Genomic DNA, 112,575 nt, shown 5'->3' on the forward strand with positions numbered 1-112,575 from the left:
GCACCTCAACCGGCTCGTCGACGGCGACATCATCTGGGCGCCCGCGATCGACGGCGCATTCGTGTTGTCAACCCGCGGTGGGGATTTCGATCTGCAGCTCGGCACCGACGTGTCGATCGGATACCTGTCGCACGACGCCGACACCGTGCAGTTGTACCTGCAGGAGACGCTGACGTTCCTGTGCTACACCGCCGAGGCGTCGGTCGCCCTGACGGCCTGAGCCGTTCGCGCGGGGCTCAGGCCTTGGCGAGCACCGCGTCGAGCGCGGAGTAGAACAGGCCGAGGCCGTCGTCGGACGGACCGGTCAGCGCCTCGGTGGCGTGCTCCGGGTGCGGCATCAGGCCGACGACGCGGCCGTCGGCCGAGCTGACGCCCGCGATGTCGCGCATCGACCCGTTGGGGTTGTCGCGGTAGCGGAACACCACCCGGCCCTCGCCCTCGAGTTCGTCGAGCGTCTTCTCGTCGGCGACGTAGCGGCCCTCCCCCGACTTGAGCGGGACGAGGACGTCGGCGCCCGCTTCGAAACGCGTGGACCACGCCGAGGACGTCGAGGCGACCTCCAGCCAGATGTCGCGGCACACGAAGTGCAGTCCGGCGTTGCGGGTGAGCGCACCGGGCAGCAGACCCGCCTCGCACAGCACCTGGAAGCCGTTGCAGATGCCGAGCACCGGCAGCCCCTCGCGGGCCTCGCGGACCACCTCACCCATCACCGGCGCGAACTTCGCGATCGCGCCCGCGCGCAGGTAGTCGCCGTAGGAGAAGCCGCCGGGCACCACGACCGCGTCGACCCCCTTGAGGTCGGCGTCGGCATGCCACAGGCTGACCGCCTCGGCACCGGACAGCCGCACCGCGCGGGCGGCGTCGATGTCGTCGAGGGTGCCGGGGAATGTGATGACCCCCACACGCGCCGTCATGCCTGCTCCCTGCTGACCGACCAATCCTCGATCACCGTGTTCGCCAGCAGCGATTCGGCGATCTCGGCGATGGTCTCGTCGGTCACGCTGTCGTCGACCTCGAGCTCGAATCGCTTGCCCTGCCTGACATCTGACACTCCGGCGATGCCGAGGCGACCGAGCGCACCGACGATCGCCTGCCCCTGCGGATCGAGGATCTCCGCCTTGGGCATCACATGCACCACCACCCTTGCCACGGGACAACTGTACCGGCGTGGGCCGTGCGTCCGCCCTACCGGCACGAGTCGATGTAGGCGACGCACAGCGGGGCGGCCATCGCGTCGAGCACATCGGTGTCCGCCACGGCCGGCCACGGGCGGGCCTGGCGGTCGGTGGACCACAGCGCCAGCTCGCTGATCGTGCCGCTGCGCGGGTCCACCAGCAGGTACTCGCGCAGTGTCGATCCCCCCGCGTCGCTGATCACCGCGGCTTTGCGCGCCGGTTCGGCGGTGGTGAGCGACGGTGAGGTCTGCGGAGCGGTCAGCTGGCACCGGCGCAGCGCGGCGACACCGGCGTCGTAGACCTCCTCGGCCGTCTCTCCGGCCCGCCACGCCTCCCCGCGCCAGTGCATCACCTGTGCCTGCAGGTGCCACAGGCCGTCGGGCGAGGTCACGACGGCGCGGGACGCCACGGCGTAGGCGCGCGCGTCGTCGACCGGCGGCGAGGCGCATGCCTCCTCGAACCGGAACCGTGGCGCGGTCACGGGCGTGGCGACGGCCCCCAGCTCGGGCCATCGGTAGGCGTCGTGCAGCGGGATGGAGGTCGGGGCGATCCATGCCGACTGCGGAATCCGGTCGCAGAAGGGCGGACAGTCGAGCGGGGCGGCGTCCACCTGACCTGGCGCGAACGCCAACCCGCAACCCGCCAGCACCGCCGCCAGCAGAATTCGCATCGAGAACCCCCGCGCTCATGCCCCGCCCGAGCGCCACAATATAGGCATGCAACTGACGCATTTCGGCCATTCCTGCCTTCTCGCCAGCTTTTCCGCCGGATCCGGGGACTCCGGGGCCGAGACGACGGTGCTGTTCGATCCCGGCACGTTCTCCCACGGCTTCGAGGGCATCACCGGTCTGTCGGCGATCCTGATCACCCACCAGCATCCCGATCACGCCGACACCGAGCGCCTGCCGGCACTGCTGGAGGCCAACCCGCAGGCCGCCCTGTACGCCGATCCGCAGACCGCCGCGCAGCTCGGTGACCCGTGGCGGGCCGTGCACGTCGGCGATGAATTCGGCATCGGCCACCTGCAGGTGCGTGGTGTCGGCGGCACGCATGCGGTCATCCATCCGGAGATCCCGGTGATCGACAACATCTCCTACCTACTCGGCGACGGCGATCACCCGGCGCGGCTCATGCATCCGGGCGATGCGCTGTTCGTGCCCGGTGAGCCGGTCGATGTACTGGCCACTCCGGCAGCGGCGCCGTGGATGAAGATCTCCGAGGCGGTCGACTACCTGAGGGCCGTCGCGCCGGCACAGGCGGTGCCGATCCACCAGGCGATCATCGACCCGAGTGCGCGCGGCATCTACTACGGCAGGCTCTCGGAGATGACCGACACCGATTTCCGCGTGCTCGAACCGGAGAACGGCACCGCGTTCTGACTTCTGGCGAGCAGTCAGGCGATGTCGCGGGCGGCGCCGCGGCCCGCCGCTCGGCCGGAGAAGATGCAGCCGCCCAGGAAGGTGCCCTCCAGCGAGCGGTACCCGTGCACGCCGCCGCCGCCGAAGCCGGCCGCTTCACCGGCCGCGTACAGCCCTGGGTAGGCCGATCCGTCGGCGGTCAGCACGCGGGAGTCGAGATCGGTCTCCAACCCGCCCAACGACTTCCGGGTCAGGATGTGCAGCTTCACCGCGATCAGCGGCCCGGCCTTGGGGTCGGTGAGGCGGTGCGGGGCGACCACCCGGCTGAACCGGTCGCCGAGATAGGCCCGGGCTCCCCGGATCGCGGTGATCTGGCTGTCCTTGGTGAACCGGTTCTCCACCTCGCGGTCGCGCGCCGTCACCTCCGCGGCCACGGTGTCGTAGTCGAGCGGCACCACGGCGGGCACGTCGTTCATCCCGGCGACCAACTCCTGCAACGAGTTCGCGCTGACGAAGTCGACGCCCCGGTCGACGAACGCCTGCACGGGGGCCGGGGCGCCCGGTCGCACCCTGGCCAGCACCTGCCGCACACTCCGACCGGTGAGGTCGGGGTTCTGCTCCTGACCCGACAGCGCGAACTCCTTCTCGATGATCCGCGCGTTGAGGATGAACCAGGTGTAGTCCTGCCCGGTGGTGCAGATGTGTTCAAGCGTGCCCAGGGTGTCGAAACCCGGGTACAACGGCACGGGCAGCCGTTTCCCGTTGGCGTCCAACCACAGTGATGACGGGCCGGGCAGGATCCGGATGCCGTGCAGCGGCCAGATCGGATCGTAGTTGGTGATGCCCTCGGTGTAGTGCCACATGCGGTCGGCGTTGATCACCCGCGCGCCCGCGGTCTCGGTGATGCCGATCATCCGTCCGTCGACGTGGGCGGGCACACCGCTGATCAACTGTTCGGGCACCCGGCCCATCCGGGGTGGCCAGTTCTTCCGAACCAGGTCGTGGTTGCCGCCGATGCCGCCGCTGGAGACGATCACCGCCGATGCGCGGAACTCGAACTCGCCCACAGTGGTTCGCGACGACGGCGCACCCCGGACCGCGGTCGACGGTTCGAGTACGGCGCCACGCACGCCGGTGACCGCGCCGTCCTCGACGATCAACCCGTCAACGCGGTGCCGGTGTGCGAACCGCACCGTGCCCGGGGCGGCGCGCAGCCGCCGCTCGAACACCTCGACGATCGCGGGGCCGGTGCCCCAGGTGACGTGGAAGCGCGGCACGGAGTTGCCGTGGCCCGTAGCGCCGTAGCCGCCCCGCTCGGCCCAGCCGACGAGCGGGAAGGTCTGCAGCCCGCGGGTCCGCAACCAGCTGCGCTTCTCTCCCGCGGCGAAATCGACGTAGGCGTGCGCCCACTGCCGCGGCCAGTGGTCCTCGGGCCGGTCGAAGCCGGCCGAGCCGAGCCAGTCCTGCAGGGCGAGTTCGTAGCTGTCACGGATGCCCAGCCGGCGTTGTTCGGGGCTGTCGACGAAGAACAGGCCACCGAACGACCAGTACGCCTGGCCACCCACGTTGGCAGCGTTCTCCTGGTCGACGATCAGGACGCGCCTGCCCCGCTCGACGAGCTCACAGGCGGCGACCAGACCGGCCAGCCCGGCCCCTACGACAATGACGTCAGCGTCCACAGGACGCTACGTTAGCCCCGGCCGCTGTGAGCGCGGCTCAGGCGGCGTCGGTCAGCGCCACAGGCGGCGCCCAGCTGTAGACCGCGGGTGCACAATGATGCATCAGCGCGAGGTCGACGGCGTCCAGCACGGCCTGCCGCGGGCCCGGCCGGCGCAGTTGTTTGGCCGACACCGCGAGCCGCACCATGCCACCGCGCCGGGCGGTGCGGTCTGCTGTCAGCACCAGCGTGCGGCACCACCACGGCTCGGTGAGGAAGCCGGCGCCGATGCCGACGACCCGGGCGCGCACCGTCGTCTGACGCACCAGGTCGGTGATGCCGGTGAGGCCGGCGACCAGACGGAAGCCGTTGCGGGGCAGCACCGTCGCGGTGCCCTGCGAGACGGTCCAGCCCGGGGCGGCGAACAGCCGGGTACGCAGACCGAGGTGTTCGAGCACCCGGTCGGCACCCATCAGCCGCAGGTTGGCCTCGTGCGCGGGCAGGGTCGCGAACTCGCTGCGGCGCTGCTTGGTCGCGGCCTCGTCGAAGCCGTGCAGCACGATGGCCGCGCCGTCGGCACGGCGCTGCGTCAGCCAGCTCACCGTCGGCTCGTCGCGGTCCAGCCGGTAGCCGCCCTTGAGCCGGGGTGCCACCAGGAACGACGACGGCACGCCGCGCGCATCCAGGTCGGCGCAGAACGAGGCGACGTCGGGCAGCGTGCGGTCGCTGATATAGGCGATCGAGACGATCAGTTGTCCAGCCACGTGTGCAGTGTGGCAACGCCAGGTGTCGTGACGGTTGACGACACGTGGGCGGGAGTTGTCTATCGGGGCAAGACCGCTTCGATGGCGGTGATGACCTCGGGTGCGTCCGGCTCGGTGCGCGGACGGAACCGGTTGACCACCGAGCCGTCGGGTGCGATCAGGAACTTCTCGAAGTTCCACTGGATGTCACCGGCGTCGCCGCCGGCGTCGGGGGTCTTCGTCAGCTCGGCGTAGAGCGGATGCCGGTCCGGCCCGTTGACGTCGGTCTTGGCCAGCAGCGGGAACGTCACGCCGTAGGTCGTCGAGCAGAAGGTCTGGATCTCCTCGGCGGTGCCGGGCTCCTGACCCATGAACTGGTTGCACGGCACGCCGATCACGGTCAGGCCGCGCCTGCCGTACTCCTGGGCCAGCCGCTCCAGCGCGCTGTACTGCGGCGTCAGACCACATTTGGAGGCGACGTTCACCACGAGCACCGCGCCGTCGGTGATCTCGGCGAGGTTGGTGGCAGTGCCGTCGAGCGTGGTCAGCGGGATGTCGGACAGCGACGTGTCGGCCATGACCGAACGCTACCGCAGCGCCTCCATCACCGGCCGAACAGCATCGTGGCGGTACGACGGGCGGTCGCCAGCGGATCGGTGTCGGTGTCGACGGCCTGGTTGAGCCAGAGCAGCGAGAAGCCGTGCACCAGCGACCACGCGGCGAGGGCGGCAGCGTCCGGGTCGGCCTCGGCACGGTCGTCGGTGAGGGTGCCGACGCCGCGTGCCAGCTCGGCGCCCGCTGCGGCCTGAGCGGCGGCGAGGTCGGGGTCGGCGGCGTCGAACAGCGATCGGTCGAACATCACCGCGTAGTGGCCCGGGTGGCTCAGCGCGAATCCGACGTAGGCCAGCGCGGCGTTGACGAAGTCGGGTCTGGCCTGCTCGAGCGCGGCGGTGAGCAGCCGGAACCCCTCCGTCGCGAGCGCGGTGAACAGTCCGCGCCGGTCGGTGAAGTGGTGAGCGGGAGCCGCGTGCGACACCCCGGCGGCGCGGGCCAGTTCGCGCAGCGACACCGCGTCGGCGCCGCGCTCGGCGACCAGGTCCGCGGCGTGCCCGAGGATCGCGGCCTTGAGGTCGCCGTGGTGGTAGGTGGCCTTGCTCATCTGCTCAGTCTAGCCCCACATCTTGACAGTGGCTAGTTACGTCGTATCCTCATCTTGACGCTGACAAGTTCAAGGGAGATGGCGATGGCGGTCCTGATGGCGCTGGTACTGGGCAGCCTCGCGGCCAGGACGGTGGGCCGGCTCGGCGTCGACTATGTCGACAGCTGGCCGCGCGCCGTCGCCGTCGGGCTGGCGCTGATGTTCACGATGACCGGGGTGGCGCACTTCGTCCCGGGCATGCGCCGCGACATGATCGCCATCGTGCCGCCGCGGCTGCCGGCGCCCGGCCTGCTGGTGACGATCACCGGCGTGCTCGAACTGCTCGGCGCGGCCGGGCTGCTGTTCCCGCCGACCCGGGTTGCGGCGGCAGTGTGCCTGTTCCTGTTGATGCTGGCCATGTTCCCCGCCAACGTTCACGCGGCGAGGACGCCGGACCCGCCACGGTCGATGACGTCGCGGCTAGACGTTCGGACCGCCGAAGAAGTTCTCTACCTCGCCGCTGCCGTAGTGGTCGCGGTCGGCGGTGGCTAGCACCCACGCGTACTGGAACGCCGCCTCCTTCCACCGCTCGTAGCGTCCGCTGATCCCGCCGTGGCCGGCGCTCATCTCGGTCTTCAACAGCACCGGATTGGCATCGGTCTTGGCATACCGAAGCGCGGCAACCCATTTCGCAGGCTCCACGTAGAGCACCCTGGTGTCGTTCAACGACGTCATCGCCAGTATCGGCGGGTAGTCCCTGGCGACGACGTTCTCGTAGGGCGAGTACGACTTCATGTAGAAGTAGATGTTCTCGTCCTCGATCGGGTTGCCCCACTCGTCCCACTCGGTCACCGTGAGCGGCAGCGCCGGATCCAGGATCGTGGTCAACGCGTCGACGAACGGCACCTGGGCCAGGAAGCCGGCGAACAACTCCGGCGCGAGGTTGGCCACCGCGCCGATCAGCAGACCGCCTGCGCTGCCGCCGAGGCCGACGAGGTTCTCCGGCCGTGTGACGTCGGTGGCGATGAGATGCCTTGCCACCGCGATGAAGTCGGTGAACGTGTTGCCCTTCTCCAGCATCTTGCCGTGCTCGTACCACGACCGGCCGAGCTCTCCACCGCCGCGGACGTGCGCCACCGCGAACACCATGCCGCGGTCGAGCAGCGACAGCCGGGCGATGGAGAAGCGAGGGTCCTCACAGGACTCGTAGGCGCCGTAGCCGTACAGCAGTGTCGGGGCAGGGAATTGCAACCCGGCCCGGTGCACGATGGAGATCGGCACCCTGGCGCCGTCGGGTGCGGTCGCCCAGTCGCGCCGCTCGACGTAGTCCTCCGGTCGGTAGTCGCCCAGCACCGGTTGCTCGCGAAGCAGCACGCGGTCACCGGTTTCGAGATCGATGTCGTACACCCGCACCGGCGTCACGAACGACGTCGCTCCCACCCGCAGTTTCGGCGCGTCCCAGTTCGGATTCGCGGACAGGCCCGCCGACGTGAGTTCGGTGTCGAAGGTGATCTCCTCGGCGCGGCCGTACCCGCCGTCGGCGGTCAGCGGCCACAGCTCGATCCTGGGCAGCGCCTCACTGCGGTAACTCACCACGAGGTGACGCGCGAAGGCGTCGACCCCGTCGAGGCGGACGTCCTCGCGGTGCTCGATGAGCGTGCGCACGGCGGTCGGATCGCTGACGGGTGCCTCGACCAGCTCGAAGTTCTCGGCTCCGTCGTTGTGCAGGATCAGGAATCGGTCGTCGCCACCCACCACGGCGTGTTCGACGGAGTACTCCACCGACTCGCGGCGCGGCCACACGACGGCGAACTCGGCCTCCGGATCTGCCGCGTCGGCGAACCGCACCTCGGAGGTGACCGCGCTGCCCGCGGCGATCATCAGGTACCGGTCGCTGCGGGTGCGCCCGACGCCGAGCCAGTACTTCTCGTCGGCCTCGTGATAGACCCGCTGCGCGGGCAGCCCGGCGCCGAGTCGATGGCGCCACACCGTGTCCGGGCGCCACGCGTCGTCCACCGTCGTGTAGTACACGGTGCGGTTGTCGGCCGCCCAGGTGGCGCCGGCCCCGATGCCGACGACGGTGTCGTCGTACTGCTCGCCGGTGCGTAAGTCCCTGAAGCGCAACGTGTACCGCTCGTCGCCGACGGTGTCCACGGAGTAGGCCAGGATGTTGCCGTCCAGGCTGATCGTCGCGGCGCCGAGGGCGAAGTAGTCGTGGCCGTCGGCCTCGGCGTTCTCGTCGAGGAGCACCTGCTCGCCCGGGATCTCGGTGTGCTCGTCGAGCACCGGAGGTGTCCAGTCGCCGGGATCGCCCACCGGACAACGGCAGTGCACCCCGTACTGCTTGCCTTCGAAGCTGCGGCCGTAGTACCACCAGTCGCCGCGGCGGGTGGGCACCGACAGATCGGTCTCCTTGGTGCGAGCCTTGATCTCGTCGAAGATCTTCTGCCGCAACGGCGCGAGGTCGGCCGTCATGTGTTCGGTGTAGGCGTTCTCCGCCTCGAGGTACTCGATCACCTCGGCGTCGTCCTTGTCCCGCAGCCACTCGTAGTGGTCGAGGAACACGTCACCGTGGAACTCGCGGCGGTGCTCGACGCGCTTGGCCTCCGGCGGGTTCACGCGCCAGGACCGATCCACGCGTCGAACTGCAGACCCGAGATGCGTTCGTAGGCTTCGATGTAACGGGCGCGGGTAGCCGCGACCACGTCGGGCGGCAGCGGTGGCGGGGGTCCGTCGCCGGCGCGGTCCCAGCCGGACTCCGGCCCGGTCAGCCAGTTGCGGACGAACTGCTTGTCGAAGCTGGACTGCACCTCGCCCTCGCGGTGGTCGTCGGCGCGCCAGTACCGCGACGAGTCCGGGGTGAACACCTCGTCGGCGAGCACCAGGGTGCCGTGCTTGTCGACGCCGAACTCGAACTTGGTGTCAGCGATGATGATGCCCTTCGTCAATGCGTGCTCGGCGCCCCGGACGTACGTCTGCAGGGTGTGGTCGCGCAGCTGTTCAGCGCGTTCGGCGCCGACGAGTCCGACGGTGTCCTCGAAGGTGATGTTCTCGTCGTGGTCGCCCAGTTCGGCCTTGCTGGCCGGGGTGTACAGCGGCTCGGCGAATCTGCTCGCCTCGGTCAGCCCCTCCGGCAGGGCGATGCCGCAGACCTGGCCGGTCTTGCGGTAGTCGACCAGGCCCGACCCGGTGAGGTAGCCGCGGGCCACGCACTCCACGGGGAGCATCTGCAGCTCGCGTACCACCAGTGCGCGGCCGAGCACCTCATCGGGTATCCGCTCGTCGTCGGGCGGACCCGCGAGGTGGTTGGGCGCGTCGAGTAGGTCGAAGAAGAACACGCTCATCGCCGTCAGGATGCGGCCCTTGTCGGGGATGTCGCCGTCCAGCACGTGGTCGTAGGCGGAGATGCGGTCGGTGGCCACGAACAGCAGGTGGTCGTCGTCGATGCGGTAGAGCTCCCGGACCTTGCCGCTGGCCAGATGGCGGTAGTCGGTCAGAGCAGGGCGCATCGGGCCAGACTATCTGCTGGGATCGGGGCATGAGCTCTCGCTACCTGCCGTACGCCACCACGCCCGTCCGCCTGTTGTGGCAGTTGATCAGCGACATCGTCATCGCGGCGTGGACCGTGGTGTGGGTGCTGGTGGGCATGGCGGTGCACGCGGCGGTGGCCACCATCGCCGAAGTCGGCCGCCAGGTGAACACCGGCGCCAACGGCGTCGCCGACAACCTCAACTCCGCGGGCGACAACGCCGACGACTTCCCGCTCGTCGGTGATGCGCTGGCCAAGCCGCTGCGGGCGGCCAGCGAGGCGGCGCTCGACATCGCGGGCGCAGGCCAGAGCCTGGACGACACCGCATCGTGGCTGGCGTGGGTGCTGGCGCTGGCGGTCGCGTCGCCGCCGATCCTGGCCGTCGCGATGCCGTGGCTGTTCCTGCGGCTGCGCTTCTTCCGTCGCAAGTGGACGGCGGTCACCCTGGCCAGGACGCCGGCCGGTGAGCAGCTGCTGGCGTTGCGGGCCCTGGCCAACCGGCCGCTGGCGAAGCTCGTCAGCGTCGACGACGACCCCGTCGGCGCATGGCGCAGCCAGGACGCCGTGGCGATCCGCGGGCTGGCGGCACTGGAGCTGCGCGCCGCAGGCATCCGCGCCCACCTCTAGCCACCCAGTGATTTGTGGAACCTCAGCCGCGGTCAGCGCGGTTGCGGCTCCACAAATCACTGGCGAGGGAACGGAGGAGACGGCTCATCACGTCTTAGAATGGTGCTCGACGACATTCTGCGGCGCCAGGACGGCGTGCTCACCCTTCGACAGGCTCTGCGCGCGGGGCTCAGCCAGGATGCCGTCGACCGCCGGGTGCGCTCGGGCCACTGGCGACGTTGCGCTCGAGGTGTGTACTTCGTCGACGACCGACCGTTCACCGACTCGGCGCGGGTGCGCGCAGCAGTCTGGGGCTACGGGGGCGGCGCCGCGGCGAGCGGACTGGCCGCCGCGTGGTGGCACAACCTGACGAAGTTCGCGCCCGAGGTCGTCGAAGTGACCATCCCTCGTGAGCAGCGCCGGTCGCATCTCCCCTCGACCCGGCTGCGGCGACGTGACCTGCGACCTGCCGACGTCGTCGAGCGGCGTGGGCTGCAGGTCACCGCGATTCCCCTCACCGTCGTCGAAGCGGCCGTACGACGTGGCGGCGGCCCGAAGATCCTCGACTCGTCATTGCAACGCCACGTCGAACTACGCGTCCTGTGGACCGCACATCTGCGCAACAAGGGCCGGCACGGATCGCCCGCCGCCCGTCGCCTGCTTCAGGTCGCCGACGACGGCGCACGTTCGGAAGCCGAGCGACTGCTCATCCGACTGCTCAAGGCGGCACGCATCACCGGCTGGAAGGCCAATCATCCGGTCGCCGGGTACCGCGTCGACGTGGCATTCCCGAGCGCCCGAGTGGCCGTGGAAGTCGACGGCCTCGCCTTTCACTCCGACACCGACGACTTCCACGCCGATCGGGTACGTCAGAACGCGATCGCACTCGCCGGCTGGCAGGTGCTCCGCTTCACGTGGCTGGACCTGACGGAACATCCACAACGGGTGATCGCCGAAATTCGTCGCGCCATCGCAAGACCGTGAGCAGCCAGACGACCAGGGCGATCCAGAACGCGACTTCGGACACCACGTCGAGCCATCGCCACCCCGTCTCCCGGTACATCGCGAATGTGGCCGAGGCGTACATGCCCAGCGGGAACACCGCCGGCCACGCCCGCACCCGCCGCCACCCGACGCAGAGCAGCGGGACGATCCACAACGTGGCGAGCACCCACGTCCCGATCGTCACGTGCTCCACGGCGTCGGCGAACGGTCCGGGCGGCAGCGCGTGGTGCAGGTGGTCGCCGGCCAGCGTCGAGACCGCGAGCCCACCCATCAGGATCCAGTGATCGGGAGGGACGTCGCGGCGCATGGCCGGGTCGGCGCCGGTCCGCCAGATGATCAGCGACGTCATCACGAGATACCAGCACAGCGCCAGCAGCCAGAAGGCGATGGCCCAGAAGACGATTCCGGATGCCACGGACACGATGGCCAGTCCCGACGTGGCGACACTGACCAGTTCCCACGCGCCGTGCGCACGGTCTCGCAGGCCGGTCCACCGCAGTCGCCACATCCGGCCGACGACGATCGGCATCAGCGACACCCAGCCCTGCGCAGCCATCGTGCCGAGCACCCACACGACCGTTTCGTGATCGGAGAAGCGGGCGGCCAGCACCGCACACGCCGCCACGTAGGTGAACAGCCCGACGGCCGTGTCGATCTCGCGCAGCTCCCAGCCGTCGCGCCGCCAGCTCAGCGCTGCGAGGTACACCAGCACCGGCAGCGCGACCACCGCGAGCACCGCCAGCGCGGCGCTGACGGGACCGTAGCCGTGATCGGCCGCCGCGATCGAGACGATCCCGGTTGCCATCACCGCCGCGAACGCATCCGGCCTCACGGGATCAGCTCGACCACCAGGTGCCGGATACCGGTGTGCCGGTTGCTGCGAGTCCACTCGACGGGCTCGGCCACTCGCACACCGGCGAAGCAGCGGAGCAGCTCCTCGAACAGCACCCGCAGCTCGAGCCGCGCCAGGTTGGCCCCGAGGCAGTAGTGCACCCCGTACCCGAAGCCGAGGTGCGGGTTGGGTTTACGGGTGATGTCGAAGCTGTCGGGATCGGTGAACGCCGCGCCGTCGCGGTTCGCCGAACCCTCCCACACCTGAACCTTCTGCCCGGCCTTGATCGCGCATCCACCCAGATCGACGTCACGGGTGGCGGTCCGGCGCTTCGACGGGGACGGCGACGTCCAGCGCACCATCTCCTCGATCGCCGACGGCAGCAGCGACGGGTCGGCCCGCAGCGCCGCCCATTGCGCGGGGTGCTCGGCGAGTGCGAGCAGTCCACCGGCCACCGCGTTGCGCGTCGTCTCCGCGCCCGCACTGAACAGCAGGCTGAAGAACAGGTACAGCTCGAGGTCGGAGAGCCCCTCGTCGAGCGCCGCATTGGCGACGACGGAGAGCATGTCGTCGGTCGGCTCGGCACGCTTGGCGGCGATGAGTTCCATTCCGTAGGTGTACATCCGGGTTCCGGCGTCCTCGGCGGTCAGCTGACCGACCTCGGCCGTGCGGGCCCGGCCGAAGTCGAACTGCGGCTCGATCGCCTCGAACAACCAATGCCGTTCGCTCTCGGGCACTCCCAGCAGGATGCAGATCATCTGCATCGGCAATTCCGCCGCGACGTCGACGACGAAATCGAAAGGCCGGCCGGACGCCACGGCGTCGAGCAACCGGCGGGCCCGTGCCCGAAGGTCGTCCTCGACCAGGCGGATCATCCGCGGCGTCAGCCCGGAGCTGACCAGCCGGCGGATCTGCGCGTGCCGTGGGTCGTCCATCATGTTGAGCACCTGGCCTGCGACGGCCAGGTCCTGCAGCAGGGTGCCGCCGTAGGGCCGGTCGCCGCCGGTCACCGACGAGTAGCACACCGGGTCGCGAAGCACCGCAAGCGTTTCGGCGTGTGTGGCGACCGACCAGAAGCCCTCGCCGTCGGGAGTGTGCTCTGTGGGTTCGTGCCAGCAGACCGGCGCCTCGCGGCGATGCGCGGCGAACAGGTGATGCGGGAAGCCGTCGGCGAAATTGTCCAGATCGGTGAGATCGATGTCCGCGAGCCGCATCCCTACAGGATGGCGTGCCTACCGGAGTGGCGGGTGATATTGCGGCCCCGGGGCGAAGTGGTGCGGCTGCGAGGCCCAGAACTCCCGCACCATTCTGGCCTCACGCTTGAGCACCGCGAGCGCGAGCAGATTTCGCACGATCGCCAGAGGGTTGAAGAAGACCATCGACAGGATGCCCCACCAGCCGAGGAACAGACAGTGCAGAAGACTCGCCCTGATCTTGGCCTGACACTGGGCGTAGGTGCCGGTGAAGGTGGAATCCTGGGCGAACCAGAGCACCACGACGCCGGTGTGCCTCACCGTCTCCACCTTGTACTGCTGCTCCCCCGGCACGACGTGCGTGCGACCGTTGTGCGTGTACACCGCCTGCCCGTACCCCGGATGGGGCGGCTGCGGGTATCCGTGCGGCTGCGTCATGCATCCATCTTCCGCTACCCCTCGGACCCCCCGATGCACCAATTCGGCAGCTACAGAATGGCGCCCGAGGTGTACTTGGCCGCCTCCGGGTAGCGGCCGACGAGCTCGTCGACCGCCTCGGCGACGCGGTCGACCTGATCGCCCGCGGCACCGGTGAACGCCTGCTTGTCGGCCAGCGCGGCGTCGAGCGCGAGACGGTCGAGCGGCAGCCGCGGGTCGGCGGCGAGCCGGTCCAGCAGATCCGGCTCCTGGCCCTTCTCCCGCATCGCCAGAGCCACCGTCACCGCATGCTCCTTGATCACCTCATGCGCCGTCTCGCGTCCCACCCCCGCACGCACCGCCGCGATGAGGATGCGGGTGGTGGCCAGGAACGGCAGGTAGCGGTCGAGCTCACGCTGGATCACCGCCGGGTACGCGCCGAATTCGTCGAGCACCGTCAGGAAGGTCTCGGTCTGCCCGTCGATGGCGAAGAACGCGTCCGGAAGTGCGACGCGGCGCACCACCGAGCAGAACACGTCACCCTCGTTCCACTGCGCGCCGGCCAGTTCGGCGGCCATCGACGCATATCCGCGCAGCACCACCTGAAGCCCGTTCACCCGCTCGCAGGACCGGGTGTTCATCTTGTGCGGCATCGCCGACGACCCGACCTGGCCCGGCGCGAAGCCCTCGGTGACGAGTTCGTGGCCCGCCATCAGCCGGATGGTGTGCGCCAGCGACGACGGCCCGGCGCCCACCTGCACCAGCGCGGAGACCACATCGTGGTCGAGCGAGCGCGGGTAGACCTGGCCGACGCTGGTGAAGATCTCGGTGAAACCGAGGAACTCGGCGACCCGCCGCTCGAGGTCGGCGAGCCGGGCGGTGTCGCCGTCGAACAGGTCGAGCATGTCCTGCGCGGTGCCCATCGGGCCCTTGACGCCCCGCAGCGGATACCGGTCGATCAACTCACGGAGGCGCGTCAGCGCGACGAGCATCTCCTCGGCGGCCGAGGCGAACCGCTTGCCCAGCGTGGTGGCCTGCGCGGCGACATTGTGGCTGCGGCCGGCCATCACCAGGTCGCGGTAGCTGATCGCACGCTCGGCCAGTCGCGCCACCACCGCGACGCCGTGGGCGTGCACGAGTTCCAGCGAGCGCCGGATCTGCAGCTGCTCGACGTTCTCGGTGAGATCGCGGCTGGTCATGCCCTTGTGCACGTGCTCGTGGCCGGCGAGTGCGTTGAACTCCTCGATGCGGGCCTTGACGTCGTGGCGCGTCACCCGCTCGCGGTCCGCGATCGACTGCAGGTCGACGGTCTCGAGCACGCGCTCGTAGTCGGCCACCACGCCGTCGGGCACGTCGACGCCCAACTCCGCCTGTGCGCGCAGCACGGCGAGCCAGAGCCGTCGCTCGGCGACGATCTTGGCCTCCGGCGACCAGATCGCCACCATCTCGTCGCTGGCGTACCGATTGGCCAGCACGTTAGGGATTTTTGGGGAGACCGTCACGAAGCAACAGCTTACGACCCGGGTAGGGCAGGCTGGGCCCATGCACTTCGTCGGACTCGACCTCGCCTGGGGCGAGCGGAACCGGACCGGCGTCGCGGTCGTCGACGCCGAGGGCCGGCTGATGCACGTCGGCGCCGCGCACGACGACAAGAGCATCCTCGCGGCGATCGGCCCCTACGCCGACGGCGACTGCGTCGTCGCGATCGACGCGCCGCTGGTCGTGACGAACCCGACGGGCAACCGGCCCTGCGAAGCGGCGCTCAACCGCGACTTCCGGGCTTTCCAGGCGGGCGCCCACCCGTCCAACACCGGCAAGCCGGAGTTCGCGAACGGAACCCGCGGCGCACGCCTTGCCGCCGCGTTGGACCTGGACCTCGACCCGTTCTCCACCGGGCGGCGCCGGGCCGTGGAGGTCTATCCGCATGCCGCCTCGGTGGCGCTGTTCGGCCTCGGCAGAACCCTGAAATACAAGGACAAGCGGGGGCGCAGGTTCGAGAAGATGCAGTCCGAACTGCTCAGGCTGATCACCCTCATCGAGGGACTCGAAGGCGCCGACCCCGCGCTGCGGGTCGCCGAGCACGACGACTGGCAACGCCTTCGTGAATCGGTCGAGTCCGCCACTCGCAAGAGCGAACTGCGGCGCGCCGAGGATCCGGTCGACGCAGTGCTGTGCGCCTACGTCGGGCTGTACTCGGTGCGCCGACCCGGTGACGTCACCGTCTACGGCGACGAGGTCACCGGCCAGATCCTCACCCCGACGCTGCCCGTGGGGCTGACACCGCAGACGGCGCAACCGATTCCGGACGTGGTACGCACGGCCATCGCACAGTACGAGGCCCGCAGGCCCGGCCTCGTCACCGCCACCGATCACTACCTGCGGCTGGTCACCTCGCTCCTCGACGACGCAGGCATCAACTATCTGAGCGTGACCGCACGCACCAAGAGCGTCGAGTCCTTCGCGGCCAAGGCCGAACGTGAAGTCGACGGGCAGCGACTGTTCAGCGATCCGCTGGCCGAGATCACCGACCAGATCGGGCTGCGGGTCATCACGTACCTGCGGGAGGACGTCGACGCCGTCGCCACACTGCTCACCGACGAGATGCGCCTGCTCGACGACCGTGACATGGGCCTGCAGACGGCGCGGGAGGGCCGGTGGGGTTATGCCAGCAGGCACCTGCTGGTCGGCGTGGAAGGCCAGCAGCAGCCGGCGTCGATCCAGGTCCGCACCGTGCTGCAACACGCGTGGGCCGAGTTCGAGCACGACATCCGCTACAAGGGATCGATTCCCGCCGAACATGTTCCGGACCTCGATCGGCGATTCACACTGGCGGCGGGCCTGCTCGAACTCGCCGACCGGGAGTTCACCGCGATCCGAGAGCGACTCCGCGTCTCGCTGACCGACGAGGAGATGGCGGCCGAGGAGTACGACCAGTCCGCCGATCCCCGCATCGCCACCGCGGTGCTGGCGACCTATCTCGGCAACCGGTACGCCGAGGCGGGCTGGTCGCGCACCGACCACTACGGCTGGATCTCCGGGTTGCTGCTCGAACTCGGCATCACCTCACTCGACGAGCTGACCGCGCTCCTCGACGGAGTGGACGCCGACACGATCGACAAGGCGATGGGCTATCGCTATCCGGCCGGTGCGGTACGCCGCCTCGACGACGCGCTGCTGGCGATCTTCCGAGACCGGTACCTGCGCCTGCACGGCAACGCCCACCGGGTGGAGCTGCTGCAGAACAGGCTCAAGCGGCTGCCGGGCGGTGCGGACTCCTAGTCCGGGGTCTTCGCCAGGTGGGGGTCGGTGATGCCGGCGTCGCGGATGCCGAGCTGACGGTTGATCAGCATGGTGATGAGGAAGAGCACGACGCCGATGGCGACGAGGATCAGCGCCAGCACGTACTGCTGGGTCGGCCGGCCCGAGAACGGCAGCACCAGATACAGCGACGCCAGGAAGCCGATGACCGGCAGCGCCGTCGGCGTCTTGAAATGGCCGCCCGCCGCTTGGACATCGCGCCTCAACACCAGCACCGCGACGTTGACCATCGCGAACACCGCGAGCAGGAGTAGCGACGTGGTGCCGCCGAGTACCGAGATCGCGCTGCTGTTGGCGAACGCCGTGACGTAGAAGATCAACCCGAAGGCGATCAGCGTGGTGAACAGGATCGCCACCCACGGGGTGAGGCGCCGCGGGTGCACCGTGCCCAGCACCGGCGGAAGCACGTGCTGGCGGGACATGCCGTAGATCAGCCTGCTCGCCATCAGCATGTTGATCAGCGCGGTGTTCGAGACGGCGAACATCGAGATGTACGGCAGGATCGTCTCGATCGGCAGGCCCGGCGCTCCGGCTTTGACGACCTCCACCAGCGGGGTGTCGCTCGCCTCCAGCACGCCGACCGGTACCAGGGCGACTGCGACGATGGCCACGATGACGTAGACGGCACCGGCGATACCCAGACCGGTCAGCAACACCTTGGGAAAGATCTTCACCGGATCCTTGGTCTCCTCGGCCATGTTGACCGAGTCCTCGAAGCCCACCATCGCGAAGAACGCCAGCGAGGTGGCGGTGGTGACGGCCAGGAAGACGTTCTTGTCCTGTGCGGTCTCGAAGGCCACCACCCGGGCGAAGTCGACGTCTCCGCCGCCGCCGGTGAAGGCCCAGAGTCCGACGAAGATGACCAGCAACAGGCCGGTGATCTCGATGATGGTCAGGACGACGTTGAGCTTGACGCTCTCACCGACACCGCGCAGGTTGACCATGGCGATCAGAGCCATGAAAAGCAGTGCGACGACGACGATCCCGACCTTGCCCAGGCTCCATTGGAATGCGTCGTCGAGCACGGTGTCGAGGTTCGCCGCGAAGAACCGGGACGCGGTAGAGGCCGACGTGATGCCCGAACACATCACCACGAAGGCCACCAGGAACGTGACGAACTGGATGCCGAAAGCCTTGTGGGCGTAGAGCGCTGCGCCTGCCGCCTGCGGGTACTTGGTCACCAGCTCGAGATAGCTGAACGCGGTCACGGTGGCGATGAGGAAGGCGACGAGGAACGGGACCCACGCGGCGCCACCCACTTCGGCGGCCACGTCACCGGTGAGCGCGTACACGCCGGTGCCGAGGATGTCGCCGACGATAAACAGCAACAGCAGGCCGGGACCCATGACGCGCCGTAACTGCGGTTGCTCCTCGGCGGTTTCCGACTGACTCATGGGCTCCTCCGTGACGGTTGGTGCCCACCATCATGAGTCAGCGGCGACCGCCACGCAGTGTCATCCGGATTATTCGGTCAGTCGATCGGGGCCAGCACGTCGATCACGTCGACCAGGGTGGCCCGTGCGGTCGCGCGGGGCCCGTCGCCGTCGCCCACCAGCGCCGCGACCACCGCTCCGTCCACGGCGCACACCAGTGCGGTCAGGAATTCCGACCGCACCGTCCGGCCGGAGCGCTCGACCACCTCGACGACGGCGTCGGTGCGCTGCTGCAGGATTCGGCGTTGCACGTCGCGCAGTGCGGGTTGGCGGGCACAGGCGATGTAGCGCTCGTAACGCGAGATCAGTTCGTCGGAGCCGAAGGTGCTCGCCGACTCGCCGACGAGCAGATCCACCAGCACCTCGGCGGTCGACTCCGCGCCCCGGCGCCGCCGCGACAGGACCGCGACCCGCTGCTGCAGTTCGTCGGCTTCCCGGGTGCCCACGTGTTCGACGGCCTTGGTGATGAGGTCGTCGAGGGAGGAGAAATAGTACGTCGTCGACGCCAGCGGCAAGCCCGCCCGGCGCGCCACCGCCCGGTGCCGCACCGCGTCGAAGCCGCCTTCGCACAGCAGGTCCGCGGCGGCGCTGACCAGCGCATACCGTCGTCTCTCTCCCTTGGGAGTGACCGCTGCCGTCACGCCTTGCATGCTGCCAGTCACAGCGAAGCGACATCGCGGTTTCGGCCAATCATCAGGCTTTGTTCAGGGAATCGGCCGCCGGTCGGCGGGTCCGGCAGCGATGGCATGATGGCCCGCATGCCTGACGTCAGCCGCCGCGCGCTCCTGCGCCTCGGGTTGGGCGCGGCCGCAGGAGCGGCGGGCGCCTACGCGCTCGGCACGACGCTCGACACCACGCCGGCCGGTGGACCGTCAGTGGCGATGACGAGCGCGGGCGCTCCGCTGGCCCCACCCCCGCTGCAGCCGCCGCCCGCCGCCGCCCCGACCTACGTCACCGGTTCGTTCGTCTCGGCCGCCCGCGGCGGAGTCGCGACCAACTGGGCGATCGCGCGTCCGCCGGGACAGTCCGGGCCGCTTCGACCGGTGATCGCGCTGCACGGCAAGGGGGCCGACGCCGCGCAGGTGATGGCGGGCGGCGTGGAACAGGGGCTGGCGCAGGCCGTCGACGCCGGGCTGCCGCCGTTCGCCGTGGTGGCCGTCGACGGTGGCGGGAGTTATTGGCACAAAAGGGCTTCCGGTGAGGACTCGGGCGCCATGGTGCTCGACGAGCTGATCCCGATGCTGGGAACGATGGGTCTCGACACCTCGCGCGTCGGCTTCCTCGGGTGGTCGATGGGCGGTTACGGCGCGCTGCTACTGGGCGCCCGCCTCGGCCCGGCGCGCACGGCGGCGATCTGCGCGGTGAGCCCCGCGCTGTGGACGTCGGCCGGGGCGGCGGCGCCCGGCGCATTCGACGGCGCCGACGACTACGCCGCCAACAGCGTCTGGGGCCTGCCTGCGCTCGCCGACATCCCGATCCGCATCGACTGCGGCGACAGCGACCCGTTCTACGCGGCGACCGAGCAGTTCATCGCACAGCTGCCCACCCCGCCCGCGGGCGGCTTCTCGCCGGGCGGACACGACGGCGCCTTCTGGAGCTCTCAGCTGCCTGCCGAGATCGCCTGGATGGCACCGCTGCTCGTCGCCTAGAGCGCGATGCGGCCCTCGGCGGCCGCCAAGCCGATGTCGGTGCGGAAGTGACTGCCCGGCAGACGAACCGACCCGATCAGGTCGTACGCCGCGGCGCGGGCAGCCGACAGGTCCGCGCCGATGCCCACCACCGACAGCACACGACCGCCCGACGAGACGACGGCCCCGTCGTCGCGGCGCGCCGTACCGGCATGCAGCACGCCATCGGCTTCCGACCCGGTGATCGCGTCGCCGACGCGCGGCCGGCCGGGGTAGTTCTCCGCCGCCAGCACCACCGTCACCGCCGCGCCGTCCCGCCAGCGCAGTTCGCCGAAGCCGGCGAGCCGGCCGGTGGCGGCGGCCCGTAGGAGCTGACCGAGCGGGCTGTCCAGCAGCGCCAGCACCGACTGCGTCTCGGGGTCGCCGAAGCGGCAGTTGAACTCGACCACCGCCGGCCCGCGTGAGGTGATGGCCAACCCGGCGTAGAGCAGTCCGGAGAACGAGCTGCCCCGCCGGACAAGCTCTGCGGCAACGGGTTTGACGATGTCGTCGACGATCTGCCTGCCGACCTCGTCGGGCAGCCATGGGAGCGGGGCGTAGGCGCCCATGCCGCCGGTGTTGGGCCCGGTGTCGTTGTCCCCGACGCGTTTGAAGTCCTGTGCGGGCAGCAGGGGTACGACGCTCTCACCGTCGACGACGCAGAACAGCGACACCTCGGGGCCGTCGAGGAAGGACTCGAGCAGCACCGGGTGCCCGGCGTCGAGCAGGGCGGCGGCGTGCGCACGCGCCGCGTCGCGGTCGGCCGTCACCACCACACCCTTGCCCGCGGCCAGTCCGTCGTCCTTGACCACCCACGCCGGGTCGCCCGCGGCGGGGCCGAACCGGTCGAGCGCCTCGTCGAGGCGAGCGGGGGTGTCGACGATCTCGCTGGTGGCGGTGCGCACGCCGGCGGCGGTCATCACGTCCTTGGCGAACGATTTCGAGCCCTCGATGCGGGCGGCGTCCTTGGTCGGCCCGAAGCAGTCGATGCCTGCCGCGCGCACCGCGTCGGCCACACCGAGCACCAGTGGCACCTCAGGACCCACCACCACCAGGTCGGCGCCGATGCGCTGAGCCAGTTTCGTCACCGCCTCGCCCGACGTCACGTCGACGTCGTACTGCTCGGCGATGACCGCGGTGCCGGCGTTGCCGGGGGCGACGGCCAGCGTCTCGACCTCCGGGTCGCGGCGCAGCGCGAGCAGCAGGGCGTGTTCACGGGCGCCGGATCCGATCACCAGGACGTGCACAGTCGACAACCCTAACGCGCCGGTCCGGGCATACACTTGACAGCAGAGTGTATGGTCGTGGTGAACGTGGCCCGCGTCACACAAGGAGGTATTCGCCGTGACCACCATGGAGAGCCGCTGTCCGTTCGGACCCGGGTACGACTTCACCGACCCCGACGTCCTGCTCAAGGGCATCCCGGTCACCGAGTTCGCCGAACTGCGCCGCACGGCGCCGGTGTGGTGGAACGAGCAGGCCGAGTCGATCTTCGACGACGGCGGCTACTGGGTGATCAGCCGGCACGAGGACATCAAGTCGATCTCGCGCAACGGCGATCTCTGGTCGACGAACCGCAAGGGCGCGGTGATGCGGCTGCCCGAGGGTGTCACCAGCGAACAACTCGACCTGACCAAGGCGCTGCTGATCAACCACGACGCCCCGGAGCACACCCGGTTGCGCAAGATCGTCTCGCGGCTGTTCACGCCGCGGTCGGTCGCCGCACTCGAGGAGCGGCTTGCTGTCGCCGCCCGCGAGATCGTCAGCGCCGCAGCGCAGAAGGACAGCGGCAATTTCGTCGACGACATCGCGATGATCCTGCCGCTGCAGGCCATCGCCGACCTGATCGGCGTCCCGGAGGCCGACCGTGAGCGGTTGTTCCACTGGACGAACTCGATCATGAACACCGACGACCCGGACTTCGACTCGGATCCGACCACCGCCAACGCCGAATTGATGGGCTACGCCTACACGATGGCCGAGGAGCGCAGGCGCTGCCCGGCCGACGACATCGTCACGCGGCTGATCGAGGCCGACATCGACGGCGAGTCGCTCGGCGACGTCGAGTTCGCGTTCTTCGTGATCCTGCTGGCCGTGGCGGGCAACGAGACCACCCGGAATGCCATGACGCACGGCATGAATGCCTTCTTCGAGCATCCCGACCAGTGGGAGCTGTTCAAGCGCGAACGACCGAACACCGCGGTCGACGAGATCGTCCGCTGGGCCACCCCGGTGCACTGCTTTCAGCGCACCGCGCTCACCGACGTCGAGCTCGGTGGGGTGACGATCCGCGAGGGGCAGCGCGCCGGCCTCTTCTACAGCTCGGCCAACTACGACGAGGCCGTCTTCGAGGACCCGTTCCGCTTCGACATCCTGCGCGACCCGAACCCGCACCTCGGTTTCGGCGGCAACGGCGCGCACTTCTGCATCGGCGCGAACCTCGCGCGCATGGAGATCAAGCTGATCTTCAACGAGATCGCCGACCAGATACCGGACATCGCGAAGCTGGCCGAGCCACAGCGGCTGCGGTCGGGCTGGATCAACGGGGTGAAAGACCTACAGGTCAGCTATCGCGGCTGAGCGCACGGGCTGACGTACCATCGGCCCATGCGCACCCACGGCTGGTCGGGCGCGGCGCCCGCGTCCGACGAGGAGGCCGTCGCGCGCATCCTCGCCGCGGCGGGTCGGGCTATCGACGAGCGCGGCGCCGACATCAGCATCGCCGACGTGGCCCGCACCCTCGGCGTCACGCGGCAGACCGTGTACCGGTACTTCCCCAGCACCGAAGCACTTCTCGTCGAGGCGGCGGTGCACGCGGCGGCCGACTTCCTCGAGCGACTCGCCACGCACCTACAGGGCATCACCGATCCGGTCGAAGCCGTCGCCGAGGCCATCGCCACCGCGCTGGAGTGGCTACCCAAGGACAAGCACATCGGCCTGCTCGTCACCCCGGGCCGGGCCGACGCCCACAGCGAGTCGGTGACCTCCGACGTCGCCCAGCAGTTCGCGAACGCGATGCTGCGCCGGTTCGACGTCGACTGGACCGGTCTCGGCTTCACCGACCACGAACTCGACGAACTCGCCGAACACCTGCTGCGGATCATCCAGTCGTTCGTCGTCGACCCGGGCAGGCCGCCGCGCACCGGCGAGGATCTGCGGGCCTACCTGCGCCGCTGGGTGGGCGGCGCGGTGGTGCCGCGCTAGCGGGATCCTCAGCCGGTGCCGCGGGCGTCACCGACACGCCTGAAATCACCTGCATCGCAGGTGTTTCAGCTCTTCGAGACCTCACACCAAACACGTCACTGTTCCCTTATTATTCGAACATATATTCGAGTAATGAAGCCCGGCCCGGTCTGTGAAACGCTCACCGCGCTCCGTGCCGCGTACGACGCCCTAGCCGACTGCAACGTCGAAACCCTCACCCGCACAGAATTACTCGAGGTCCTCGACGAGGTGCAGACGCTAGGCTGCCAGCTCCCGAGCCAGAACCACCGTCTGCTGGCCCGCCTGCAGGCCGAGTCGACACCGCGGGAACTCGGTGCCAAGTCATGGCGTGACGTCATCGCGATCCGGTGGCGCATCTCCACCGAGGAGGCCAACCGCCGGCTCGCCGAGACGGCACTGCTGGCGCCCCGGCGAGCCCTCACCGGAGCGCCGCTGCCACCGCTGCTCGTCGCGACCGCCACCGCACAGCGACTCGGGCTCATCACCCCGGAGCACGTCACGGTGATCCGTCTCGCGATGAAGCGCATGCCCGGCTGGGTCGACACCGCCACCCGTGAACGCATCGAAGTCGCCTGGGTGCGGCACGCCGTCGGATCGGGCCCAAAGGAACTCCAGGACCAGACCGCGCGGACGCTGTTCCTGCTCGACCAGGATGGGCCGGCCCCGGACGACGAGGAGCGCGCCCGCCGCCGGGGGCTGTCAAAGGGCAGGCAGCAACACGACGCCATGACCGAGATGAAGGCGAACCTCACCCCCGAAGCCTGGGCGGTGTGGGAGGTCTTGTTCGCGCGATACGCAGCACCCGGCATGTGCAACCCGGCGAACCTCGCCCCGTGCACGTCAGGCACACCGACGCAGGCGCAGATCGACGGCGACACCCGCAGCATCGAGCAACGCCGCCACGACGCCTTCGAGTTCATCGGTCGCGCTGCCCTCGACAAGGGCGAACTCGGCCGGCTCAACGGCCTCCCCACCGCGATCATCGTGCGGACCACGCTGCAGGAGCTGCGCACCCTGGCCGGCATCGGCATCACCGGTGGCGGCACTGCACTCCCGATCGCCGACGTCCTACGGATGGCAGCGCACGCCAACGCCACCAACTACCTCGCCGTGTTCGACGACGCCACCGGATCCACACTCGAACTGTTCAGAACCCGGCGGACTGCCTCGGTGGCCCAGCGCCTTGCGCTGATCGCCCGCGACGGTGGCTGCACCAAACCCGGCTGCGCGGTGCCCGCCTACGGCGCCCAGGTCCACCACGCCGCGAAGGATTGGACCGCCGGCGGCGACACCAATGTCGACGACCTCGGCCTGGCGTGCGGGCCGGACAATCGCGCCGTCGGCCCCGGCGGCTGGACCACCCTGCTCAACCACCGGCACGAAGTCGAATGGATACCTCCGGCCGGACTCGATACCGGGCAGAAGCGCACCAACGGCTAGCACCACCCCGAGAAACTGCTCCTACCACTCGAGGGGGATGACGCGCGGCCGGCCGCCGAGGACGAACCCGGAAGACCGGAACCACCCGGCACCACAGCGGCCTAGCTACACCACGGTGAGCGGCAGCGACTTGCGGTCCTCGAACACCCAGCTCGCGCCCCCGCTGAACTTGGTGACCGCGACCTCCCCCAGCTCCTTCGACGGAGTGTCGGTCTCGACGAAGCGCACCGTCCAGTCCGACTGCGTGCCGGTCACTTCCGCCCGCAGATGAGGGTCGACCGCCGCGGCGATCGCCTGCAGCGGCTTGTCCGCGACCGGTGACACCAGCGAGATCCAAGACCCGTCCTCGTGGGCGGGCGAGGGTCGCACATGCACGAACCCCGGGTCGACATCGGCCCACACGTAGGCGGCGGGGTTGAGCAGCGGATGCAACTCGAGCACCCGCAGCACTCCCTTGACGTCACTGGACAACTTGAGCGCCTTGTGAATTCGCTCTGCTGCGACTCCGGCTATGCCGATCAGCTGTTTGGTGCGGATCGACTCTGCCAGCGCCGCATCATCCTTCGCCCGCGCCTCGACCGCCAGCTTGAACGAAAAGACGAGCAGGTGCATCTGCAGGCACACCTCGTCGGCGATCCGCACGAGCGCCGAGTGCGAGAACGCACCGAAGTCGACGTCGGCCAGCAACGGACCCGAATAGTCCGCCATGCCCTCGTCCTCGCGGTCGATCGAGTCCAGCTCGGTGTGGTGTGCATGGGTGGCGGCGACGACGTCCATCGCGGGAATGAACGGCACCTCCGGGTAGGACTCGTCGATGATCACCGTCCACCGGCAGTGCGGGTGCTGATCGGCCGACGCCCTCGGCGGCCGGTGGATCGGCCGCACCTGAGCCTTGCGGTTGGTGGCCAGCGCGGTGGCGTCGAACGTCGGGTCCTCGATGTCGTGACACATCCCGTGCACGTAGTCCTCGCCCATCGGCTCGACGTCGAGCAGCGCCCCGCAGTGGTTCAGGTAGAACTCGCCGTGCCACCGGTCGTGCACCACGTACCGGAAGTCCATGAACTGCGGCGGCGCGCCGATGTCGAGTTGTAGACCCTTGAAGAGGGTGAAGATGTCCACACCCTCGTAGTTGAGCGCCTTCTGCATCCGCCTGGTGTACAGCGGACTCGACGCCGCCCACTCCTCGATGGCGACCTGCAACATCTCCTCGCGTCCCCACGCGCTGATGCAGTGCGCCATGCCCGACCGGTCGATCAGCTGGCCGATCAACAGCAGCTCGGGCACCAGCACCGCGAGTTCCTCGCGCGAGAGCGCCGCGTACCTACTCATCATCGAGCTTGCTTCCCGAGTGCATGTTCAGCGCGGCGTTGACGTTGGCCTTCTTGTCCTCACCTTTTTCCGCGGTCTTCCTGCGCTGCTTGGCCACCTTCGTCACCACACCGTCGAGCTTGGAACCCAGCGGGAAACCGAGGTAGTGGGTCAAGAAGATCGCCATCTCCTTGAGCTCCTCCTCGGTGAGCTCCTCGTTGGCGAGCGCGGCATTGGCCTGTATCTCGGCGAGATCCGAGATACCAAGCGCCGTAACGACGGTCAGCGTCATGATCCGCTTGTCGCGCATCGACAGTCCGGGACGCGTCCAGATCGTCCCGAACAGGTGGTCGGCGGTCAGCGCGAAGTAGTCGCCGGGCATGTCCGGCATCTCCCAGCCGTAGACCTCGTTCATCTTGTCGAGACCCTTGCGGCGCAGCTCGTCCATGCTCATTCCTCCGTGCTGGATTCGACGTGCGGGACACCCAATCCGTCGGCGAGGTGGTCCAGCGCCACCCGCGCCAGCGGAAGGTCGACCGACACCGACTCCCCCAGCGCGAGCGCGAGGCTGAGATCCTTCTCTCCCAGACCGCGGGCGTGCAGGAACGGCTCGTACAGGAAGTGGTCGTGATCGAGCGGGCGCATGTCGTCGCGCACCATGATCGCGCCGGCGCCACTGGTCAGCGCATCGGTGTGACGCACCACCCGGCCCAGCTGCTGCAGGTCGATGCCCGCCTGCTCGGCCAGCCGCATCGCCTCACACGCCGCCGCATACGAGGTGAACGTCAACATGTTGCGCGCCAGCTTCATCCGCGTCCCGGCACCTGGCCCTCCCGCGTGGATCACCATCGAGGCGAACTGCTTGAAGGCAGGCTTGATGCGTTCGTACACCTCGCGGTCGGCGCCCACCATCACCGCGAGTTCACCCTTGCCTGCGGCCGCCCCGCCACCGCTGACCGGGGCGTCGACGATGTGGATGTCCTGCGGCCGGAGCTGCTCGGAGAGTTCGACGGCGGTCTCCGGGCTGATCGTCGAGTGGATCGCGATGACGGTCCCCGGCTTCGCGTGCTCGGCCAGCTCGGCCACCACCTGGCGCACCTGCGCGTCGTTGAGCACGGTGACGCTGATGATGTCGGCGCTCGCCACGTCGGCCACGCTGTCGGCCACCGACGCGCCCGCTTCGACCAGCGGGGTCATCGCGTCGGTGCGCACGTCGAACACGGTCAGCCCGCCGGGCCACTCGACCAGCCGGCCGGCCATCGGCGCGCCCATGTTGCCCAGCCCGATATAGCCGTACCGGGGCTGCTCGTCGGTCATCGTTGTTTCCTCTTCGCGCAAGCGCTCATCAGTACCCTCTGTTCTTCGCGCAAGCGCTCATCAGCGGATGATCTGTCCGCCGTCGACATTGAAGATCTGACCGGTGACCCACTTGGCCTGATCCGACAGCAGGAACAGGCACATGCCGGTCAGGTCGTCCACTTCGCCCATGCGGGACAACGGGATTCCCTTGACGATGTCGGCGACCATCTCCTGCGGCGTGGTGGTGCGATTGGCCTCGGTGTCGATGGGCCCCGGTGCGATCGCGTTGACGCGGATGTTCTGCCCGCCGAGTTCGGTGGCCAGCTGCTGGGTGAGGCCGTTGATGCCGACCTTGGCCAGGCCGTAGAAGTTCGAGTAGAGCCACGCCGCGGTCGACGACTGGTTGACGATCGCGCCGCCGCCGCGCTTGGCCATCTTGCGGTACACCGCCCGCGTGCACACCAGCGCGCCGTCCATGTTCACGCTCATGAACTTCTTGTAGTAGTCCCAGTCGACGGTGATCAGGAAGTCCAGCTTCATCCCACCGAAGATGGCCGCGTTGTTCACCAGGTAGTCGATCCCGCCGAACTCCGAGAGCGTCTGAGCCGCCATCTCTTTCGCGGAGTCCGGGTCGGAGACGTCGACACGCACCGCGAGCGCGTTGCCGCCTTCGCCCTTGATGCCGTCGGCCACCTTCGCCGCGCCCTCGGTGTTGATGTCGGCGACGACGACCGCCGCGCCCTCACGTGCCAGCGCCTCGGCGTACGCCTGGCCGATGCCGCCGCCGGCACCGGTGACGATCGCCACCTTGTCCTTGAACTGATCTCCGTAGAGTCCCATCCCGGTCTCCGCTTTCTACTTCGCTGCCTTGGCGATCGCCTTGATCTCGAGGTACTCCTCGAAGCCGGCGAGTCCCATCTCCCGGCCGATGCCGGACTGCTTGTAACCACCGAACGGCATGTCCGCCGAATACCAGACCCCACCGTTGATGTTGACCGTGCCGACACGCAGCCGGGCGGCGATGCCTGCGGCACGATCCTCGTCCGCCGAGAACACGGTGCCGGACAGGCCGAAGGGCGAGTCGTTGGCGATGCGGACGGCGTCGTCGTCGCCGTCGTGGGCGATCACCGTCAGCACCGGCCCGAAGATCTCCTCGCGCGCCACCTTCGCACTGTTGTCGAGGCCCGCGATCACCGTCGGCTCGATGAAGAAGCCGGTGTCACGGTCGGCGGGACTGCCACCACCGCAGGCGAATCGGCCGCCCTCGGCGACAGCGGAGTCCAGGTAGGCCTGGATCCGGTCGCGCTGGCGCGCGGAGATCACCGGCCCGCAGATGGTGCCCGGCTTGTTCGGATCGCCGGGCTTCAACCCGCCCATGGTGGCGGCGGCCGCCTCGACGGCCTCGTCGTACCGGGAGCGGGGCACCACCAGGCGCGTGGTGATCGCGCAGCCCTGACCGGCGTGCATCGACGCGGTGAACGCCGCCATCGAGCATGCGCCCGCCAGGTCGGCGTCGTCGAGCACAAGGAACGCCGACTTGCCGCCCAGTTCCAGGAAGACCTTCTTCAGCGTGGCCGCGCCGTCGGACATCACGGCCCGCCCGGTGTTCGTCGACCCGGTGAACGACACCATGTCGACGCGCGGGTCCTTCGACAGCAGCGCGCCCACCGCATGATCGCTCGACGTGACGATGTTGAGCACGCCCGGCGGGAAGTCGGTGTGCTCGGTGATCAACTCGCCGAGCACGGCTGCCGCCCACGGTGTGTCGGGCGCGGGCTTGAGCACCAGCGTGTTTCCCGCCGCGAGGGCCGGCCCCACCTTGGCGAGGTTGATCTGATGCGGGAAGTTCCACGGTGTGATGGCGCCGACGACGCCGACCGCCTCCCTGGCGATCGTGCGGTGGGTCTTGATGCCCATCGGTGACGCGACACCCAGATCGGATGTCCACTCGTAGGACTGCGCGGTGTCCGCGCAGAAGCTGAGGTCCTCCACCGGACCCTCGAGCTGAGCGGCCGCCGTCAGCATCCGCGGCGCGCCCACCTCGGCGATGGTCAGCTCCCGAAGTTCTTCCACGTGGTCGCGCATCGCCTGCTGCAGCTGCCGGATGCACCGGACGCGCAGCTCGACGTCGGTCGACCAGCCGGTGTCGTCGAAGGCCCGGCGGGCGGCCTCGATGGCTGCGCCCATGTCCTCGGCCGTCGCGTCCGCCGCGACACCGAGCGTCTCCTCGGTGGCGGGGTTGACCGTGGCGAACGTGCCGCCGCTCCCGGTCACCAACTTGCCGTCGACCAGCAGCCGACTCTCTCGATCGCCCAGCAGCGTCATCCGCACTCCCGTCTCGTCACTGGACAACTGTCCGGCGCTGTTCCGTCGAACCATAGCCGTCGGCCCGGCCACGCCGCAAGAGCCGGCCACCCGCGGCGCAGTGACGGTACCCGAAAACCGCATGCACACGGCCAATTTGCGGTTGCCGCTTGCCTCTCGGCACGGGGGTCGGATAACTTGGACATGTGTCCAGTGATGCAGTGGTCGCGATCACAGACGGCAGCTCGCCGGCCGAGGTGGTCAAGGCGCCGCGCAATCGCCGCCAGGAGGAGACCTTCCGCAAGGTGCTCACCGCCGGGGTCGAGATGCTGCGCGAGTCGTCGTATGCGGATCTGACCGTCCGCGCGGTGGCGGCGCGGGCCAAGGTGGCGCCGGCCACCGCCTACACGTACTTCTCGTCGAAGAACCACCTGATCGCCGAGGTCTACCTCGACCTGATCAAGAAGGTGCCGTTCTTCACCGACGTGAACGAGCCCATGCAGGCGCGCGTCGCGCAGGCGCTGCGTGCGATGGCCCTGACGGTGGCCGACGAGCCCGAGGTGGCCGCGGCGTGCACCACCGCACTGCTCACCGGTACCGACCCGACCGTCCGCCAGGTGCGCGACCGCATCGGCGCCGAGATCCACCGCCGCATCCGCTCCGCGGTCGGCCCGGACGCCGACCCGCGCGCGGTCGCCGCCCTGGAGATGACCTTCTTCGGCGCGCTGGTCAACGCGGGCAGCGGCGCCTTCACCTACCACCAGATCGCCGATCGGCTCTCCTATGTCGTCGGCCTCATCCTCGGAGAAGACACGTGACCGTTTCAGACGTCGTACTGGACCCGTACGACTACGACTTCCACGAGGATCCGTACCCGTACTACCAGCGTCTGCGCGACGAGGCCCCGCTGTACCGCAACGAGGCACTCGGATTCTGGGCGCTGTCGCGCCACACCGACGTGCTGCAGGGCTTCCGCAACAGCACCACGCTGTCGAACAAGTTCGGCGTCTCCCTGGATCCGGCGTCCCGTGGGCCGCACGCCGCCAAGACGATGTCCTTCCTGGCGATGGACGACCCCGCGCACCTCCGGCTGCGCACCCTGGTGTCCAAGGGCTTCACGCCGCGTCGCATCCGTGAACTGGAACCGCGGGTCACCGAGATCGCGGTACAGCACCTCGACGCGATGATGGAGAAGGCCGACGGCGACGCGACCGTCGACTACGTGAACGAGTTCGCGGGCAAGCTGCCGATGGATGTCATCTCCGAGTTGATGGGGGTGCCGCAACCCGACCGCGACCAGGTCAGGGCGTGGGCCGACGGGGTGATGCACCGCGACGACGGCGTGACCGATGTGCCGCCCGAGGCGATCGAGGCGTCCCTCAACCTGATCGTCTACTACCAGGAGATGGTCGCCCAGCGCCGGAAGAATCCCACCGACGACCTGACGACAGCACTGCTCGAGGCGGAGATCGACGGTGACCGGCTCACCGACGACGAGATTCTCGGCTTCATGTTCCTGATGGTGATCGCCGGCAACGAGACGACCACCAAACTGCTTGCCAACGCGGCCTTCTGGGGGCACAAGAACCCCGACCAGCTCCAGCCGGTCTACCAGGAGGAGTCACGGATCCCGCTGTGGGTCGAGGAGACGCTGCGCTACGACACCTCCAGCCAGATCCTGGCCCGCACCGTGGCCGGTGATTTGACGCTGTACGACACCACCATCCCCGACGGCGACGTGCTGCTGCTGTTGCCCGGATCCGCGCACCGCGACGAGCGGGTCTTCGATAGGCCCGACGACTTCGTCATCGGCCGCGAGATCGGTTCGAAGCTGATGAGTTTCGGCTCCGGCGCGCACTTCTGCCTCGGTGCCCACCTGGCTCGCATGGAAGCGCGCGTCGCGCTGGCCGAGCTCTTCAAACGAATCCGCGGATACGAGGTCGACGAGGCCAACGCCGTCCGCGTCCACTCGAGCAATGTCCGCGGATTCGCCCACCTGCCCATGACCCTTCAGCCCCGCTGACACGTCCGCCCGAGAGGCTCCCGTTCCATGCCACGTTTCGCCCCACTTCCCGAACGCCGACCCGCCATCGTGGCCGGCGCCTCCTCAGGCATCGGTGAGGCCACCGCCATCGAGTTGGCCGCCCACGGCTTCCCGGTCGCGCTCGGCGCCCGCCGGGTGGAGAAGCTCGAGGACCTGGTCGGAAAGATCAACGCCGAGGGCGGCGAAGCCGTCGGCTTCCACCTCGACGTCACCGACCCCAACTCGGTGAAGTCGTTTGTGACGCAGTCGATCGACGCGCTCGGTGACATCGAGGTGCTGGTGGCCGGCGCCGGTGACACCTATTTCGGCAAGCTGGCCGAGATCGGCACCGACGAGTTCGAGTCGCAACTGCAGATCCACCTCGTCGGCGCGAACCGGCTGGCCGCCGCGGTGCTGCCCGGCATGCTCGAGCGTCAGCGCGGTGATCTCATCTTCGTGGGATCCGATGTGGCGCTTCGGCAGCGACCGCACATGGGCGCCTACGGCGCCGCGAAGGCCGCGCTGGTGGCCATGGTGAACAACTTCCAGATGGAGCTCGAGGGCACCGGCGTTCGCGCCTCGATCGTCCACCCCGGGCCCACCAAGACCTCGATGGGCTGGAGCCTGCCCGCCGACAAGATCGGGCCCGCGCTCGAGGACTGGGCCAAGTGGGGACAGGCCCGCCACGACTACTTCCTTCGCGCGTCGGATCTCGCGCGCGCCATCACCTTCGTCGCCGAGACACCGCGCGGCGGATACATCGCCAACATGGAACTCCAGCCCGAAGCACCGCTGGCCGACGCGCCCGCCGACCGTCAACAGCTGAAGCTGAACGAGGAGAACTTGAAGCCATGACCACTGCCATCGTTCCCCGCGTCTCGGGCGGGGAAGAGGAGCACGGCCACCTCGAAGAGTTCCGCACCGACCCGATCGGCCTGATGAAGCGGATCCGGGAGGAGTGCGGTGACGTCGGCTGGTTCCAGCTCGCCGACAAGCAGGTCGTCATGCTGTCCGGATCCGAGGCCAACGAGTTCTTCTTCCGCTCCAGCGACAGCGAGCTCAACCAGGCCGAGGCCTACCCGTTCATGACACCGATCTTCGGCGAGGGCGTGGTGTTCGACGCCGACCCCGAACGTCGCGCGGAGATGCTGCACAACACCGCACTTCGCGGTGAGCAGATGAAGGGCCACGCCGCCACCATCGAGAACGAAGTCAAGAAGATGGTCGCCGGATGGGGGGACGAAGGCGAGATCGAGCTGCTCGACTTCTTCTCCGAGCTCACCATCTACACCTCGACGGCCTGCCTGATCGGGTTGAAGTTCCGCGAGCAGCTCGACAGCCGGTTCGCCCACTACTACCACCAGCTCGAACGCGGCACCGACCCGCTGTGCTACGTCGACCCCTACCTCGACATCGACAGCTTCCGCATCCGCGACGAGTCGCGGGTGAAACTCGTTGCGCTGGTGCAGGAAATCATGGACGCACGCATCGCGAACCCGCCTGCGGACAAGGCCGACCGCGACCTGCTCGACGTGCTGGTGTCGATCAAGGACGACGACGGCAACCCGCGCTTCACCGCCAACGAGGTGACGGGGATGTTCATCTCGCTGATGTTCGCGGGCCACCACACCAGCTCGGGCACATCGGCGTGGACGCTGATCGAACTGATCCGCCACGCCGATACCTACGCCGAGGTGCGGGCAGAGCTCGACGACCTCTATGCCGACGGCCAGGAGGTGAGTTTCCACGCGCTGCGCCAGATCCCGAAGCTGGACAACGTGGTCAAGGAGACACTGCGCCTGCATCCGCCGCTGATCATCCTGATGCGGGTCGCGCAGGACGAGTTCGAGGTGAAGGGCTTCCCGATCCACAAGGGTGACTTCGTCGCGGCGTCACCGGCGATCTCCAACCGGATCGCCGAGGACTTCCCCGACCCCGACGCGTTCAACCCCGATCGCTACAACAAGCCCGAGCAGGCCGACGTCGCCAACCGATGGACCTGGATCCCCTTCGGCGCCGGCAAGCACCGCTGCGTCGGCGCGGCGTTCGCCCAGATGCAGATCAAGGCGATCTTCTCGGTGTTGTTGCGCGAGTACGAGTTCGAAATGGCCCAGCCCGCGGAGAGCTACCACAACGACCACTCGAAGATGGTCGTGCAGCTGGCCCAGCCGGCGAAGGTGCGCTACCGCAAGCGCGCTGCCGGTGGGCAGGAGCGCAGTGACCGGGGAATCGGAGAGGTCTGATCCGCATGGGTTGCTATCGAGTCGTGCTCGACGATGACCTGTGCCAGGGCCACGCGATGTGCGAACTGGAGGCTCCCGACGTGTTCACGGTGCCCAAACGCGGCGTCGTCCAGATCCTGGACCCCGAACCACCCGACGAGCTCCGCGATGCCGTGGAGCTGGCTGTCGACATGTGCCCTACCCGAGCAATATCCATCGAAGAGAAGGACTGACAATGGCGTCACGTGAACAGCTCGAAAACTGGGTCGAACGCTGGCTGCAGGCCAACAAGGACGCCGAGAAGGCCGGTGACTGGAAGCCGTTGGCCGACTTCTACACCGACGACGCGACCTACGGCTGGAACATCGGACCCAAAGAGGATGTGATGTGCGTCGGGAAGGACGAGATCCGCGACACCGCACTCGGTCTGGAGATGGAGGGCCTGGAGAACTGGTACTACGAATACCAGAAGGTGCTGATCGACGACAAGCAGAACGAGATCGTCGGCTTCTGGAAGCAGATCGTCAACAAGAGTGACGGCACCCAGGACGAGATCTACGGCATCGGCGGCAGCTGGTTCCGGCTTAATGACGATCTGCTGATCGAGTGGCAGCGCGACTTCTTCGACTTCGGTCACGTGCAGAAGATGTTCATGAAGCTCATCGAGTCCGGCGACCTCAGCCCGACGATGCAGAAGCGCATCGAGCGCAGCGTGGCGGGCGAGAAACTGCCCGGCTACTACCCCCTCGGCCACGCCCCCGTCCCGATCTGGTGACTCCCGGCCAAGCAGTTGCTTGGGGGTGGGTGTGACGCACCTAACTAATGCCTCTAGTCTGTGCTCACCGGCTCTATTGGAAGGCAGCTTTTGATGAAGACAAAAGGCGCTCTCATCTGGGAGTTCAACCAGCCGTGGTCGATCGAGGAGATCGAGATCGGAGACCCCGTCAAGGACGAGGTCAAGATCCAGATGGAAGCGTCGGGCATGTGCCACTCCGACCACCATCTGGTCACCGGAGACATCCCGATGGCCGGCTTCCCGGTGCTCGGCGGCCACGAAGGCGCAGGCATCGTCACCGAGGTCGGTCCCGGAGTCGAGGACATCGCGCCCGGCGATCACGTGGTGCTCTCGTTCATCCCGTCGTGTGGCCGGTGTCCGTCGTGTCAGGCCGGACTGCGCAACCTCTGCGACCTCGGCGCGGGACTGCTCGGCGGCCTCGCGGTGTCCGACAACACCCATCGCATCCACGCCAAGGGTCAGCCCGTCATCCCGATGACACTGCTGGGCACGTTCAGCCCGTACATGGTGGTGCACAAGAGCTCCGTGGTGAAGATCGATCCGTCCATCCCGTTCGAGGTGGCCTGCCTGGTCGGCTGCGGTGTCACCACCGGCTACGGCTCGGCGACCCGCACCGCGGACATCCGCCCGGGTGACGACGTCGCCGTGATCGGTGTCGGCGGCGTGGGCATGTCGGCGCTGCAGGGTGCCGTCAACGCAGGCGCGCGCAACATCTTCGTCATCGAGCCCGTGGAGTGGAAGCGCGACGCCGCGCTGAAGTTCGGTGCCACGCATACCTATCCGGACCTCGAGTCGGCCTTCGCCGGCATCGCCGAGGTCACCTGGGGCCTGATGGCCAAGAAGGTGATCGTCACCGTCGGCGAGTTGAAGGGTGCCGACGTCGACAGCTACGTCAACCTCACCTCCAAGGGTGGCACCTGCGTGCTGACCGCGATCGGCAGCCTGCTCGACACCAACGTGACGCTGAACCTGGCGATGCTTACACTGATGCAGAAGAACCTGCAGGGCACCATCTTCGGTGGCGGCAACCCGCACTACGACATTCCGCAGCTGCTGTCGATGTACAAGGCGGGCAAGCTCAACCTCGACGACATGATCACCCGGCAGTACAAGCTCGAACAGATCAACGACGGGTACAAGGACATGCTCGAGGGCCGCAACATCCGCGGCATCATCCGCTACACCGACGCGGACCGCTGACATGAGCACCGACACCGCCCAGCAGACGCCGGTGGTGACCGCGTCGGAGTCGTCATGGCGCTGCGTGCAGGCCGGCGACAAGGACGGCTGGCTGGCCCTGATGGCCGACGACGTGGTGCTCGAGGATCCGATCGGTCAGGCGGTCACCAACCCGGACGGCAACGGGGTGCGGGGCAAGCAGGCGGTGTCGGAGTTCTTCGACGCCAACATCGGCCCCAACCAGCTGACCGTCACCCGGGAGGCGACGTTCGCGTCCAGTTCCCCGACGGAGATCGCCTACATCCTGGTGCTGCGCACCCGCTTCCCCAACGGCTTCGTCGCCACGGTGCGGGGCGTCTTCACCTACCGGGTGAACGACGACGGCCTGATCACGAATTTGCGCGGCTACTGGAACATGGAGGACTCGATGGAGTTCAGCCAGGAGGGCGAGGGCGATTAGCGCCGGCCCGCTCGACGGGCGTGGCGCAGTCGTCGTCGGCGGCTCGCGGGGTGTCGGCCTCGCGGTGGCCTCGCTGCTCGCCGCGCACGGCGCGGGGGTGGTGCTCAATGGCCGGGACCGTGATGCGGTCGCGGCTGCGGCGCAAGGGATTCCGGGTGCACACGGTGTCGCCGGCTCACCCGCGGACCCCGCCGTGGCCGACGCACTCGTCGACGCGTGTGTGCAGGAGTTCGGGCGTATCGACATCCTGGTGAACTGTGCGGGCACGGCCGAGCCGCCCGGGTCGTCCATCCTCACGGTCAGCAGCGGCGAGTTCCGCGACCTGCTCGACGCGCATCTCGGCACGGTGTTCGAGACGTGCCGGGCGGCCGCGCCGAGGATGGTCGCCCAGGGCGGGGGCGCGATCGTCAACACCAGTTCGTTCGCGTTCCTCGGCGACTACGGCGGCACCGGCTACCCGGCCGGCAAGGGCGCGGTCAACGGGCTCACCCTGGCGATCGCGGCGGAACTCGAGGGGAAGGGCGTTCGGGCGAATGTCGTCTGCCCGGGCGCGAAGACCAGGCTGTCGACGGGTCCGGAGTACGAGGCGCACATCGCCGACCTGAACCGGCGCGGCCTGCTCGACGACGTCAGCATGCAGGGCGCCCTCGACGCCGCGCCGCCGGAATACGTCGCCCCGACCTACGCCTACCTGGTCAGCGACCGGGCCCGCGACATCACCGGCCGCATCTTCATCGCCGCAGGCGGCTTCGTCGGCGAATTCGCCCGGCCCTCCCCCGGTTTCATCGGCTACCGCGATCACCACGACTCGCCGCCGTGGACGCTCGACGAATTGGACGCGCTGGTCGGCTCACGCTGACCGCCGACACTACGGTTGTTGGCGGATCTACCCGCGTTTCGCGTCAACAACCGTAGCCTCGGCGGCGTGAGCGATCTGGCATGCTCGTTGCCATGGCGACCGTCTTCACCAAGATCATCAACGGAGAACTGCCTGGCCGATTCGTCTACGAGGACGACGACACCGTCGCCTTCCTCACGATTCAGCCGATGACGCCGGGCCACACCCTGGTGGTGCCACGCGCCGAGATCGACCAGTGGCAGGGCATCGAACCCGCGGTCTTCGGTCGCGTGATGGAGGTCGCGCAGCTGATCGGCAAGGCCGTCATCAAGGCGTTCCCCGCCGAGCGGGCCGGGCTGATCATCGCCGGCCTCGAAGTGCCACACCTGCACGTGCACGTCTTCCCCGCGCGGGATCTCGCGGACTTCGGCTTCGCGAACGTCGACAACAACCCCTCACCGGAGTCGCTCGACGACGCCCAGCGCAGGATCAAGGCAGCGCTCGCCGAACTCACCTGAGGCGTCAGACCCGCGAGGAGTCGTCCGCCGAACTCGCCGCCACCGGCGTCTCCGCGATCCGCGGGAGCTGCACCCGGAACCGGCAGCCTTCACCGGGCGCGGTGGTGACGGTGACCGTCCCGCCGTGCGCGAACACCAGCGAGTCGACGATCGAGAGCCCCAGGCCCGTGCCGCCGCTGGCCCGGGCCCGCGACGAATCGGTCCGGTAGAACCGTTCGAACACCCGTTGCGCATCCTCCGGGCTCATGCCGGGGCCTTCGTCGCAGACCTCGAGCACCGCATCGTCGCCGTCGGTGCCGATCCGCAGCGCGATGCCTGCGGTCTCCGGGGTGTGCTGCAGCGCGTTCGCGACGAGGTTGCCGAGCACCTGACGCAGCCGGGCCTCGTCGCCGAGGACTTCGGGCGTGCCCGGACCGTCGAACACGTCCAGGGTGATCGAGCGTTTCGGCGCGATCGACCGCGCGTCGTGCACCGCGTCGGTGGCCATCGCCAGCAGGTCCACCCGGCGCCGCTCGAGCGGACGTTGCGCGTCGAGGCGCGCGAGCAGCAGCAGATCCTCGACGAGCAGACCCATCCGCCGCGACTCGCTCTCGATGCGACTCATCAGCATCTCCACGTCGCGCGCCGCGCCCTGCCGGTACAGCTCGGCGAACCCGCGGATCGTGGTCAACGGGGTGCGCAGTTCGTGGCTGGCATCGGTGATGAAGCGGCGCATCCGCTCCTCCGAGGTGCGCGCGGCCTCGGCCGACGACTCCGACGACGCCACGGCGCGCTGGATCTGGGCGAGCATGCCGTTGAGCGCCAGCGAGAGTCGGCCCACCTCGGTGCGCGGGTCGCGCTGTGGGACACGGCGATCGAGCTGGCCCGCGGCGATGGCGGCCGCCGTCTCCTCCACCTCGGTCAGTGGCCGCAGGCTGCGGTGCACCACCGCATAACCCAGCACACCGAGCACCAGGAGCACCGCCGCGCCAATCCCGGCCTGCGACCAGACCAGCGCGCGGACGGTCGACTGCACTTCGGACAGGTCGACGGCCACCGTGGTGACCGTCCCCTCGGGCCCGCGCACGGTCATCGCGCGCCAGGTCACGTTCGAGTGGTCGACCGAGTGGACGGTCACGGGTTCGGGTCCGACGTCGTTGTCGTCGGGCAGCACCGGTTCGGCGTCGCGGTCGTTGACCGCCATCCACATCCGGCCGTCGGGGTCGATGCCGCGGACGTAGAAGTTCGACGGCGGCCGGGCTGGGTTCGGCCCCTCCATCGGCATCGACGACGACCGGGCGGGCGCCTGCGCCCAGCCGCGTGACGCTTCCAGCAGCGTCTGGTCGACCCGGTTCTCCAGGCTGTGCCGCATGATCGTGGTGACGGCGATGCCCGAGGCCAGCAGGCCGCAGGCCACCAACACCAGGGTGGCGGCCACCAGCCCCACCCGCAGCGGCACGCCCTGGCGCACTATCGCGGTTCGCGCAGGACGTACCCCACGCCGCGCAGCGTGTGCAGCAACCGCTTGTCGCCGGTGTCGATCTTGCGTCGCAGGTAGGACACGTAGGACTCGACGACATTGACGTCGCCGCCGAAGTCGTAGCGCCAGACGTGGTCGAGGATCTTCGGCTTCGACAGCACGGTGCCCGCGTTGATGATGAAGTACCGCAGCAGGGTGAACTCGGTCGGCGACAGCGACACCGGTTCGCCGGCCTTCCACACCTCGTGGGTGTCCTCGTCAAGTTCGATGTCGGCGAAGGTCAGCCGTGCGCTGCGCGGCTCCTCGACGCCGTGGCCGATGCGCCGCAGGATCACCCGCAGGCGGGCCACCACCTCTTCGAGGCTGAACGGCTTGGTGACGTAGTCGTCGCCGCCGAGCGTCAACCCCGCGATCTTGTCTTGCAGCGAGTCGCGCGCGGTCAGGAACAGCGCGGGCGCGTCGATGCCGTCGGCCCGCAGCCTGCGCAGCAGGCCGAAGCCGTCCATGCCCGGCATCATCACGTCGAGGATCACCGCGTCGGGATGGACCTCGCGGGCCTTGTCCAGCGCCGCCGCGCCGTTGGACGCGGTGTGCACCTCGAAGCCCTGGAACTTCAGACTCACCGAGAGCAGTTCCACGATGTTGGCCTCGTCGTCGACGACGAGGACCCGCGCTTCCGGAACGGACTCGGTCATTGCAGGCATCGCCATGGTTGTCACAGTCCTCCCTCCGCCTATCGTCATCCTGCGGGTCAGCTGTGGACTTCCTGTGAATCGACGCTTGCGCTGTTCATACACTGGGCAGATGAACCTGGGCAAGAACCTGGTCGACCTCGCGACCGCGCCGGCACGGGCGGGACTCGCCGTCGCCGAGGCATCGTTGGGGGCCGCCGCAGGCGCGGTGGGGCTGGCGCAGCGCACCCTGGGCGAAGCCGGCGCGCAGACCAGGTCCGCGCCCAACTCGATGGCGCACCTGCTGGGCATCGACGAGGCCGTGCAACGTGCCAACCGGCTGGCAAAGCTGATGGACGACGACCAGCCGCTCGGGCGGGCGCTGACACCGGGCGGGCCGATCGACCGCCTGCTGCAACCCGGCGGCGTCGTGGACAAGCTGACGATGCCCGGCGGGGTGCTGGACCGGCTGACCAAGGAGGACGGCGGCCTGATGCGGGCCATCGAGCCCGGCGGGCTGGTCGATCAGCTGCTCGACGAGAACGGCATCGTCGATCGGCTGCTGGCGGAGGATGGCCTGGCCGACCGGCTGCTGGCCGAGGGCGGCCTGGTCGAGAGGCTGACCGCCCGCAACGGCCCGCTCGAGCAGTTGGCGGCCGTCGCGGACACCCTGAACCGGTTGGCGCCAGGGCTGGAGGCGCTGGAACCCACGATCGAGGCGCTGCGCGACGCGGTGATCACGCTCAGTCAGGTGGTCAACCCGCTGAGCAACATCGCCGACCGCATCCCGTTCCCGGGCAGGCGGCCGCGGAACCGGCCCTCGTCCACACCCACGGTGGTGCGCTCGCAGCGCATCGTCGAGGCCGACGAGTAGGCCTCAGCCCTCGGCTTCGAGATCCTTCACCGCGGCGCTGATCGCGTCGGCGTCCGGCGGCTGACCGTCCCATTTCTGCAGCAGCAACACGGTCGCGCCGCGCAGCATGCGGACGTAGTCGTCGACGTCGTCGGAGCTCTTGTACGACTTGATGCGACCGGCCACTTCAGGCGCGAGGGGCTCGAGCGAGGTGGCGATGGACGTCGCGAGGCTGCCCTCGGTCCCCGCACTCTGGTCGAGCAGGGTCAGCAGCCGCTCGACCTTGTCCCGCGGCAGCGCGGGATACACGTGCGGGAAGTCGGCCAGTAGATCGTCCTTGACAGTCACGGGCAGCGGGTTCCCCGCGGGCGCAACCCGGTAAACTCTGCCCGTCGCCTCCTTAGCTCAGTGGTAGAGCGTTCGCCTTGTAAGCGGAATGTCATCGGTTCAATCCCGATAGGAGGCTCCACGATCCGGATGTTGTCGGAGCTAGGTCGTAACGTCCGATGTGTGAGACAGTGTCGCGGCTGTGGTTCACCGCTCTCGAAGCGCAGTCAGAAGATCTACTGCAGCAACGCGTGCCAAGCGACGGTTCGGCGCGACACCGGTACGCGACGCTGGCTCGAATCCGGCGAGGCGTGGCCAGGGAGCAGCCGCGGCCACTACATCCGGACCTACATCGCCGCCGCCCAGTCGGGTTGCTGTGCGATCTGTGGCGGCGCCGCTGTGTGGCTCGATCTGCCCCTGGCCTTCGTGTTGGACCACATCGACGGCGACCCGACCAACAACCGGCGGGAGAACCTCCGGCTGATCTGCCCGAACTGCGACTCGCAGCTACCCACCTTCAAGAACCGCAACCGCGGCAAGGGGCGCCACTACCGCAGACAGCGGTACGCCGACGGCCAGTCCTACTGAGGCGTGTCCCCGTCGATCGGCTGCAGCATCGGCAGCAACGCGAGACGGACGAAGGCCCGCACCGAGCTCGCGTCGTCGAGATCGATCACGCCGACGGGTGTGAGCACCAGTGACATCGCCAGCCGCGCGATGACCTCCGCCTTGGCTTCCACGTCGCCGCCCCGGGCGCGGCCGGCGCGAACCTCGGCGTCGAGACGGTGGGCGATCAGGAGCCGGTAGAGCGCGAGCGCGGGCCCTCCGTCGACGGTGACCAACGGCAGAACGTAATCCGGTTCGCTGTGCAGCAGCCGCCCGAACAGTGGATGTCCGCTGGTGAACTCCATGACGAACGAGAACCCGTGCACCAACCGGTCCTCCAGCGTTCCGCCGCCGTCCCAGGCACGGTCCAATTCCTCCATGCCACGGCGGATCTCGCGAGCAACCACGAACTCGACCAGTCGCTCCTTGTTGGTGAACCGGCGGAACACCGTGACCCGCGAGACACCGGCGCGCTTCGCCACGTCGTCGATCGTGGACCGACGGATGCCGTATTGCGCGAACTGATCGAGCGCGGCGGCGGCGATGCGGTCGACCGTCGCGTCCGCGCCCGGCTCCGGCACTACTTGCAGAATGTCCGCCATTGACAGCATGGCTACTATGATACGCAATTCATAACTTAGTATCAATGGAGGGATGCGACCCCATGAGTCGGACCACGCTCGATGTACCCCGATTACGCCGGCCCGCGGTGCTCAATGCCGCGGAATACTGGCTGGCCCCCGCGCGATTCGCCGATCGCTGCGAAACCCTCGGCGACCGGTTCCAGGTTCCGATGCCGGGCACCGGACCCTGGCTCTGCCTCACCCATCCCGACGATGTCAAGCGTGTGTTCACCGCCGACACCGACGTCCTGCGCTTCGGCGAGGCCCTGGCGAAGTCGTCGCCCCATCCCCTGGTGCTCGGGCCGAGCGGATTGACGAACGTCGACGGCGCGGAGCACCGACGCCTGCGCCGGGTGCAGAACCCGCCGTTTCACGGGCAGTCTCTGACGATTCACGAGGCGACGGTGCGCGCCAAGACCGAGCAGGCACTGGCCCGCTGGCCCTACGGCGCTGCGACCCCGGCGCTACCGGCCATGCAGTCGATCACCCTCGAGGTGATCATGGCGGCAGTCTTCGGAATCACCGACCCCGCACGCCTGCAGCGCCTGCGCACAGCGATCGAAGCGCTGCTGCGGGAGGGCAATTCGCGGCGATTCCTCGTGCAGACCATGATCGCCTCGTCCCGCCCGAATGGTTGGGACGGCCCGTTCCCCCGGATGCGCCGGGCGATCGCCGCGGTCGACGTGGTCGTGCGGGAGGAGATCGACGCCCGTCGCGGATCCGGTGACCTCGACCGTGACGACGTCCTGGGCGTGCTGCTGCGGACCCCCGACGAGCACGGGTCGCTCCTGACCGACGCCGAACTCTGCGACACGATGCGCACACTGCTGCTCGGCGGTCACGACACCACGGCGACGACGCTCGCCTGGGCCCTCGAACGGATGGCCCGGCATCCGGAGGTGCTCGCACGCGCCGACGCGGCCGCGCGTGATGAGGACGACGAGTACCTCGATGCGGTGGTGAAGGAGACGATGCGGCTGCGCCCGGTGTTCCCGATCACCGGACGCCTTGCCGCCGAGGACTTCGAACTGCCCGGCCTGACGGTTCCGAAGGGCACAATGGTGATTCCGTACATCACGCTCGTCAACCGCCGGCCCGACCTGTACGACGACCCGCATGCCTTCCGCCCCGAGCGGTTCCTCGACGCGGCGGTACCCACCTACTCGTGGATCTCGTTCGGTGGCGGACGCAGGCGGTGCCTCGGAGCAGCATTCGCCGCCATGGAGTCGCGCATCGTGCTGGCCACGGTGCTGCGCACCGCACGCATCGAACCCACCGCCGAACGGTCAGAACGCATCGGCAGGAGCACCGTCACGATCGTCCCCGCCCGCGGCGCCCGGATCGTCCTGGACCGCAGACGGGCGTCGGCCGGCGGTACGAGTACCGCACGCAGGCGAAACGCCCCATTCCACACGGGCTGTCCGGCGTCGGACCGATAGCCGTCGGCTCACCCCATGGTCGCGAGGTTGTGCCAGAGGTTCCGCAGACTGTCGGTTCCGCCGAACAACGTCGTGAAATGCGTGGAGTCGATCAGGACGATGTCGCCCGCGCGCCCACCGTCCGGCGGCATCCAGATCAACGCGTTGAACTCGGTGTGCCCGGCGGCGGTGAACGGGTGCGGCCGGTTCGGGTCGACGCGCTGACGTCCCAGCACCCGGAGCAGGTCGCTTTCCGGCGCCGTCAGCTCGTAGTGCGGGAGGTGCGGGTGGAAGTTGAACGTCGTGACGTTGTCGAGCAGCCGAGGCGTGTCCAGGTCGCGGAGACCGGTGAGCGGCGCGATGTCCTTCGTTCCTTCGACGACCGCGGGCCGTAACCCCCAGACGTTGTGCACCGGCACGTCGAGCGCGGCCATCAGCGAGCGGGTGTACTGGCTGAAGCGTTGCTGGCGCGGGACGAGCCGGTCGCCGTGATGTTGGTACTCGACCTGCCGCTGGTCGTAGTCGTCGGTGAATCCCACGTCGTGGTGCGGCGCCAGCAGCAGGCAGGTGCCCTCGCGCTGTAACCATTCGGTGATCGCGGCGATCTCCTCCGGTGCGGCCTCCTGCTGGCCGAGCAGGTGGTCGAGCCCGAACACCATCAGCGTGTCCGTGTCGGCCAGGATCCGCTCGTCGATCGGCTGCCGATAACCGGCCTGGTCGATGCGCTGGAACACCGCGACCGGGTGACCCGTTGCTTCTTCCGCGATCTTCTGGAACGCCAGCGACGAGCGGTGGAAGAGCTCCAGGGTGCCCGCGATTCCCTGCAGGAAGTTCGCGGCGTCGTACTCCGGCGTCTCGTAGGCCGGCCACAACACGTTGCGCACCTCGGTGATGGTGGAGAAGCGATTCTCGATCAGGGCGGGGTCGCGTTGCGCCTCCCACGGATAGCTCCACGTCCAGTAGATGCTGATGCGACGTCCGCCGGAATGCGGCCGGGCCACGTGGTTCTGGTTGTAGGTGCGGGCGGACGGTGACGAGGTCATGCGGGTTCCGCTCCGCCCGAGGTCGCGAGGTGACGCATCGCGTTGATGCCCGGCAGGAAGAAGTAGGCGCCGCCGGTGAGTGTGGTGAACGCGGGCAGACCCTTGTGCACCTTACGGATCGGCCGCCTGGGCACCGTGAAATCCAGTGTGCCGTCCTGTGTTCCGCAGATCGGGTCGTGTTCGTTGCCGAGTTCGTGGAACGCGCGGTCGTTGATCCATACGTTCTGCGCGAACTCGAACTGCCGGACCAGATCGGCACAGATGATGAACGCGGCGATACCGCGGTCCACCCCGTCGTCGGGAGCACCGTCGGGGAGTGCCGGACCGTAGGTGGCGCCGCGGCGGATCATCCTGCGGCGGTTCATGTTGTGCGCGGTGTCACGCGGATTGAGGCGGCGGGCATGTGATCCGAGCGGACAGGCGTACCCGTGCGGATCCATCGTCTTGTAGTCGTAGTCGTTGTTGCGCATCGGGTCGGCGCCCAGTTCCGGGTCGTCACGGTCTGGGGCCAGCACCAACGGTGCTCCGCTGCGCCAGCGGCCCATGAACTTGGCGGCCAGCAATTCCTGCTCCTCCGCCGTCTCGGCGTTGTCGCTCAGATAGGAGCGGAACAGGCCGACATGTTCCTGCAGTCTGCGGTATGCCGCATACGTTCCGTTGCGGGACAACACGTCCGGCTGCGGGAGATTGGCGGTCGGTCCCCATTCATCGGGATACCCGAGCAGGAATTCACCGGCCTTGAGCGCAGCGCCCGAGCCGGGCGTCGGCTCCTCCCCGGAGCCCTCGATCACCGGCTGCGACAACCGGTCCCGAAACCCGAAGTGGTCGTGCGCGTAGTTGAACGGCGGTGTGGCATTCAGGTCGAGACGGGACAGCACGCGCACCCCGTCGCATCGGGCCACCAACTCGTCGTGTGCGCCGGTGGCCCGCGCGTGCTCGGCGTCGTCGCGCGCGAACAGGATGGCGATGGCGTGCAGGTCGTCACCGGCCAGGCCGCCCTCCCACTTGTCCGGATGGTTCTCGCCGGTGTCCCCGAGGATGTCGGCTCGCGCGGCCATACCCTGCCGGAACGCCTCCGGAAAGCTGTCGAGCGACTCCTGCGAAACCCCGAGTGCGCGTAGTCCATTCCAGGTAAAGCCGAGCGTGACCCACCGCTTCGTCTCGTCCATCGTCTCCCGCACCGACGCCGCGGACTCGACGACGTCGGTCAGCTCGGTGAGCCATGCGCGCGCGCCCGCCGGGTTGTCGAATGTCAGGAACTCGTAGCGCCCGGTCATCGACGGGGTTCGGGTCAGCAGTATGTGCTGGATGTCGTCGAGCTCAAGCATGGGTGCTCACCTCGACGGCTCTCACTGCATCTGGTCGAGCATGGTCGAGAAGGCCGCTTTCAGTCGAAGTGCCTTCTTGATCTCGTCGGCCGTCACGTACGGATATTCGCCGTACTCCAAAAAGCTGGGGTAATGGTGCTCACGCACGAACTGCATGAAGGCGGCGGGGTTCTCCTTCCAATCCTCTGGGAAGCCTTCGAGATTCGTGAACACCGTGGTGATGCCCGTCGCGCTGAACAGCGCGACGGCGTCCTCGGTGTACTTGTCGAAGTCGGTGTCGAAGATGCCCTGATACTGGAAGTGCAGACCCGACCCGATGTCGAACAGCACCCACCGCAGATAGTGCAGCCGCAGCGGCGCCAGCACCTCCGGGCTGCCCGCGATGGCCTCTTCGATCTGCTTGCCGTATGCCCGTACCGCTTCCTCTCGCCCCTCCTTCACCTTCGCGATGATGGAGAAGCCGTAGCAGGCCGGCGTGCGGGGGAAGACCGGTCCGTAGCGGCCGCGCTCCAATTCGAAATAGCCCTCTTCGGGAATGGCCATCGCCGCCGGAGTGGTCCAGTCACGGTCAGTCGTCGGCATGGCAGCCCCCTTCGTCGCTGTTTCTTGAAACCTACTCGCGCGCCGTTTCTGGCCGCACCATTTCCGCCAAACGCCGCAACGATGCATCCACTTCACGAAATCCACATCGCGCACGCGGCTTCCTGGAGCCGGGTTGACATGTCACGATGGAAGTGGCGCTCGCACTCTATTGCTAGTACTACGAAGATGTTTGCTCACGCGTCAATAACAGGTTGATTCCTCGGTGACCGCTACTGCGCCTGCGCCCATTTGCAGCCAGTGAATTGCCGAATTTCGGGCTCGACAATGGCTCGGCGTTCTATGCTCCGCCTGTGCGGGCGCCTGCGCCCGCCTAACTGAAGAAGGGGAGCTGTCATGCGATCACAGCGGCGCTACCTGACGTGGGGGGTGGCCGTTGCGGCCGTACCCATGGCCGTCATCGTGTCGGCGCCGCCGGCGGAGGCGGACTGCACCTACTCGGGTGGGACGACGATCTGTGCCCAGGGAGACGTCCGCGGCGCCAACGGCGTGCCCAGAGCAGCCACCCCGGTGGTGCCCTACCCGTGCGAGAACGACTGGTACTGCAACACCGACTGGGATCTCGATGTCGCATGGGATCCCGGCATCGACCGTCCGGACGGCCCGAACCGTCCGAATCGCCCGAACCGCCCTGGCGGTGGGGGCGGCGGCGGAAGAGGACGTTGAGCAAATTCATGACCGGCCGACCCATCGATCGAGGAGAAACGATGTTGCCTGCAGCACGCCGAGGACGCCGAACAGCAATGAAAGTGGCCGGTTTCGGCGCCCTGGCATGCGCCATGGCGATCGCCACCGGATCCGCAGGCGCACAACCGCCGCCGCCCGCTCCGATCCCACCGCCGTGCACCGCCGCGGAACTGGCCCGGGTCATGTCCGGGGTCACGTTCGAGACGTCGAACTACCTCACCCTCAACCCGCCCGTCAACGACTTCTTCACCAGCCTCAAAGGCCAGCCGAAGAACGAGATCGGCGATAAAGTCCAGGTCTATCTCGACGCCAATCCGAACGTGCGGCAGGAACTTCAACGCATCCGGCAACCATCGGTCGACTTCCGCCAGCGCTGCGGGGTACCTGCCACGCCATAGCGGCCGGTGGTCAGAAGCGGGCTCGTTGCGCCATTGGCAAGATGGTTTGTGCGGGAATCAATCGAAAGATGATGTCGAATACCGACGAGCGGTCGCTACCGGGAACAACCGTGCTTTCTTGCGCATCCGATTCTGTAAGAGCAACATTTGAGCCCATCAGCAGTACGCATTCGGCGCATCAAAATTTGCGATTTGTTTCTTTGAATTCGACTCGGCGTCTTATGCTCCGGCTACGCGAGCGCTTCGCCCGCATTGCCGACAAGGGGGGAGCTGTCATGCGATCACAGCGGCGCTACCTGGCTTGGGGGCTGGTCGCCGCGGCCGTCCCCATGTCCGTCATCGTCACGGCGCCACCGGCAGTGGCGCAATGTACCTCCACATGGGGGACGTCGGTCTGCGCCCAGGGCGGCGACAGTGGGCCGAGGGTGCTCACTCCGGTGGTCCCGTACCCGTGTGACTACGACTGGTACTGCGACACCGACTCCGATGTCGACATCGCCTGGAACCCGGACCCTCCGGACCGTCCGGATCGCCCCATTGATCCTGGCCGCCCGGGCCGCCCGAACCGCCCCGGCGGTGGTGGATGACGATGAGCCCCGACGTGACCGGCCAACCCACAGATCAAGGAGACACGATGTTGCCTGCAACCCGCCCAGGACGCCGCACAGCGATGGGACTCGCCGGTTTCGGCGCGCTGGCTTGCGCCATGGCGATCGCCACCGGATCCGCCGGCGCACAACCGCCGCCGCCCGCTCCGATCCCACCGCCGTGCACCGCCGCGGAACTGGCCCGGGTCATGTCGGGGGTCACGTTCGAGACGTCGAACTACCTCAGCCTCAACCCGCCCGTCAACGACTTCTTCACCAGCCTCAAAGGCCAGCCGAAGAACGAGATCGGCGAGAAGGTCCAGGTCTATCTCGACGCCAATCCGAACGTGCGGCAGGAACTTCAGCGCATCCGGCAACCATCGGTCGACTTCCGCCAGCGCTGCGGGGCGCCAGTCACCCCCTGACCGTCGAGGGTCAGCGTCGCGCAAAAGCGCAGGCTGCGGACACGGCAGCCGCTAGTATCTGGGTGACCTGAACGAGGTTGCCATGACTGATCCGACTGCCGACTACCCGGGCGAGCTGACCCGCACTCGAGCCACGCCGTTCACCGGCGAAGCGACACAAGCCGGAACGGCGACCTTCGGATCGACGTCCGCCCTCGGCCCGTGCACCCACTTCACCGAGATCGAGGTCGGCCAGCGGCTGGACGACTTCGATCTGCTCATCGAACTCGGCAGCGGCGCCTTCGCGCGCGTCTTCCTGGCCCGGCAGATGTCTCTGCAACGACTGGTGGCGGTCAAGATCTCCGAGAACCTCGGCCACGAACCACAGACCCTCGCCCAGCTCGATCACGACTACATCGTCCGGGTCTTCGACCAGAGAATTCTCCGCGACCGGGACTGGCGGCTGCTGTACATGCAGTACCTGCCCGGCGGGACGCTGCTCGATCTCGTCGAAGCGGTGCACCGCACGGACCGGCCCCCTGACTCCGGTCAAGCGCTGATCGACGCGGTGGACAGCGCACTGGAGTCGCGCGGCGAGATCCGGCCCGCCGAATCGGTCACCCGCGCCGAGCTCGCGGACCTCACCTGGCCCGAGACCGTCGCGTGGCTGGGTAAACGCCTGGCCGAAGCGGTGCACTATGCGACGTCGCGAGGCGTCCTGCACCGCGACATCAAGCTGGCGAACGTGCTGCTCGCTCCCGACTGCACCCCGAAACTCGCGGATTTCAACATCAGCTTCGCCCGCAATGTCTCCGGCGCAAGCCCGTTCGACTATTTCGGCGGCTCACTGTCCTACATGTCACCCGAGCAGCTCATGGCCTGCCGGCCCGGTCACACGCACGGTGCGGCGGACCTCGACACCCGCAGCGACACGTACTCGCTCGCCGTCGTGCTGTGGGAACTGCTGACCGGCCGGAAACCGTTCGACGACTCTGCGGCGCAAGCCGCTCGGGCGGACTCGGGCGGCTCAGTCAGCGACACCACCGCGCTCGAGCTGATGCTGACCGCCCGGGCGCACGGGGTTTCGTCCGCGGCGATCGCCGCGCTGCCCGCGGATTGCCCTGCCGCGCTGTGTCGAGTTCTGCTGAAGGCACTCAGCAGCGATCGCGATGAGCGCTGGGCCTCGGGTGCCGAATTCGCCGAGCAACTGCAGCTGTGCCTCGATCCGCATGCCCGCGATCTGGTCGATCCGCCCGCGCGGAGTTGGCGGCTGCGGTTGCGGCCGTTCTTCCTGCCGATCGCCACGCTGGCCATCCTGATCCCCAACGTGCTGGCCAGCGCGTACAACATCGGACACAACCAGCTGCTCATCGTCAGCCAGCTCTCCGAGCATGCCCAGGCGCGATTCATGCTGGTCACCACACTGGTCAACCTGGTGTTCTTCCCGCTCGGCGGCGCGGTGCTGATCTATTGGTTCCGTTACGTCATCCTGGTTCCGCGGCGCCTGCGAAGCGGTCCGGCACCGCCCGCCGAAGACGTGGCCCGGGCCCGCCATGACTGCCTCGTCGCAGGTGACCGGGTGGTGTTCGTGGTGTTCGGTTTGTGGTTGCTGTCCGCGCTCACCTTTCCGTTCACCATGCAGTTCGCCGCGGGCGGAATTCCCGGCAGGTCGGCGATCCACTTCTTCGGGTCGATCACGGTGTGCGGCGCCATCGCGATCGCGTATCCGTTCTTCCTGGTCACCTTCTACGTGGTGCGCAGCGTCTATCCCGAACTGGTGGCACACGGACAGACCGACCAGCGGGAGGCCGAACAGCTACGCGCGCTGAGTCGTCGACTTCCCCGCTACCTGGCAGTCGCCGCGTCGGTGCCCCTGCTCGGGGTCGTGGCCGTGAGCTTTCTGACCGCCACCGAGATCGCCGCGGTCATCCTGCCGATCAGGGTGCTGTGCATCGGGGGCATCGCCGGCTTCGTCCTCGTCTACTGGCTGTCGCGGCAGATCGAAGCCGACATCCAAGCGCTCGAGCGGGTGATCTCTCACCGCGCGCCCCACTGACTCCCCGTGAATCAGTTCTCGTCGGCGATCTGGTGGCGGCTCTCATGCCCGCCGGGAGCGTCCGGATCCTCACCCTGATGATCGAACAGCTCCTGCTGTTCACGCTGCTCGTCGGTGACCTCGGTGGCGTCCTTCGGCCGGGCCGACGGGTCGTCGGGCTGGGTCATCCTCAGAGCCGGCCGACGGCGAATGTCGCGGCCTGCGCAGTCATTCCGTTCACGCCGTAGAGCGCGTGGGCGAACGACGGCTGGCCACCGGGCGTGCCGTCGCAGATGGTGTCGCCCTGGGCGCACAACTGGGTGGTCTTCGGTGCGTACAGGGGACCGATCGCGATGGGCGGTGCGCCATAGGTGCGCAGGAACGGCTCCGACGGCGTGCCGAACAGCGTCACCGCCGCGACGTGCTCGGCGATCTCCGGCGCCAGCGGCTGCGGGATGTAGGACGCGTACGCCGGCGGGACGTCAGCGGGAATCGAGGCCGACGTGGTGTAGCCGGCGACCGCCGCGCCCTGAGAGAAGCCGCCGAGCACGATGCGGGTGTCCGGGCAGTTGGCTGCGGTCGCCTGGATGTGGCTGCCCGCGTCCCTGATGCCGTCGACGACCGTGCGCGCGAATTCCACTCCGCCGGAGAAGTTGTTGCTGGCGGGGTAGTTGACGGCGTAGACGTTGACAGTCCTCGGCGCCGCCTGGTTGCGCAGCGCATCGACGAACGACTGGCCGACACCTCCCACGCCCGGTGCCTCACCGGTGCCCCGGGCGAACACCACCTCCACGTCGGCACACGGCTGCGCCGTTGCCGCCGGGGCCGGCGCCCCCACCAGCATCGCGGCCACGAAGGCCACCGCGGCCACCATTGCCGCGGCACGGCCCGCCATGTCTCTGCGCTTCATCGCACACTCCTCTTTCCACCGATCAGGAAGTCACGTCATACCCCGAACTTTGCTGACGCAATCCGTGAACCCACGGCCGTCACAACTGCTGACAGCGACCTCCCAGAAACGGGTATGCCCCGGCCATGACGGTCATCGGCTTCCACTGCTCCCACGAGCAGATCGACCCAGCCCAACTCCTGCGCGACGTCCAGCACGCCGAACAGGCCGGCTTCACCGCGGGCATGTCCTCGGACCACTTGAGCCCATGGAGCGAGCGGCAGGGCGAGTCCGGGTTCGCTTGGGCCTTCCTCGGCGCCGCGCTCGCCACGACGAATCTGCCGTTCGGCGTGGTCAACGCGCCGGGGCAGCGGTACCACCCGGCGATCATCGCCCAGGGCATCGCCACGCTGGCGCAGATGTTCCCGGGCCGGTTCTGGGCGGCGCTCGGCTCCGGCGAGGCGTCCAACGAACGAGTCACCGGTGACGTGTGGCCCCGGAAAGAGGTGCGCGATCAGCGCCTCGTCGAATGCGTCGACGTCATCCGGCGGCTGCTGCGCGGCGAGGAGGTCAGCCACGACGGCCTGGTGCACGTCAACCGCGCCCGGCTGTGGACGCTGCCCGACGCCGTCCCCGATCTCGTCGGCCCGGCCGTCACACCCGAGACCGCCGCCCGCCACGCCGCCTGGGCCGACGCCCTGATCACCGTCAATCAGGATCGCGACACCCTGCGGCGGGTGCTCGACGCGTATCGCGGCGCAGGCGGCCGGGGCCCCGCCCGGCTGCAGATCCACCTCAGCTGGGCGCCCGACGAGGACACCGCAGAGGCGATCGCCCACGACCAGTGGCGCAGCAACGTGTTCCCACCACCGGTCTGCTGGGACACCGAGTCCGTCGAGGCGTTCGACGCGATCGGCCAGGACGTCACCGTCGACCAGGTGAGGAAGTCGGTGAACATCTCGAGCGACCTCGGCCGGCACGCCGAGTGGCTGCACGGATACCTCGAGCAGGGCTGGGACGAGCTGTACCTGCACTTCGTCGGCCAGCAGCAGACACCGTTCATCGACGCGTTCGGCGAGCACGTGCTGACGCAGCTCTCCCCGACCGCACCCGCACCGGCCGCCGAAGCGGCCAACGCATGAGGCGGGCCGACACCGGCGACCTCTGGTACAAGAACGCCGTCTTCTACTGCGCCGACATCGAGACCTTCTACGACTGGAACGGCGACGGCTGCGGCGACATCCGCGGGATGACCGAACGCGTCGAGTACCTCGCCGACCTCGGCGTCACCTGCCTGTGGTTGATGCCCTTCTATCCCACCGCCCGTAAGGACGACGGGTACGACATCATCGACTTTCTGAGCGTCGACCCCCGTCTCGGCAACCTCGGTGACTTCGTCGAACTCGTCCGCACCGCCAAGGCGCACGGCATCCGGGTCATCATCGACTTCGTCATGAACCACACCTCCGACGCGCACCCCTGGTTCAAGTCGGCCCGCCGCAGTAAGGACGACTCGTATCGCGACTACTTCGTCTGGAGCGCTACCGAACCCCCCTCGAGCGCGGCCGACGTCGTCTTCCCCGACCAGGAGGACAGCCTCTGGGAGCTCGACCCCAAGACCGGCGAGTGGTACCTGCACCACTTCTACAAGCACCAACCCGACCTGAACATCGAGAATCCCAAGGTGCAGGAGGAGATCTCACGCACGCTGGGGTTCTGGCTGCAATTGGGCGTCTCGGGATTCCGCGTCGACGCCGTGCCGTTCCTGTTCGCCAAGGACGGCGTACCCGGCCGGCCGGACACCTTCGATCCGATGGAATACCTCTGCGATGTACGCAATTTCGTCAATCGCCGCGTCGGTGACGCGGTGCTGCTGGGCGAGGTCAACGTGCCGTACAAAGATCAGAAGACGTTCTTCGGCGGTTCCGACGGCGACGGCCTCAACATGCAGTTCGACTTCATCGGGATGCAGCACATCTTCCTGTCGCTGGCCCGCGGTGACGCCCGCCCGATCGCCAAAGCCCTGCGGCAACGGCCGAAGCTCGACATCACCAGTCAGTGGGCGAATTTCGTGCGCAACCACGACGAACTCACCCTCGACAAGCTCAGCGACGAGGAACGCCAGGAGGTCTTCGACGCGTTCGGACCCGACGAGGACATGCAGCTCTACGGCCGGGGCCTGCGCCGCCGACTGCCCGCCATGCTCGGTGGCGACCAGCGGCGAATGAGGATGGCATACTCCCTTGCGTTCTCGCTGCCTGGCACACCGGTGCTGTTCTACGGCGAGGAAATCGGCATGGCCGAGAACCTCGAGGTACCAGGACGGTTCGCGGTCCGCACCCCGATGCAGTGGACCGGCGGCCCCAACGGCGGGTTCTCCCGCGCCGGCAAACGCCGCCTACCGCGTGCGCTTCCCGACGGGATGTACGGTCCCGATCGCATCAACGCCGCCGATCAACGCCATGACCACGAGTCGTTCTGGTGGTTCATGCGCAACCTGATCTACACCTATCGGCAGCAGCCGGAGATCGGCTGGTCCACCCCGGAGGTGCTCAAGCAGCCCCACCCGGGGGTGCTGGCACACATCTGCCGGGAGGCCGAGTCGGACTGGTTGATGCTGGCGCTGCACAACTTCGGCGCAGACAGCTGCATGGTGCCGGTGCAACTCGAGGACGAGGGAGGCTGCCTCCTGGTGGATCTGCTGCACGGCCTGACCGAGCATCGGCTCGACAGCAAGGGCCGCATCGAGATCGGCTTGGAGCCCTACGGTTACCGGTGGTTGCGGCTGCGCCGACCCGACGACGACCCGATCATCTAGGCGGGCGGCCCGGCAACCGCCGGCCGCGCTCCCACCACCAGCGCCGCGATCACCAGAGCGATACCGGCGATCTCCGCTGCGGTCGGAACCTGCAGCAGCACAACGGCTCCGACCACCGCCGCCGTAGTGGGCAGCAGCGCCAGCAGAAGGGCGAACCGCGCGCGGCCCACCCGGGCCAGCACCAGTTGATCCAGCGCGTACGGGATGGCCGTGGACAGCACCCCGATGCCGGCGCCGAGCAGCCAGGTCCGCGCGTCGAGGAAGACCGTCGCGTCAACCCGGGCTTGGCCGGCGACGATCACCGGCGCGATCGCCACCGCGGCGATCGCCATGCCGACCGCGAGGGAGTCGAGGCCCTGCCCGGCGTCGGCGACGATCTTGCCCGTGACGATGTAACCGGCCCACATCGCGGCCGACGCCAGTGCGAAGGCGACACCGAGCCAGGAGGCCTCGAACTGCACGCCGGCGAGCAGGATCACCCCGGCACACACCAGAACGACCGCGAGGACGTCGCGCCGATGACGAAACCCGAGTGCCGCCACCACGACCGGGCCGAGGAACTCGATCGCCACCGCGGTGCCGAGCGGGATCCGCGCGATCGCCTCGTAGATGGCGATGTTCATGCCCGCGGTGACCAGGCCGAAGCACCCGGCCGCGACCACGGCGCGCCGGGTCCACGGCAGCCGCCACGGACGGCGCCACGCGCAGAGCAGCGCCGCAGCGGTCGCCAACCGCAGCCACGCCACCGTCGACGGTTCGGCGGTGTCGAACAGGAACACGCCGATCGCCGCGCCCACGTACTGCGACGCCGCACCGAGAACGAACAGCAGTGGCACCAGGCGGTTGGGCATGGCCGTCGACGCTCACCCGGCGAAGGACATCGACGTCTCGGAGCAGTTCGTGACGGCCCGGCCGGGTGGGAACGTGGTGGGATCGGCGCCGGCGACGACGCCGTCGCGGTAGTAGGCGCGAGTCCGGTCCGACGAGCACTCGAAGTCGGCGTTCAGCACGCGGAACGACGCCGGGTCGGCACCCGCGATCGGCTTGCCCATCCAGTAGACCCGGGAGGCGTCCGCGGCGTAGGGGCCCTGCAGCGGACGGAAGCTCTCGGCGTCCGCGCCGGCGATCGGACCGGTGAAGTAGAAGACCTGTGCCGCGTCCCGTGCATACGCCCCCTGCAACACACGGAATGTCGCGGGATCGGCGCCGGTGATGACGCCGCCGTTGACGTGCACCGCGGCCCTGTCCCTGGTGAACAGGTAGGAGTCGACGTTCGAGATGATCACGAAGCTCGCGGGGTCATCGGACAGCACGCGACCGTCGCTCCAGTACACCGCGCGGCCGTCGCGGGTCAGGTCGCCATCGAGCAGCGCGAAGTGTGCGGGATCGTCGCTGACGATGCGGTCCCGCCGGAACACGTGCGACCGGTCGCGGGCGAAGTCCCGACGGTCCAGTAGTTCGAAGCTCTCCGGCTCCGCCTCCACGAGGCGCCGGCCGTCGACGTAGACGCTGCGCCGGTCACGCGCGAAGGTCCGGTCGAGCGCCTGGAACGACGGGGTGTCGGCGCCGGCGATCTCGACCGCCGCGCCGGGGAACGCCTCGAGGTAGAACACCTTGCCGTCACGGACGTGGTACCCCGCGGCGTCGAACCACGAGGTCGGCGCCTTGTCACGGCCGCAGCCGACCACGAACAGGCACATCGCGACCACGCATGCCGCGGCGACCGGTCTGCGCATCCGACGATCGAAGCACCTCGCCGGCCGACGCGTCGATCGATCCGTCGGAACGCACGGCGAGCGGCTCGGGCACCGCTTTCGTTGGCAAAGATCAATTGCCAATGCGAACACGTGCGACGACTTCGTAATCTCCGGGTGTATCTACTTCGCCAAAAAATAACACCGGCGTAACAAACGCGGTTCTCGCCGGACGCCCGGAATGCCACCGCCGGCGACCAATCCCTCCCGATACCGGGATGGCCGGCGGCATCATAAAGCCGACCATCCGAACACATCGGAAGTTCGCCGAAGTCGCAGAATGTGATTCGCAGTGTCATTCTCCGCCCCTGCGGCCCGCAGCAGACACCGAACACCGACTGCGCCACGGCGGCCCACCGAGCTCCTCGACGTCACGGTGAAGGGGCGTTTGAACAGCAGGTATCCCTCAGAACAACGAGTGGGTGCGCCGACGGTGCCGCCGGCGCGGCACGATGCCCCGCGGCGTGCACCTACGCAAGTGAGCAGATTGGGACCATCGCCGATTGGTTGCCAACGATGCATTTCGATGCCCTCGGGCAGGCGGGCGGCCGGTATCACCGCTCACCGCGCGTCACAATCGGAGCCGCCGTCGGTAGGGATGATCTTGTTTTCAACGAAGATTTGCCAAGATCACCTCTCGCCTTGCCTTTTATCACGCGAAGAACGCCGGAACACGCTAAAGTCTCGCGCGGGGGCAAACTTTTGACCGGAGGTGTCACTGCATCGGCGTCGCCGGTGCCGTGGCAGACGAGGAGGGGACCATGCGCCGACGTGCGGTATTGACCGGAGGGGCAGGATTCGTCGGCTCCCACCTGGCGGAAAGCTTGTTGGAGCACGACATCGACGTCGTCTGTCTGGACAACTTCGTGACCGGGGCACCGGAGAACGTCGCCCATCTACTGGGGCGCGACGGGTTCCGCCTGCTCAAGGTCGACGTCTCGGACTACATCTCCATCCCGGGACCCGTCGACTACGTGCTCCACTTCGCGTCACCGGCGTCGCCCGTCGACTACTCCGAACTGCCGATCCAGACCATGAAGGCTGGGTCCCTCGGCACGCTGCACACGCTGGGCCTGGCCAAGGACAAGGGCGCGCGCTACCTGCTGGCGTCGACCTCGGAGACGTACGGGGACCCCCTGGTCCACCCGCAGCCCGAAACATACTGGGGCAACGTCAATCCGGTCGGCCCACGCGCCTGCTACGACGAGGCGAAGCGCTTCGCCGAGGCGCTGACCACGTCCTACCGGGTCAAGCACGGCGTCAACGCCGCCATCATGCGGATCTTCAACACCTACGGTCCCCGGATGCGGCCGCGCGACGGGCGGGCCATTCCCAACTTCGTCGGTCAGGCACTGTCGAACACGCCGATCACCGTGCACGGTGACGGCAGCCAGACCCGCTCGGTCTGCTACGTCGACGACCTGGTCGACGGTGCGTTGCGGCTGCTGTTCTCGGACCTGTCGGGCCCGGTGAACGTCGGCAATCCGCACGAGATGACCGTGCTCGAGCTGGCGAACCTGGTCCGCGAACTCACCGGGTCGCAATCCCCGGTGGAGTTCACCGACCGCGGCCAGGACGATCCCTCTCAGCGCAGGCCCGACATCGAACTGGCTCGCAGGGAGCTGGGGTGGGAGCCCAAGGTCGACGTCCGCGAGGGTCTGCTGGAGACCATCGGCTGGTTCCGCGACCAGTCCGACGAGCGGTCACCGGCGGGCGTCCCCACCCCGCGGCGCGCCCCGCGCGAGGCCGAGCAGGACCGACCGCGACACAAGGTGGCGGTGATCGGCACCGGATACGTCGGCGCAGTCACCTCCATCTGCCTGGCATCGCTGGGTCACGTGGTGTGTGGTCTCGATGCGGACCCGGCAAGGGCCGGCCAACTCAACGACGGTCAGGCGCCGTTCCACGAACCGGGCCTGCCCGAGATGCTGACCGCCACCCTGGGCACCGGCCGGCTGAAGTTCACCGACCAGCCGGCCGAGGCGCTGACCGACGCGGACTTCGTGTTCCTCTGTGTCGGCACTCCGCTCGGCAACGACGGGTCCCCGGACCTCACTCAGCTCGAGAGCGCGATCCGGTCCCTCGCGCCGCATCTGCGTCCCGGAGTGGTGATCGTCAACAAGTCGACCGTGCCGGTCGGCTCCGGCAACTGGACCCGCACCATCCTCGAAGAGGCCCTGCCCGGCGGGCGGCAGACCTTCTTCCACGTCGTCTCCAATCCCGAGTTCCTGCGTGAAGGCAGCGCGATCGAGGACTTCCTCTACCCGGACCGGATCGTGCTCGGCGGCGATCCGTCCGACGTGAACCGGGTCGCGCAGCTCTACCAGCCGGTGGTCGACCAGTCCTTCGAGGCCGGCCGCCGCAATCACCGGCCGGCGCTGATCACCACCGAGCTGGCATCGGCCGAGATGATCAAGTACGCGGCCAACGCCTTTCTCGCGACGAAGATCAGCTTCGCCAACGAGATGTCGCAGCTGTGTGAGTTGGTCGGAGCAGACGTACGCGAGGTTCTTCCCGCAATCGGCGCCGATCGCCGCGTGGGCAACGCGTTCCTGAATCCCGGCGTGGGCTGGGGTGGCTCGTGCTTCGGCAAGGATGTCGCCGGTTTGATCTCGACCGGCCAGGAGTACGGCTACACCCCCTCCATGCTGTGCGCGACGGTCGAGATCAACCAGGCGCAACGCGCGACGGCAGTGCGCAAGCTGCAGCGGGAGCTGCACGTACTCAAGGGCCGCCGTATCGCCCTGCTCGGGCTGACGTTCAAGCCGGGGACCGACGACCTGCGTGATGCTCCCGCACTGGACGTGGCCAAGCGGCTGCTGGCCGCGGGGGCGGTGATCTCGGCGTTCGACCCGGTGGTCAAGTCGCTGCCCGACGAGTACGCGGCGATCCGCCTTGCCAGCGACGCGTACGACGCGGCAGACCGGGTGGACGCGCTGATCCTGATGACCGACTGGCCCGAGTTCCGCTTCATCGACGCTGCAGCTTTGCGCCGCGTCATGCGCGGAGATCTGGTCGTCGACGGTCGAAACTTCCTGCCGCAGGCCGCCTTCGCGGGATCCGGTCTGCGTCTCATCGGCTTCGGCTGGTGACCCAATTCCACCATCACACTCCGAAAGCACCCAGGAGTCACCATGACCAGTGAGACGATCCTCGCCCGTCGCACAGCACCGCCCGCCATGCCGGTGGCAGCCGACATCGCACCGCCGTCAGCCGTGTTGCCACTCAACAACACCCGACCGGTGCCTGCGGCCCCCGAACTCGGTCAGCGGCAGCGGTATCTGCTCCGGATCTCCGATGTGCTGGCGCTGACCGCGTCCGCCGCGCTGGGGGGCACGGCGCTGAATCTCATCAGCCCGGTCAGGGCCGGTGACCTCGGCGTGCGCGACATCATCGTCACCGTGCTGGCGATGGTGGTGGCGCTGCATCTGCACGGCCTGTACCGCAGGCCCGCATCGCGGTTGCGGCCGAGTGGCTGGTGGCGGCCGACGGTCATCGCGCGCTGCCTGCCGACGGCGGCACTGCTCGCGCTCGGCGCCGACGCCCTGCTGTTCCACGGCGGCCGGATGACACTGACCTCGGCAGTGGCGATGACACTGCCCGCCGTCGCTCTGGTCCCGTCCGCACGCGGGCTCGTGGTCCGGATGTTCGACACCCCGACCGTCACCCGCATCGTGGTGGTCGGCACCGGACCCATATCCGACCGGCTGACCGCGCGACTGAGCAGGTGCGCCGACACACTCGTCGTCGGCCACGTCGATGACAACCCGGCACCGGGTTCGTCGGTGCTCGGCGGCCTGGCAGATCTTCCCGACGTCTGCGCGGAGCACCGCGCGGACCGGGTCATCGTCGCGTTCCCGAATGCGACCGATCAGCACACTCTCGACGCGCTTCGACTGCTGCTGGGGCAGGTGCCGGTGTCGGTGATCCCCCGGTTCTTCGAACTGCACAACTGGCGCAGTGAGGTCGAGGAGCTGCACGGGCTCGCGCTCATGCACGTGCCCGCCGCGTCACTGGGTGTCAGCGCGCGAACTCTCAAACGCGCCATGGACATCACACTCGCCTCGTGCGCGCTGGCGGTGGTGGCGCCACTCTGGCTGGTGATCGCCGTGGCGATCCGGCTGGACAGTCCCGGTCCCGTGTTCTTCCGCCAGGAGCGAATTGGACGCGCCGGAAAGCCGTTCCAGATCTTCAAGTTCCGCACGATGACCGACGGCGCCGCCGCGCAACTCGACACCGTCGCGCAGCACAACAAGGTGGACGGCCCGCTGTTCAAGGCGGAGAACGATCCCCGGGTCACCCGCGTCGGAGGGCTCCTGCGCCGCACCAGCCTCGACGAACTGCCGCAGTTCCTCAACGTGGTACTCGGTGACATGTCGCTCGTGGGTCCGCGGCCGCTGCCCACCGACATGGCAGATGGTCTCGACGGCGCCGCTCTGACCCGACTCGACGTGTGCCCCGGCATCACCGGGCTCTGGCAGGTCTGCGGTCGCAGCGACCTCAATTACGCCGATCTGCAACACCTCGACTCGGTGTATGTCCGATCCTGGTCACTGCTGTGGGATCTGCGGATCATGCTCCAGACGCCGCGGGTCGTCTTCGAGCGCAAGGGTGCGTACTAGATGACCCAGGTCGCCAGGGTCGAGCCGACCGCGGACCAGCCGCCGGTCCTTGCCGGCTACCGGCCCGACATCGAGGGACTGCGCGCGGTAGCGATCATCCTGGTGCTGCTGGCCCACGCCGGTGTGAGCCGTCTCGAGGGTGGCTACGTCGGAGTCGACGTCTTCTTCGTCATCTCCGGCTTCCTGATCACGCAGATGCTCGTCCGCGAGGTCCGCTCCACCGGACGGCTTCGCGTGCGCCGCTTCTACGCCCGCCGGGCCCGGCGCCTGCTGCCCGCATCGGCGGTGACGCTGGTGGCGTCGGCCCTTCTCGCGTGGGCTTTCCTTCCGCAGAGCCGATGGGTCGACACGGCGTACGACATCATGTCCAGCGCGGTGTACCTGGTCAACTGGCGGCTGGCCGAGGAGGCTGTCGATTACTTCAGCGCGAACAGTTCGCCGAGCATGGTGCAGCACTTCTGGTCACTGGCGGTCGAGGAACAGTTCTACATCTTCTGGCCGTGCCTGATCATCGGCGCCGCATTCCTCGCGCGGATCACCAGGCGGCGCAGGATCACCGGCACGCTCATGCTCGCCCTGGCGCTCGTCGGGCTGCCGTCACTGGCATGGTCGATCTACTACACCGCGAGCAGCCCGTCGCACGCCTACTTCGTCACCACCACCCGGGTGTGGGAGCTGGCTCTCGGCGCCGCACTGGCGATACTCGCGGTCAACGGGCGCTGTCTGCCGCGACGTGTCGCCGTTGTCGTGGGATGGGCCGGCCTCGCCGCGATCATCGCCGCGGCAGTCCTTTTCACGAGGGCGACGCCGTTTCCGGGTACCGCGGCACTCCTGCCCACGCTGGGGTCGGCGGCGGTGATCGCGGCGGGGCTGTCCGCCGATGCGCGGCGGCGAGGATCCGCGAGCCAGTTGCTCTCCACCGGGCCCATGGAGACGGTCGGCCGCCTGTCGTACTCGCTGTACCTGTGTCACTGGCCCATCGTCGTGGTGGCCACCGCCGTACTGGGGACACTGAGCCCGGTCACCGGACTGCTCGCGGTGTCCGCCGCCTTCATCCCCGCCTATCTCCTGCATCACCACGTCGAGAACCCGATTCGGTTCTCCCAGGCCGGGCTGCAGTATTCGGGCCCGATGCTCAAGCTCGCCGCCGTCACCACAGTCGTCTCGCTGACCGCCGGAATGGCCCTCTACATTGCGAACTGGCCTCCCGCACCCCCGTTCGTGCCGCCCACGATCGCGGTGATGAACGGTGCCGATACGACGAACACCGCCAGCCAGACCGGCGGCGCGCAGAGCGATCAACCGGTTGACCGGACGAATCCCAACGCGATCCTCGGCGCCGGCCTGCTCCGCGAGGATCCGCTCAACGATCCGAACGGAGCACCGAAAGACAAGTCGGCTCACATCGTTCCCGATCCCCTGGTGGCCAACGAGGATTACACCCAGTGCACCCAGGTGATCGAGAGCGCCGAGGTGCGCTCGTGCGCCTACGGAAAACAGGACTCCGACGTCGTGGTCGCGGTGGTCGGCGACTCGCATGCCAACCAGTGGGTTCCGGGGCTGGCCAAGGTCGCCGAGAAGAAGGGCTGGGCGTTGGTGGAGTACACCAAGGCGGCGTGCTCGTTCAGCGACGTCCCGGTGGCCACCAAGGACCAGAAGCCATATCCCTCCTGCAACGAGTGGAGCGCCGCGGTGCTCGACCAGTTGATCGCGGAGAAACCCACGATGGTGATCACCGCCCAGTCCTCCAAGGGTGTCTTCGTCAACGGTGAGCTCCGATACGACCCGGTGGGGCGCAGCGCGCTCGCGGCGGGCCTGCGCCGGTACTACGAGGCGCTGACGAAGGCGGGGATACCGGTCCTGGTGATCCAGGACAGTCCCGCACCCACTCAGGACATCCCGGACTGTGTCGAGGCCAATACCGAAGAACTCACGGCCTGCGCCGCCGACCGCGCGGTGATGGTCCCCGACGACCACGGGTCCGATCAACTGGAGGCAATCCAGGGGCTGAACAACGTCCGTGTCGTCGACTTCAACGATGCGATATGCCCGACCGACAAGTGCGCCGCGGTCATCGGCAATGTGCTCCTCTATCGCGACAACAGCCACCTGACCGGGACGTACGTGCGCACTCTCGTGCCGTTCCTCGACAAGCGGATATCGCTGCCGCAATGAACGTCCTGACCCTGCAGCCCAGCAGCCGACCCGACAGCTCCTGTCTGTTCTTCGGGGCGGGCAACTGGGGCCGCAATGTCATCACGGCGTTCACCGCGTGCGGCGCCACCGCGAGCGGGTTCGCGGTGCACGGGAACGCGCCGACCCTGACGTGGCTGTCCACCACCCATCCCGGGGTGCCGGTGTCGACCGACGCCCGGCAGCTGCTCGCCGAGAACGACGCCGCGACCGTGGTCATCACGACGCCGAAGGAATCCCACGTCGCCCTCACCGAACTCGCGCTCTCGCACGGCCGCCACGTCTTCGTCGAGAAGCCGATGGCGCTCGATCCCGCCGACGGCCGTCGGTTGACCGCGATGGCGGACAACCGTGGGCTGGCGCTCTTCACCGGATTCACCTATCTCCACCACCCGGCCGTCGAGCGACTGCACGCCGCCGTTGTAGCGGAAGACGTTGCGACACTTCGGTTCACGTGGAACCGTCCGGCACTCGCAGGCCCGGTCGAGTGGGAGTTGCTCCCCCACGACGTGGCCTTGGCCATCACGTTGACCGGTGAGGTCCCGCAGGCGATTCGGTTGTCCGGCGGCGGCGACACCGCCCGATGCTGGTGGACCACCTCGCGCGGCGCCACTGTGTCGATCGAGCTGAACGGTTCCGGCCCCGGCCCGAAGCGCAAGCAGCTCTCACTGACGACGACGTCGGGTGAGTCATGGGACTGGTCCGACCACCGGCTACGGCAGTCGGCGGCCAGTGCAGATTCAGTCGACGCACAGTTCGCGCCGAACCAACCCCTCCTGCGCGAAGTGCAGTGGTTCCTCGACCATCGGACGGACCGCCGCGCGATGCATTCCGACATGTCACTGTCCGTCGCCGTCACCGATCTCATCAGCCGCGCGTTATCCACCCGACAGGAGCGTCCCGCATGATCTCCAAACCCATCACATTCGGCCGTGTGGCGGTCGTCGGTGCCGGCGTGTTCGGCGTGTCCGCCGCCGTGCGGTTGGCCGAAGACGGCTGGGAGGTGGACATATTCGAAGCACAGCGCTCCATCATGAACGGGGCGACCGGCAACAACGTCTTTCGGCTGCACCGCGGGTACCACTATCCCCGCAGTCTCGACACCGCCCTAGAGACCAAGGAGAGCGTGACGTCGTTCCTCGCCGAATACGGGGCGGCGGTGATCGACTCCGAGCAGCACCTCTACGCGGTGAGCCGCATCGGCAGCAGGGTCACCGGCGAGCAGTTCCTCGAACACTGCACCAAGGCCGGCCTGGAGGTCGAAGTGGTGAAGTCGCCCTTGCTGCGTGAGGACAACACGGAACTCGTCATCAGGGCCACCGAATCGCGGATGGATCCGGTGCAGCTGAAGAACATCGGGCTGCGCCGGCTGGCGGAGTCGGGCGTACGTCTGTACGGCGGCGTCGAGGCCGGACCCGATGTGGTGGACCATTACGACTACGTGGTGCTGTGTGGCAACGCCCGGTCGAACGCGCTCATGCGGGCATGGGGCATCACGCCGCCCCGCCGTCAGTTCGAGGTGTGCGAGGTCGCGATCATGAAGGGCGCGGCGTTGGGCGACACCGACATCGTCGTGATGGACGGGCCGTTCAATTCACTGTCGCCGTACGGCCGGCGGGAAGATCTGCACATCCTCTACGACGTCGAACACAGCGTGCACCACCGGTCGGTCTCGGAGTCCTTCGAGCCGCCCGAGACCTACCGCGAGCTGCTGACGAATCCGTGCGGGGCGCCCTCGGCGCTGACCGCTTTCGAAGCGATGCGCGAGACCGCCAGCAGGTTCGTCAACGGCCTCGACGACGCCGAGTACTGCGGCTCACTGTGGAGCGTGCGTACCGTGCTGGCGGACGTCGACGCCACCGACGCGCGCCCCACCATCGTCAACTGGGTGGCGCCGACAGTCATGACACTGTTCTCGGGCAAGCTGGTCACCGCCGTCACCGCGGCAGAGACCGTGGTCGACGAGATGCGGTGCAAGCTGATGGAAGCGCCGCATTCGCTGGCCGCCGTCTGAGACCGGCTAAGGAGCGGTCACGCGCAGTCCGTCGTGCCAGACGACCTGCGTCCCGCTGCTGGCCGCATCGCGGTACACCCCCTGTTTCAGGTACGCCGGCCGATCGCTCAGCGTCGGGCGGCTGTGCCGCGGCACGGCCAACACCCCGTCCTGCCAGACCTCCACGAAACCGATGGCGGGATCGGCGGAGAACTTGACGTGCAGAACGTAATCCGACCACACGCCCGGCCGCACCGGCCCGATCGGGCGCCGGTGGGGAATGGACGGACCGTCGCCTCCCAGTTCGAGCGTGTTCGCCTTGGACACCTGCAGGGTGAGCGGCGGCGACGAGTCGTCGCTGGGCAGCCACTGCATGAGCACGAACCAGCTGTCGCTGCCTTGCCGGGGATTCTGGAAGGCCTCGTCGAACATGATCGACAGCTCGTAGAACCGGACATCGCCCTCGGCGACGCCGGCACCGCTTGTCGATCCGTCGTCGGTGCGCACCTCCGCGCGTTCGCCACCGCCGAACGGCGGGACGTCGCCGTCGCGCACCTCGAAGCGAGCCGCAGTCGGGTGTCCCGGTCCCCCGTCGCGCACACATGCGCTGTACTCGCAGTACGCACCGGGGGGCTTGTTCCAGTCCCTGGTGTGGAGAGTGGCCCACTGGTCGAGATCACCTGTGTCGTAATCGCCGGTGAACACCACACGCGATCCCGCCCGGACCATGCACGCTTCGGCCGCGTCGCGTGGACTCGCGCACAGCGGCGACGCAGGAGCGGGCGGTGCCGCGCAGCCTGCGGCGAGCCAGGCCAGACAGATGACAGCCACGACGGTGGCCGTGCGGCGCATGTCAGGGCGCCGTGACACGGAGGCCGTCGTGCCACACCACCTGCGTGTCACCAGCATTCGCATCACGGTAGATACCCTGCTTCAAATAGATGGACTCGGTGGTCATCGTCGGGCGGTTGTACCGCGGGAGAACCAGCAGACCGTCAGCCCATGCCTCGACGAATCCGACCGATGGATTCTTCGAGAATTTCACGTGCAGGATGTAGTCGACCCACTCGCCGGGCCGCACCTCCCCGATGGACCGGTGATACCTGCGGGGCACCCCGTCGCCGCCGAAGTCCAGGGTGTTGCTCTCCGAAACCTGAAGGGCCAGCGCGGGAGCTCCGTAGCCGAACCACTGCATCACGATGAACCAACCGGCGCTGGACACCCGCGGGTTGCGAAAACCCTCGTCGAACTTCACCGACATCTCATACCAGCGCTCATCACCCTCGAAGGCGTAGCCGCCGTTGGAGGGACCGTCCCCGGTACGCACTTCCGCACGCTCTCCGCCGCCGAACGGCGGGATGTCCCCGTCCCGTACCTCGAACCGCGCCGCAGTCGAGTGGCCTTCGCCGCCGTCCTGAACGCATGCCCGGTAGGTGCAGTAGTCACCGGCGAACTGGCTCCAGTCCTGGGTCTGCAGCGTCGCCCACTGGGTGAGATCGCCGGTGTCGTAGTCGCCGACGAACACCACCCGCGACCCCACCGGAATCCGAGGCGGCTCTGTGGCACAACCCGCCGACGTCGCCAGGACGGCGGCCGCCAGCGCCGCGGAGCGAAATCGCATGTCACCTCGTCCGGATCACACGGGCCGGCCGGCCGGCGACCACTGCGTTGGACGGTACGTCATGCAGCACGAGGCTGCCCGCTCCCCGAATGTCTTTCCTGCCGCTCGCCTCTGTGCGCGCACCGGTACAGAGCGGCTCCAGGCAGGGCGAGATGCGCCGCTCGGCAGGAGTCGTCAACCGCGCCTCGCCAGCGCGAGGAACGGTTCGACCATTCGGTCGGCCGAATATTTCGACCGCGCAAGCCGAGCCATCTCCTCGCAGTCGAACGACCAGGGCTCGCGGTAGAGCGATGTGATCGCCTCGCAGCAGCCCGCGACGTCGTCGGTCTCGAAGACGATGCTGTTGCTCGCATCGAGGGCCTCGATCTCGGGGGCATGCGGATCGTCGCGTGGATAGAGAACCGGTACCCCGAAATACAGCGCCTGCGTGGCATTGAGACCGATGTATCCGGGTGCGAGGAGTCCACGGCAGCGCTGGAAGATCGGCGCCAGCAGGTCGAGGTCGCTGACCCAGCCGTAGCAGCGGACCTGGGCGTCGAGTCCCGACTGCGCCACCCGATCGGCGATCGCACGCTCCATCGGTCCCGACCCGACGATGTGCAGGACGGTGTCCGCGGGCAACGTGGCACGGGCCCGTTCGAACGCCTCGAGGCCCAGCAGCGGCTTCTTGTCGGGAACCAGGCGGCCGATCATCACCAGATCCGGACGGTCGGCCACCTCACCGACGTCGAATCGCGACATCTGCTCGATCGAGTAGAGCGAATTGCGAGCCGGCATGACGTTCTTGCGCGGGAAGAGATCCTGGAGTTCCGCGGCCTCCGTCTCGGTGTACGTGATCAGCTCCGAACACAGACTCTCCATCACCCGGCGAATGCGATTGTGCTCCGGTCGAGGTCCGCGCCGTGAGTGCGCGTGCCCCCACGCGGCAGTGCCGCGCAGGGTGAGCAGCCGGCCGATCAGCAGCAGCCAGGACGTCAGATTGCGCGGGTTGATCTCGATCACCAGGTTCTTGGCGAGGAATCCCCGCACCAGGCATCCGTGCTGCCACACCGCCCGGCGCCCGGCGAGGTAGCGGTTACGGCCGGTACGCAGCACGATGGGCGACGCCACATCGGTCACGACGCCGTCGCCGAATTGCGCGTCCCCCACCAAGAGCAGAATGTCCTCGCCGGACAGTTCGAGCGCGCGCACGAACTCCTGGCGATACGACGGCATCGCCAGCTGCGTCACAACCAGATCGCGTCGGCGGCGCACCGGAGAGTGCGCGCGGACCCGGTCGCCGGTCACCGAACGAATCGTGTCACTGGTCATCGGTCGTCGTCCCCCATCAGTGCGCGAGAACCGTTGTCGGTGCCGGCTGCCGCCGCAGCCGGTATGCAGCGGCCATCAGGATGAATTGCATGACATAACCCACGGCGACGGCCCACGCTGCACCGATCCCGCCGTGCGTCGAGCCCAGCACAGCGACCAGCGCCAGCGTGGTCAGCGCGCTGGTCCACACCGTGGCCGCCACCCGGGACGCGCAGTCGACAGCGTGCAGTCCGCTGGCGAAGGCCGACGACATCGCCGCGAAGACCAGGCTGCCGATCACGATCTGCACCACAGGCACACTCGCGCTGTACTCGTCACCGAGAAGCAGCGGGACCCAGTGATTCGCCGTCACCGCCAGCGGTGCGAACACCGCGCCGGTGACGAGTCCCAGCACCGCGACCGCCCGGAGCGTCAGGGTCTCTTTGGTGGTCGCGAGGCGCGCCAGCAGCAGCTGTGTGTAGGTGCCCGGGACCAGGAGCAGGGCAGGCACCAATCGGATTGCCGGCGCGAAGATCCCGGCGACCCCGGTGCCGGCGGCGAAGGTCAGCACGGCGACGTCGATCTGGCGGACCCCCTGTCCGGCGATGGCGGCCCAGAACGGCCGGAGCATGCGCCAGGTGGCCCCGTCGGGACGCGCGTCCCTGTCGCCGGCCGCCGTCTCAGCGGCGACCCGCCTGCCGAGATACACGTTCGCTACGACGGCGGTGATCAGCATGGTGACCGAGAAGGCCCACACGAGGTTGGTGGTCGAGGCGAAGAGCAGGACCGCCACCAGCGTGGGCAGCCTGCGCAGCAGGAAGCCGGCACCGACCGGAACCTGCTGGTTCCTCGACATCAGATACGCGCTGCTGACTTCCAGTTGACGCTCCAGCGGCACCCAGAGGCACAGCGGTAGGCACGCGACGAGCACCGCCGACCCAGTTGCGACGGCGAACGCCACGAGCACCGGGATCGAGACGAGCATGGTCGCCGCGGAGAGCGTGCGCCCGGCGCGCAGGATCTTGACGATCGTCGTCGGGTCGTCGTGGTGACGGCCCACGGCGTACGTGGCGCCCCCGTCGGAGACCAGGTTGAGCGCCATGAGCGCGCCCAGCACAGCGGCGAATTCGGCGAAGTCCGAAGGCCCGAGACTCCTGGCGAGCACCAGCAGACTCAGCGCCTGCGCGGCCGTCGACGTGATTCGGGCACCGCCGACGAGGCCGAGGGCCTTCAACATCGCAGTGCGCCGGCCGGCGTTGCCGTGGGACGCCACTGCCAGACCAGGAAGATCATGAACGCCACCGGAATCCAGTAGTAGCGGTTGTAGATGCCCGGCGCGGTCTGCGCGAACGCCAGTGCAGCGACGAACGCGGTGGCCACCACACCGTGGAGGGCATTCCTCGGGTCGCGACGCAGACAGTAGCGAGCGGCCAGTGCCGTCGCGATCACGACGCCCAGAAACGCGAGCACGCCACCGGCGGTCCACGTGCCCAGGAAGTTGTTGTGCACGGTGAACCGCTTCATCAGGACGTTGTCTTCGATCAGCATCCCGTTACCGATGACCGGTGACTCGCGGATCTGGTCCATCGCACGACGGGCCAACTCCATTCGCGTTCCCGCGGTGTCGTATTCGGCCTTGGTGGTGGTGAACCCGGTGGTCCGCATCAGCCGTTCGATCGGGTTGAGGGCGCCGAGGCCCTCCAACTGGCTGAGCACGAACACGATGATCACCGAGCCGGCGGCGGTGACGAGCGTCGCGCGGCCGAGGTGGATCGCTCTCGACAGCAGCAGGAACAGAATGGCGGCGAGCATGCCGAGGACCCCGCTCACACTGCCGCTGAGAATCAACCCCGTCGTGCAGATGGCCAGGATCCCGAACGCGAAGATGCGGAAGCGTTTCGTCACTCCGTTGCCGAACGCGGCGAGCGCCGCCGCGGCCGCCATCACACTGATGCCTGCGAGGTCGTTCTGGTGGGTGGTGATACCGGTGAACCGTCCGTCGACGGTGACCTGACCACCCGGGATCACGTCACCGAAGAGCAGTTGGACGACGGCACCCAACCCGCACAGCGCCGCTCCGATCAGCCACCAGGAGACCGCCCGCGTCACATGCCGCTGTTCGACGAGCAGGTTCAACAGGATCCACGGCACGATGACGACCATGTACACCAGCCGGGCCAGGATGCTCAGGCTGCCAACGGGATCGCTGCTGCCTGCGGAGGCCACTGCACCGCCCACCACCAGGAGAGCGGCTGCCAGCCACAGCATCGCGGGGAGCTGCCGTGGCGGCCGGCGCATGGACAGCAGCGCACAGAACCCCGCCCCCGCCATCAGGATGTCGCCGATCGGCAACGCCATCGGACCCCTCAGCAGCAACAGCGACGTCAGCGCGAGCCCCGGGTAGAGCATTGCCCTGCCGAGGGTGAGCAGGCCGTCGCGCTGCGGATGGTCGGGTGTCGGCGGTGGATCCGCCGACACCCTCTCGATGGACTCGCCGCGTTGGAGCGTCACTGCGTCGCAGCACCGATCTCGGCGTCGAGCCTCGGCGACAGTGTCCGGACGTAGGTACCCGTGAGGTGGCTGGCGTCGCGGTAGACCAACACGTTGCCGATGACCGCGGCACACTGCTCCGTCGGACAGATGGCGCCGTTGAGGTCGATGATGTGGACGTCGTCGAGTCCGGCCTTCGCCTCGAACTGCTCCGCGCCGAGATCGCCCGGCACCATCTCCGACCGGTCGCCCGCACACTTGGTGAGCTTGTCCGGATTCTGTTGCACGCATTCAGGTATGTCGAACGTCGGCGTCGGCGTGTCCTGGATGACGACCACCGGGATGCCGGCCTTGTTCAGCGCCTCGTAGTTGCGCTTGAGGCCCGCCGCCAGCGCGCTGACATTGGCTGCGTCGAAGTTGGCCTGCCCGTCGAGGATCACCCGCTTCTTGATGCTGCTGGTGATCAGCATGGTCGGCTTCTCGGTGGTGAGCAGCTTGTCGAGCAGCGACCTGCCCCACTCCTGGCAGGACGGATACGGGTCGCCGTCCTTGGTGGTGATCAGAACGTCGGCGAAGGAACAGGCGGCCTTGGTGTATTCGACGAGTTTCCAGCCCCTCGCCGTCGCGACCTCGGCGAGGCCGGGCACCCACTGATTGGCGTGGGAGTCACCGACGACCGCCACCACCGTCGTCGAGTCCTTCTTGCCGTAGACACACGACATCACATCGCTGTTCTCTTGCGTCTGAGTGCAATTCGTGTAGTCCCTGGCCGCGACATCCGCCGCCGGGACGATCGAGGGCGACTGATCCTTCGGCGCGCCGTTCTGATCGCCCAGCGGTTTCGGACCGAGCGCACCGGCGCCCACCACCGCAGTCGGGTCGAGATTGGCCTTCGGGCCCGCCGCGGCGTTCTGGTCGCCCGAGGAGTCTCCCACCGCGATCTGGGCGATCGTCGGCGGCACGAACGGCGGTGGCGGCGGCCAGTTCGCCATGTACAGACCCATCCCGACGATCAGCGACACGACCGTGGCGACGGCCGCGGCCTGCAGCATGCGCGCCGAGGTCGGGAACAGCGTGCGGGAGTAGCGGATCGGGTTCTCGACGAATCGGTACAGCAGATATGCCGGTATCGCCGACGCCGTGACGGTGATCAACCCCTCGACGGGGGTGAGCGCCCGCCCGAGCGCCGCGGCGGTGAACATCAGGACCGGCCAGTGACACAGGTACAGCGAGTACGACATTCGCCCGACCACCTGCATCGGCGCGGTGCCCAGTATCGCCACCGGTCCGGCGCGGCCCGCGGTGAAGCCGGCGAAGATGATCGCCGCGGTTCCCAGGCACGGGATCAGGGCCCAGTACCCGGGATAGGGGAATTCCGTCGTGATGTAGAAGGCCCCGGCGAAGATGGTGACCAGACCGGCCCACCCCACCACGATCGCCGCCGGTTTCGGCAGCTTCCAGGTGGTGAACGTGAGCATGGCCAGAGCGCCGCCGAGCGCGAATTCCCATGCCCGCGTTGTGGTGACGAAGTAGGCCTTGGCCGGATTCTCCACCGAGTAGTACACCGACCACAGGAACGACGGCACACCGACGAGGGCGAACGCTGCGAGCAGCGCGGGTCCCATGGTGCGCCTGCCGCGCTGGAATGTGCGGGCGGCGGTATAGGCCAGCAGGCACGGCCACAACAGGTAGAACTGTTCCTCGACGGACAGCGACCAGAAGTGTTCGAGAATGCTCTCCGTGGAGTTCTGGGAGAAGTAGTCCGTGCTCTCTGCCGCCAGCCGCCAGTTCATGCTGTACGTCGCGGTGGCGATGATGTCCTGAGCGGTGGGTATCCACCGGCTGCGCGGCAACAGCACGATGGTGAGAATGGCGACGACCGCGAAGACCGCTGTGGGTGCGGGCAACAGCCGTTTGGCTCGCCGACCGTAGAAGCGCCGCAACTTCAACCGCCCCGTCGTCCGCAACTCCTGGACGAGCAGCTGCGTGATGAGGAAACCGGAGATGACGAAGAACACGTCCAGCGACACGAAGCCGCCCGGGAAGAACGGCACGCCGGCGTGCCACACCATGATCATCAAGATGGACAGGGCGCGCAGCCCCTCGATGTCCTTGCGGTGACCACCCACCTTCGAGCTGACGACCGCGGTCTTCTCGCGGACCGGGCCGGTGGGCGGCCTCTCCTGCGCGGCGTCAGGGCCGCGCTCCACGATGTGTGTCACCGTCGACCCTCCTGTGCGGAACCAGAATCACGCATCGCGAACCCCCGGGGCACACGCGACGGTCTGCTCACCGGCGACATTGGCCCTGAACCACTCATAGGCCTCACGGATCCCCTCGTCGAGTTCGACCCGTGGACGCCACCCGGTCGCGGTGATGCGGGAGACGTCGAGGAGCTTGCGGAACGTCCCGTCGGGGCGGGAGGTGTCCCAGGTGATCCGCCCTGTGAAACCGACCGCCGCAGCGACGTGTTCGGCGAGCTCGCGAATGGTGAGATCGTTCCCGCAACCGACGTTCACGATGTCGGGATGGTCGTAGGTGTCGAGCAGGTGCACGATGGCCCGGCCCAGGTCGTCGGCGTGCAGGAACTCCCGGCGTGGCTCGCCGGACCCCCACAGCACCACGTCGTCACGGTTCTGCTCGAGCGCCGTGTGGAACCGGTAGATCATGCCGGGCAGGACGTGTGAGTTCTCCGGGTCGAAGTTGTCGCCCGGGCCGTAGAGATTGGTCGGCATCGCCGCGATCCACGGCAGTCCGTACTGGCGGCGCACGGCGCGCAGGTGGGTGATGCCGGCGATCTTGGCCACCGCGTAGGCCTCGTTGGTCGGCTCGAGCGGTCCGGTCAGCAGCGACGACTCCGGAATCGGTTGCGGCGCGTGTTTGGGGTAGATGCAGGACGAACCCAGGAACACGAGCCGGGGAACCGCGAGCTCGCGAGCCGCATCCATCAGGTTCACCTGAATGCGGACGTTGTCGGAGAGGAACTCGGCGGGCGACGCGTCGTTGGCGGCGATACCGCCCACCCGTGCGGCCGCGATGACCACCACGTCCGGCCGGAGGCCGCGCAGGTAGTCGAACGTCGCGCCGCGGTCCCTCAGGTCGAGCTCGGAGGAACCGACCCCTTCGAGGTCGTCGAACCCGGCCGCCGCGAAGGCGCGCTGGATCGCCGAGCCGGCCAGGCCGCGGTGGCCGGCGATGTACACCTTGGCATTGCGGTCGAGGGGCAGCTCAGCCACGGCTGCGCACCTCCGCCAGCGCCAGTTCGCTGTCTGCGTCGACCATCAGCCGTGCCAGGTCGGGTGCCAGCACCTTGGCCTTCCAGCCCAGCACTTCTCGGGCCTTCGACGGGTCGCCGATCAGCGAGTCGACCTCTGAGGGCCGCAGGTAGCGGTCGTCGAACTTGACGTAGCGCTCCCAATCCAGGCCGGCGTGATCGAACGCGAACTGAACGAAGTCCCGCACCGAGTACGCGGTGCCGGTGGCGACCACGTAATCCTCGGGCCGTTCGGCCTGCAACATCAACCACATCGCCTCGACGTACTCCTTGGCATAGCCCCAGTCGCGGACGGCGTCGAGGTTGCCGAGATACAGGTCGCCGTCCAAGCCGGCCGTGATCCGCGCCACCGCGCGGGAGATCTTCCTGGTCACGAACGTCTCACCGCGGCGCGGTGATTCGTGGTTGAAGAGGATGCCGTTGACCGCGAACATGCCGTACGCCTCGCGGTAGTTGCGGGTGATCCAGTAGGAGTACACCTTGGCCGCTCCGTACGGACTTCGCGGCCAGAAGGGCGTGTGTTCGTCCTGCGGCGGCGGGCTCGCGCCGAACATCTCAGAGCTCGACGCCTGATAGAACCGGCAGTTCAGGTTGATCATCCGGATCGCCTCGAGCAACCGGGTGGTCCCCAGCCCCGTGGTGTCACCGGTGAACTCCGGCTCGTCGAAGCTCACCCGGACGTGGGACTGGGCGGCGAGGTGGTACACCTCGTCGGGCTTGATCCGCTGCAGCAGCGTCACCAGACGCGACCCGTCGGTGAGATCACCGTAGTGCAGGAAGAAGCGGGCGCCTTCGACGTGCGGATCCGTGTAGATGTGCTCCAGCCGGCCCGTGTTGAACGTCGATGCACGGCGGATCAACCCGTGCACCTCGTAACCCTTCTCGAGCAGGAGTTCCGCCAGGTAGGACCCGTCCTGCCCGGTGACACCCGTGATGAACGCTCGTTTCATCTGTTGCACTCCCGCCCCATTCGTCACTTCGATGCCGTGCTGGCAAACGATCCCCTGATTGCAGTGCTTACACGGTGATCATCGTTTCCGCGATCGGAACAGCAATCTTTAACGGCGAATTTTCGTGACCGCATTATTAGCTTCACTGTCAAAAATTGACTTGGCACATAAAAGCGGGCAACTTCGCCGCATACTCGACCAACATGCGTTACGTGCCCTATCGTTGCGCACGGGGCGGGACGTGGCTGGGCCGCAGCATGGCGGTCGCGCAGGACACAACGTGAATACGAATCAACGGCTGAGACGGTCGTCCGGCATCGATGGGGGAAACCGTGGATCTTCGCTCCTACCTCGCCATACTGGCCAAACGGGCATGGCTGATCGTCAGTGTGGTGGTGGTGTGCCTGGCGGCGGCGGCGGGCTCCATCCTGCTGATGACGCCCACCTACCGGGGGGACGCGCAATTGTTCGTCTCCACCCAGATCAGCTCCGGCAATCTCAACCAGGAGCTCTTTCAGGGCAGCAACTTTTCGGCAGAGCGTGTCAAGTCCTACTCGCAGCTCGTCACGAGCCCCACTGTGCTCGACCCCGTGATCGCGGAACTGAGCCTGCCGGTCGACGCCCGCCAATTAGCCGATCATGTTTCGGCGAAGGTTCCGCTGGAGACGGTCATGATCGACATCTCGGCGACATCGGACTCGCCCGAGATGGCCGCCGCGATCGCCAACTCGGTCGGTAACAGCCTGGCCAAGGTGATCCAGGAACTGGAATCCTCCGAGACCAGGGGCTCCTCGCCGGTCAAGGCCACGGTGGTGACCCCGGCCATGGTGCCGGCCTCGCCGGCCTCGCCGAGCATCCCCATCAACCTCGGCCTGGGACTGCTGATCGGGCTCATCGCCGGAGTGGGACTGGCAGTGCTGCTCGAGAAGCTCAACACGAGCGTCAAGGACACCGCTGATCTCGCGGAGGTGACCGACATCCCGGTACTGGCCCACGTGGTGCGCGACTCCCGCCGCGGTGCGACCGCCATCGTGCGCGACGACCATCTCGGCAGCCGCAGCGAGGCCTACCGACAGCTGCGGACCAATCTGCAGTTCGCCGCGGTGGACCGGATGCCCAAGGTCATCGTCGTCACCAGCGCGCTCGCCGGCGAGGGGAAGAGTTCGGTCGCGGGAAACCTGGCGGTGGCGATGTCGCATGTCGGCGTGCGGGTGTGCCTCGTCGACGGCGACCTCAGGCGGCCGTCCGTGGCCAGTTACTTCAAACTAACCGGCACCCTCGGACTGAGCAATGCACTCGTGGGACGCGCCAACCTCGACCAGATACTGCAGTCGGTGGACACCGGGTTCGCCGTCATCACCAGCGGCCCGGTGCCACCCAATCCGGCAGAACTGTTGAGTTCCAAGCGATTCCCGGGGCTGCTGCGCGACCTCACGGAGAGGTTCGAAGTGGTCCTGATCGACGCGCCGCCCACGCTGCCCGCGGCCGACGCGGTGGTGCTCGCGGCCCTCGCCGACGCCGTGCTGTTCGTCGTGCAGGCCGGCAAGACCACCGTTCCGCAGATGCAGCGGGCGCTCAAGAGCCTCGAGCAGGTCAACGCCCGGGTACTCGGCACGGTGCTCAACATGGTTCCGTCCCGCAATTCCGGCAAGAGCCGCTACTGGTACGGCACCGGCTACACCTACCGGCCGCATGCCAGGCCGGTCGACACGGCGCTGGCCGAGCCGCGCCGGAATGCAGCGCGACCCGCGCCGCACGTCCGCAACGGCACACCGCCGGAGCACGTCACGTCGACGATGGTGAAGCCGCCGCGGCAGAACGGAAAAGACCCGCACGTTCCGCCACGGACGGACTGACATGGCGGGCGCCCTCGACGTCCTCCTCGTCAGCTTCTACTACGAGCCCGAACCGACCGGGATCGCGCCGTACGCCGCCGGACTCGCCCGCGGGCTGGTCGAGCGGGGGCACCGGGTCCGAGCCGTCGTCGGGTATCCGCACTATCCGCAGTGGAAGATCGCCGAGGGCTACCACGGGCTGCGGATGCGCGAGGTGATCGACGGAGTCGAGGTCACCCGGGTGCGTCATCCTGTGCCACGCACCTCGACCGGCGTCGGCCGCATCGCGATGGAAGCGGCCTTCGCCGCCCACGCCACCATGATCCGCGGCCGCAGGCCCGACGTCGCGCTGGCCGTCAGTCCGGCATTGCTCAGCGTGGCAACGGCTTTGACATGGCGCCGGCCGGGCCGGACCGCGGTTGGCGTGATCACCCAGGACATCTACTCACGCGCCGCAGTCGAGACCGGGGCGCTCGGCGGCCGGGGTGCAGGCGCGGTGGCGCGGCTCGAGCACCGCCTGCTGTCGCGGGCCGACGGCGTCTCCGTCATCCACGATCTGTTCGGGGACGTGGTCACCGAGCTGGGCATCGATCCGGCGAAGGTCACCGTCATCCGCAACTGGAGTCACATCGCCGAACCCGCGTGCGACAGATCGGCCTCGCGCCGCCTGCTCGCCTGGCGCGACAACGAGGTGATCGCGCTGCACGCGGGCAACATGGGCGAGAAGCAGGGCCTGGAGAACGTCGTCGACGCCGCCCGCATCGCTCAGCAGAACTCCCTGCCCATCCGCTTCGTGCTGCTCGGCGACGGGGCGCGCAGGCGGGCACTCGAATCTCTGGGTTCGGGATTGAGCACACTGCAGTTCCTCGACCCGCTCCCCGACGGAGAGTTCGAGAACGCCCTCGGCGCCGCGGACGTGCTCATCCTCAACGAGAAGCCCGGTGTCGCCGAGATGAGTGTGCCCAGCAAGCTGACGTCGTACTTCGCAGCGGGTCGACCGGTGGTCGCCGCGACCGACCCACGCAGCGGATCGAAGCGTGAGATGCAGGCCGCCGGTGCAGGCACCTGCGTGGAGTCCGGCCAACCGCAGGCTCTCCTCGATGCGGCACTGCGCACGGGTGAAGACCGCGGCGGCGCGAGTCGACTGGGCAACCGGGGGCGCGAGTACGCCCGTCAGGTGCTTTCCCGTTCCAGCGCGCTGGACGCCTACGAGGCCTGGCTGGAGGAGCTGCAGAGCCGAGCGCGCGCGTCAGCTCGGTGACGGCGCGTTCACGTTGCCGAGCTTGCTCCACAGGAAACCGGTGCTGTCCCACGGGTCGGTGGTGGTGCCGGCGTCGCCGCCCGAGCCCGGCCAACCGTGGTCTTCGCCGTCGATCACGTCGCGCACCACCTCGCGGCCATTCGGGCACGGCCACGTCGTCACGGTCGCCGGCGGCTCCGACTGCACCCGGGGTTCGGACGAACAGTCTGCGGCACGGATGAACGGCGCCAGCGCCTCGTCGATCGACGGGTACACCAGGTTGTTCCCCGGCCCACCCACGCTGGTGCCCCCGGCGACCGGGACCACTTCATCCTGCGCTCCGTGCACCGCGATCACCGTCAACGGCGCAGGGTTGGGGCACGGCACCGTCAGCGCACCGGCGACGATGCCCATGCCGGCGAGGTCCCCCGGACGTGTGCACGCCCAGGCGTACGACAGCATGCCGCCGTTCGAGGCGCCGACCGCGAAGACCCGCTTCGGATCGACGCTGTCCTCGGCGATGAGCCGGTCCCGCAGCTCGTGCAGGAAGGCGACGTCGTCCACCTTCGGGCTGCTGGACTTGCGGCAGCAGAAGCCGGCGCTCCAGCGGCCGTCGAGTGCGTCCGGGTAGGCGACCACGAACCCGTTCCGTTCGGCCACAGCGTCCCAGCCGAATGACTTGCGCGCCTGCTCGGCCGAGCCGTTGGCGCCGTGCGACACGATCACCAGCGGCGCACCCGGCCCCGCGGACGAAGGATGGAAGACGATCGCGGAGCGCTCGCCCGCCGGTCCGGGGAGGGCGATCGTCCGGTCGTCGGCGGCACCGCACGCCGACACCAGGCCGAGCAGAAGGGCGAGCGCGAAGCTCCAAGCCAGTGCCGCCGGCAGATGCCGGCTCAATGCCCTGCGCTGCATTCGGCTGGTCCCCCGTCGCTCACGCCGGCACAGTGCCAGCTATCAGGCGCTCGACGAGCCGAAGTGCCCCTCCACCTCGTCCCGCCCACACGAAACACATTGTCGCCGATCGTACCGTTGCGCGCGCGGCGCGAGGTCTCGACAGCGGATCCACATTTCGGCAAACCCTCGTCAGGCGCCGTGCACCTGCCGCACGATGTCGGTGATCGAGTCGATGTCCGACGACCTTTGCAAGCCGAAACGGGTGGAAATGGCACTCTCCCCTTCTGGCATGCGCCTTATTCAACTACGATAAGCAGACTCTTGAGCGGTGTCCGCCAGCCCGTGCTGGAGTGCTTACGCGCAGAAGTTCGAACAGCATTCTCGACGGATGAGGAGTGACCGACGATGACGTCAACGTCTGCATCGCCCAGGCTGGAGACCGTCGCCACCCGCTATTCGGGCACCCGGCACGCCCGCGTCGAGGACAACCGCCTGCTGACCGGCCGCGGCACGTTCGTCGACGACATCCAGCGACCCGGCATGCTGCACGCCTGCTTCGTCCGCAGCCCGTTCGCCCGCGCCACCATCAAGGGCATCGACACCGCCGCGGCACTCGCGATGCCCGGCGTGCGGGCGGTCCTCACGGCCGCCGACATCAACGGCGATGCCGTCGAGGCCTGGCACGCCGTCGCGGGCAAGGACATGCCGGACACCCCGCGTCCGCCGCTGGCCGAGGGTCAGGTGAAGTTCGTCGGCGACCCTGTCGCGCTGGTCGTCGCCGAATCCCGCTACCTGGCCGAAGACGCTGCCGACGCCGTCGAGGTCGACTACGAACCATTGCCCGCCGTCGCCGACTTCCGGGTCGCCATCGGCGGTGCCGAGGCCGGCGTTCCCGTGGTGCACGAGGAGTATCCGGACAACGTCGCGGGCGGCATGGGCGGCGCGCCGCCCGACGAGGAGACGTTCAGCACCGCGGCCTGTGTGGTGTCGGAGAAGATCTACCAACAGATGCACGTGCCGGTGCCGATCGAGACGCGCGGCATGGTCGTCGAGTGGACGGCCACCACGGGTGAGCTGACGCTGTGGGGTTCGACGCAGACACCGCACGAACTGCGCGCGTTCTGCGCCCGATTGCTCGGCATCCCCGCCAGCAAGGTCCGGGTGATCATGCGTGACACCGGTGGCGGCTTCGGCCAGAAGGTCGTCCCGATGCGGGAGGACATGGTCATCATGCTCGCGGCGCGCAAGGTGCCGGGGCCGCTGAAGTGGATCGAGGACCGGCGCGAGAATCTCATGTCCGCGGGCCAGGCGCGCCATGTCGACGGCACCGCGCGGATGGCGTTCGACGACGAGGGCACCATCCTGGCCGTCGACATCGACTTCGTCCAGGACATCGGCGCCTATCCCACCCCGTACCCGGTGCTGACCACCGCAGCCATCGGGATGTTCTATCCGGGTCCGTACCGCGTGCCGAAGTCCAGCTTCAACTACAAGACGGTGTTCTCGAACACCGCAGGGCTGCATGCTTATCGGGGTCCGTGGCAGTACGAGACGCTGGCCCGCGAAATCATGTTCGACATCGCCGCGCGCAAGCTCGGGATGGATCCCGTCGAACTGCGCCGCCGTAACATCCTGCGCGGGGACGAGATGCCCTACTTCAACCCGAACGGCATGCCGTACGACCACGTCGCACCGGCCGACACGTTCGAGCAGGCGGTCAAGATCCTCGATCACGAGGGTTTCCGCAAGGAGCAGGCCGAGGCACTCGCGCAGGGCCGCTACATCGGGCTGGGGTTCTCGGCCTACATCGAACCGACGGGTGCGGCTACCGGTCACCTGGCCACCGAGGGCTGCACCATCCGGATGGAGTCCACCGGCAAGATCAACGTCTACGTCAACGGCGGGTCCACCGGAAACAGCTTGGAGACCACCGTCGTTCAGCTCACCGCCGATGCGCTCGGCGCCGACATCGACGACGTCTCGACCATCCAGGGCGACACGGCGGTCACCCCCTACGGGGCAGGGACCCAGGGCAGCCGCAGCGGGCCGATGACGGCCGGCGCGGTCAACGAGGCGGGCACGATCCTGCGCGGGCAGATCGCCGCGATGGCCGCCCACCGGCTGGGGGTCGAAGCAGGCGACATCGAGCTGGGCGGGTCGACGGCGTACGTCCGCGACGACCCGGACAAGTGCGTGACATTCGCCGACATCGCCTACCGCGCCCACTACGAGCCTCAGCAGTTGCCGCCCGGGATGTCCGCGTCGCTGGAGGCCACCACGCGGTTCACCTCCCAGGCGATGATCCACTGGGCCAACGCCACCCACGCCTGCACCTGCGAGGTCGACATCGATACCGGCCAGGTGACCTTGACGCGCTACATCGTCAGCGAGGACGTCGGACCGATGATCAACCCCAACGTGGTCGAGGGTCAGGTGGCCGGCGGCACCGTGCAGGGCATCGGCGGCGCGCTGCTCGAGAGCCTGGCCTACGACGCCGAAGGGAATCCGTTGTCGTCCACCTTCGTCGACTACCTGCTGCCCACCGCGACCGAGGTGCCGCCGATCGAGTTCGGTCACGTCGAGATCCCCGGCCCGGGCGTCGGCGGCTACAAGGGTGCGGGCGAAGGCGGCGCCATCGGGTCCACACCCGCCGTGATCAACGCCGTCAACGATGCGCTGGCGCCACTGGGCGTCACGCTGACCACGCTGCCGGCCAGCCCGGCGGCCATCGTCGAACTGCTGGAGAACGCCAAGCGAGAGGACCACTGACTGTGGAACTGACCAACGAATTCCGCGTCGCGGTGCCCGCCGCCAAGACCTGGGAGGTGCTCACCGACGTCGAGCGGGTGGCGCCGTGCCTGCCGGGCGCCACGCTGCTCTCCGTCGACGGCGACGAGTTCACCGGTGCCGTCAAGGTCAAGGTCGGCCCGATCACGGTCTCGTACAAGGGCATTGCCGCGTTCGAAGAGAAGGATGCGACGGCCCGGCGGGTGGTGCTGCGCGCCACCGGCAAGGAGACGCGCGGCAACGGCAGCGCGGCGGCCGTCGTCACCGCGCAGTTGAAGGACGAGGGCGACGCCACCGCCGTCTACATCAGCACGGATCTGCAGATCTCCGGCAAGGCGGCGCAGTTCGGCCGCGGGGTGCTGGCCGACGTGGCAGGCAACCTGATCGGCCAGTTCGCGAAGTCGCTGGAGGCCAGCGTGTTGGGCGATTCGGCGCCGGCGGCCACCGCACCGGCCGGCGCGGCAACCGACGCACCGTCGGCGGCGGGCGTCGCGGCCGTCGCGGCCGACGCAGGCGACTCGGTGGACCTGCTGAAAGTCGTTGCCCTGCCGATGGCGAAGCGGGCCGCGCCGGTGCTCGCGGGTCTCGCGGCCGGTCTCACCGTCGGACTGCTGGTGGGCAGGCGCAGGCGCGCACACCCCGCGGCGGTGCTCGCCGACGACCTGCAGGCGGCACTGGCCCGGCTGCTGTCGTCATGAAAGCCGCCCCGTTCGAATACCACCGCCCGGGCTCGGTCAAGGAGGCGGCAGAACTGCTCGCCGAGTACGGCGACGACGCCAAGGTCCTCGCCGGCGGGCAGAGTCTGGTGCCGATGCTGGCCATGCGGTTGACGCACTTCGAGAACCTGATCGACATCTCCCGCGTCGCCGAGTTGCAGGGCATCGACCTGGACGGCGACGACGTGGTGATCGGCGCAGGTACACCGCACGCCTTCGTCGGCATGGACGACGAGGTCGCCGAGTCGGCGCCGCTGCTGACACTCGCCACGCCGCACATCGGACACTTCCAGATCCGCACCCGCGGCACCCTGGGCGGGGCGATCGCCCACGCCGATCCCGCGGCCGAGTACGCCGCCGTCGCCCTGGCGCTCGACGCGCAGATGGACGCGGTGTCGACGCGGGGCACCCGGCAGATCGCGGCGTCGGAGTTCTTCACCGGGCTGTGGGAGACATCGCTGGCGGCCGACGAGATCCTCACCGCCGTCCGGTTTCCCGTGTGGGGCGGCCGCACCGGCTTCGCGATCGAGGAGTTCGCGCGCAGGCATGGCGATTTCGCGATCGCCGGCGCGGTGGTGGCCGTCGAGGTGGACGGCGACGACCGGATCGCGCGGTGCGGCATCGGGTTGCTGGGCCTGGGATCCACGCCGGTGCGCGGTTCCGCGGGCGAGGATGCGATCGTCGGGCGTCCGGTCACCGAACTGAGCGCCGACGAGATCGGCCGCCTGACCATGTCGGCCCTCGACGACGTCCCGGCCGATCTGCAGGGGTCCGCCTCGTACCGCCGCCGGGTCGGCGCCGCGATGGTGTCACGCGCACTGCACTCGGCCATCGCAGAGGCCACCAGCGACGAGAAGACGGAGGTGACGCTCAGTGCATGAGCTACCGGTCGAGTTGAACGTCAACGGGATCGAGCACCGCGGCACCGTCGAACCACGGGTCACCCTCGCCGACTTCCTGCGGGAACAGTGCGGCCTGACGGGCACACACCTCGGATGCGAGCACGGTGCCTGCGGCGCCTGCACAGTGCTGCTCGAAGGCCAGGCCGTGCGATCGTGCCTGATCTTCGCGGTCCAGGCCGACGGCCAGGACGTCACCACCGTCGAGGGCATCGCGGGTCCCGACGGCGAGCTGTCACCGGTGCAGTCCGCGATGCGCGACTGCCATGGACTGCAGTGTGGTTTCTGCACACCGGGATTCGTCACCTCGATCACGGCGCTGCTGCGCGACAACCCTGAGCCCACGGACGCAGAGATCCGCGAGGGACTGTCCGGCAACTTCTGCCGGTGCACCGGATACCAGGGCATCGTCAACGCCGTGCACCAGGCCGCCGAGCACACCCGCGCCGCGAAAGAAGTCAGCCCGCAAGCGCTGTGACGACCGCCGCGATGCGGCGGGCCCGCGTCTCGGCCGCCTTGGCGCCCTCGACGCTGGTGACATGAGCCTTGCGTCTGCTCGGCGACAGCTTGTCCCAGGCCGCGGTGAGATCGGACTCCGCGAGCGCGGCGGCGAGGTCGGCGGGCACCTCGACGGTGCGGGGCGCGGTGTCCAACGTCAGCGTCACCTCGACGGCGTCCCCGCCACCGATGCCCGATTCGGCGCGGCGCTGCGCGCTGAACGGGATGAGGAACCTCCCGCCCATCGGCGCGATCGTCGAGCGGTACCCGTAGCCGTTCACCGACACGACGACCGGCGGCCGTTTTCCGGCGCCGAGTGCCTCGATCACCTCGGCGGGCACCTCGATGCCGGTGTTGTTGCCGTCCTGGAACATCGTGGTGGAGAACGTCTGTGCGGCTGCCGGGGATCCGGTCATGGTCGCTGCCTCATCACGGTGCCGTCCCAGCGCGGCGTCTCCCCCGACACGAGACCGACCTGGTCGAGCGCCCGGGTGACGATGTGGTCGACGGCCTCGTCGAGAGTCTTCGGCCGGTTGTAGAAGCCCGGTACGGGCGGCACGATCGAGGCGCCCATCCTGGCGAGCTTGAGCATGTTCTCCAGGTGGATCTCGCTCAACGGCGCCTCGCGAACCATCATTACGAGTCGCCGGCGTTCCTTGAGCACGACGTCGGCGGCGCGGGCGATCAGGTCCTCGGCGTAGCCGTTGGCGATGGCCGCCAGGGTCTTGACGCTGCACGGCGCGATCAGCATGCCCTCGGTGCGGAACGACCCGCTGGAGATGCTGGCGCCGAGGTCACCGGGCTTGTGCACCACGTCGGCCAGCCGGCGCACCTCGGCGACGGTCCAGCCGGTCTCGTGCTCGAGGGTGCGTGCCCCCCACGCGCTGATGACGAGGTGGGTCTCGACGTCGAACTCGCGCAGCCGTTCGAGCATCCGCACCCCGAGGATGGAGCCGCTGGCGCCGGTGATGGCGAGGACGATCCGTGGGCGGTGAGCGCGCGACGCGGTCACGTGAGCGCCTTGAGCCGGTCCACCTGCCGGGTCCATCGTTCGACGACGGCCGCCGGGTCGTGGAGCCGGTAGGTGATCCCGGAGGTCAGTTCGGCGTAGGAGACCCGGTCCTCGTCGACCCGGCAGACGTCGCCGGCGAAGTAGGCGAGCTCCACATCGCCGCCGGAGCCCGGTGCGGGCTGCGGGTCCAGCCGGTGCACCAGAACCCGGATCTTGTAGACGGTCGCGTCGCACACCACGTGCAGCATCGCCCGCCCCGTTGCGGTGAGCGCCGCGGTGGTGCCGCTGTGCGCGTGCAGCGCCAACCGGATGTCGGCGCCCGACGTGCTGAGCAGCTCACCGACCGACAGCAGCGACAACCGCGGCCAGCCGTCGTCACCGACCGTCAGGATCGAAATCGTCTGACCCACTTTGTCACCGAGACCGGCGCCGTCGACCAGCGCGGCCACCGGCGGCGGCAGCGTCGCCACGGCGTGCGGCTGCGGGTCCATCATCTGAGCTTCGCACGGATCGGTCCGGTAGAAGTGATGACATGAGAATCGGTTTCGTCGGACTGGGCAACATGGGCACGGGCATGGCGTCGAACCTGCTGCAGGCCGGCCACGAGGTGACCGCGTACAACAGGTCGCAGGACAAGGTCGACGCACTCGCCGCCGCGGGCGCGCATCCCGCCAGGACCGTGGCGGAGGCGTGCGACGCAGAGGCGGTCGTCTCGATGCTCGCCCACGACGGGGCCGTCGAGGCGGTGACGTTCGGCGACGACGGGATCCTCGCGTCGCTGCCCGCCGGGGCGGTGCACGTGTCGGCGTCGACGATCAGCGTGGCGCTCAGCGAGCGGCTGACGGCCGCACACGGCGACGCCGGGCAGGGCTTCGTCGCGGCACCGGTGTTCGGCCGCCCGGAAGCCGCGGCCGCAGCGAAGCTCTTCGTCGTCGCCGCCGGGGCGCCCGACGTGGTGGCGGCGATGTCGCCGGTGTTCGACGCCATCGGCAGGCGCACGTTCACCGTCGGAGACGAGCCCAGGACCGCGAACCTGGTGAAACTGAGCGGCAACTTCCTCATCGCGTCGGTCATCGAATCGGTCGGTGAGGCGATGGCGCTGGTGGGCAAGGCCGGCGTGGACAAGCAGCAGTACCTGGAACTGCTGACGTCCACACTCTTCGACGCGCCCGTCTACCACACCTATGGAGGGCTGTTGGCGCGTCAGGAATTCGAACCGGTCGGCTTCGCGGCCGAGGGCGGACTCAAGGACGTCCGGCTGGTGCTGGCGGCCGGCGAGAGCCTGCAGGTGCCGCTGCCGATCGCCAGCCTGCTGCGCGACCGGTTCCTGACGTTGCTCGCCCTCGGCGGCGGTCACCTCGACTGGTCGGCGATCGGCGCACTCGCAGAGTGGGATTCGGGAGGCACCGGCCCGATCGCGTGAGCGATCGACCGCGAGCCGGTGATCAGCGCAGGAACCGGACGAGGTAGGACGGCAGGCGGCGGGCGGGCACCGCCCTCGGCCAGTCGCCTGCGCGGAAGTGGGCGTCGGTGCCACCGTCGACGAACACCACGCTGCCGCAGAGGAAGTCGGCCGCGTCGGACAGCATGAAGCAGATCCACTCGGCGAGCTGGGCGGCGTCGCCGAAGCCGCCGATGGGCACCGGGAAGCGCCGCACCGCCCTCGCCTGTGTCGGATTCGCCAGTTGGTCGGTCAGCAGCGGGGTCATCACCGCACCGGGCGCCAGCGCGTTCAGGCGGATACCAGCGCCCGCCCACTCCGGTCGCACCGCCTGTGCGCGCACCCATCGACTCACCGCGATCTTCGACGCCGCGTACATCATCGTGCCGTCGGCCGGGCCGAACCGTCGCACGGCGCGCACGGCCCGGTCGGCATCGCCCGACAGCAGCGCCCGCACCGCCCGTCGCGGCACCGCCGGGATGGTCGTCGTCGAATTGCTGGACAGCACCACCACCTTCGCTCTCGATGCTGCCGCGAGCGCCGGTCGCCAGTGCTCGAGCAGGTCGACGACGCCGAAGTGGTTGACCTCCGCGATGACGCGGCACCGGTCCCGTCCCCGGCCGGGGCCGAGACCGGCGGCGAGCACCGCGCCGTCGAGGTGCCCGTCCGCAGCTGCCAGCACGCTGCGTGCCGCGCCGATACGACCGTCGGGCGTGGAGAGGTCGGCGACGACGTCGGTCTGCTGCAGATCGACACCGATGACGGTGTGGCCGTCGGCGCGCAGCCTGCGCACCGTCTCGAGCCCCATGCCCGAGGCCGAGCCGGTGACGACGTAGGTGCCCACGGCAGTAAATGTGGCAGACCCGCTCACCGGTATCCGGCCCGGGGCGTGATCCCGGGGTTCGCGTAAGACGTGGGGCTAGCCTTGACCGTAGGCACACACGGTCCGTCTCAGCCGCGACGCCAGAGGAGCAGCGTGTGGTCACTTTGGACCGATTGGTGAATGTACTGGGCGCGTACGGCGTTCGGGTGCGATCGTGCCCCATTGCGCGCTCCACCGGGTTGGCCGGCGTCGTGGTGCACGAGCAGGTCGACGGCCGCGCCGTGGTCGGTGACGTGTTGCTGGCCATCGGCGCCGCCACGGTGGCCGAGGCGGTGGGGTGGGCGGTGTCGGCTCGGGCGACGGTCGTGTTCGTCCGCGATGTCGAGGACGACACGGGGTCCGACGCCGACCATGACGGCATCGCGGTGCTGTCGGTCGACCCGGCGATGTCCTGGAGCGAACTCGCGGCCGTGGTCTACGGCCTGGTGCTCGAAGGCCGCGAGACCGATTCCGGTCGCGGACCCACGGATCTGTTCGCACTGGCCGACAGCCTCGCCGAGGTGACCGGCGGCGCGGTCACCATCGAGGATCCGCTCTCGCGGGTGCTGGCGTACTCCATGGTGCAGAGGAATGCCGACGACGCACGCACTGCGACGATCATGGGCAGGCAGGCACCGGAGCACCTGCGCGAGTTCTTCGACGAGTGTGGGATCTCCGCCCATCTCGCGGTGTCCGACGAGCCCTTGTTCGTGAATGCCGCGGCGGATCACGGCCTTTCCGGCCGGATGGTCGTGGCGGTGCGCTCAGCCCGGGTGCTGATGGGCTCGGTGTGGGTGTCGTGCACGGCTCCGTTGGAGGGCGAGGAACTCACGGCCCTGACCGACGGCGCCCGCACGGTAGCACTGCATCTGCTGCGGTCTCGAGCCAGCGCGGACCTCGAACGCCAGGTCGAGTCGGAACAGGTGATCAGGCTGCTCGACGGCACCGCCGACGCGACGGCGTCGACCAGCAGGCTCGGGCTGCCGCAGGGTCCCATGCGGGTCATCGCGCTGCAGGCCTCCGTCGCCGCCGACCGCGATGCCCCGCTGCTGTTGCTGTTCGACCGCGCCACCAGTGGATTCGGCTGGTCGCGGCCCGGTCGCAGCGCACTGGCCGGGAACACGGTCTACACACTGCTGCCCGGTGAGCAGGCCGCCGCGGCTCGCCGTTGGGTCGCCGGCCTACGGGCGGCACTGCCAGACCGGGTGACGGTGGTGGCGGGCATCAGCAAGCCCGCAGCGGTACCGGACCTGCCGGCGGCACGCCAGGAGGCCGACGAGTGTCTGGCGCTGCACGAGACGCGGCCGCAGGCAACCGAGCCCCCGGCCTACGACGAGTCGTGGGACGAGATCGTGCTGGCCCGGCTGCGGATGGCCGCACGCTCGGGTCGGTCGCCGGGCCGGGGGCCGGTGGCCGAGCTGCGCCGCCACGACCGGGAGCACGCCACCGAATACGTGGCCACGCTGAGGGCCTGGCTCGAGGCCCTCGGCGACCCCACCGAAGCCGGCGAACGCCTCGGAGTGCACGAGAACACCGTGCGGTACCGCCTGCGCAAGATGGCCGAGATCACCGACCTGCAACTGGACGACGCGCGCAAGCGGCAGGCGATGTCGATCGAACTGGCGGCCGCCGAGTCCGACTGACCCGGCGCCGGATCGGCGTTGTCGCGTCGGCACAACGCCGCGGAAGCGGGTTGTCGGTTCCGGGCAAGCCGCGCCGTGGTCACGCACACCACCATGGGAGTGACACCTGAGGAGGTATGTGATGGTTGGCCACGAGCGCTTCGACGGCGGCCCGCGATCGGCGATCGTGGTCGGCGCAGGCATCGTCGGTTTGTCCACGGCGTGGTTCATGCAGGAACGCGGCGTCGACGTCACGGTGGTCGACCGCACCGGCGTGGCCGCCGGCGCGTCCTGGGGTAACGCCGGCTGGATCGCGCCCACGCTGACCCTTCCGCTGAACTCGCCCGCCACGCTGCGGTACGGGCTGCGCGCGCTGCGCGACCCCGCCGCACCGCTGCACATCCCGCTCGCCGCGGACAGCGCACTGGGGCGCTTCCTGTTCCAGTTCGCCGCCAGCAGCCGACGGTCGACGTGGCGGCGAGCGGTGCGCGCCAACCTACCGCTCAACGAGGAGTGCATCGAAGCCTTCGACGTGCTCGTCTCCAACGGGGTCGATGCACCGGTGACCGATGCCCCCATCACCGCGCTGTTCCGCAGCACCGACGAGGCGCGGCGCATGCTGGCCGAACTGGACGGACTGTCCGAAGCCGGCCAGTCGGTGGACGTCACCCACCTCAGCGGTGCGGCGCTGCGCGAACAGGTGCCGCTGGCCTCGCCGGCGATCACCGCCGCGATCAACGTCAACGGACAGCGCTTCATCGACCCGGGCCGCTTCGTGCACGCCCTGGCCCGCGCTGTCGTAGACCGCGGCGCCACGATCCACACCGCGGAGGTCCGCGGTGTCTACAGCAGCGGAAGCGGCGCAGAGGTCTTTCTCCGCGACGGCGATCCCATGACCGCGGACGCCGTGGTCGTCGCCACCGGCGCGTGGCTGTCACGGTTGGCCGGCCGCCTGCGCGTGCCCGTGCAGTCCGGGCGCGGCTATTCGTTCACCGTGCCGGTCGACCGGCCGCTACCCGGACCCTTCTATCTCCCCGGCATCCGGGTGGCGTGCACGCCCTACCACGACGGGTTGCGCGTCTCGGGAACCATGGAGTTTCGCGACCCCTACGAACCGGCGGTGGCGGCACGGGTGGACGCCATCATCGCGTCGGCCGGCTCACTGCTCGAGGGCGTCCGCTGGGCCGAACGCACCGACATCTGGGTCGGGCCGCGACCGGTGACGCCCGACGGTCGACCGCTGGTCGGCGAGATGTCGCGCAACGTGTACGTGGCGGGCGGTCACGGCATGTGGGGCCTGGCGCACGGACCGGTCACCGGGCGCCTCCTCGCCGAACAGATCACCACCGGCAAGCAACCCGACGCCCTGCGCGAACTCGACCCCCTGCGCCGCACGGGTCGCTGAGTCACACACCGGCGCAAAGCCTTTGACCCCCGAACTCGGCCCACCGCGGGCCCGCGAGTCGTCAGGGGCGGAGCTTCTCCTTCGCCCGCCCCTGACGGCAATCCCTGTTTCGAAAGGACTCCACATGATCGAGAAGCACACCGTCTGGCTGTCGCCGCAGGCCTACGAGCACCTGCAGGACGAACTGGCCACCCTGCGCCGGCTCAGCACCATCGCGACCGGCGATGCGGACACCGACGAGAACGCGGCGGCCGTCCAGGCCGCGCGGCGCAGCCGGATCCAGCAGATCCACGATCTGATGATGAACGCGGTCGTCGGCGAAGATCCGCCCAACGACGGCATCGCCGAGCCGGGCATGGTGGTGACGGTCCGCTACGACGACACCGGTGAAACCGACACGTTCCTGCTCGGTGTGCGCGGTGCCGAGTACGGCGAGCTCGACGTCTATTCCGTGCGGTCACCGCTCGGCGCCGCGATCGTCGGGGCTCGCCCGGGGCAGCAGTGCAGCTACACCACGCCCAGCGGGAAGACCATGACCGTCACGATGCTCGAGGCCGTCCCGCACGGGGTGCACAGCCCTGTCGATCGGAGAACCCGAGTGAGGAGCCAGAGGTGACGACAACAGACAGATCGTGGACCAGTTGGGCGGCGCTGACGGTGGGCGTCGGCGCCGTCATCGGAGCGTTCGCGTTCTCATCGACTCAACTGGGGCAGGGCCTCACGTTCGGACTCGGTGGCTTCATCGTCTTCTTCGCCTCGATGTCACTGCTCGCCATCGACCCAACACCTGGCCGATGGGGGCTCGTGGTGACGGGCCTGACGATGGCCGTCGTGCCGTGGCTCGGCGCGGGCTTCGTCCCCGACCGCGGCGCCGCGTGGACCGCCGGGGTGGCCGGCGTGCTGGCCCTGGTCCTCGGCGGCATCGGCTGGGTGACCGGCGAGCCGCCGACCAAGCTCGGCATCAACGAGTACGGCAGCCGCGAGGTGCGGCCCGGGGTGATCTCGAGGTGGCTGAGTGGTTCGGCCCTGGCGCTCGGCGCCGTCGCCGTGGTGCTGGCCGCCACGCTGGTGCGGTCGTCGGCGGCGACCGTCGTCATCGCCGGCGCGGGCGGCCTGATCGCGGTGACGGCACTGTGGTCGCTGCTCACCGCCGATCCCACCCGCGACTACCTCAAGCTGGCTGTCGTCGGGCTGGCACTGTTCATGGCGCCGTGGGCGGTCGGCTTCACCGCCGGAGCGGGCGCGTGGACGGCGTGGTCGCTGGGCTTCGCCGCGGCCGCGCTCGGGGTGGCCGGATACCTGCGCGGTGAGCACCTCGACGCGGCCACGGTGGTCCGCGACGATGCCCGCACCCGCTACCGCGAACGCCTCCGCGCCGTCGGGCGGGCGTGACGTCACCGCCGGCCGGGTGGCCGCGGCGCGTGGAGGTCGAATCGGACGCCGACCATGCGGACGGTGAAGCAGACCGCCGCCGCGGCGAGTGCGGCCAGCGTGCCGCGGTACCCGAAGCTGTAGGCCGCGGCCGCGCAGCCCGCACCCAGCAGCGCGGGAATGGCGTACAGCTCGCTGCGCAGCACGACCGGCACCCGGCCGAGCATCACGTCCCTGATCGTTCCGCCACCCACGGCGGTGATCGTGCCGACGATCATCGCCTGTGGCACACCGAATCCCATGTCCAGTGCCTTGACGGCCCCCAGCACGGCGAAAACGCTCAGCCCGACCGCGTCCAGGACGGTGATGACGGTCGCCAGCTTCTCGAGCACGTGGCTCAGCGCGAAGGCCAGCAGGCCCCCGACTGCCGCCAGCGCAAGGTAGCGCCAGTCGACGAAGGTGGCGGGCGGCAGGTCGTCGAGCAGCACGTCGCGGATCGTGCCGCCGCCGAGACCGGTGAACATGCCGAGGGTGATCACCCCGAAGATGTCGAGGCGTTCGGCGCGTACCGCGGTCAGCGCCCCGTTGAGCGCGAAGGCGAAGGTGCCCGCCAGGTCGAGCACCAGCAGTAGCGGTACGTCGGCCGGCATGGCGCCAGGTATACCGCGGCCAGGTGTTACTTGGCGACCACTCCGCGCAGACCGTCGGCGCCGAACAGCTGCTCGAGCATGCCGGACATGTCCGGCCCACGACGCAGGCCGTGGCCGCCGTCGACGTTGATCACCTGCCCGGTGATCCACTCCGCGGCGTCGCTGAGCAGGAAAACCGAGAGGTTGGCGATGTCGGTGACCTCGCCGAAGCGGGGCAGCGGCGTGCAGGCGCGGTAGTCCGCCGACACCTCCGGCGACTCCAGGATCGGTCCCACCAGGTCGGTCTGGATCAGGCCGGGCCGGATGCCGTTGACGCGCACCCACGACGGCCCCAGCTCGTCGGCGGCCAGCATCATGATGTGGTCGAGTGCCGCCTTGCTCGGACCGTAGGCGCCGAACCAGCGGTGGACGTTGCTCGACGCGATCGACGAGATCCCGACGAACGATCCGCCGCCGCCGCGGACCAGCTCGCGCGCGGCGTGCTTGAGCACGTACATCGTGCCGTTGACGTTGAGGTCCACCGTGCGCCGCCAGGCGTCGGAGTCGATCTGCGTGATCGGACCGATGGTCTCCGAACCGCCCGCGCTGTGCACGACGCCGTGCAGCCGCCCGTGCCAGGCGGCGGCCGCGTCGACGAGCCGGGCCGCCTCGTCCTCGTTGGTGATGTCGGTCGGTTCGTATCGCACCGAGTCACGATCGCCGAGCTCTTCGGCGACGGCGGCCAGCCGGTCGGCGTTGCGGCCGGCCAGCATGACCCTGCCACCGGCCGCCACCACCGCGGCGGCCACACCCTTGCCGATGCCGCTGCCACCACCGGTGACCACGTACGTCCGATCCGCCAACGACAGCTGCACCGCGACCCCTTCGTCAGGTTTACTAGAACAGGTTCTAGTTATACGTCACGGCTGATCGCGCCGGGCCGGCTTCGGCGCGCCCAGTGTGCGCCAGTCCGGCACGTCGGGCGGCAGACCCAACGGCAATCGGTTCTCGTTGTGCGCGGCCCAGTGCGCGTGGCCGAGTTCATGGATGTGGAATCCGTGCCGCAGCGCCTCGGTGAAGCCCATCGCATCGCTGGCCGCGTTCACCGAATCCTTGATCAGCAGCGCCGCCATGGTGGGCCGTTCGGCGATCCGGCGGGCGAACTCGAGCGTCTTGTCCGTGAGCTCATCGACCGGGAAGATCTTGGACACCATGCCCAGCCGGTAGGCGTCCTCGGCGTCGATCGAATCACCGGTCAGCAGCAGCTCTTTGGCCTTGCGGGGACCGAATTCCCACGGGTGTGCGTAATATTCGACGCCCGGCATCCCGAGCCGGACGCCCACCACATCGCTGAACTTCGCGTCGTCCGCGGCGACGATGAGGTCGCACGCCCAGATCAGCATCAGCGCGGCGGATATGGCGTTGCCCTGCACCTGCGCGATGGTGATCTTGCGCAGATCGCGCCAGCGCTTGGTGTTCTCGAAGTAGAAGTGCCACTCCTGCAGGTAGAGCTTCTCCATCGAGGCGGACCGCGTCGCGCCGTGTGAGCGGAAGGTCGGATGCTGGTCCGGCCCCGGCTTGCGCTCGGCCAGCGCCGCCTCCGAGCCGAGGTCGTGTCCGGCCGAGAAGTTCTTCCCGCGCGCGGCCAGGATCACCACGCGCACCTGGTCGTCGGCCTCGGCGCGGGTGAAGGCCTCGTCCAGCTGCACCAGCAGGGTGCGCGACTGGGCGTTCTGGGATTCCGGCCGGTTGAGCCAGATGCGAGCTATCCGGCCCTCGTCGAGGGTTTCGTAAGTCACCTGCTCATCGGCCATGGCAGGCACATTACGGGCACCGCGCGGCCCGCCTTCACACAGTCGCGGCCATGATCAGCTACACCCTGTAGTAGCAGGCGATCAACCGGCCGTCGCCGATGTCGCCTAGAGTTGACGTATGCCCGCGAAATCAGATCCCGCCGAGATCGGCGACGTCGAACCACTGGCCGACAGCACTGCGCGTCAGGCCAGGCGCGTGGTCGCCGCCTACGCCACCGATGCCGACGAATGCCGGGTCTTCCTCTCGATGCTCGGTATTGGACCGTCGAAAATCGAGGCGTAGGTGTCACCGGAGGCCGGCGCACAGTCCGACTCCGGGGACTCCGACTTCGTCGTCGTGGCCAACCGGCTGCCGATCGACATCGAGCGCAACCCGGACGGCACCACGACGTACAAGCGGAGCCCCGGTGGCCTGGTCACCGCACTGGAGCCGCTGCTACGTAAGCGGCATGGGGCATGGATCGGCTGGGCGGGCGTTCCCGACAGCGACGAAGAGCCGATCGACGACGACGGCCTGCAGCTGTACCCGGTGTCGCTGTCGGCCGACGACGTCGCCAAGTACTACGAGGGCTTCTCCAACGCCACCCTGTGGCCGCTCTACCACGACCTGATCGTCAAGCCGATCTACCACCGCGAATGGTGGGAGCGCTACGTCGAGGTCAACCGGCGGTTCGCGGAGGCCACCGCACGTGCGGCCGCCAAGGGCGCCACCGTGTGGGTCCAGGACTACCAGCTGCAACTGGTGCCCAAGATGCTGCGGATGCTGCGGCCCGACCTCACCATCGGGTTCTTCCTCCACATCCCGTTCCCGCCGGTCGAGCTGTTCATGCAGATGCCCTGGCGCACCGAGATCATCGAGGGCCTGCTCGGCGCCGACCTGGTCGGCTTCCACCTGCCGGGCGGCGCGCAGAATTTCCTGATCCTGGCCCGCAGGCTGGTCGGCGCCAACACCTCGCGCGGCAACGTCGGTGTGCGGTCCCGCTTCGGCGAGGTGCAGGTCGGGTTCCGCACCGTCAAGGTCGGCGCCTTCCCGATCTCCATCGACTCCGCCGAACTCGACACCAAGGCGAGGAACCGGGAGATCCGGCAGCGGGCCCGCAAGATCCGTGCCGAGCTCGGGAACCCGCGCAAGATCATGCTGGGTGTCGACCGGCTCGACTACACCAAGGGCATCGACGTCCGCCTGCACGCGCTGTCGGAACTACTCGACGAGAAACGGGTGGATCGCGACGACACCGTGCTGGTGCAGCTGGCGACCCCCAGCCGGGAACGCGTCGAGAGCTACATCGCGATGCGCGAGGACATCGAGCGTCAGGTCGGCCACATCAACGGCGAGCACGGCGAAGTCGGCCACCCGATCGTGCACTACCTGCACCGGCCGATTCCCCGGGACGAGCTGATCGCGTTCTTCGTCGCCGCAGACGTCATGCTGGTCACGCCATTGCGTGACGGGATGAACCTGGTGGCCAAGGAGTACGTGGCCTGCCGCAGCGATCTCGGCGGCGCGCTGGTCCTCAGCGAATTCACCGGTGCGGCAGCCGAACTGCGACAGGCATACCTGGCCAATCCGCATCACCTCGAGGGCGTCAAGGACGCGATCGAGGCGGCGCTGCGCCAGGCTCCCGAGGAGGGCAGGCGCCGGATGCGTGCGCTGCGACGGCAGGTGCTGGCCCACGACGTCGACCGGTGGGCGCGTGCCTTCCTCGACGCGCTGGCCGACACCGAGTCATCGCGCGCCTAGATCGGCGTGATGTAACTGATCAGCCACTTCCCGTCGATTCGTTCGTACTCCACCCTCAGTCGCGCGCCGTCATAGATCGGTTGGTCGCGATTCGACTTTTCGGACACTGTGCGGTTGATGTAGACCATCACCGCTGCCGAGTTGCGCTGCGCACTCAGAACTCCGACGCCGACCACGTTGGCTTGGCTGACTACCTCTCGCTCCCGCGCCTGCGGAATGATGTCGGCGTTCGCCCTCTGCTCGAACTCCCTGCGATAGTCGGGCGTGAGCAGGTTGTAGGAATCGATGAGGTTGCGCTCGACCGTCTTGTAGTCGTAGGTGAAGACCGTCGGGATTTGTTTCTGCGCAAGTGGTCCGAGTTCGTCGCGAGCAGACTGCTCTCCACGCGTCTCCACCCGCTGCCAGTAGAGGCCACCACCCACGGCGGCCAGGCTGACGAACGCAACCGCCATCAGCCCGATGATTCCGCTGACGATCCAGCGCATCAGTTGCCACCGTTGGGATAGTTGAGGTCGTAGGCTGTCATCCGGCCGTTGTCATCCTCGTGCACGACGATGCGCAGCCGGTACGGCTGCGATGGCCTGTTGTTGCCGTCCATGTCGCTGGCCGTCACCCGAGCCGACACCAACACCGCCGCGTTCTTACTGATGTCGTCGATGTTCTCCAAAGCAGCACCGTTGATCACCGTCTCCGAACTGCCGCCGGTGTCCCGGAAGATCGCCTTGAGGTTCACCACGTTGTTGTTCTGGCTGAACATGTCCCGCAATGGCCCGCTGGTGCCTTCGTAGAATCGGTCGACACTCTCGTCGACGGTGTCCTGCCTGAAGCTGAACATGTTCACCACGGTCTGCGTCGCCGTGTCGACGAACCGCTGATTGCGTGCCTGCGTTGCTTCTGTGTGTTGTCTCTGGACGATCAGTACCGCCACTGCAACGCCGAGAACACTTGTCGCGACGAGCCCAGACACCAACGCAACGATTGCGACCAGCCGTCGGTGCGCCTTCCGGCGTGGTGGGGGCGCAGCTTTGCGGAACGTGCGCGCAGACGTTGCACCGGTCGGCTTCGTGGTCTGAACGCGTGCGACGGTGGCCTCGGCGGCTTTACCGTTCGCCGGACCTGCGGGCCGGGACGCGCGGCGACGTCGGGCCTGTTCCGGACCGGCCGAAGTAGGCGTCATCAGGCCAGCCTTGGATAGAGCATGAGATCAACCCAATTCTCCTGCGGCCGCACGTCAGCGACACCGGGCGCGTAGACCCCGCTACCGCCGGCCGGATCGACGAAGACTCCGGTTTTCTGGTCGTACGTCCCGTAAGCCGCTCCGCTCGCCTGCGGCACCGGCGCACCCTGCGGCACCGGCGCAGCGGGTGGCGGCGGCGCTGCGGGTGGCGGCGGCGCGGCGGGGGCCTGTGGCAGGGCCGCGGTGTTGTAGGGACCCGCGAATATCGGCGGCGGTGATGGAGGACCGTTGATCGCCGGCCCGACCGGCGGCGGCGGCCATGCCTGCGGGTACGGCGCCGGCGGTATCCATGCCGTCAGCGGCGGCGGCGGTGGGCCATCGTTCGGAGGGGGAATGTACGGCCATGGTTGATGTGGCGCCGGCCCCGGGCCGGTTTGGACCCCGGGCGGTACCAAGCCCGGCGCGACGGGGTATCCCGGGTCCGGGTCGTTCTCCGGTGGAATGTAGGGAAACTTGTTGGGCGGGAAGATGTTTCGCCCATCCTCGGGCGTGTCGTCCTCCAGGACATCCATCGGTGTGCCGATCGGCACCGGCGGACCGCGCCACGGGCTGTTACCGATCGGGACATAGCCACGGGGGTCGCGGCACAACTGGATCGTCGGCGCGCGCTTGCCGGGGAACTCCTGACAGGGATAGTTTCTCGCGCCGCGCACCACCATCGGATCGTTCTGCGCGACTTTGCAGTACAAGTCGTTGGGTAGCTCGCGCAGCGTGGTGTCTCCTGGCGTGCGAATCTCCGACGGCGGTAAGAATCCGGTGTTGCACGGCGGCGGATCGTTGATCGAGATCTTGAAGTCCTGCTTGCCGCCTTCGTCCGCGGGAAGTTGACCGCCGATCGTCAACAGCGATGCCTGCAGGGCAGGAAAGATGACCAGCGCCTGTTCGATCGACCTGTGGTAGATGACGCCGACGCGGCCGAAGTTGGCCAAGTTGGCCGCGAGCACCGGGAAAGAGGGCCGAATGCCCGCAAACGTCTCGCCGGCTTCGGCGGCCGCCGCCGGTGCTTCCGCAAGCAGCGCACGCAGTTGCGGATCGGCGTTGGCCAATTCGGTGGTCAAGCGCGCAAGGCCGTCGGCCGACGACCGGATGTCGTCGCCACTGCGAATCTGCGCCTCGAGGAACGGTTCAGCCTGGTCGATCAGCGTCGCGGTCTGCGGCCAACTTGCGTTGGCCTCGTCGATCAGCGCCCGTGCCGATTGGATGAGTCGCGCCAGTTCGGGCCCTGAGCCGTTGAACGCGTCGAACGTCTCGCGCAGGAGGTCCTGGATGCGAGTGTTGTCGAGGCTGTTCACCAATCGGTCTGCCTCACCCAGCAACTCGGCGACGTCCTGCGGTATCGCCGTCCGTTCCTTCGGGATGGTTGCACCGTTGTGCAGCAACGCCTGCGAGGGATCGGCGGGCGGAACGAAATCAACGTATTGTTCGCCGATCGCAGACACACTCTTGACGGTGGCGGTCGAGTTCGCCGGAATCTTGACATCGCTGTTGAGTTCCATGCGCGCGGCGACGCCGTCGTCGGTCAACTCCACGGCTTGGACGCGGCCGGCTTGCACGCCGCGATAGGTGACATTGGCGTTCTCATACAGCCCGCCACCGGCGACGAATTCGGCCGTGACACCGTACACACCGACGCCCAGCCGGGCGGGTACACGAAGGTAGAAAAAGGAGATCGCGCCGACGGTGACCACCGTCACGACAGCGAAGATCATCAGTTGGATTCGCGCGGTTCGGTTGAGCATTACTCCGGCGGCACCTCCTGGCCCGACGCGGTGCCGGGCGGGATCTTGAACGGATCAGCGGCCTGCCCGGACAGGTTCGCCATCTCCCCGGTCAAGAACTCCGGCGGATTGACGACTTCGGCGAGGCGCTTCATGTTCGGGTCGAAGAACGACGTCGTGAAGATGGTCTCGCCGAGTCGGCGGATTGTCAGATCGAATGTGGCGAAGATGTTGAAGTAGTCACCCCTGGCCACTCGAGGCAGATTCTTGCCTGGGAACGGGAAGGTCGCCAGGCTGTCCAGGGAGGAGACGAGGTCCGCGCGGTTGTCATTGAGCGGTTTGATCACCGCGTACAAGTCGATCACGTCCTCCGCGAAATCGTCCTTGGTTTCGGCCAGCATGCGTGCTCCGACAGTGGCGAAACTCTGCAGTGCGGCGAATGCGTCAACGATGTTCGTCCGATTGTCGTTGAGCACCCGCAGCGCTGCCGGAAGGGTGTCCAGGGTCCGGCCGAGACTGTCCTTGCTGCGGGCGAGGACTCCTGCGAATCGGTTCAGTCCTTCGACAGCGGCGATGATGTCGTCGGTCTGCCGATTCAACGACGCGGTCAGCTCGGCGAGCCGCGGGATCAAGCCCGCGAACTGGCCCTCACGGCCCGCCACCCCGTTGTAGACCTCTTGGGTAATATCCTGCAGCGCACCGAGATTGCCCTTGTTGACGACCACACCCAAGGCGGACAGCACCTCCTCGGTAGTGGGGTAGCGGCCGCCCTGGCTCCACGGGATCTCCGACCCGTCACGTAGCTCGCCCACCGGCCGTTGATCGGCCGGAGCCGACAGCTCGATGTGCTGCGAACCCAATAGTGATGTCTGCGCGACACTGGCCGTCGCGTTGGCCGGCAGCCGGACTTCGCGGTCAAGGGACAGTTGCACCACGGCATAGAAGCTGCCATCTGACCGCTGCACAGCCTCGACCCCCGACACGCTGCCGACGGTGACGTCGTCGACCATCACGGGCGAATTCTGCGGCAGAGTGGCAACGTCGGGCAGCTCCACGGCGATGGTGTAGGCGCCCGCGCCGTGACCGGCCGTGCCGGGCATGTTCAGGGAGTTCAGCCCGCCGAACTGGCACCCGGTGAGCAGCACTACGCCGGACCCGATGGCCACCATGCGCCTGCTCACGCGGCCACTGTTGCGAGTCAATGACTTTCGCGTCATCCTCCGCCTCCATGTTGTTGCGGAGCGACCGGCTGCACCGGCGCGCCGAACTCGGCCGGAAGCGGACCGGGCGCAACTGGTGCCGGCGGCGCACCCGGAGCCGGACCGGGCGGCGGACCACCGGGCGCTGGACCGGGCGGCAGTACCACCGGACCAAGCGTGTACGGCTGGGCAGGCGGGGGCGGACCAGGAACCGGGTTCGGGGGGAGCAGCAACGACGTGGGATCTCCTCCCTCGCCGGCACGGGGCGGGAATCGCCCGTCGCTGGGGATCCACTCGAGGTGCGGGATGTAGGTTTGCGCCTTGGCCTCAGTCGCCGGGGTGTCGTAGATGACCTGGCCCTTGTACGCGGTGATCGTGTTGATCCCGTGCGCCATGAAGGGCGGGTAGTTCACCGCCAGGCGCTTGAGCACCGGAGCCATCCGCTGGCGGCAGATCTCGGATCGCTTGTCATAGTCGGGCATCCCCGCCGCGTCGAAATTGCCGCAGATGAACTGCACCGGATTGGCGAATTCCGGCAGGCCCAGGAGACCATTCGCGGTGCCCTGGGCCGGGTTGTAGATGTTGTAGAAGTTGGCCATCGCGTTCGGCAGGACGTGCAGTATCTGCTCGACGTCGTCGGTCTGGGTTGTCAGGATGCTGGTGAAGTCGGTCAGCCTGTTGACGTTGTCGATCAGCACCGCGTTGTTCTCGTCGAGGAAGCCGCGGACGTCCGACAGGGCCTGGTTGAGACTGCCCAAGGTGTCGTCCAACCCCACCGCGCTGTCGGCCAGCACTTGCGAGACCGAGGCCAAATGCCCGCTGAACTGCACGATTTGCTCGTTACTCCTGGACAGCGCGTCGACCAGGATCTGCAGGTTCTTCACCGTGCCGAACAGGTCCATGCGTGAGTCGCCCAGCCGCCCCGCGGTCTGCGACAGTTCACGGACGGCTTGCCGAAACGAGTCGCCGTTGCCGTCGAACGTATCGGCGGCCTGATTCACAAAGCTGCTCAACGGCCCGTGAACTTCGCCCGCCGACGGTCCGAGTTGCCTGCTGAGCCTGGTCAGCTCGGTTTTGACGTCGTCCCACTCGACCGGCACGGCGGTGCGGCCCAACTCGATGGTGCCGCCATCCTCCATCGCCGGACCCTGATCATAGGTGGGGGTCAGCTGAATGAACCGGGCTGCCACGAGGTTCGGTGCAATGACCACCGCGCGAGCATCGGCGGGCACTTTGACGCCGTCCTTCACCCTCATGGTGATCTTGACGGCATCGGGCTGCGGCGAGATGGATTCGATCGAGCCGATGGGCACGCCGATGATACGAACCTCGTCGCCCGGATAGACGCCCGCCGCCGAGGTGAAGTATCCGACCACTGTGTACGTGGAGACTCGCGGCCACACCAGGTAGACGCCACCGATCAACGCCACCAGCAGCGCGGTGATGACGCCGTAGCGCAGGAGGCGGCTCATGGCGACTTCGGCCTAATGATCATCCGCTCGTTGATGAACCCGCGCAGAAGGTCGGAAAGGCTGTCCGGAATCTTGCCCGGTTGGAAATAGAGGTCCAGTAGTGCGGCCGACTGCGTACCGTTCGGTATCGCATTGGGTAGGTTGACCATGAAACCCGAGCCCGAAGCGACCGACTCGCCGAGCGCGGTGGCGTAGCCCGGCAGACGCTTCAGCGCCTCACTGATGTGTTCACGGCGTTCGAGCAGGTTGTCCAACACCAAGTTCAATTTCCTCAGGGCTGGCCCGAATTCGCGGCGGTTGTCGGCGACGAACCCCGAGAGCTGCTGTGACACATCGTCGATGCCGGCGATCAGACTGCTCAGCGCAGCCCGTCGCTCATCGAGCGCGGCGAATAGCTGGTTGCCGTCGGTGATGAGCTGGTTCACCTGACCGGCCCGGTCGGCGAGCACCGCCGTCACCGACCTGGCGCGTGTCAACAGCTGACCCAGCGCTTCGTCGTTGGCGTTGATGCTGCGCGACAACGTGGCCACCCCGTCGAGCGTGCGGCGCAGCTCAGGCGTCGCCTCGCGGAACGAATCGGTCAGCACCTGCAACGCCTGGGTCAACTGGTCCTTGTCGAGGGCACCGGAATTCTGACCGAGGTCCTGCAGCGCCATGTTCAAGGTGTACGGAGCAGTGGTGCGGCTCAGAGGAATTGATGTCACCGACCCGCCACCCTGCGGAACGATCCCCAGCGACCTCTCCCCCAGAACGGTTTCGGTCCTGATCGATACGAGAGTCTGATCGCCGAGCCTGACCTTGCGGTCGACGGTGAATGCCACCTTTGCGGCGTTGCCCGCGAGGCCGACGTCGGTCACTTTGCCGACCGTTATGCCGGAGATGTTGACGTCGTTGCCCGGCGAGATCCCACCTGCGTCGGCGAAGAAGGCCTCGTAGGTCTTGCCTTGCGGATAGAACGGCAAGCTGGTGTAGCCGAACGCAACGACCACGACACACGCCACGACCGCGATCCCGAGGACACCCGCCCGGATGGTCTTATCCATTGTCTGAACACCTGCCCTTCGACGGGTCCGGCACGCCACCGATCGGCAGGAAGATGTCGCTGCCTGCCGGCCCGTTGAATTTGAGCGTCGTCGCGCAGATGTAGTAGTTGAAGTACGAGCCGTACGCGCCGAGGGAATTGAGCCGCAGATAGTTTTCGGCCAACGGTTCGATCACGCGATTGACCTCATCCTTTCGATTGTCGAGCTCGGTCGAAAGCGGACGAAGGTTTTCGAGCACGCCCTGCAGCGGCCGTCGCGAATTAACAAGCATGTCGGTCAGATCCGCTGAGGCGGATGCCAGCGGCGGAATGGCCCCTGCGATCGGGTCCCGGCCCTCCGCCAGTCCGCTGACCAGCTTTTGGAGCTCGTCCACGCTGGCATCGAACTCGACGCTCTTCTCGTCGATGGTCCCCAGCACCTCGTTCAGATTCTTGATCGCCTCGGAGATCACCTGATAGCGATCGCCCAGGGTCTGACTGAATGTTCCTGTTTCCGAAAGCAATCGCGACAGCGCACCACCCTCGCCTTGCAGCGATTCGATGACCGCACCACTTATCTGGTTGATCTGCTCGCCGTCGAGACCCTTGACCACCGGGCGTAGGCCACCGAGCAGAGCATCGAGATCCAAGGCCGGCTGGGTCTGGTCGATGGGAACCATGCCACCCGACGGCAACTTCCGAAGCTCGCCCGGACCCGAGGTGATCTCCATATAGCGGTCGCCGACGAGGTTCTCATAGCGGATCGCGGCCCGCGTCGAGGTGTACATCTGATACTTCTTGTCGATGTTGAACGCCACGTCAACGGTGTTGTCGGGGTTCAATTTCACATCGCCGACACTGCCCACCGGAACGCCGGCGATCCGCACGTCCTCGCCGCCCTTCAGCCGCGAGGCGTCGGCGAACGTGGCGTGGAAAGTGTTGCTCGACGCGAACCGGATTTCGCCGAAAACCACCACCAGACCGGCGGAGATGAGCAGCATGACCACTGCGAAAACGCTCACCTTGACCAGATTTCCCCGACGGCTCATCAAAAGTCGTCTCGTTCTGCGAATGCCCCGTTGAACAAGAATTGGAAGGTACTCGGGGCGTCGACCTGCACCTCGGTGAACGGCTCGTACGGGATGACGGCATTGTCGGTGACCAGGAAAGGCGAACGGTAGAACGAGCCGCCGAATTGCTTGCTGGGGAGGTTGGGTAGGCCGCGGCAGTTCGGGCCACCCGACGCATTCACGATCGGCAGACTCTCTGGATACGTATACGACGGAACGCCCAGCACGAAGCTGGAACTGACCATCGCGCCGGGTTTCATGCCACCGACGATGCTCCCGCCCCGTTCGGCCCCCTTCTTGACGCCCTGCACTATGCAGCCGAGTACCGGCGAATAGTCACCCAGCACCGTCAATGGCGCCCGCAGCCGCTGGATCGCTGCGATGTAGTCGTCTGCCGCCGGCTCCAGGGTTGCGTATCCTTCGTTCGCCAAGCCGGTAGCCGCGAGCAGCGTCGCGTTGAGATTCTCCTGCTCATCGACGATCGTGTTGCTGATGGTCGGCGCGTTGTCGATCACAGTGACCAGATCGGGTGCGGCATCGCCGTAGATGTTGGCGACCGTCGCTGTCTGCGCGAAGTCCGACTCGACAGTGGGCAACTTCGGGTTCAGTTGCGCCAGATACTGATTCAACCCCGCAAGACTACCGCCGAATTCGTCACCATGACCGCGCAGCCCCTCGGCGATCGCCGTTATGGTCGCGTTGAGCTTCATCGGGTCGACCTTGTGCAGCACGTCGATCAGGGTCTGGAACAGCGTGTTGGCTTCCAGTTGCACGGCTTGGGCGGCGACTGTGGCGCCGGGACGCAACGGCGCGTCCGACGGTTGCTCCGGCGACATGAAATCTACTGACTTCGCACCGAACACGGTGGTGCTCGCGATTCGTACCGGGGCGTTCGACGGGACGAAACGCAACTGGTCCTCGCTGATCGCCAGCGTCAACTTCGCCTGATCACCCGTGTAGGCGATGTCTTCGACCTTGCCGATCTGGATACCGCGGTACTTGACCTTTGCTTCCTTGTCCATCACCAACCCGGCCCGCGGTGACATCACCGTCACGGTCTCGGTCGGGCTGAACGCCGCGGTATACGACAGATAAGTCAACACCGTGAACGCCACGATGATCGTCGCCAGCACTGCGGCGGCGATCCTGATCGCGGTGGTCCTCGACACGACGTCTGCCCTCCCCTTCTATCCCGAGAGGTTGAAATTACCGGACGCGCCGTACACGGCGAGTGCAATGAACAAGGTAATGACGACCACGACAATTAGCGACGTCCGTACCGCTTGACCTACCGCGATGCCCACGCCGACGGGTCCGCCGGAGGCGTTGTATCCGTAGTAGGTGTGCACCAGCATCACCGCGACCGCCATCACGATGGCCTGGGCGAAAGACCACAGCAGGTCCGTGGGTATCAAGAACGTGTTGAAGTAGTGGTCGTAGAGACCGCCGGACTGTCCGTTGACGTAGACGGTGATCGTGCGGGCGGAGAAGAACGCAGCCAAGGTTGCCAGCGAGTACAACGGAACGATCGCGACCAACCCGGCGATGATGCGGGTGGACACCAGGTAGGAGAGTGAATGTATGGCCATCGCCTCGGTGGCATCGATCTCCTCGGCGATGCGCATCGCGCCCAGTTGGGCGGTGGTGCCGGCGCCGATGGTGGCGGCCAGCGCGATGCCGGCGATGATCGGCGCAACGATGCGCACGTTGAGAAACGCGGAGAGGAACCCGGTCAGCGCCTCGATGCCGATGTTGCCGAGCGACTCGTAACCCTGGACCGCGATGACGCCGCCGGACGCCAGGGTCAGAAACGCCGCGACGCCGACCGTGCCGCCGATCAGCAGCAGCGCACCGGAGCCAAGCGTCATCTCGGCGATCAGCCGGAGTGTTTCCTTGCGGTAGTGCCCCAGCGCGTGCGGGATGTATCGGATCGACTCGGCGTAGAACAATGCCTGCTCGCCGAACGTGTCGACAGCCCGGGGCAGCCACCGGAACGCACGCCGAATGCGCAGCGACGCGTCGTAACTCCCGATCTGACTCATTGGGTGATCCGAACGCCGATTGCCGTCATCAGCACATTGATCACGAATAGGCAGATGAAGGCATAGATGACGGTCTCGTTGACAGCTTCTCCGACACCCTTGGGTCCGCCCTTGACGGTGAGGCCTCGGTAGCACCCGACCAGCCCCGCCATGACGCCGAACAAGAGGGCCTTGACTTCTGAGATCACCAACTCGGGCAACCCGGTCAGGATGGTCAGGCCGCTGATGAACGCTCCCGGATTCACGCCCTGCAGGAGCACGGAGAACACGTAGCCGCCGCTCAGGCCGATCGCAATCACCAGACCGTTGAGCAACATGGCCACGACCGTCGACGCCAGCACCCGCGGCACGACGAGTCGTTGAATGGGATCGATGCCGAGCACCCGCATCGCGTCGATCTCCTCGCGGATGGTGCGAGCGCCCAGATCGGCGCAGATCGCAGTCGCCCCCGCGCCGGCGACGACGAGCACGGTCGAGATCGGCCCCAGCTGGGTGACGGTGCCGAACGCGGTTCCGGAGCCCGACAGATCCGCGGCGCCGAGTTCGCGCAGCAGGATGTTGAGAGTGAATGCGACCAGCACCGTGAACGGAATCGAGATCAGCACCGTCGGAATGAGCGAGACCCTGGCGATCATCCAGGTCTGGTCGAGGAACTCCTGAAATTGGAACGGCCGGCGGAACGTGGCTCGCAGAGTTTCGACGGACATCTGCATGAAACCGCCCACAGCCCGGGCCGGGACCGCGAGCTGTTCGAACAACCTCGGCTCCGTTCTCAGGGCGGGGGGAGTTCTCGAGATCTCGCCGTGGCGAAAAATCCCGGACCGCTTGTGACGGCGGCCAATCCACCCCTGGTTTAAGCACTGCTCTTAGTGAGCCGGCTCATACTAACTAGAACAAGTTCGCAGTGTCAAAGAACCGCAAAACCAGTCCATTTCGTTATATTCACGCTGGTCAGCGCGGGTGTGATGTAAGTCATTCTGAAACGTGTTCTAGTCTGCGTAGCCGGCTGACAACCGAGACTGTCAGTCTCGCGACTCCATCAGTGCGGTGGCGGAGAAGCCGCGCTCGGGATCCCGGTCAGCAAAGTATTCGCGCAGCGTTGAACTCAGCTCCGCGGGGTCCCACGCGTCGGCGTCCGCGGTGAACTGATGCTCGGCGACCGGCGCCGCCACCAATGTGACAGTCGGACCATAGACGATGAACAGCTGTCCGTTGACCCCTCCCGAGGCGGGCGAGGCCAGGAACCGGACCAGGTTCACGACGTGGTCGGTGGACAGCGGGTCGACCTGACCCGAGGGCAGCTCCGGCGCGTCGCCGAACACCCCGGCGGTCATCGCCGTGCGGGCTCGCGGCGCGATGGCGTTCGCCCGCACGCCGAAGCGCTCGAGCGCGCGCGCCGCCGACAGCGTCAGCGCGGTGATCCCGGCCTTGGCGGCGCCGTAGTTCGGCTGGCCGACCGGACCGGACAGGCCGGCCTCCGATGAGGTGTTGATGATGCGTCCGTAAACGGTCCCGTCACCGGCCTTCGCCTTCGACCGCCAGTAGGTCGCCGCATTGCGGGTGAGCAGGAAGTGCCCCCGCAGGTGCACCGCGATGACGGCGTCCCACTCCTCGTCGGACATGTTGAACAGGATCCGGTCCCGGGTGATGCCGGCGTTGTTGACGACGATGCCAAGGCCGCCGAGGCCGTCGGCGGTCTCCACCAATTCGTCGGCGGTGGCGCGCTCGCTGATGTCGCCGACCACCGCCACCCCCTTGGCGCCTGCCGAGGAGATCTCGTCGAGCACGTCGGATTTGTCCAGCGCCGCGGCCATGTCGTTCACCACCACCGACGCGCCGGCCTGAGCGAGCCCGATCGCCTCGGCACGGCCCAGCCCGGCGGCCGCACCGGTGACGACGGCGACCCGTCCGGACAGATCGGTCACGTCTGAATCAGTCAATTTATGAATACCTCTAGTCTTTCCGGATCAGGGCGGCTCGGGGGCATTCGGCAATGGACTGCTCGGCGACGTCCTCCTGATCGCCGGGCACCGGATCCTCCTTGACGACGGCGTAATCCTCGTCGTCGAGATCGAACAGATCCGGTGCAATTCCCACGCAGACCGCATTGCCCTCGCAACGGTCCCGGTCGACTTCCACTCGCATGACAACCTCCTCGCAACCGCTGTGCGGACGGCCCGCCCGTGACGAAGGGCCAGAATACGACCCCGGCTTCAGGCGCGTGTACAAGACCGGCCTGGACCCCAAGACTAGAACGTGTTACAACCAGGTGGATACCAGGGTGCCCACGAGCGGGTGCCGACAAGTGAGGATTCACCGCCATGCGGATCGGCTACAGCCCCGAACAGGAGGAGTTGCGCCGCGAATTGCGCGCCTACTTCGCCAAGCTCATGACGCCCGACCGGGCCGAGGCGCTCGCCTCCAACGACGGCGAGATGGGACGCGGCAACGTCTACCGCGAGACCGTCGCGCAGATGGGCAAGGACGGCTGGCTGACGCTGAACTGGCCGACCGAGTACGGCGGTCAGGGCCGCCCGCCGATCGACGCGCTGATCTTCACCGACGAGGCGGCGATCGCCAACGTGCCGGTGCCGTTCCTCACGATCAACAGCGTGGCGCCGACCATCATGGCGTTCGGCACCGACGAGCAGAAGAAGTTCTTCCTGCCCAAGATCGCCGCCGGGGAACTGCACTTCTCGATCGGCTACTCCGAACCGGGCGCGGGCACCGACCTCGCGTCGCTGCGCACCACCGCGGTGCGCGACGGGGACGACTACCTGATCAACGGCCAGAAGATGTGGACGAGCCTGATCGCCTACGCCGACTACGTCTGGCTGGCGGTGCGGACCAATCCGGAGGCCAAGAAGCACCGCGGCATCTCGATGCTCATCGTGCCGACCACTGCCGAGGGCTTCTCGTGGACGCCGGTGCACACCATGTCCGGCGTCGACACCAGTGCCACCTACTACCAGGACGTCCGGGTTCCGGCGACGAGTCTCGTCGGTGAGGAGAACGCCGGCTGGAAGCTCGTCACCAACCAGCTGAATCACGAGCGGGTCGCCCTGGTGTCCGCCCAGCCGATCTACGTGGCGCTCAACGCGGTCCGCGACTGGGCGCAGAACACCAAGGACGCGCACGGCAACCGGCTGATCGACTCGGAGTGGGTGCAGCTCAACCTGGCGCGGGTGCACGCCAAGGCCGAGGTGCTCAAGCTGGTCAACTGGGAACTCGCCTCCGCCGACGGCGCAGGCCCCTCGCCCGCAGACGCCTCGGCGGCAAAGGTCTACGGCACCGAGCTGGCCACCGAGGCCTACCGGCTGCTGATGGAGGTGCTCGGCACGTCGGCGACGCTGCGGGCCGACTCCCCCGGCGCACTGCTGCGCGGGCGCATCGAGCGGATGCACCGATCGGCACTCATCCTGACGTTCGGCGGCGGCACCAACGAGATCCAGCGCGACATCATCGGCATGGTCGCGCTCGGCCTGCCCCGGGTCAACCGGTAGGAAAGGGACTCCCCCGAAATGGATTTCACCACGACTGAAGCAGCCGACGACCTCGGCGGCCTGGTCCGCACCATCACCGAGTCGGTGGTCACCCCTGAGCACCAGCGCGAGCTCGACAAGCAGGAGCACCGCGTCGACCGGGAACTGTGGCAGAAGCTGATCGACGCCGACGTGCTGAGCACCACCGCACCCGAGTCGCTCGGCGGCGGCGGGTACGGCGTGCTCGAAGAGGTGGCCGTGCTGGTGGCCCTGGGCCGTCAGCTTGCCGCGGTGCCCTACCTCGAGTCGGTGGTGCTGGCCGCGGGGGCGCTTGCCGCGTTCGGTTCCGAAGCGCTGCAGCAGGAGTGGGCGGCACCCGCGGTCACCGGCGGCAAGATCCTGACCATCGCGCTCGACGGCGAGATGGGCGAGGGCCCTGTCCGGGCGACGGCGAGCGGCGGGAATCACACCCTGACCGGCACCCGCACCCAGGTTCCGTACGGCCCGGTGGCCGACGCGTTCCTGGTGCCGGCCGAAACGGACTCGGGCACCGCGGTCTTCCTGGTGAGCAGGGACGATCCGGGGGTGTCGGTGCGCGCGCTGGAGACCACGGGTCTCGGCAGCGTGGGATACCTGGAGCTGCAGGGTGTCGAGGTCGGCGGCGACCGCGGACTCGGCGACGCGATGTCGTGGCTGACCGCGAGGTCCATGCTCGGCCGAAGCGCCTTCCAGCTCGGCGTGCTGGAGCGCGCGCTCGAGCTGACCGCCGAATACGCCAGGGAGCGTGAGCAGTTCGACCGGCCGATCGGCAGCTTCCAGGCGGTGTCGGCGCGGCTGGCCGACGGCTACATCGACATCAAGGGCCTCCGGCTGACACTGACGCAGGCTGCCTGGCGGCTGTCGGAAGATCTTCTGTCCGACATCGACGTCGCCAGTGCGGCGTTCTGGGCGGCCGAGGCCGGCCACCGGGTCGCTCACACGACGGTGCACGTGCACGGCGGCGTCGGCATCGACATGGACCACCCGGTGCACCGGTACTTCCTGGCCGCCAAGCAGACCGAGTTCGCGGTCGGTGGCGCCACCGGCGCACTGCTGCGCATCGGCCGCGAGCTGGCCGACACCCCGGTCTGACCGTGGACGGCGGGCCGACCGTCGGTCGACTGCTGGAACCGCTGACCGAGGTCGACGACCGCGGGGTGTACGCGGAGGACACGTTCGTCAGTTGGCGGCAACACCTGGTTGACGGCGCGGCACTCGGTGCGGCCCTGCGGGCGCGGCTCGACCAGGACCGCCCGCCGCACATCGGCGTGCTACTGGGCAACACGCCGTTCTTCTCGACGGTGCTCGTCGCCGCGGCCATGACGGGACTGGTGCCGGTGGGGCTCAATCCCACTCGCCGAGGCGCCGCACTGGCCCGCGACATCGACCGCGCCGACTGCCAATTGGTGCTCGCCGACGACGCGGGCCCGGTGCCAGACGGGGTGGAGTTCGTCGACGTCGCATCGGCGGCGTGGGCCGACGAGGTGGCCGCGCAGCAGGGTACGCCGGTGCGGTTCGCCGACATCGCGCCCGACGACCTGTACATGCTGATCTTCACCTCCGGCACCAGCGGTGAACCCAAGGCGGTGCGTGTCACCAACGAGAAGGTGGCGTTCCCCGGCCGGATGCTCGCCGACCGGTTCGGCCTCGGCCCGGCGGACACGTTCTACCTGTCGATGCCGCTGTTCCACTCCAACGCGATCATGGCCGGCTGGGCGGTGGCCGCAGCGGCAGGCGGATCGATCGCGTTGCGGCGCAGGTTCTCCGCGTCGGCGTTCATGTCCGACGTCCGCCGCTACGGCGCCACCTACGCCAACTACGTCGGCAAGCCCCTGTCCTACATCCTCGCCACACCGGAGCGTGACGACGACGCCGACAATCCGCTGAAGTTCCTGTACGGCAACGAAGGTGCGCCGCCCGACCTGGATCGCTTCGCGCGGCGGTTCGGCGTCGTGGTGGTCGACGGCTTCGGCTCCACCGAGGGCGGTGTGTCGATCGCGCGAACGCCGGACACCCCAGACGGCGCACTCGGGCCGCTGACCGACGAGGTGGCCGTCGTGGACGTCGAGACCGGCGAGCCGTGCCCGCCCGGGAAGATCGGCGAACTGGTCAATCCCCGTGGGCGCGGCCAGTTCCGCGGCTATTACAACGACGCGGATGCGGAGGCCGTCCGGATGGCGGGCGGCATGTACCACAGTGGGGATCTGGCCTACTGCGACGAGAACGGCTTCGTGTACTTCGCCGGCCGGCTCGGTGACTGGATGCGTGTCGACGGCGAGAACCTCGGCACCGCGCCGATAGAACGGATCCTGGCACGCCATCCCGACGTCGCCCATGTGGCCGTCTACCCGATACCCGACCCGGCTGTGGGCGACCAGGTGATGGCCGCGCTGGTGCTGGTTCCGGGCGCCGACCTCGACGCCGCGCGGCTGCGCGAATTCTTGTCGGCTCAGGAAGATCTGGGTCCCAAGCAGTGGCCGTCGTTCGTCCGCATCACCACCGAACTGCCCCGCACCGAGACGTTCAAGGTGCTCAAACGCCTCCTCTCCGCCGACGGCACCGACTGCGCCGACCCGGTATGGGAGATCAGCCGACCGTCGCGCTGACCCGGCACGGAACCCCGTTCACCACGTGGGTGTTGCTCGGAACATCGATCACGTCAACCGGATTCAGTAGATTCGAGTTGACCCCCGGATGGGCGTTGGCGACCTCGAGCCGGGTGCCGGGCCTGCCGTGACCCCAGCCGTGCGGCAGGGACACCACGCCGGGCATCATCTCGTCCGACGTCTCCACCGGAATCTCGAGTGAGCCCGCGCTGGTCGTCACGACGGCGAGTTCTCCGTCCGCGACGCCTGCCGAACGGGCGTCGTCGGGATGGATCAGCAGCGTGCAGCGGTCACGCCCGCGCATCAGGGCCGGTACGTTGTGCAGCCAGGAGTTGTTGGACCGCAGGTGACGCCGGCTGGTCAGCACCAGACCCCGGCTGGCACGGTCGATCCGTTCCAACAGGCGAGGGATGTCGTCGGTGATCCACGGGTGGATCAGTTCGATCCGGCCCGACGGTGTGGTGACGGCGTCGTCGAGGCGCCCGCCGTCCAACTCCGCCAGCCGTAGCCCGTCGGGGTGAGCGCGCACCGCGTCCAGCGTCAGCCCGCCGGGATTGCTGCCCAGCTGATCACCCCACGGCCCCAGTCGGATTCCGAGGTCCGCGAGCCTCGCCGGTCCGCCGCCGGACAGCGCCGCGAAAGCCTCACCCGGGTCACGTCCGGTCAACGGGGTTCCCGGCTGCGTGCACATCGCCGACACCAGCCCGGTGGTGTACATGTCGTCCATCGCCGCCACGTCGACGTCCTGCACCGGAACGCCGAGCGCCGCGGCACCCAGCCGCAGCAGGATCTCCCACTCCGCAGGACGGTCGGGATCGGGAGGGAAGACCGGCGCCGACCACTTGAGGCACGACGCGACGGCGTACATCCAGTACAGGTCGTCACTGTGTGCGCGTTCGAGCGGCGAGAGCCCGGGCAGGATCACGTGTGCGTGCCGGGTGGTCTCGTTGAGCCAGTTGTCCACCGCGATCATCGCGTCGAGCTTCGGCAGCGCCATGTCCAGGCGACGCGCGCCGGGCGCCGAGATCACCGGGTTGCCCGCGACCGTGATCAGTGCGCGGATGCGGCCGTCCCCGGGGGTGTCGATCTCTTCGGCGAGGCAACTGAGCGGGAACTGTCCGAGCACCTCCGGCGCGCCGCGGACCCGGCTGCGGAACCGGCCGAACTCCCAGCGCTCACCCGTCTGGTCGGGCGGCCTCATGAACATCGGCGAGTACACCGCGGGTTTGGCGAACACTGCGCCGCCCTGCCGGTCGACCGCTCCGAGCGCGACGTTGAGGACGAACACGAGCCACGTGGTCAGG

111 protein-coding genes, 1 tRNA gene and 1 pseudogene (2 of these 113 running past the window's edge) are annotated in these 112,575 nt (G+C 68.1%); 52 read left to right on the forward strand and 61 right to left on the reverse strand.

The features are described 5' to 3' along the window. On the forward strand, window positions 1-220 hold the 3' portion of the coding sequence (locus AB0K11_RS10570; protein ID WP_364975621.1) for a family 1 encapsulin nanocompartment shell protein. It extends 578 nt beyond the left edge of the window; the window shows 220 of its 798 coding nt (coding positions 579-798); its start codon lies off the left edge, out of view; the stop codon is at window positions 218-220. Window positions 221-236: 16 nt separating this feature from the next. Here AB0K11_RS10570 and purQ read toward each other — a convergent pair whose 3' ends face one another. The 3 genes from purQ to AB0K11_RS10585 are packed head-to-tail and all read right to left on the reverse strand — an operon-like array spanning window position 237 to window position 1,845. Further along, window positions 237-914, reverse strand: coding sequence for a phosphoribosylformylglycinamidine synthase subunit PurQ (purQ, locus tag AB0K11_RS10575; RefSeq protein ID WP_364975623.1), 678 nt, complete (start codon window positions 912-914; stop codon window positions 237-239). Then, complete coding sequence (gene purS, locus AB0K11_RS10580; protein ID WP_264013966.1) at window positions 911-1,150, reverse strand: phosphoribosylformylglycinamidine synthase subunit PurS; 240 nt, start codon at window positions 1,148-1,150, stop codon at window positions 911-913. Before purS ends, purQ begins: the two co-directional genes overlap by 4 nt. A gap of 35 nt (window positions 1,151-1,185) precedes the next feature. Then, window positions 1,186-1,845, reverse strand: a complete 660-nt coding sequence (locus AB0K11_RS10585; protein WP_364975626.1) for an ATPase — start codon at window positions 1,843-1,845, stop codon at window positions 1,186-1,188. 46 nt (window positions 1,846-1,891) lie between these two features. On the opposite strand from AB0K11_RS10585, the gene AB0K11_RS10590 reads away from it, so the two are divergent. Beyond that, window positions 1,892-2,554: an MBL fold metallo-hydrolase gene (locus AB0K11_RS10590; protein WP_364975629.1), complete on the forward strand. Its 663-nt coding sequence runs from the start codon at window positions 1,892-1,894 to the stop codon at window positions 2,552-2,554. 14 nt (window positions 2,555-2,568) lie between these two features. Here AB0K11_RS10590 and AB0K11_RS10595 read toward each other — a convergent pair whose 3' ends face one another. Genes AB0K11_RS10595 through AB0K11_RS10610 form a run of 4 tightly spaced genes read right to left on the reverse strand, consistent with a single transcriptional unit; the run spans window position 2,569 to window position 6,092 of the window. Continuing rightward, window positions 2,569-4,212 (reverse strand): FAD-binding dehydrogenase, encoded by a 1,644-nt coding sequence (locus AB0K11_RS10595; RefSeq protein WP_364975632.1) that lies wholly within the window; start codon window positions 4,210-4,212, stop codon window positions 2,569-2,571. Between the two features lie 37 nt (window positions 4,213-4,249). Continuing rightward, window positions 4,250-4,954 carry a DUF2334 domain-containing protein gene (locus AB0K11_RS10600; protein WP_364975634.1) on the reverse strand — a complete coding sequence of 235 codons (705 nt, stop codon included), beginning with the start codon at window positions 4,952-4,954 and terminating at the stop codon, window positions 4,250-4,252. A gap of 59 nt (window positions 4,955-5,013) precedes the next feature. Further along, the gene (locus AB0K11_RS10605) at window positions 5,014-5,511 is read right to left on the reverse strand and encodes a glutathione peroxidase (RefSeq protein WP_364975636.1); all 498 of its coding nucleotides are present in this window, start codon (window positions 5,509-5,511) and stop codon (window positions 5,014-5,016) included. Between the two features lie 26 nt (window positions 5,512-5,537). Beyond that, window positions 5,538-6,092 (reverse strand): helix-turn-helix domain-containing protein, encoded by a 555-nt coding sequence (locus tag AB0K11_RS10610; RefSeq protein ID WP_364975638.1) that lies wholly within the window; start codon window positions 6,090-6,092, stop codon window positions 5,538-5,540. An 84-nt stretch (window positions 6,093-6,176) separates the two neighbouring features. Here AB0K11_RS10610 and AB0K11_RS10615 point away from each other — a divergent pair, with 84 nt between their 5' ends. Then, window positions 6,177-6,623: a DoxX family protein gene (locus tag AB0K11_RS10615; protein WP_364975640.1), complete on the forward strand. Its 447-nt coding sequence runs from the start codon at window positions 6,177-6,179 to the stop codon at window positions 6,621-6,623. On the opposite strand, the gene AB0K11_RS10620 is transcribed toward AB0K11_RS10615, so the two are convergent. Beyond that, window positions 6,552-8,690 (reverse strand): S9 family peptidase, encoded by a 2,139-nt coding sequence (locus AB0K11_RS10620; RefSeq protein WP_364976745.1) that lies wholly within the window; start codon window positions 8,688-8,690, stop codon window positions 6,552-6,554. The two genes, AB0K11_RS10615 and AB0K11_RS10620, sit on opposite strands and share 72 nt — an antisense overlap. Then, complete coding sequence (locus AB0K11_RS10625; protein ID WP_364975643.1) at window positions 8,687-9,580, reverse strand: phosphoribosylaminoimidazolesuccinocarboxamide synthase; 894 nt, start codon at window positions 9,578-9,580, stop codon at window positions 8,687-8,689. Before AB0K11_RS10625 ends, AB0K11_RS10620 begins: the two co-directional genes overlap by 4 nt. A gap of 29 nt (window positions 9,581-9,609) precedes the next feature. Between AB0K11_RS10625 and AB0K11_RS10630 the strand changes: the two genes are divergently transcribed. Then, a complete protein-coding gene (locus AB0K11_RS10630) occupies window positions 9,610-10,227 on the forward strand; it encodes a hypothetical protein (RefSeq protein WP_364975646.1) in 618 nt (205 codons plus the stop codon). Between the two features lie 102 nt (window positions 10,228-10,329). Beyond that, entirely contained in the window at window positions 10,330-11,190 is an 861-nt protein-coding gene (locus tag AB0K11_RS10635) for a type IV toxin-antitoxin system AbiEi family antitoxin domain-containing protein (protein ID WP_364976747.1), read from the forward strand. Here AB0K11_RS10635 and AB0K11_RS10640 read toward each other — a convergent pair. The 4 genes from AB0K11_RS10640 to purB are packed head-to-tail and all read right to left on the reverse strand — an operon-like array spanning window position 11,117 to window position 15,197. After that, window positions 11,117-12,043 carry a tellurite resistance/C4-dicarboxylate transporter family protein gene (locus tag AB0K11_RS10640; RefSeq protein ID WP_364975649.1) on the reverse strand — a complete coding sequence of 309 codons (927 nt, stop codon included), beginning with the start codon at window positions 12,041-12,043 and terminating at the stop codon, window positions 11,117-11,119. The genes AB0K11_RS10635 and AB0K11_RS10640 overlap by 74 nt on opposite strands. After that, a complete protein-coding gene (locus AB0K11_RS10645; protein WP_364975651.1) occupies window positions 12,040-13,257 on the reverse strand; it encodes a cytochrome P450 in 1,218 nt (405 codons plus the stop codon). The genes AB0K11_RS10640 and AB0K11_RS10645 overlap by 4 nt, the downstream gene beginning before the upstream one ends. Window positions 13,258-13,275: 18 nt before the next feature. Beyond that, entirely contained in the window at window positions 13,276-13,674 is a 399-nt protein-coding gene (locus AB0K11_RS10650; protein ID WP_364975653.1) for a hypothetical protein, read from the reverse strand. 50 nt (window positions 13,675-13,724) lie between these two features. Further along, entirely contained in the window at window positions 13,725-15,197 is a 1,473-nt protein-coding gene (gene purB, locus AB0K11_RS10655) for an adenylosuccinate lyase (protein ID WP_364975655.1), read from the reverse strand. Here purB and relZ point away from each other — a divergent pair. Then, the gene (relZ, locus tag AB0K11_RS10660; RefSeq protein WP_364975657.1) at window positions 15,196-16,932 is read left to right on the forward strand and encodes a bifunctional ribonuclease/(p)ppGpp synthase; all 1,737 of its coding nucleotides are present in this window, start codon (window positions 15,196-15,198) and stop codon (window positions 16,930-16,932) included. The two genes, purB and relZ, sit on opposite strands and share 2 nt — an antisense overlap. Here relZ and AB0K11_RS10665 read toward each other — a convergent pair. Continuing rightward, window positions 16,929-18,365: an APC family permease gene (locus AB0K11_RS10665; RefSeq protein WP_364975660.1), complete on the reverse strand. Its 1,437-nt coding sequence runs from the start codon at window positions 18,363-18,365 to the stop codon at window positions 16,929-16,931. The genes relZ and AB0K11_RS10665 overlap by 4 nt on opposite strands. Window positions 18,366-18,442: 77 nt before the next feature. Then, complete coding sequence (locus tag AB0K11_RS10670) at window positions 18,443-19,054, reverse strand: TetR family transcriptional regulator (RefSeq protein ID WP_364975662.1); 612 nt, start codon at window positions 19,052-19,054, stop codon at window positions 18,443-18,445. Between the two features lie 96 nt (window positions 19,055-19,150). Here AB0K11_RS10670 and AB0K11_RS10675 point away from each other — a divergent pair, with 96 nt between their 5' ends. After that, window positions 19,151-20,053, forward strand: coding sequence for an alpha/beta hydrolase-fold protein (locus AB0K11_RS10675; RefSeq protein WP_364975664.1), 903 nt, complete (start codon window positions 19,151-19,153; stop codon window positions 20,051-20,053). On the opposite strand, the gene purD is transcribed toward AB0K11_RS10675, so the two are convergent. After that, complete coding sequence (purD, locus tag AB0K11_RS10680) at window positions 20,050-21,318, reverse strand: phosphoribosylamine--glycine ligase (protein WP_364975667.1); 1,269 nt, start codon at window positions 21,316-21,318, stop codon at window positions 20,050-20,052. The genes AB0K11_RS10675 and purD overlap by 4 nt on opposite strands. Before the next feature lie 97 nt (window positions 21,319-21,415). Between purD and AB0K11_RS10685 the strand changes: the two genes are divergently transcribed. The 3 genes and pseudogenes from AB0K11_RS10685 to AB0K11_RS10695 form a co-directional block, all read left to right on the forward strand. After that, complete coding sequence (locus tag AB0K11_RS10685) at window positions 21,416-22,651, forward strand: cytochrome P450 (RefSeq protein ID WP_364975669.1); 1,236 nt, start codon at window positions 21,416-21,418, stop codon at window positions 22,649-22,651. 27 nt (window positions 22,652-22,678) lie between these two features. Further along, window positions 22,679-23,275 carry a TetR/AcrR family transcriptional regulator gene (locus tag AB0K11_RS10690; protein WP_364975671.1) on the forward strand — a complete coding sequence of 199 codons (597 nt, stop codon included), beginning with the start codon at window positions 22,679-22,681 and terminating at the stop codon, window positions 23,273-23,275. A 132-nt stretch (window positions 23,276-23,407) separates the two neighbouring features. Then, window positions 23,408-24,733, forward strand: a pseudogene (locus AB0K11_RS10695) (DUF222 domain-containing protein); the annotation flags it as partial. 108 nt (window positions 24,734-24,841) lie between these two features. Here AB0K11_RS10695 and AB0K11_RS10700 read toward each other — a convergent pair. The 5 genes from AB0K11_RS10700 to AB0K11_RS10720 are packed head-to-tail and all read right to left on the reverse strand — an operon-like array spanning window position 24,842 to window position 29,668. Then, complete coding sequence (locus tag AB0K11_RS10700) at window positions 24,842-26,068, reverse strand: hypothetical protein (RefSeq protein ID WP_364975673.1); 1,227 nt, start codon at window positions 26,066-26,068, stop codon at window positions 24,842-24,844. Continuing rightward, a complete protein-coding gene (locus AB0K11_RS10705) occupies window positions 26,058-26,492 on the reverse strand; it encodes a carboxymuconolactone decarboxylase family protein (RefSeq protein ID WP_364976749.1) in 435 nt (144 codons plus the stop codon). The genes AB0K11_RS10700 and AB0K11_RS10705 overlap by 11 nt, the downstream gene beginning before the upstream one ends. A gap of 2 nt (window positions 26,493-26,494) precedes the next feature. Then, entirely contained in the window at window positions 26,495-27,361 is an 867-nt protein-coding gene (locus AB0K11_RS10710; protein ID WP_364975676.1) for an NAD(P)-dependent oxidoreductase, read from the reverse strand. Window positions 27,362-27,421: 60 nt separating this feature from the next. Beyond that, window positions 27,422-28,183 (reverse strand): SDR family oxidoreductase, encoded by a 762-nt coding sequence (locus AB0K11_RS10715; protein WP_364975678.1) that lies wholly within the window; start codon window positions 28,181-28,183, stop codon window positions 27,422-27,424. 15 nt (window positions 28,184-28,198) lie between these two features. Further along, complete coding sequence (locus AB0K11_RS10720) at window positions 28,199-29,668, reverse strand: aldehyde dehydrogenase (protein WP_364975680.1); 1,470 nt, start codon at window positions 29,666-29,668, stop codon at window positions 28,199-28,201. Between the two features lie 185 nt (window positions 29,669-29,853). Here AB0K11_RS10720 and AB0K11_RS10725 point away from each other — a divergent pair, with 185 nt between their 5' ends. The 10 genes from AB0K11_RS10725 (at window position 29,854) to AB0K11_RS10770 (ending at window position 37,683) form a co-directional block, all read left to right on the forward strand. Then, window positions 29,854-30,465 (forward strand): TetR/AcrR family transcriptional regulator, encoded by a 612-nt coding sequence (locus AB0K11_RS10725; RefSeq protein ID WP_364975683.1) that lies wholly within the window; start codon window positions 29,854-29,856, stop codon window positions 30,463-30,465. Next, window positions 30,462-31,670, forward strand: coding sequence for a cytochrome P450 (locus AB0K11_RS10730; protein WP_364975686.1), 1,209 nt, complete (start codon window positions 30,462-30,464; stop codon window positions 31,668-31,670). The genes AB0K11_RS10725 and AB0K11_RS10730 overlap by 4 nt, the downstream gene beginning before the upstream one ends. A gap of 27 nt (window positions 31,671-31,697) precedes the next feature. Next, a complete protein-coding gene (locus AB0K11_RS10735; protein WP_364975688.1) occupies window positions 31,698-32,525 on the forward strand; it encodes an SDR family oxidoreductase in 828 nt (275 codons plus the stop codon). Next, window positions 32,522-33,913: a cytochrome P450 gene (locus AB0K11_RS10740; protein WP_364975691.1), complete on the forward strand. Its 1,392-nt coding sequence runs from the start codon at window positions 32,522-32,524 to the stop codon at window positions 33,911-33,913. The genes AB0K11_RS10735 and AB0K11_RS10740 overlap by 4 nt, the downstream gene beginning before the upstream one ends. A gap of 5 nt (window positions 33,914-33,918) precedes the next feature. Continuing rightward, entirely contained in the window at window positions 33,919-34,125 is a 207-nt protein-coding gene (locus AB0K11_RS10745; protein WP_364975693.1) for a ferredoxin, read from the forward strand. Window positions 34,126-34,127: 2 nt separating this feature from the next. Then, entirely contained in the window at window positions 34,128-34,667 is a 540-nt protein-coding gene (locus tag AB0K11_RS10750) for a nuclear transport factor 2 family protein (protein WP_364975696.1), read from the forward strand. A gap of 93 nt (window positions 34,668-34,760) precedes the next feature. Next, window positions 34,761-35,888: an NDMA-dependent alcohol dehydrogenase gene (locus AB0K11_RS10755; RefSeq protein ID WP_364975698.1), complete on the forward strand. Its 1,128-nt coding sequence runs from the start codon at window positions 34,761-34,763 to the stop codon at window positions 35,886-35,888. A gap of 1 nt (window position 35,889) precedes the next feature. Continuing rightward, entirely contained in the window at window positions 35,890-36,327 is a 438-nt protein-coding gene (locus tag AB0K11_RS10760; RefSeq protein WP_364975700.1) for a nuclear transport factor 2 family protein, read from the forward strand. Continuing rightward, complete coding sequence (locus tag AB0K11_RS10765; protein ID WP_364976751.1) at window positions 36,323-37,186, forward strand: SDR family oxidoreductase; 864 nt, start codon at window positions 36,323-36,325, stop codon at window positions 37,184-37,186. The genes AB0K11_RS10760 and AB0K11_RS10765 overlap by 5 nt, the downstream gene beginning before the upstream one ends. Window positions 37,187-37,278: 92 nt before the next feature. After that, window positions 37,279-37,683: an HIT family protein gene (locus AB0K11_RS10770; protein ID WP_364975703.1), complete on the forward strand. Its 405-nt coding sequence runs from the start codon at window positions 37,279-37,281 to the stop codon at window positions 37,681-37,683. Window positions 37,684-37,687: 4 nt separating this feature from the next. Here the strand turns inward: AB0K11_RS10770 and AB0K11_RS10775 are convergent, their stop codons facing one another. Together AB0K11_RS10775 and AB0K11_RS10780 are read right to left on the reverse strand one after the other, a co-directional pair. After that, the gene (locus tag AB0K11_RS10775; RefSeq protein ID WP_364975706.1) at window positions 37,688-39,133 is read right to left on the reverse strand and encodes a HAMP domain-containing sensor histidine kinase; all 1,446 of its coding nucleotides are present in this window, start codon (window positions 39,131-39,133) and stop codon (window positions 37,688-37,690) included. After that, window positions 39,133-39,852, reverse strand: coding sequence for a response regulator transcription factor (locus AB0K11_RS10780; protein ID WP_269892861.1), 720 nt, complete (start codon window positions 39,850-39,852; stop codon window positions 39,133-39,135). Before AB0K11_RS10780 ends, AB0K11_RS10775 begins: the two co-directional genes overlap by 1 nt. Window positions 39,853-39,946: 94 nt before the next feature. On the opposite strand from AB0K11_RS10780, the gene AB0K11_RS10785 reads away from it, so the two are divergent. Then, window positions 39,947-40,687, forward strand: coding sequence for a hypothetical protein (locus AB0K11_RS10785; protein ID WP_364975708.1), 741 nt, complete (start codon window positions 39,947-39,949; stop codon window positions 40,685-40,687). A 3-nt stretch (window positions 40,688-40,690) separates the two neighbouring features. Here the strand turns inward: AB0K11_RS10785 and AB0K11_RS10790 are convergent, their stop codons facing one another. Next, window positions 40,691-41,014 (reverse strand): hypothetical protein, encoded by a 324-nt coding sequence (locus AB0K11_RS10790; RefSeq protein ID WP_364975709.1) that lies wholly within the window; start codon window positions 41,012-41,014, stop codon window positions 40,691-40,693. 46 nt (window positions 41,015-41,060) lie between these two features. Between AB0K11_RS10790 and AB0K11_RS10795 the strand changes: the two genes are divergently transcribed. Continuing rightward, a tRNA-Thr gene (locus tag AB0K11_RS10795) sits at window positions 41,061-41,135 on the forward strand. A 41-nt stretch (window positions 41,136-41,176) separates the two neighbouring features. Further along, window positions 41,177-41,581, forward strand: a complete 405-nt coding sequence (locus tag AB0K11_RS10800) for an HNH endonuclease (protein ID WP_364975711.1) — start codon at window positions 41,177-41,179, stop codon at window positions 41,579-41,581. Here AB0K11_RS10800 and AB0K11_RS10805 read toward each other — a convergent pair. Then, the gene (locus AB0K11_RS10805) at window positions 41,575-42,210 is read right to left on the reverse strand and encodes a TetR/AcrR family transcriptional regulator (protein WP_364975713.1); all 636 of its coding nucleotides are present in this window, start codon (window positions 42,208-42,210) and stop codon (window positions 41,575-41,577) included. The genes AB0K11_RS10800 and AB0K11_RS10805 overlap by 7 nt on opposite strands. Before the next feature lie 53 nt (window positions 42,211-42,263). On the opposite strand from AB0K11_RS10805, the gene AB0K11_RS10810 reads away from it, so the two are divergent. After that, window positions 42,264-43,661, forward strand: coding sequence for a cytochrome P450 (locus AB0K11_RS10810; RefSeq protein WP_364975717.1), 1,398 nt, complete (start codon window positions 42,264-42,266; stop codon window positions 43,659-43,661). A gap of 8 nt (window positions 43,662-43,669) precedes the next feature. Here the strand turns inward: AB0K11_RS10810 and AB0K11_RS10815 are convergent, their stop codons facing one another. From AB0K11_RS10815 to AB0K11_RS10825, 3 genes are read right to left on the reverse strand one after another with little or no spacing between them, the layout of a single operon-like run. Continuing rightward, a complete protein-coding gene (locus tag AB0K11_RS10815) occupies window positions 43,670-44,683 on the reverse strand; it encodes a hypothetical protein (protein ID WP_364975719.1) in 1,014 nt (337 codons plus the stop codon). Next, window positions 44,680-46,011, reverse strand: a complete 1,332-nt coding sequence (locus tag AB0K11_RS10820; protein ID WP_364975721.1) for a peroxidase — start codon at window positions 46,009-46,011, stop codon at window positions 44,680-44,682. The genes AB0K11_RS10815 and AB0K11_RS10820 overlap by 4 nt, the downstream gene beginning before the upstream one ends. A gap of 21 nt (window positions 46,012-46,032) precedes the next feature. Next, on the reverse strand, window positions 46,033-46,593 hold the full coding sequence (locus tag AB0K11_RS10825; protein ID WP_364975724.1) for a hypothetical protein: 561 nt from the start codon (window positions 46,591-46,593) through the stop codon (window positions 46,033-46,035). 354 nt (window positions 46,594-46,947) lie between these two features. On the opposite strand from AB0K11_RS10825, the gene AB0K11_RS10830 reads away from it, so the two are divergent. The 5 genes from AB0K11_RS10830 (at window position 46,948) to AB0K11_RS10850 (ending at window position 50,743) form a co-directional block, all read left to right on the forward strand. Further along, on the forward strand, window positions 46,948-47,277 hold the full coding sequence (locus AB0K11_RS10830; RefSeq protein ID WP_364975728.1) for a hypothetical protein: 330 nt from the start codon (window positions 46,948-46,950) through the stop codon (window positions 47,275-47,277). Window positions 47,278-47,390: 113 nt separating this feature from the next. Then, the gene (locus AB0K11_RS10835) at window positions 47,391-47,696 is read left to right on the forward strand and encodes a heme-binding protein (protein WP_364975730.1); all 306 of its coding nucleotides are present in this window, start codon (window positions 47,391-47,393) and stop codon (window positions 47,694-47,696) included. A 275-nt stretch (window positions 47,697-47,971) separates the two neighbouring features. Continuing rightward, on the forward strand, window positions 47,972-48,283 hold the full coding sequence (locus tag AB0K11_RS10840) for a hypothetical protein (protein ID WP_364975732.1): 312 nt from the start codon (window positions 47,972-47,974) through the stop codon (window positions 48,281-48,283). A gap of 47 nt (window positions 48,284-48,330) precedes the next feature. Continuing rightward, window positions 48,331-48,708: a heme-binding protein gene (locus AB0K11_RS10845; RefSeq protein ID WP_364975734.1), complete on the forward strand. Its 378-nt coding sequence runs from the start codon at window positions 48,331-48,333 to the stop codon at window positions 48,706-48,708. 82 nt (window positions 48,709-48,790) lie between these two features. Next, a complete protein-coding gene (locus AB0K11_RS10850; protein WP_364975736.1) occupies window positions 48,791-50,743 on the forward strand; it encodes a serine/threonine-protein kinase in 1,953 nt (650 codons plus the stop codon). An 11-nt stretch (window positions 50,744-50,754) separates the two neighbouring features. Here AB0K11_RS10850 and AB0K11_RS10855 read toward each other — a convergent pair whose 3' ends face one another. Together AB0K11_RS10855 and AB0K11_RS10860 are read right to left on the reverse strand one after the other, a co-directional pair. Continuing rightward, complete coding sequence (locus AB0K11_RS10855; RefSeq protein WP_364975738.1) at window positions 50,755-50,910, reverse strand: hypothetical protein; 156 nt, start codon at window positions 50,908-50,910, stop codon at window positions 50,755-50,757. Window positions 50,911-50,912: 2 nt separating this feature from the next. After that, the gene (locus AB0K11_RS10860) at window positions 50,913-51,566 is read right to left on the reverse strand and encodes a cutinase family protein (protein ID WP_364976753.1); all 654 of its coding nucleotides are present in this window, start codon (window positions 51,564-51,566) and stop codon (window positions 50,913-50,915) included. Window positions 51,567-51,757: 191 nt separating this feature from the next. On the opposite strand from AB0K11_RS10860, the gene AB0K11_RS10865 reads away from it, so the two are divergent. Further along, window positions 51,758-52,753 (forward strand): TIGR03885 family FMN-dependent LLM class oxidoreductase, encoded by a 996-nt coding sequence (locus AB0K11_RS10865; RefSeq protein WP_364975741.1) that lies wholly within the window; start codon window positions 51,758-51,760, stop codon window positions 52,751-52,753. Continuing rightward, window positions 52,750-54,429, forward strand: a complete 1,680-nt coding sequence (locus AB0K11_RS10870; protein WP_364975743.1) for an alpha-amylase family protein — start codon at window positions 52,750-52,752, stop codon at window positions 54,427-54,429. Before AB0K11_RS10865 ends, AB0K11_RS10870 begins: the two co-directional genes overlap by 4 nt. Here AB0K11_RS10870 and AB0K11_RS10875 read toward each other — a convergent pair. Further along, the gene (locus AB0K11_RS10875) at window positions 54,426-55,280 is read right to left on the reverse strand and encodes an EamA family transporter (protein ID WP_364975746.1); all 855 of its coding nucleotides are present in this window, start codon (window positions 55,278-55,280) and stop codon (window positions 54,426-54,428) included. The genes AB0K11_RS10870 and AB0K11_RS10875 overlap by 4 nt on opposite strands. 12 nt (window positions 55,281-55,292) lie before the next feature. After that, window positions 55,293-56,165, reverse strand: coding sequence for a DKNYY domain-containing protein (locus AB0K11_RS10880; protein WP_364975748.1), 873 nt, complete (start codon window positions 56,163-56,165; stop codon window positions 55,293-55,295). Window positions 56,166-56,962: 797 nt separating this feature from the next. Between AB0K11_RS10880 and AB0K11_RS10885 the strand changes: the two genes are divergently transcribed. Genes AB0K11_RS10885 through AB0K11_RS10905 form a run of 5 tightly spaced genes read left to right on the forward strand, consistent with a single transcriptional unit; the run spans window position 56,963 to window position 65,012 of the window. Then, the gene (locus tag AB0K11_RS10885; protein WP_364975750.1) at window positions 56,963-59,275 is read left to right on the forward strand and encodes a UDP-glucuronate decarboxylase; all 2,313 of its coding nucleotides are present in this window, start codon (window positions 56,963-56,965) and stop codon (window positions 59,273-59,275) included. A gap of 42 nt (window positions 59,276-59,317) precedes the next feature. After that, window positions 59,318-60,805, forward strand: a complete 1,488-nt coding sequence (locus AB0K11_RS10890; protein ID WP_364975753.1) for a sugar transferase — start codon at window positions 59,318-59,320, stop codon at window positions 60,803-60,805. Beyond that, window positions 60,806-62,980, forward strand: coding sequence for an acyltransferase family protein (locus AB0K11_RS10895; protein WP_364975756.1), 2,175 nt, complete (start codon window positions 60,806-60,808; stop codon window positions 62,978-62,980). After that, a complete protein-coding gene (locus tag AB0K11_RS10900; protein WP_364975758.1) occupies window positions 62,977-63,906 on the forward strand; it encodes a Gfo/Idh/MocA family oxidoreductase in 930 nt (309 codons plus the stop codon). The genes AB0K11_RS10895 and AB0K11_RS10900 overlap by 4 nt, the downstream gene beginning before the upstream one ends. Continuing rightward, window positions 63,903-65,012, forward strand: a complete 1,110-nt coding sequence (locus AB0K11_RS10905; protein ID WP_364975760.1) for an FAD-dependent oxidoreductase — start codon at window positions 63,903-63,905, stop codon at window positions 65,010-65,012. Before AB0K11_RS10900 ends, AB0K11_RS10905 begins: the two co-directional genes overlap by 4 nt. Before the next feature lie 6 nt (window positions 65,013-65,018). Here AB0K11_RS10905 and AB0K11_RS10910 read toward each other — a convergent pair whose 3' ends face one another. The 8 genes from AB0K11_RS10910 to gmd all read right to left on the reverse strand — a co-directional run bounded on the left by AB0K11_RS10910 (window position 65,019) and on the right by gmd (window position 74,616). Next, window positions 65,019-65,843 carry a polysaccharide lyase gene (locus tag AB0K11_RS10910; RefSeq protein WP_364975762.1) on the reverse strand — a complete coding sequence of 275 codons (825 nt, stop codon included), beginning with the start codon at window positions 65,841-65,843 and terminating at the stop codon, window positions 65,019-65,021. Between the two features lies 1 nt (window position 65,844). Next, on the reverse strand, window positions 65,845-66,612 hold the full coding sequence (locus AB0K11_RS10915; RefSeq protein ID WP_364975764.1) for a polysaccharide lyase: 768 nt from the start codon (window positions 66,610-66,612) through the stop codon (window positions 65,845-65,847). A 174-nt stretch (window positions 66,613-66,786) separates the two neighbouring features. After that, a complete protein-coding gene (locus AB0K11_RS10920) occupies window positions 66,787-67,923 on the reverse strand; it encodes a glycosyltransferase (protein WP_364975766.1) in 1,137 nt (378 codons plus the stop codon). Window positions 67,924-67,939: 16 nt separating this feature from the next. Beyond that, a complete protein-coding gene (locus tag AB0K11_RS10925) occupies window positions 67,940-69,139 on the reverse strand; it encodes a hypothetical protein (RefSeq protein WP_364975769.1) in 1,200 nt (399 codons plus the stop codon). Beyond that, on the reverse strand, window positions 69,133-70,413 hold the full coding sequence (locus AB0K11_RS10930; protein ID WP_364975771.1) for an O-antigen ligase family protein: 1,281 nt from the start codon (window positions 70,411-70,413) through the stop codon (window positions 69,133-69,135). The genes AB0K11_RS10925 and AB0K11_RS10930 overlap by 7 nt, the downstream gene beginning before the upstream one ends. Further along, the gene (locus AB0K11_RS10935) at window positions 70,410-72,614 is read right to left on the reverse strand and encodes an acyltransferase family protein (RefSeq protein ID WP_364975773.1); all 2,205 of its coding nucleotides are present in this window, start codon (window positions 72,612-72,614) and stop codon (window positions 70,410-70,412) included. Before AB0K11_RS10935 ends, AB0K11_RS10930 begins: the two co-directional genes overlap by 4 nt. A 27-nt stretch (window positions 72,615-72,641) precedes the next feature. Continuing rightward, on the reverse strand, window positions 72,642-73,628 hold the full coding sequence (locus AB0K11_RS10940) for a GDP-L-fucose synthase (RefSeq protein WP_364975776.1): 987 nt from the start codon (window positions 73,626-73,628) through the stop codon (window positions 72,642-72,644). Next, a complete protein-coding gene (gene gmd / locus AB0K11_RS10945; RefSeq protein ID WP_364975778.1) occupies window positions 73,621-74,616 on the reverse strand; it encodes a GDP-mannose 4,6-dehydratase in 996 nt (331 codons plus the stop codon). The genes AB0K11_RS10940 and gmd overlap by 8 nt, the downstream gene beginning before the upstream one ends. A gap of 332 nt (window positions 74,617-74,948) precedes the next feature. Between gmd and AB0K11_RS10950 the strand changes: the two genes are divergently transcribed. Both AB0K11_RS10950 and AB0K11_RS10955 read left to right on the forward strand, forming a co-directional pair. Beyond that, entirely contained in the window at window positions 74,949-76,472 is a 1,524-nt protein-coding gene (locus tag AB0K11_RS10950) for a polysaccharide biosynthesis tyrosine autokinase (RefSeq protein ID WP_364975781.1), read from the forward strand. Between the two features lies 1 nt (window position 76,473). Continuing rightward, window positions 76,474-77,712: a glycosyltransferase gene (locus tag AB0K11_RS10955; protein WP_364975784.1), complete on the forward strand. Its 1,239-nt coding sequence runs from the start codon at window positions 76,474-76,476 to the stop codon at window positions 77,710-77,712. Here the strand turns inward: AB0K11_RS10955 and AB0K11_RS10960 are convergent. Then, a complete protein-coding gene (locus tag AB0K11_RS10960) occupies window positions 77,701-78,606 on the reverse strand; it encodes a PHB depolymerase family esterase (RefSeq protein ID WP_364975786.1) in 906 nt (301 codons plus the stop codon). The genes AB0K11_RS10955 and AB0K11_RS10960 overlap by 12 nt on opposite strands. A gap of 387 nt (window positions 78,607-78,993) precedes the next feature. Between AB0K11_RS10960 and AB0K11_RS10965 the strand changes: the two genes are divergently transcribed. Genes AB0K11_RS10965 through AB0K11_RS10980 form a run of 4 tightly spaced genes read left to right on the forward strand, consistent with a single transcriptional unit; the run spans window position 78,994 to window position 83,468 of the window. Further along, window positions 78,994-81,357 (forward strand): xanthine dehydrogenase family protein molybdopterin-binding subunit, encoded by a 2,364-nt coding sequence (locus AB0K11_RS10965; protein WP_364975789.1) that lies wholly within the window; start codon window positions 78,994-78,996, stop codon window positions 81,355-81,357. A gap of 2 nt (window positions 81,358-81,359) precedes the next feature. After that, window positions 81,360-82,073 (forward strand): SRPBCC family protein, encoded by a 714-nt coding sequence (locus AB0K11_RS10970; RefSeq protein ID WP_364975792.1) that lies wholly within the window; start codon window positions 81,360-81,362, stop codon window positions 82,071-82,073. After that, a complete protein-coding gene (locus AB0K11_RS10975; protein ID WP_364975794.1) occupies window positions 82,070-82,972 on the forward strand; it encodes an FAD binding domain-containing protein in 903 nt (300 codons plus the stop codon). Before AB0K11_RS10970 ends, AB0K11_RS10975 begins: the two co-directional genes overlap by 4 nt. Then, window positions 82,965-83,468, forward strand: coding sequence for a (2Fe-2S)-binding protein (locus AB0K11_RS10980; RefSeq protein WP_364975796.1), 504 nt, complete (start codon window positions 82,965-82,967; stop codon window positions 83,466-83,468). Before AB0K11_RS10975 ends, AB0K11_RS10980 begins: the two co-directional genes overlap by 8 nt. Here the strand turns inward: AB0K11_RS10980 and AB0K11_RS10985 are convergent. The 3 genes from AB0K11_RS10985 to AB0K11_RS10995 are packed head-to-tail and all read right to left on the reverse strand — an operon-like array spanning window position 83,449 to window position 84,994. Further along, window positions 83,449-83,904 (reverse strand): YdeI/OmpD-associated family protein, encoded by a 456-nt coding sequence (locus AB0K11_RS10985; protein ID WP_364975799.1) that lies wholly within the window; start codon window positions 83,902-83,904, stop codon window positions 83,449-83,451. The genes AB0K11_RS10980 and AB0K11_RS10985 overlap by 20 nt on opposite strands. Beyond that, the gene (locus tag AB0K11_RS10990) at window positions 83,901-84,500 is read right to left on the reverse strand and encodes a UbiX family flavin prenyltransferase (RefSeq protein WP_364975802.1); all 600 of its coding nucleotides are present in this window, start codon (window positions 84,498-84,500) and stop codon (window positions 83,901-83,903) included. Before AB0K11_RS10990 ends, AB0K11_RS10985 begins: the two co-directional genes overlap by 4 nt. Beyond that, complete coding sequence (locus AB0K11_RS10995; RefSeq protein ID WP_364975804.1) at window positions 84,497-84,994, reverse strand: hypothetical protein; 498 nt, start codon at window positions 84,992-84,994, stop codon at window positions 84,497-84,499. The genes AB0K11_RS10990 and AB0K11_RS10995 overlap by 4 nt, the downstream gene beginning before the upstream one ends. A gap of 38 nt (window positions 84,995-85,032) precedes the next feature. On the opposite strand from AB0K11_RS10995, the gene AB0K11_RS11000 reads away from it, so the two are divergent. Continuing rightward, complete coding sequence (locus AB0K11_RS11000) at window positions 85,033-85,923, forward strand: NAD(P)-dependent oxidoreductase (RefSeq protein WP_364975806.1); 891 nt, start codon at window positions 85,033-85,035, stop codon at window positions 85,921-85,923. A gap of 22 nt (window positions 85,924-85,945) precedes the next feature. On the opposite strand, the gene AB0K11_RS11005 is transcribed toward AB0K11_RS11000, so the two are convergent. After that, on the reverse strand, window positions 85,946-86,785 hold the full coding sequence (locus AB0K11_RS11005) for an SDR family oxidoreductase (protein WP_364975808.1): 840 nt from the start codon (window positions 86,783-86,785) through the stop codon (window positions 85,946-85,948). A gap of 134 nt (window positions 86,786-86,919) precedes the next feature. Here AB0K11_RS11005 and AB0K11_RS11010 point away from each other — a divergent pair, with 134 nt between their 5' ends. The 4 genes from AB0K11_RS11010 to AB0K11_RS11025 all read left to right on the forward strand — a co-directional run bounded on the left by AB0K11_RS11010 (window position 86,920) and on the right by AB0K11_RS11025 (window position 91,222). Then, window positions 86,920-88,446, forward strand: coding sequence for a helix-turn-helix domain-containing protein (locus AB0K11_RS11010; protein WP_364975810.1), 1,527 nt, complete (start codon window positions 86,920-86,922; stop codon window positions 88,444-88,446). A gap of 121 nt (window positions 88,447-88,567) precedes the next feature. Next, on the forward strand, window positions 88,568-89,830 hold the full coding sequence (locus AB0K11_RS11015; protein ID WP_364975812.1) for an FAD-dependent oxidoreductase: 1,263 nt from the start codon (window positions 88,568-88,570) through the stop codon (window positions 89,828-89,830). A gap of 124 nt (window positions 89,831-89,954) precedes the next feature. Then, window positions 89,955-90,446 (forward strand): GreA/GreB family elongation factor, encoded by a 492-nt coding sequence (locus tag AB0K11_RS11020; RefSeq protein WP_364975815.1) that lies wholly within the window; start codon window positions 89,955-89,957, stop codon window positions 90,444-90,446. Further along, complete coding sequence (locus tag AB0K11_RS11025) at window positions 90,443-91,222, forward strand: hypothetical protein (RefSeq protein ID WP_364975818.1); 780 nt, start codon at window positions 90,443-90,445, stop codon at window positions 91,220-91,222. The genes AB0K11_RS11020 and AB0K11_RS11025 overlap by 4 nt, the downstream gene beginning before the upstream one ends. 2 nt (window positions 91,223-91,224) lie before the next feature. On the opposite strand, the gene AB0K11_RS11030 is transcribed toward AB0K11_RS11025, so the two are convergent. The 3 genes from AB0K11_RS11030 to AB0K11_RS11040 are packed head-to-tail and all read right to left on the reverse strand — an operon-like array spanning window position 91,225 to window position 93,644. Further along, entirely contained in the window at window positions 91,225-91,851 is a 627-nt protein-coding gene (locus tag AB0K11_RS11030) for a trimeric intracellular cation channel family protein (protein WP_364975821.1), read from the reverse strand. Window positions 91,852-91,877: 26 nt separating this feature from the next. Continuing rightward, window positions 91,878-92,705: an SDR family oxidoreductase gene (locus AB0K11_RS11035; protein WP_364975824.1), complete on the reverse strand. Its 828-nt coding sequence runs from the start codon at window positions 92,703-92,705 to the stop codon at window positions 91,878-91,880. Window positions 92,706-92,750: 45 nt separating this feature from the next. After that, window positions 92,751-93,644 (reverse strand): enoyl-CoA hydratase, encoded by an 894-nt coding sequence (locus AB0K11_RS11040; protein ID WP_364975826.1) that lies wholly within the window; start codon window positions 93,642-93,644, stop codon window positions 92,751-92,753. A gap of 118 nt (window positions 93,645-93,762) precedes the next feature. Here AB0K11_RS11040 and AB0K11_RS11045 point away from each other — a divergent pair, with 118 nt between their 5' ends. Next, a complete protein-coding gene (locus AB0K11_RS11045) occupies window positions 93,763-93,927 on the forward strand; it encodes a hypothetical protein (RefSeq protein ID WP_364975828.1) in 165 nt (54 codons plus the stop codon). Beyond that, window positions 93,928-95,385, forward strand: coding sequence for a trehalose-6-phosphate synthase (locus AB0K11_RS11050; RefSeq protein ID WP_364975831.1), 1,458 nt, complete (start codon window positions 93,928-93,930; stop codon window positions 95,383-95,385). On the opposite strand, the gene AB0K11_RS11055 is transcribed toward AB0K11_RS11050, so the two are convergent. From AB0K11_RS11055 to AB0K11_RS11110, 12 genes are all read right to left on the reverse strand, one after another. Then, window positions 95,382-95,870, reverse strand: a complete 489-nt coding sequence (locus tag AB0K11_RS11055) for a mammalian cell entry protein (protein WP_364975834.1) — start codon at window positions 95,868-95,870, stop codon at window positions 95,382-95,384. The two genes, AB0K11_RS11050 and AB0K11_RS11055, sit on opposite strands and share 4 nt — an antisense overlap. Then, entirely contained in the window at window positions 95,870-96,562 is a 693-nt protein-coding gene (locus AB0K11_RS11060; protein WP_364975836.1) for a mammalian cell entry protein, read from the reverse strand. Before AB0K11_RS11060 ends, AB0K11_RS11055 begins: the two co-directional genes overlap by 1 nt. Continuing rightward, on the reverse strand, window positions 96,562-98,361 hold the full coding sequence (locus tag AB0K11_RS11065) for an MCE family protein (RefSeq protein WP_364975839.1): 1,800 nt from the start codon (window positions 98,359-98,361) through the stop codon (window positions 96,562-96,564). Before AB0K11_RS11065 ends, AB0K11_RS11060 begins: the two co-directional genes overlap by 1 nt. Beyond that, window positions 98,361-99,557, reverse strand: coding sequence for an MCE family protein (locus AB0K11_RS11070; RefSeq protein WP_364975842.1), 1,197 nt, complete (start codon window positions 99,555-99,557; stop codon window positions 98,361-98,363). The genes AB0K11_RS11065 and AB0K11_RS11070 overlap by 1 nt, the downstream gene beginning before the upstream one ends. Beyond that, entirely contained in the window at window positions 99,554-101,011 is a 1,458-nt protein-coding gene (locus AB0K11_RS11075; RefSeq protein ID WP_364975845.1) for an MCE family protein, read from the reverse strand. Before AB0K11_RS11075 ends, AB0K11_RS11070 begins: the two co-directional genes overlap by 4 nt. Next, window positions 101,008-102,054 carry an MCE family protein gene (locus AB0K11_RS11080; protein ID WP_364975847.1) on the reverse strand — a complete coding sequence of 349 codons (1,047 nt, stop codon included), beginning with the start codon at window positions 102,052-102,054 and terminating at the stop codon, window positions 101,008-101,010. The genes AB0K11_RS11075 and AB0K11_RS11080 overlap by 4 nt, the downstream gene beginning before the upstream one ends. Then, window positions 102,047-103,081: an MCE family protein gene (locus AB0K11_RS11085; protein WP_364975850.1), complete on the reverse strand. Its 1,035-nt coding sequence runs from the start codon at window positions 103,079-103,081 to the stop codon at window positions 102,047-102,049. Before AB0K11_RS11085 ends, AB0K11_RS11080 begins: the two co-directional genes overlap by 8 nt. Next, complete coding sequence (locus tag AB0K11_RS11090) at window positions 103,081-104,271, reverse strand: MCE family protein (protein WP_364975853.1); 1,191 nt, start codon at window positions 104,269-104,271, stop codon at window positions 103,081-103,083. The genes AB0K11_RS11085 and AB0K11_RS11090 overlap by 1 nt, the downstream gene beginning before the upstream one ends. 18 nt (window positions 104,272-104,289) lie before the next feature. Next, window positions 104,290-105,144: an ABC transporter permease gene (locus AB0K11_RS11095; protein ID WP_364975856.1), complete on the reverse strand. Its 855-nt coding sequence runs from the start codon at window positions 105,142-105,144 to the stop codon at window positions 104,290-104,292. Then, entirely contained in the window at window positions 105,141-105,902 is a 762-nt protein-coding gene (locus AB0K11_RS11100) for an ABC transporter permease (RefSeq protein WP_264014061.1), read from the reverse strand. The genes AB0K11_RS11095 and AB0K11_RS11100 overlap by 4 nt, the downstream gene beginning before the upstream one ends. Before the next feature lie 264 nt (window positions 105,903-106,166). Then, window positions 106,167-107,093 carry a 3-oxoacyl-ACP reductase gene (locus tag AB0K11_RS11105; RefSeq protein ID WP_364976755.1) on the reverse strand — a complete coding sequence of 309 codons (927 nt, stop codon included), beginning with the start codon at window positions 107,091-107,093 and terminating at the stop codon, window positions 106,167-106,169. Between the two features lie 4 nt (window positions 107,094-107,097). Next, a complete protein-coding gene (locus tag AB0K11_RS11110) occupies window positions 107,098-107,289 on the reverse strand; it encodes a ferredoxin (RefSeq protein WP_364975859.1) in 192 nt (63 codons plus the stop codon). Window positions 107,290-107,465: 176 nt separating this feature from the next. Between AB0K11_RS11110 and AB0K11_RS11115 the strand changes: the two genes are divergently transcribed. From AB0K11_RS11115 to fadD17, 3 genes are read left to right on the forward strand one after another with little or no spacing between them, the layout of a single operon-like run. Next, window positions 107,466-108,647 carry an acyl-CoA dehydrogenase gene (locus tag AB0K11_RS11115; protein WP_364975861.1) on the forward strand — a complete coding sequence of 394 codons (1,182 nt, stop codon included), beginning with the start codon at window positions 107,466-107,468 and terminating at the stop codon, window positions 108,645-108,647. 18 nt (window positions 108,648-108,665) lie between these two features. Further along, window positions 108,666-109,757, forward strand: coding sequence for an acyl-CoA dehydrogenase family protein (locus tag AB0K11_RS11120; RefSeq protein ID WP_364975863.1), 1,092 nt, complete (start codon window positions 108,666-108,668; stop codon window positions 109,755-109,757). Between the two features lie 2 nt (window positions 109,758-109,759). Continuing rightward, window positions 109,760-111,271 carry a long-chain-fatty-acid--CoA ligase FadD17 gene (gene fadD17, locus AB0K11_RS11125; protein WP_364975865.1) on the forward strand — a complete coding sequence of 504 codons (1,512 nt, stop codon included), beginning with the start codon at window positions 109,760-109,762 and terminating at the stop codon, window positions 111,269-111,271. Here fadD17 and AB0K11_RS11130 read toward each other — a convergent pair. Then, window positions 111,252-112,575, reverse strand: partial view of a molybdopterin-dependent oxidoreductase gene (locus AB0K11_RS11130; RefSeq protein ID WP_364975868.1) — the 3' portion only. It continues 944 nt past the right edge of the window; only the last 1,324 of its 2,268 coding nucleotides appear in the window; its start codon lies off the right edge, out of view; the stop codon is at window positions 111,252-111,254. The genes fadD17 and AB0K11_RS11130 overlap by 20 nt on opposite strands.

It is taken from the genome of Mycobacterium sp. NPDC050551 (genome assembly GCF_040674075.1).
Classification (GTDB): Bacteria; Actinomycetota; Actinomycetes; order Mycobacteriales; family Mycobacteriaceae; genus Mycobacterium.

Excerpts from the sequence above, each read along its gene's own strand:
- purQ (WP_364975623.1), bottom strand. The coding sequence starts at position 914 with ATGACGGCGCGTGTGGGGGTCATCACATTCCCCGGCACCCTCGACGAC.
- AB0K11_RS10585 (WP_364975626.1), bottom strand. The coding sequence starts at position 1,845 with ATGCGAATTCTGCTGGCGGCGGTGCTGGCGGGTTGCGGGTTGGCGTTC.
- AB0K11_RS10590 (WP_364975629.1), top strand. The coding sequence starts at position 1,892 with ATGCAACTGACGCATTTCGGCCATTCCTGCCTTCTCGCCAGCTTTTCC.
- AB0K11_RS10605 (WP_364975636.1), bottom strand. The coding sequence starts at position 5,511 with ATGGCCGACACGTCGCTGTCCGACATCCCGCTGACCACGCTCGACGGC.
- AB0K11_RS10610 (WP_364975638.1), bottom strand. The coding sequence starts at position 6,092 with ATGAGCAAGGCCACCTACCACCACGGCGACCTCAAGGCCGCGATCCTC.
- AB0K11_RS10615 (WP_364975640.1), top strand. The coding sequence starts at position 6,177 with ATGGCGGTCCTGATGGCGCTGGTACTGGGCAGCCTCGCGGCCAGGACG.
- AB0K11_RS10625 (WP_364975643.1), bottom strand. The coding sequence starts at position 9,580 with ATGCGCCCTGCTCTGACCGACTACCGCCATCTGGCCAGCGGCAAGGTC.
- AB0K11_RS10630 (WP_364975646.1), top strand. The coding sequence starts at position 9,610 with ATGAGCTCTCGCTACCTGCCGTACGCCACCACGCCCGTCCGCCTGTTG.
- AB0K11_RS10645 (WP_364975651.1), bottom strand. The coding sequence starts at position 13,257 with ATGCGGCTCGCGGACATCGATCTCACCGATCTGGACAATTTCGCCGAC.
- AB0K11_RS10650 (WP_364975653.1), bottom strand. The coding sequence starts at position 13,674 with ATGACGCAGCCGCACGGATACCCGCAGCCGCCCCATCCGGGGTACGGG.
- relZ (WP_364975657.1), top strand. The coding sequence starts at position 15,196 with ATGCACTTCGTCGGACTCGACCTCGCCTGGGGCGAGCGGAACCGGACC.
- purB (WP_364975655.1), bottom strand. The coding sequence starts at position 15,197 with ATGGGCCCAGCCTGCCCTACCCGGGTCGTAAGCTGTTGCTTCGTGACG.
- AB0K11_RS10665 (WP_364975660.1), bottom strand. The coding sequence starts at position 18,365 with ATGAGTCAGTCGGAAACCGCCGAGGAGCAACCGCAGTTACGGCGCGTC.
- AB0K11_RS10670 (WP_364975662.1), bottom strand. The coding sequence starts at position 19,054 with ATGCAAGGCGTGACGGCAGCGGTCACTCCCAAGGGAGAGAGACGACGG.
- AB0K11_RS10675 (WP_364975664.1), top strand. The coding sequence starts at position 19,151 with ATGATGGCCCGCATGCCTGACGTCAGCCGCCGCGCGCTCCTGCGCCTC.
- AB0K11_RS10690 (WP_364975671.1), top strand. The coding sequence starts at position 22,679 with ATGCGCACCCACGGCTGGTCGGGCGCGGCGCCCGCGTCCGACGAGGAG.
- AB0K11_RS10700 (WP_364975673.1), bottom strand. The coding sequence starts at position 26,068 with ATGATGAGTAGGTACGCGGCGCTCTCGCGCGAGGAACTCGCGGTGCTG.
- AB0K11_RS10705 (WP_364976749.1), bottom strand. The coding sequence starts at position 26,492 with ATGGACGAGCTGCGCCGCAAGGGTCTCGACAAGATGAACGAGGTCTAC.
- AB0K11_RS10710 (WP_364975676.1), bottom strand. The coding sequence starts at position 27,361 with ATGACCGACGAGCAGCCCCGGTACGGCTATATCGGGCTGGGCAACATG.
- AB0K11_RS10715 (WP_364975678.1), bottom strand. The coding sequence starts at position 28,183 with ATGGGACTCTACGGAGATCAGTTCAAGGACAAGGTGGCGATCGTCACC.
- AB0K11_RS10720 (WP_364975680.1), bottom strand. The coding sequence starts at position 29,668 with ATGACGCTGCTGGGCGATCGAGAGAGTCGGCTGCTGGTCGACGGCAAG.
- AB0K11_RS10735 (WP_364975688.1), top strand. The coding sequence starts at position 31,698 with ATGCCACGTTTCGCCCCACTTCCCGAACGCCGACCCGCCATCGTGGCC.
- AB0K11_RS10740 (WP_364975691.1), top strand. The coding sequence starts at position 32,522 with ATGACCACTGCCATCGTTCCCCGCGTCTCGGGCGGGGAAGAGGAGCAC.
- AB0K11_RS10745 (WP_364975693.1), top strand. The coding sequence starts at position 33,919 with ATGGGTTGCTATCGAGTCGTGCTCGACGATGACCTGTGCCAGGGCCAC.
- AB0K11_RS10750 (WP_364975696.1), top strand. The coding sequence starts at position 34,128 with ATGGCGTCACGTGAACAGCTCGAAAACTGGGTCGAACGCTGGCTGCAG.
- AB0K11_RS10755 (WP_364975698.1), top strand. The coding sequence starts at position 34,761 with ATGAAGACAAAAGGCGCTCTCATCTGGGAGTTCAACCAGCCGTGGTCG.
- AB0K11_RS10760 (WP_364975700.1), top strand. The coding sequence starts at position 35,890 with ATGAGCACCGACACCGCCCAGCAGACGCCGGTGGTGACCGCGTCGGAG.
- AB0K11_RS10770 (WP_364975703.1), top strand. The coding sequence starts at position 37,279 with ATGGCGACCGTCTTCACCAAGATCATCAACGGAGAACTGCCTGGCCGA.
- AB0K11_RS10780 (WP_269892861.1), bottom strand. The coding sequence starts at position 39,852 with ATGGCGATGCCTGCAATGACCGAGTCCGTTCCGGAAGCGCGGGTCCTC.
- AB0K11_RS10785 (WP_364975708.1), top strand. The coding sequence starts at position 39,947 with ATGAACCTGGGCAAGAACCTGGTCGACCTCGCGACCGCGCCGGCACGG.
- AB0K11_RS10805 (WP_364975713.1), bottom strand. The coding sequence starts at position 42,210 with ATGCTGTCAATGGCGGACATTCTGCAAGTAGTGCCGGAGCCGGGCGCG.
- AB0K11_RS10810 (WP_364975717.1), top strand. The coding sequence starts at position 42,264 with ATGAGTCGGACCACGCTCGATGTACCCCGATTACGCCGGCCCGCGGTG.
- AB0K11_RS10815 (WP_364975719.1), bottom strand. The coding sequence starts at position 44,683 with ATGACCTCGTCACCGTCCGCCCGCACCTACAACCAGAACCACGTGGCC.
- AB0K11_RS10820 (WP_364975721.1), bottom strand. The coding sequence starts at position 46,011 with ATGCTTGAGCTCGACGACATCCAGCACATACTGCTGACCCGAACCCCG.
- AB0K11_RS10825 (WP_364975724.1), bottom strand. The coding sequence starts at position 46,593 with ATGCCGACGACTGACCGTGACTGGACCACTCCGGCGGCGATGGCCATT.
- AB0K11_RS10830 (WP_364975728.1), top strand. The coding sequence starts at position 46,948 with ATGCGATCACAGCGGCGCTACCTGACGTGGGGGGTGGCCGTTGCGGCC.
- AB0K11_RS10835 (WP_364975730.1), top strand. The coding sequence starts at position 47,391 with ATGGCGATCGCCACCGGATCCGCAGGCGCACAACCGCCGCCGCCCGCT.
- AB0K11_RS10840 (WP_364975732.1), top strand. The coding sequence starts at position 47,972 with ATGCGATCACAGCGGCGCTACCTGGCTTGGGGGCTGGTCGCCGCGGCC.
- AB0K11_RS10845 (WP_364975734.1), top strand. The coding sequence starts at position 48,331 with ATGTTGCCTGCAACCCGCCCAGGACGCCGCACAGCGATGGGACTCGCC.
- AB0K11_RS10850 (WP_364975736.1), top strand. The coding sequence starts at position 48,791 with ATGACTGATCCGACTGCCGACTACCCGGGCGAGCTGACCCGCACTCGA.
- AB0K11_RS10855 (WP_364975738.1), bottom strand. The coding sequence starts at position 50,910 with ATGACCCAGCCCGACGACCCGTCGGCCCGGCCGAAGGACGCCACCGAG.
- AB0K11_RS10860 (WP_364976753.1), bottom strand. The coding sequence starts at position 51,566 with ATGCTGGTGGGGGCGCCGGCCCCGGCGGCAACGGCGCAGCCGTGTGCC.
- AB0K11_RS10865 (WP_364975741.1), top strand. The coding sequence starts at position 51,758 with ATGACGGTCATCGGCTTCCACTGCTCCCACGAGCAGATCGACCCAGCC.
- AB0K11_RS10870 (WP_364975743.1), top strand. The coding sequence starts at position 52,750 with ATGAGGCGGGCCGACACCGGCGACCTCTGGTACAAGAACGCCGTCTTC.
- AB0K11_RS10875 (WP_364975746.1), bottom strand. The coding sequence starts at position 55,280 with ATGCCCAACCGCCTGGTGCCACTGCTGTTCGTTCTCGGTGCGGCGTCG.
- AB0K11_RS10880 (WP_364975748.1), bottom strand. The coding sequence starts at position 56,165 with ATGCGCAGACCGGTCGCCGCGGCATGCGTGGTCGCGATGTGCCTGTTC.
- AB0K11_RS10890 (WP_364975753.1), top strand. The coding sequence starts at position 59,318 with ATGACCAGTGAGACGATCCTCGCCCGTCGCACAGCACCGCCCGCCATG.
- AB0K11_RS10895 (WP_364975756.1), top strand. The coding sequence starts at position 60,806 with ATGACCCAGGTCGCCAGGGTCGAGCCGACCGCGGACCAGCCGCCGGTC.
- AB0K11_RS10900 (WP_364975758.1), top strand. The coding sequence starts at position 62,977 with ATGAACGTCCTGACCCTGCAGCCCAGCAGCCGACCCGACAGCTCCTGT.
- AB0K11_RS10905 (WP_364975760.1), top strand. The coding sequence starts at position 63,903 with ATGATCTCCAAACCCATCACATTCGGCCGTGTGGCGGTCGTCGGTGCC.
- AB0K11_RS10910 (WP_364975762.1), bottom strand. The coding sequence starts at position 65,843 with ATGCGCCGCACGGCCACCGTCGTGGCTGTCATCTGTCTGGCCTGGCTC.
- AB0K11_RS10915 (WP_364975764.1), bottom strand. The coding sequence starts at position 66,612 with ATGCGATTTCGCTCCGCGGCGCTGGCGGCCGCCGTCCTGGCGACGTCG.
- AB0K11_RS10920 (WP_364975766.1), bottom strand. The coding sequence starts at position 67,923 with ATGACCAGTGACACGATTCGTTCGGTGACCGGCGACCGGGTCCGCGCG.
- AB0K11_RS10925 (WP_364975769.1), bottom strand. The coding sequence starts at position 69,139 with ATGTTGAAGGCCCTCGGCCTCGTCGGCGGTGCCCGAATCACGTCGACG.
- gmd (WP_364975778.1), bottom strand. The coding sequence starts at position 74,616 with ATGAAACGAGCGTTCATCACGGGTGTCACCGGGCAGGACGGGTCCTAC.
- AB0K11_RS10955 (WP_364975784.1), top strand. The coding sequence starts at position 76,474 with ATGGCGGGCGCCCTCGACGTCCTCCTCGTCAGCTTCTACTACGAGCCC.
- AB0K11_RS10960 (WP_364975786.1), bottom strand. The coding sequence starts at position 78,606 with ATGCAGCGCAGGGCATTGAGCCGGCATCTGCCGGCGGCACTGGCTTGG.
- AB0K11_RS10965 (WP_364975789.1), top strand. The coding sequence starts at position 78,994 with ATGACGTCAACGTCTGCATCGCCCAGGCTGGAGACCGTCGCCACCCGC.
- AB0K11_RS10975 (WP_364975794.1), top strand. The coding sequence starts at position 82,070 with ATGAAAGCCGCCCCGTTCGAATACCACCGCCCGGGCTCGGTCAAGGAG.
- AB0K11_RS10985 (WP_364975799.1), bottom strand. The coding sequence starts at position 83,904 with ATGACCGGATCCCCGGCAGCCGCACAGACGTTCTCCACCACGATGTTC.
- AB0K11_RS10995 (WP_364975804.1), bottom strand. The coding sequence starts at position 84,994 with ATGATGGACCCGCAGCCGCACGCCGTGGCGACGCTGCCGCCGCCGGTG.
- AB0K11_RS11000 (WP_364975806.1), top strand. The coding sequence starts at position 85,033 with ATGAGAATCGGTTTCGTCGGACTGGGCAACATGGGCACGGGCATGGCG.
- AB0K11_RS11015 (WP_364975812.1), top strand. The coding sequence starts at position 88,568 with ATGGTTGGCCACGAGCGCTTCGACGGCGGCCCGCGATCGGCGATCGTG.
- AB0K11_RS11020 (WP_364975815.1), top strand. The coding sequence starts at position 89,955 with ATGATCGAGAAGCACACCGTCTGGCTGTCGCCGCAGGCCTACGAGCAC.
- AB0K11_RS11030 (WP_364975821.1), bottom strand. The coding sequence starts at position 91,851 with ATGCCGGCCGACGTACCGCTACTGCTGGTGCTCGACCTGGCGGGCACC.
- AB0K11_RS11040 (WP_364975826.1), bottom strand. The coding sequence starts at position 93,644 with ATGGCCGATGAGCAGGTGACTTACGAAACCCTCGACGAGGGCCGGATA.
- AB0K11_RS11045 (WP_364975828.1), top strand. The coding sequence starts at position 93,763 with ATGCCCGCGAAATCAGATCCCGCCGAGATCGGCGACGTCGAACCACTG.
- AB0K11_RS11055 (WP_364975834.1), bottom strand. The coding sequence starts at position 95,870 with ATGCGCTGGATCGTCAGCGGAATCATCGGGCTGATGGCGGTTGCGTTC.
- AB0K11_RS11060 (WP_364975836.1), bottom strand. The coding sequence starts at position 96,562 with ATGACGCCTACTTCGGCCGGTCCGGAACAGGCCCGACGTCGCCGCGCG.
- AB0K11_RS11065 (WP_364975839.1), bottom strand. The coding sequence starts at position 98,361 with ATGCTCAACCGAACCGCGCGAATCCAACTGATGATCTTCGCTGTCGTG.
- AB0K11_RS11070 (WP_364975842.1), bottom strand. The coding sequence starts at position 99,557 with ATGACGCGAAAGTCATTGACTCGCAACAGTGGCCGCGTGAGCAGGCGC.
- AB0K11_RS11075 (WP_364975845.1), bottom strand. The coding sequence starts at position 101,011 with ATGAGCCGCCTCCTGCGCTACGGCGTCATCACCGCGCTGCTGGTGGCG.
- AB0K11_RS11080 (WP_364975847.1), bottom strand. The coding sequence starts at position 102,054 with ATGGATAAGACCATCCGGGCGGGTGTCCTCGGGATCGCGGTCGTGGCG.
- AB0K11_RS11085 (WP_364975850.1), bottom strand. The coding sequence starts at position 103,081 with ATGAGCCGTCGGGGAAATCTGGTCAAGGTGAGCGTTTTCGCAGTGGTC.
- AB0K11_RS11095 (WP_364975856.1), bottom strand. The coding sequence starts at position 105,144 with ATGAGTCAGATCGGGAGTTACGACGCGTCGCTGCGCATTCGGCGTGCG.
- AB0K11_RS11110 (WP_364975859.1), bottom strand. The coding sequence starts at position 107,289 with ATGCGAGTGGAAGTCGACCGGGACCGTTGCGAGGGCAATGCGGTCTGC.
- AB0K11_RS11115 (WP_364975861.1), top strand. The coding sequence starts at position 107,466 with ATGCGGATCGGCTACAGCCCCGAACAGGAGGAGTTGCGCCGCGAATTG.
- AB0K11_RS11120 (WP_364975863.1), top strand. The coding sequence starts at position 108,666 with ATGGATTTCACCACGACTGAAGCAGCCGACGACCTCGGCGGCCTGGTC.